113 protein-coding genes (1 of these 113 running past the window's edge) are annotated in these 110663 nt (G+C 72.6%); 52 read left to right on the top strand and 61 right to left on the bottom strand.

Annotated features, from left to right (window positions below):
* On the top strand, window positions 1-229 hold the final stretch of the coding sequence (gcvP, locus tag P3T35_RS21560; RefSeq protein WP_101379079.1) for an aminomethyl-transferring glycine dehydrogenase. Its footprint begins 2669 nt before the window's first position; 229 of the gene's 2898 nt are visible here — the last part of the coding sequence; its start codon lies off the left edge, out of view; its stop codon occupies window positions 227-229.
* Window positions 230-347: 118 nt separating this feature from the next.
* Here gcvP and P3T35_RS21555 read toward each other — a convergent pair whose 3' ends face one another.
* The gene (locus P3T35_RS21555) at window positions 348-539 is read right to left on the bottom strand and encodes a DUF5999 family protein (RefSeq protein WP_101379078.1); all 192 of its coding nucleotides are present in this window, start codon (window positions 537-539) and stop codon (window positions 348-350) included.
* Window positions 540-832: 293 nt separating this feature from the next.
* Window positions 833-1405 carry a hypothetical protein gene (locus P3T35_RS21550; protein ID WP_101379077.1) on the bottom strand — a complete coding sequence of 191 codons (573 nt, stop codon included), beginning with the start codon at window positions 1403-1405 and terminating at the stop codon, window positions 833-835.
* A 344-nt stretch (window positions 1406-1749) separates the two neighbouring features.
* On the opposite strand from P3T35_RS21550, the gene P3T35_RS21545 reads away from it, so the two are divergent.
* Window positions 1750-3252, top strand: a complete 1503-nt coding sequence (locus P3T35_RS21545; RefSeq protein ID WP_101384838.1) for a glutamate--cysteine ligase — start codon at window positions 1750-1752, stop codon at window positions 3250-3252.
* Window positions 3253-3301: 49 nt separating this feature from the next.
* A complete protein-coding gene (locus tag P3T35_RS21540) occupies window positions 3302-4105 on the top strand; it encodes a type II CAAX endopeptidase family protein (RefSeq protein WP_101379076.1) in 804 nt (267 codons plus the stop codon).
* A gap of 26 nt (window positions 4106-4131) precedes the next feature.
* On the opposite strand, the gene P3T35_RS21535 is transcribed toward P3T35_RS21540, so the two are convergent.
* The 8 genes from P3T35_RS21535 to P3T35_RS21500 form a co-directional block, all read right to left on the bottom strand.
* Window positions 4132-4947, bottom strand: a complete 816-nt coding sequence (locus tag P3T35_RS21535) for a PhzF family phenazine biosynthesis protein (protein WP_101379075.1) — start codon at window positions 4945-4947, stop codon at window positions 4132-4134.
* Between the two features lie 118 nt (window positions 4948-5065).
* Window positions 5066-5257 (bottom strand): DUF1508 domain-containing protein, encoded by a 192-nt coding sequence (locus tag P3T35_RS21530; protein WP_101379074.1) that lies wholly within the window; start codon window positions 5255-5257, stop codon window positions 5066-5068.
* A 298-nt stretch (window positions 5258-5555) separates the two neighbouring features.
* Entirely contained in the window at window positions 5556-6311 is a 756-nt protein-coding gene (locus P3T35_RS21525; RefSeq protein ID WP_280707308.1) for an SDR family oxidoreductase, read from the bottom strand.
* Between the two features lie 236 nt (window positions 6312-6547).
* Entirely contained in the window at window positions 6548-7405 is an 858-nt protein-coding gene (locus tag P3T35_RS21520; protein WP_101379072.1) for a class I SAM-dependent methyltransferase, read from the bottom strand.
* 14 nt (window positions 7406-7419) lie between these two features.
* Window positions 7420-7764 (bottom strand): glyoxalase, encoded by a 345-nt coding sequence (locus P3T35_RS21515; protein ID WP_101379071.1) that lies wholly within the window; start codon window positions 7762-7764, stop codon window positions 7420-7422.
* Complete coding sequence (locus P3T35_RS21510; RefSeq protein ID WP_101379070.1) at window positions 7761-7946, bottom strand: ribbon-helix-helix protein, CopG family; 186 nt, start codon at window positions 7944-7946, stop codon at window positions 7761-7763. Before P3T35_RS21510 ends, P3T35_RS21515 begins: the two co-directional genes overlap by 4 nt.
* Before the next feature lie 132 nt (window positions 7947-8078).
* Window positions 8079-8300, bottom strand: a complete 222-nt coding sequence (locus P3T35_RS21505) for a hypothetical protein (RefSeq protein ID WP_143676736.1) — start codon at window positions 8298-8300, stop codon at window positions 8079-8081.
* A gap of 100 nt (window positions 8301-8400) precedes the next feature.
* Window positions 8401-9045 (bottom strand): TetR/AcrR family transcriptional regulator, encoded by a 645-nt coding sequence (locus tag P3T35_RS21500; RefSeq protein ID WP_101379069.1) that lies wholly within the window; start codon window positions 9043-9045, stop codon window positions 8401-8403.
* A gap of 45 nt (window positions 9046-9090) precedes the next feature.
* On the opposite strand from P3T35_RS21500, the gene P3T35_RS21495 reads away from it, so the two are divergent.
* Window positions 9091-10428 carry an MFS transporter gene (locus P3T35_RS21495; RefSeq protein ID WP_101379068.1) on the top strand — a complete coding sequence of 446 codons (1338 nt, stop codon included), beginning with the start codon at window positions 9091-9093 and terminating at the stop codon, window positions 10426-10428.
* Here P3T35_RS21495 and P3T35_RS21490 read toward each other — a convergent pair.
* Window positions 10374-11651 (bottom strand): MFS transporter, encoded by a 1278-nt coding sequence (locus tag P3T35_RS21490; protein WP_101379067.1) that lies wholly within the window; start codon window positions 11649-11651, stop codon window positions 10374-10376. The two genes, P3T35_RS21495 and P3T35_RS21490, sit on opposite strands and share 55 nt — an antisense overlap.
* A 163-nt stretch (window positions 11652-11814) precedes the next feature.
* Between P3T35_RS21490 and P3T35_RS21485 the strand changes: the two genes are divergently transcribed.
* Window positions 11815-12915 (top strand): hypothetical protein, encoded by a 1101-nt coding sequence (locus P3T35_RS21485; protein ID WP_101379066.1) that lies wholly within the window; start codon window positions 11815-11817, stop codon window positions 12913-12915.
* On the opposite strand, the gene P3T35_RS21480 is transcribed toward P3T35_RS21485, so the two are convergent.
* From P3T35_RS21480 to P3T35_RS21465, 4 genes are all read right to left on the bottom strand, one after another.
* A complete protein-coding gene (locus P3T35_RS21480) occupies window positions 12887-13573 on the bottom strand; it encodes a dienelactone hydrolase family protein (RefSeq protein ID WP_101379065.1) in 687 nt (228 codons plus the stop codon). The genes P3T35_RS21485 and P3T35_RS21480 overlap by 29 nt on opposite strands.
* A gap of 148 nt (window positions 13574-13721) precedes the next feature.
* The gene (locus P3T35_RS21475) at window positions 13722-15143 is read right to left on the bottom strand and encodes a sugar porter family MFS transporter (protein WP_280707302.1); all 1422 of its coding nucleotides are present in this window, start codon (window positions 15141-15143) and stop codon (window positions 13722-13724) included.
* Window positions 15144-15243: 100 nt separating this feature from the next.
* Window positions 15244-15873 (bottom strand): FMN-binding negative transcriptional regulator, encoded by a 630-nt coding sequence (locus tag P3T35_RS21470; protein ID WP_101379063.1) that lies wholly within the window; start codon window positions 15871-15873, stop codon window positions 15244-15246.
* Window positions 15867-16550 carry a pyridoxamine 5'-phosphate oxidase family protein gene (locus P3T35_RS21465; protein WP_101379062.1) on the bottom strand — a complete coding sequence of 228 codons (684 nt, stop codon included), beginning with the start codon at window positions 16548-16550 and terminating at the stop codon, window positions 15867-15869. Before P3T35_RS21465 ends, P3T35_RS21470 begins: the two co-directional genes overlap by 7 nt.
* Window positions 16551-16585: 35 nt before the next feature.
* Here P3T35_RS21465 and P3T35_RS21460 point away from each other — a divergent pair, with 35 nt between their 5' ends.
* On the top strand, window positions 16586-17935 hold the full coding sequence (locus P3T35_RS21460) for an aminotransferase class I/II-fold pyridoxal phosphate-dependent enzyme (protein WP_101379061.1): 1350 nt from the start codon (window positions 16586-16588) through the stop codon (window positions 17933-17935).
* A 55-nt stretch (window positions 17936-17990) separates the two neighbouring features.
* Here the strand turns inward: P3T35_RS21460 and P3T35_RS21455 are convergent, their stop codons facing one another.
* Complete coding sequence (locus P3T35_RS21455) at window positions 17991-19349, bottom strand: NAD(P)/FAD-dependent oxidoreductase (protein WP_101379060.1); 1359 nt, start codon at window positions 19347-19349, stop codon at window positions 17991-17993.
* Between the two features lie 172 nt (window positions 19350-19521).
* Between P3T35_RS21455 and P3T35_RS21450 the strand changes: the two genes are divergently transcribed.
* The 5 genes from P3T35_RS21450 (at window position 19522) to purB (ending at window position 23442) form a co-directional block, all read left to right on the top strand.
* Window positions 19522-20286: a HipA family kinase gene (locus tag P3T35_RS21450; RefSeq protein ID WP_101379059.1), complete on the top strand. Its 765-nt coding sequence runs from the start codon at window positions 19522-19524 to the stop codon at window positions 20284-20286.
* 8 nt (window positions 20287-20294) lie between these two features.
* The gene (locus P3T35_RS21445) at window positions 20295-20678 is read left to right on the top strand and encodes a DUF3037 domain-containing protein (RefSeq protein WP_101379058.1); all 384 of its coding nucleotides are present in this window, start codon (window positions 20295-20297) and stop codon (window positions 20676-20678) included.
* A 72-nt stretch (window positions 20679-20750) separates the two neighbouring features.
* Window positions 20751-21200, top strand: coding sequence for a MarR family transcriptional regulator (locus tag P3T35_RS21440; protein WP_101379057.1), 450 nt, complete (start codon window positions 20751-20753; stop codon window positions 21198-21200).
* Between the two features lie 28 nt (window positions 21201-21228).
* The gene (locus tag P3T35_RS21435; protein ID WP_280707299.1) at window positions 21229-21960 is read left to right on the top strand and encodes a sulfite exporter TauE/SafE family protein; all 732 of its coding nucleotides are present in this window, start codon (window positions 21229-21231) and stop codon (window positions 21958-21960) included.
* A gap of 51 nt (window positions 21961-22011) precedes the next feature.
* Window positions 22012-23442 carry an adenylosuccinate lyase gene (purB, locus tag P3T35_RS21430; RefSeq protein WP_101379056.1) on the top strand — a complete coding sequence of 477 codons (1431 nt, stop codon included), beginning with the start codon at window positions 22012-22014 and terminating at the stop codon, window positions 23440-23442.
* Here the strand turns inward: purB and P3T35_RS21425 are convergent.
* Window positions 23418-24932, bottom strand: coding sequence for an MFS transporter (locus P3T35_RS21425; protein ID WP_101379055.1), 1515 nt, complete (start codon window positions 24930-24932; stop codon window positions 23418-23420). The genes purB and P3T35_RS21425 overlap by 25 nt on opposite strands.
* A gap of 121 nt (window positions 24933-25053) precedes the next feature.
* On the opposite strand from P3T35_RS21425, the gene P3T35_RS21420 reads away from it, so the two are divergent.
* From P3T35_RS21420 to P3T35_RS21395, 6 genes are all read left to right on the top strand, one after another.
* Entirely contained in the window at window positions 25054-27591 is a 2538-nt protein-coding gene (locus tag P3T35_RS21420) for an ATP-dependent Clp protease ATP-binding subunit (protein WP_101379054.1), read from the top strand.
* Complete coding sequence (locus tag P3T35_RS21415; RefSeq protein ID WP_101379053.1) at window positions 27588-28028, top strand: universal stress protein; 441 nt, start codon at window positions 27588-27590, stop codon at window positions 28026-28028. The genes P3T35_RS21420 and P3T35_RS21415 overlap by 4 nt, the downstream gene beginning before the upstream one ends.
* A 13-nt stretch (window positions 28029-28041) precedes the next feature.
* The gene (locus P3T35_RS21410; protein ID WP_101379052.1) at window positions 28042-29685 is read left to right on the top strand and encodes a SpoIIE family protein phosphatase; all 1644 of its coding nucleotides are present in this window, start codon (window positions 28042-28044) and stop codon (window positions 29683-29685) included.
* Window positions 29686-29879: 194 nt separating this feature from the next.
* Window positions 29880-30374, top strand: a complete 495-nt coding sequence (locus P3T35_RS21405) for a universal stress protein (protein WP_180356330.1) — start codon at window positions 29880-29882, stop codon at window positions 30372-30374.
* A 192-nt stretch (window positions 30375-30566) separates the two neighbouring features.
* Entirely contained in the window at window positions 30567-31331 is a 765-nt protein-coding gene (locus tag P3T35_RS21400) for a VOC family protein (protein ID WP_101379050.1), read from the top strand.
* A 101-nt stretch (window positions 31332-31432) separates the two neighbouring features.
* The gene (locus P3T35_RS21395) at window positions 31433-32071 is read left to right on the top strand and encodes a hypothetical protein (RefSeq protein ID WP_143676735.1); all 639 of its coding nucleotides are present in this window, start codon (window positions 31433-31435) and stop codon (window positions 32069-32071) included.
* A 22-nt stretch (window positions 32072-32093) separates the two neighbouring features.
* On the opposite strand, the gene P3T35_RS21390 is transcribed toward P3T35_RS21395, so the two are convergent.
* The 3 genes from P3T35_RS21390 to P3T35_RS21380 are packed head-to-tail and all read right to left on the bottom strand — an operon-like array spanning window position 32094 to window position 34831.
* Entirely contained in the window at window positions 32094-32573 is a 480-nt protein-coding gene (locus tag P3T35_RS21390; protein ID WP_218976633.1) for a MarR family transcriptional regulator, read from the bottom strand.
* 5 nt (window positions 32574-32578) lie between these two features.
* Entirely contained in the window at window positions 32579-33229 is a 651-nt protein-coding gene (locus P3T35_RS21385; RefSeq protein WP_101379048.1) for an NAD(P)H-binding protein, read from the bottom strand.
* A 57-nt stretch (window positions 33230-33286) separates the two neighbouring features.
* The gene (locus P3T35_RS21380; RefSeq protein WP_101379047.1) at window positions 33287-34831 is read right to left on the bottom strand and encodes an ATP-dependent DNA ligase; all 1545 of its coding nucleotides are present in this window, start codon (window positions 34829-34831) and stop codon (window positions 33287-33289) included.
* Between the two features lie 97 nt (window positions 34832-34928).
* On the opposite strand from P3T35_RS21380, the gene argJ reads away from it, so the two are divergent.
* Complete coding sequence (gene argJ / locus P3T35_RS21375) at window positions 34929-36083, top strand: bifunctional glutamate N-acetyltransferase/amino-acid acetyltransferase ArgJ (protein WP_101379046.1); 1155 nt, start codon at window positions 34929-34931, stop codon at window positions 36081-36083.
* Window positions 36084-36111: 28 nt separating this feature from the next.
* Window positions 36112-36327: a DUF2277 family protein gene (locus P3T35_RS21370; RefSeq protein ID WP_101379045.1), complete on the top strand. Its 216-nt coding sequence runs from the start codon at window positions 36112-36114 to the stop codon at window positions 36325-36327.
* Window positions 36328-36472: 145 nt separating this feature from the next.
* Here P3T35_RS21370 and P3T35_RS21365 read toward each other — a convergent pair whose 3' ends face one another.
* The 5 genes from P3T35_RS21365 to P3T35_RS21345 all read right to left on the bottom strand — a co-directional run bounded on the left by P3T35_RS21365 (window position 36473) and on the right by P3T35_RS21345 (window position 39433).
* Window positions 36473-37066 carry a TIGR03086 family metal-binding protein gene (locus P3T35_RS21365; RefSeq protein ID WP_101379044.1) on the bottom strand — a complete coding sequence of 198 codons (594 nt, stop codon included), beginning with the start codon at window positions 37064-37066 and terminating at the stop codon, window positions 36473-36475.
* 46 nt (window positions 37067-37112) lie between these two features.
* Window positions 37113-37394, bottom strand: a complete 282-nt coding sequence (locus P3T35_RS21360; RefSeq protein ID WP_280707289.1) for a DUF6158 family protein — start codon at window positions 37392-37394, stop codon at window positions 37113-37115.
* Window positions 37395-37480: 86 nt separating this feature from the next.
* On the bottom strand, window positions 37481-37975 hold the full coding sequence (locus P3T35_RS21355; protein WP_101379043.1) for a hemerythrin domain-containing protein: 495 nt from the start codon (window positions 37973-37975) through the stop codon (window positions 37481-37483).
* 127 nt (window positions 37976-38102) lie between these two features.
* On the bottom strand, window positions 38103-38327 hold the full coding sequence (locus P3T35_RS21350) for a DUF3040 domain-containing protein (RefSeq protein WP_101379042.1): 225 nt from the start codon (window positions 38325-38327) through the stop codon (window positions 38103-38105).
* Between the two features lie 38 nt (window positions 38328-38365).
* Window positions 38366-39433, bottom strand: a complete 1068-nt coding sequence (locus P3T35_RS21345; protein WP_101379041.1) for an ATP-dependent DNA ligase — start codon at window positions 39431-39433, stop codon at window positions 38366-38368.
* A 58-nt stretch (window positions 39434-39491) separates the two neighbouring features.
* On the opposite strand from P3T35_RS21345, the gene ligD (P3T35_RS21340) reads away from it, so the two are divergent.
* The gene (ligD, locus tag P3T35_RS21340) at window positions 39492-40499 is read left to right on the top strand and encodes a non-homologous end-joining DNA ligase (protein ID WP_180356329.1); all 1008 of its coding nucleotides are present in this window, start codon (window positions 39492-39494) and stop codon (window positions 40497-40499) included.
* Between the two features lie 5 nt (window positions 40500-40504).
* Here the strand turns inward: ligD (P3T35_RS21340) and lnt are convergent, their stop codons facing one another.
* Complete coding sequence (lnt, locus tag P3T35_RS21335) at window positions 40505-42055, bottom strand: apolipoprotein N-acyltransferase (RefSeq protein ID WP_101379039.1); 1551 nt, start codon at window positions 42053-42055, stop codon at window positions 40505-40507.
* A gap of 185 nt (window positions 42056-42240) precedes the next feature.
* On the opposite strand from lnt, the gene P3T35_RS21330 reads away from it, so the two are divergent.
* Window positions 42241-42756 (top strand): histidine kinase, encoded by a 516-nt coding sequence (locus P3T35_RS21330; RefSeq protein WP_101379038.1) that lies wholly within the window; start codon window positions 42241-42243, stop codon window positions 42754-42756.
* Between the two features lie 24 nt (window positions 42757-42780).
* Here the strand turns inward: P3T35_RS21330 and P3T35_RS21325 are convergent, their stop codons facing one another.
* On the bottom strand, window positions 42781-43515 hold the full coding sequence (locus P3T35_RS21325; RefSeq protein WP_180356328.1) for a response regulator transcription factor: 735 nt from the start codon (window positions 43513-43515) through the stop codon (window positions 42781-42783).
* A gap of 813 nt (window positions 43516-44328) precedes the next feature.
* Between P3T35_RS21325 and P3T35_RS21320 the strand changes: the two genes are divergently transcribed.
* From P3T35_RS21320 to P3T35_RS21310, 3 genes are all read left to right on the top strand, one after another.
* Window positions 44329-47082 carry a non-ribosomal peptide synthetase gene (locus P3T35_RS21320; RefSeq protein WP_101379036.1) on the top strand — a complete coding sequence of 918 codons (2754 nt, stop codon included), beginning with the start codon at window positions 44329-44331 and terminating at the stop codon, window positions 47080-47082.
* Window positions 47083-47147: 65 nt separating this feature from the next.
* The gene (locus P3T35_RS21315) at window positions 47148-48071 is read left to right on the top strand and encodes an NAD(P)-dependent oxidoreductase (RefSeq protein WP_101379035.1); all 924 of its coding nucleotides are present in this window, start codon (window positions 47148-47150) and stop codon (window positions 48069-48071) included.
* 109 nt (window positions 48072-48180) lie between these two features.
* Window positions 48181-48582, top strand: a complete 402-nt coding sequence (locus tag P3T35_RS21310) for a nuclear transport factor 2 family protein (protein ID WP_101379034.1) — start codon at window positions 48181-48183, stop codon at window positions 48580-48582.
* A 45-nt stretch (window positions 48583-48627) separates the two neighbouring features.
* Here the strand turns inward: P3T35_RS21310 and P3T35_RS21305 are convergent, their stop codons facing one another.
* A complete protein-coding gene (locus P3T35_RS21305) occupies window positions 48628-49029 on the bottom strand; it encodes a helix-turn-helix domain-containing protein (RefSeq protein WP_101379033.1) in 402 nt (133 codons plus the stop codon).
* A gap of 93 nt (window positions 49030-49122) precedes the next feature.
* Between P3T35_RS21305 and P3T35_RS21300 the strand changes: the two genes are divergently transcribed.
* From P3T35_RS21300 to P3T35_RS21290, 3 genes are all read left to right on the top strand, one after another.
* Window positions 49123-49596 (top strand): luciferase family protein, encoded by a 474-nt coding sequence (locus P3T35_RS21300; protein WP_101379032.1) that lies wholly within the window; start codon window positions 49123-49125, stop codon window positions 49594-49596.
* 72 nt (window positions 49597-49668) lie between these two features.
* Entirely contained in the window at window positions 49669-50706 is a 1038-nt protein-coding gene (locus P3T35_RS21295) for a methyltransferase (RefSeq protein WP_101379031.1), read from the top strand.
* 139 nt (window positions 50707-50845) lie between these two features.
* Window positions 50846-51196: a DoxX family protein gene (locus P3T35_RS21290; protein WP_101379030.1), complete on the top strand. Its 351-nt coding sequence runs from the start codon at window positions 50846-50848 to the stop codon at window positions 51194-51196.
* Between the two features lie 36 nt (window positions 51197-51232).
* Here the strand turns inward: P3T35_RS21290 and P3T35_RS21285 are convergent, their stop codons facing one another.
* Window positions 51233-51994 carry an SDR family NAD(P)-dependent oxidoreductase gene (locus tag P3T35_RS21285; RefSeq protein WP_101379029.1) on the bottom strand — a complete coding sequence of 254 codons (762 nt, stop codon included), beginning with the start codon at window positions 51992-51994 and terminating at the stop codon, window positions 51233-51235.
* Between the two features lie 64 nt (window positions 51995-52058).
* Entirely contained in the window at window positions 52059-53468 is a 1410-nt protein-coding gene (locus P3T35_RS21280) for an NAD(P)/FAD-dependent oxidoreductase (protein ID WP_101379028.1), read from the bottom strand.
* A gap of 429 nt (window positions 53469-53897) precedes the next feature.
* On the opposite strand from P3T35_RS21280, the gene P3T35_RS21275 reads away from it, so the two are divergent.
* Complete coding sequence (locus P3T35_RS21275) at window positions 53898-55112, top strand: 4-hydroxybenzoate 3-monooxygenase (protein WP_101379027.1); 1215 nt, start codon at window positions 53898-53900, stop codon at window positions 55110-55112.
* 184 nt (window positions 55113-55296) lie between these two features.
* On the opposite strand, the gene P3T35_RS21270 is transcribed toward P3T35_RS21275, so the two are convergent.
* Window positions 55297-55896, bottom strand: coding sequence for a GrpB family protein (locus P3T35_RS21270; RefSeq protein WP_280707281.1), 600 nt, complete (start codon window positions 55894-55896; stop codon window positions 55297-55299).
* A 176-nt stretch (window positions 55897-56072) separates the two neighbouring features.
* On the opposite strand from P3T35_RS21270, the gene P3T35_RS21265 reads away from it, so the two are divergent.
* Window positions 56073-56276, top strand: a complete 204-nt coding sequence (locus tag P3T35_RS21265) for a hypothetical protein (protein WP_101379026.1) — start codon at window positions 56073-56075, stop codon at window positions 56274-56276.
* Between the two features lie 23 nt (window positions 56277-56299).
* Here the strand turns inward: P3T35_RS21265 and P3T35_RS21260 are convergent, their stop codons facing one another.
* Entirely contained in the window at window positions 56300-56899 is a 600-nt protein-coding gene (locus tag P3T35_RS21260; RefSeq protein WP_101379025.1) for an NAD(P)H-dependent oxidoreductase, read from the bottom strand.
* A 162-nt stretch (window positions 56900-57061) separates the two neighbouring features.
* On the opposite strand from P3T35_RS21260, the gene P3T35_RS21255 reads away from it, so the two are divergent.
* Window positions 57062-57910: a helix-turn-helix transcriptional regulator gene (locus tag P3T35_RS21255; RefSeq protein ID WP_101379024.1), complete on the top strand. Its 849-nt coding sequence runs from the start codon at window positions 57062-57064 to the stop codon at window positions 57908-57910.
* Between the two features lie 64 nt (window positions 57911-57974).
* Here the strand turns inward: P3T35_RS21255 and P3T35_RS21250 are convergent, their stop codons facing one another.
* Both P3T35_RS21250 and P3T35_RS21245 read right to left on the bottom strand, forming a co-directional pair.
* Complete coding sequence (locus P3T35_RS21250; protein WP_101379023.1) at window positions 57975-58475, bottom strand: hypothetical protein; 501 nt, start codon at window positions 58473-58475, stop codon at window positions 57975-57977.
* Between the two features lie 33 nt (window positions 58476-58508).
* Entirely contained in the window at window positions 58509-59459 is a 951-nt protein-coding gene (locus tag P3T35_RS21245) for a hypothetical protein (RefSeq protein WP_101379022.1), read from the bottom strand.
* A 64-nt stretch (window positions 59460-59523) separates the two neighbouring features.
* Between P3T35_RS21245 and P3T35_RS21240 the strand changes: the two genes are divergently transcribed.
* Window positions 59524-60162: a TetR family transcriptional regulator gene (locus P3T35_RS21240; protein ID WP_101379021.1), complete on the top strand. Its 639-nt coding sequence runs from the start codon at window positions 59524-59526 to the stop codon at window positions 60160-60162.
* On the opposite strand, the gene P3T35_RS21235 is transcribed toward P3T35_RS21240, so the two are convergent.
* The 4 genes from P3T35_RS21235 to P3T35_RS21220 all read right to left on the bottom strand — a co-directional run bounded on the left by P3T35_RS21235 (window position 60163) and on the right by P3T35_RS21220 (window position 65923).
* Window positions 60163-60711, bottom strand: a complete 549-nt coding sequence (locus P3T35_RS21235; protein WP_101379020.1) for a GNAT family N-acetyltransferase — start codon at window positions 60709-60711, stop codon at window positions 60163-60165.
* Window positions 60712-60736: 25 nt separating this feature from the next.
* Entirely contained in the window at window positions 60737-62218 is a 1482-nt protein-coding gene (locus P3T35_RS21230; protein WP_280707277.1) for an MFS transporter, read from the bottom strand.
* 89 nt (window positions 62219-62307) lie between these two features.
* Window positions 62308-63087 (bottom strand): class I SAM-dependent methyltransferase, encoded by a 780-nt coding sequence (locus P3T35_RS21225; protein ID WP_101379019.1) that lies wholly within the window; start codon window positions 63085-63087, stop codon window positions 62308-62310.
* 175 nt (window positions 63088-63262) lie between these two features.
* On the bottom strand, window positions 63263-65923 hold the full coding sequence (locus P3T35_RS21220) for a TIM-barrel domain-containing protein (protein ID WP_348533426.1): 2661 nt from the start codon (window positions 65921-65923) through the stop codon (window positions 63263-63265).
* Window positions 65924-66197: 274 nt separating this feature from the next.
* Between P3T35_RS21220 and P3T35_RS21215 the strand changes: the two genes are divergently transcribed.
* Window positions 66198-66500 carry an SHOCT domain-containing protein gene (locus P3T35_RS21215; protein WP_101379018.1) on the top strand — a complete coding sequence of 101 codons (303 nt, stop codon included), beginning with the start codon at window positions 66198-66200 and terminating at the stop codon, window positions 66498-66500.
* Window positions 66501-66567: 67 nt separating this feature from the next.
* Here P3T35_RS21215 and P3T35_RS21210 read toward each other — a convergent pair whose 3' ends face one another.
* Window positions 66568-67467, bottom strand: coding sequence for a LysR family transcriptional regulator (locus tag P3T35_RS21210; RefSeq protein ID WP_101379017.1), 900 nt, complete (start codon window positions 67465-67467; stop codon window positions 66568-66570).
* Between the two features lie 183 nt (window positions 67468-67650).
* Between P3T35_RS21210 and P3T35_RS21205 the strand changes: the two genes are divergently transcribed.
* Window positions 67651-68649, top strand: a complete 999-nt coding sequence (locus P3T35_RS21205) for an NADP-dependent oxidoreductase (RefSeq protein ID WP_101379016.1) — start codon at window positions 67651-67653, stop codon at window positions 68647-68649.
* Here P3T35_RS21205 and P3T35_RS21200 read toward each other — a convergent pair.
* Window positions 68633-69937, bottom strand: coding sequence for an MFS transporter (locus tag P3T35_RS21200; protein ID WP_101379015.1), 1305 nt, complete (start codon window positions 69935-69937; stop codon window positions 68633-68635). The genes P3T35_RS21205 and P3T35_RS21200 overlap by 17 nt on opposite strands.
* 72 nt (window positions 69938-70009) lie before the next feature.
* On the opposite strand from P3T35_RS21200, the gene P3T35_RS21195 reads away from it, so the two are divergent.
* Window positions 70010-70906, top strand: a complete 897-nt coding sequence (locus P3T35_RS21195) for a LysR family transcriptional regulator (RefSeq protein WP_180356327.1) — start codon at window positions 70010-70012, stop codon at window positions 70904-70906.
* Window positions 70907-70911: 5 nt separating this feature from the next.
* On the opposite strand, the gene P3T35_RS21190 is transcribed toward P3T35_RS21195, so the two are convergent.
* The 10 genes from P3T35_RS21190 to P3T35_RS21145 all read right to left on the bottom strand — a co-directional run bounded on the left by P3T35_RS21190 (window position 70912) and on the right by P3T35_RS21145 (window position 83335).
* Window positions 70912-72198 (bottom strand): recombinase family protein, encoded by a 1287-nt coding sequence (locus tag P3T35_RS21190; RefSeq protein ID WP_101379013.1) that lies wholly within the window; start codon window positions 72196-72198, stop codon window positions 70912-70914.
* Between the two features lie 145 nt (window positions 72199-72343).
* Complete coding sequence (locus P3T35_RS21185) at window positions 72344-73525, bottom strand: type III PLP-dependent enzyme (protein WP_101379012.1); 1182 nt, start codon at window positions 73523-73525, stop codon at window positions 72344-72346.
* Window positions 73522-75258 (bottom strand): IucA/IucC family protein, encoded by a 1737-nt coding sequence (locus P3T35_RS21180; RefSeq protein ID WP_101379011.1) that lies wholly within the window; start codon window positions 75256-75258, stop codon window positions 73522-73524. The genes P3T35_RS21185 and P3T35_RS21180 overlap by 4 nt, the downstream gene beginning before the upstream one ends.
* Window positions 75258-76481: an MFS transporter gene (locus P3T35_RS21175; protein ID WP_101379010.1), complete on the bottom strand. Its 1224-nt coding sequence runs from the start codon at window positions 76479-76481 to the stop codon at window positions 75258-75260. Before P3T35_RS21175 ends, P3T35_RS21180 begins: the two co-directional genes overlap by 1 nt.
* Window positions 76478-78172, bottom strand: a complete 1695-nt coding sequence (locus P3T35_RS21170) for an IucA/IucC family protein (RefSeq protein ID WP_101379009.1) — start codon at window positions 78170-78172, stop codon at window positions 76478-76480. The genes P3T35_RS21175 and P3T35_RS21170 overlap by 4 nt, the downstream gene beginning before the upstream one ends.
* On the bottom strand, window positions 78169-79371 hold the full coding sequence (locus tag P3T35_RS21165) for an ATP-grasp domain-containing protein (RefSeq protein ID WP_101384831.1): 1203 nt from the start codon (window positions 79369-79371) through the stop codon (window positions 78169-78171). The genes P3T35_RS21170 and P3T35_RS21165 overlap by 4 nt, the downstream gene beginning before the upstream one ends.
* A 36-nt stretch (window positions 79372-79407) precedes the next feature.
* Entirely contained in the window at window positions 79408-80403 is a 996-nt protein-coding gene (locus P3T35_RS21160; protein WP_101379008.1) for an iron-siderophore ABC transporter substrate-binding protein, read from the bottom strand.
* A 132-nt stretch (window positions 80404-80535) separates the two neighbouring features.
* Window positions 80536-81327, bottom strand: a complete 792-nt coding sequence (locus tag P3T35_RS21155; protein WP_101379007.1) for an ABC transporter ATP-binding protein — start codon at window positions 81325-81327, stop codon at window positions 80536-80538.
* The gene (locus tag P3T35_RS21150; RefSeq protein ID WP_280707269.1) at window positions 81324-82310 is read right to left on the bottom strand and encodes an iron ABC transporter permease; all 987 of its coding nucleotides are present in this window, start codon (window positions 82308-82310) and stop codon (window positions 81324-81326) included. The genes P3T35_RS21155 and P3T35_RS21150 overlap by 4 nt, the downstream gene beginning before the upstream one ends.
* Complete coding sequence (locus P3T35_RS21145; protein WP_280707319.1) at window positions 82307-83335, bottom strand: iron ABC transporter permease; 1029 nt, start codon at window positions 83333-83335, stop codon at window positions 82307-82309. Before P3T35_RS21145 ends, P3T35_RS21150 begins: the two co-directional genes overlap by 4 nt.
* 101 nt (window positions 83336-83436) lie before the next feature.
* Between P3T35_RS21145 and P3T35_RS21140 the strand changes: the two genes are divergently transcribed.
* On the top strand, window positions 83437-84195 hold the full coding sequence (locus P3T35_RS21140) for a (2Fe-2S)-binding protein (RefSeq protein WP_143676734.1): 759 nt from the start codon (window positions 83437-83439) through the stop codon (window positions 84193-84195).
* Here P3T35_RS21140 and P3T35_RS21135 read toward each other — a convergent pair.
* Window positions 84185-84955, bottom strand: coding sequence for a helical backbone metal receptor (locus P3T35_RS21135; RefSeq protein ID WP_280707266.1), 771 nt, complete (start codon window positions 84953-84955; stop codon window positions 84185-84187). The two genes, P3T35_RS21140 and P3T35_RS21135, sit on opposite strands and share 11 nt — an antisense overlap.
* Window positions 84952-85707, bottom strand: a complete 756-nt coding sequence (locus P3T35_RS21130) for a (2Fe-2S)-binding protein (RefSeq protein ID WP_101379005.1) — start codon at window positions 85705-85707, stop codon at window positions 84952-84954. The genes P3T35_RS21135 and P3T35_RS21130 overlap by 4 nt, the downstream gene beginning before the upstream one ends.
* Before the next feature lie 91 nt (window positions 85708-85798).
* Here P3T35_RS21130 and P3T35_RS21125 point away from each other — a divergent pair, with 91 nt between their 5' ends.
* On the top strand, window positions 85799-86836 hold the full coding sequence (locus P3T35_RS21125) for a Ku protein (protein WP_101379004.1): 1038 nt from the start codon (window positions 85799-85801) through the stop codon (window positions 86834-86836).
* Between the two features lie 97 nt (window positions 86837-86933).
* On the opposite strand, the gene ligD (P3T35_RS21120) is transcribed toward P3T35_RS21125, so the two are convergent.
* Complete coding sequence (ligD, locus tag P3T35_RS21120) at window positions 86934-87830, bottom strand: non-homologous end-joining DNA ligase (protein WP_101379003.1); 897 nt, start codon at window positions 87828-87830, stop codon at window positions 86934-86936.
* A gap of 78 nt (window positions 87831-87908) precedes the next feature.
* Between ligD (P3T35_RS21120) and P3T35_RS21115 the strand changes: the two genes are divergently transcribed.
* On the top strand, window positions 87909-88961 hold the full coding sequence (locus P3T35_RS21115; RefSeq protein ID WP_101379002.1) for a PHP domain-containing protein: 1053 nt from the start codon (window positions 87909-87911) through the stop codon (window positions 88959-88961).
* Between the two features lie 65 nt (window positions 88962-89026).
* Here the strand turns inward: P3T35_RS21115 and P3T35_RS21110 are convergent, their stop codons facing one another.
* Window positions 89027-90004, bottom strand: coding sequence for a hypothetical protein (locus tag P3T35_RS21110; protein WP_101379001.1), 978 nt, complete (start codon window positions 90002-90004; stop codon window positions 89027-89029).
* A 474-nt stretch (window positions 90005-90478) separates the two neighbouring features.
* Between P3T35_RS21110 and P3T35_RS21105 the strand changes: the two genes are divergently transcribed.
* Window positions 90479-90901: a DUF4259 domain-containing protein gene (locus tag P3T35_RS21105; RefSeq protein ID WP_101379000.1), complete on the top strand. Its 423-nt coding sequence runs from the start codon at window positions 90479-90481 to the stop codon at window positions 90899-90901.
* Window positions 90902-90963: 62 nt separating this feature from the next.
* Here the strand turns inward: P3T35_RS21105 and P3T35_RS21100 are convergent, their stop codons facing one another.
* Window positions 90964-91551 (bottom strand): maleylpyruvate isomerase N-terminal domain-containing protein, encoded by a 588-nt coding sequence (locus tag P3T35_RS21100; RefSeq protein WP_280707260.1) that lies wholly within the window; start codon window positions 91549-91551, stop codon window positions 90964-90966.
* Window positions 91545-92183 (bottom strand): TetR/AcrR family transcriptional regulator, encoded by a 639-nt coding sequence (locus tag P3T35_RS21095; RefSeq protein ID WP_101378999.1) that lies wholly within the window; start codon window positions 92181-92183, stop codon window positions 91545-91547. Before P3T35_RS21095 ends, P3T35_RS21100 begins: the two co-directional genes overlap by 7 nt.
* Window positions 92184-92318: 135 nt before the next feature.
* Between P3T35_RS21095 and P3T35_RS21090 the strand changes: the two genes are divergently transcribed.
* Both P3T35_RS21090 and P3T35_RS21085 read left to right on the top strand, forming a co-directional pair.
* A complete protein-coding gene (locus tag P3T35_RS21090; protein WP_101378998.1) occupies window positions 92319-93437 on the top strand; it encodes a Gfo/Idh/MocA family oxidoreductase in 1119 nt (372 codons plus the stop codon).
* A gap of 99 nt (window positions 93438-93536) precedes the next feature.
* Complete coding sequence (locus P3T35_RS21085) at window positions 93537-94400, top strand: GNAT family N-acetyltransferase (RefSeq protein WP_101378997.1); 864 nt, start codon at window positions 93537-93539, stop codon at window positions 94398-94400.
* A 14-nt stretch (window positions 94401-94414) separates the two neighbouring features.
* Here the strand turns inward: P3T35_RS21085 and P3T35_RS21080 are convergent, their stop codons facing one another.
* A complete protein-coding gene (locus tag P3T35_RS21080; RefSeq protein ID WP_101378996.1) occupies window positions 94415-95092 on the bottom strand; it encodes an alpha/beta fold hydrolase in 678 nt (225 codons plus the stop codon).
* A gap of 201 nt (window positions 95093-95293) precedes the next feature.
* Between P3T35_RS21080 and P3T35_RS21075 the strand changes: the two genes are divergently transcribed.
* Together P3T35_RS21075 and P3T35_RS21070 are read left to right on the top strand one after the other, a co-directional pair.
* The gene (locus P3T35_RS21075; RefSeq protein WP_101378995.1) at window positions 95294-95557 is read left to right on the top strand and encodes a hypothetical protein; all 264 of its coding nucleotides are present in this window, start codon (window positions 95294-95296) and stop codon (window positions 95555-95557) included.
* Between the two features lie 73 nt (window positions 95558-95630).
* A complete protein-coding gene (locus P3T35_RS21070; RefSeq protein WP_280707253.1) occupies window positions 95631-96068 on the top strand; it encodes a (2Fe-2S) ferredoxin domain-containing protein in 438 nt (145 codons plus the stop codon).
* Window positions 96069-96159: 91 nt separating this feature from the next.
* Here P3T35_RS21070 and P3T35_RS21065 read toward each other — a convergent pair whose 3' ends face one another.
* Together P3T35_RS21065 and P3T35_RS21060 are read right to left on the bottom strand one after the other, a co-directional pair.
* Complete coding sequence (locus P3T35_RS21065; protein WP_101378994.1) at window positions 96160-97335, bottom strand: globin domain-containing protein; 1176 nt, start codon at window positions 97333-97335, stop codon at window positions 96160-96162.
* A gap of 172 nt (window positions 97336-97507) precedes the next feature.
* On the bottom strand, window positions 97508-97948 hold the full coding sequence (locus tag P3T35_RS21060; RefSeq protein WP_101378993.1) for an Rrf2 family transcriptional regulator: 441 nt from the start codon (window positions 97946-97948) through the stop codon (window positions 97508-97510).
* 141 nt (window positions 97949-98089) lie between these two features.
* Here P3T35_RS21060 and P3T35_RS21055 point away from each other — a divergent pair, with 141 nt between their 5' ends.
* Together P3T35_RS21055 and P3T35_RS21050 are read left to right on the top strand one after the other, a co-directional pair.
* Window positions 98090-99007, top strand: coding sequence for a hypothetical protein (locus P3T35_RS21055; protein ID WP_280707252.1), 918 nt, complete (start codon window positions 98090-98092; stop codon window positions 99005-99007).
* 188 nt (window positions 99008-99195) lie between these two features.
* A complete protein-coding gene (locus tag P3T35_RS21050) occupies window positions 99196-99996 on the top strand; it encodes a DUF4389 domain-containing protein (RefSeq protein ID WP_280707251.1) in 801 nt (266 codons plus the stop codon).
* Window positions 99997-100018: 22 nt separating this feature from the next.
* Here the strand turns inward: P3T35_RS21050 and P3T35_RS21045 are convergent, their stop codons facing one another.
* Window positions 100019-100765: an FCD domain-containing protein gene (locus tag P3T35_RS21045; protein ID WP_348533425.1), complete on the bottom strand. Its 747-nt coding sequence runs from the start codon at window positions 100763-100765 to the stop codon at window positions 100019-100021.
* A gap of 173 nt (window positions 100766-100938) precedes the next feature.
* Here P3T35_RS21045 and P3T35_RS21040 point away from each other — a divergent pair, with 173 nt between their 5' ends.
* From P3T35_RS21040 to P3T35_RS21010, 7 genes are all read left to right on the top strand, one after another.
* Window positions 100939-102486, top strand: a complete 1548-nt coding sequence (locus P3T35_RS21040) for an amino acid permease (protein ID WP_101378991.1) — start codon at window positions 100939-100941, stop codon at window positions 102484-102486.
* On the top strand, window positions 102483-103841 hold the full coding sequence (locus P3T35_RS21035) for a glutamine synthetase family protein (protein ID WP_101378990.1): 1359 nt from the start codon (window positions 102483-102485) through the stop codon (window positions 103839-103841). Before P3T35_RS21040 ends, P3T35_RS21035 begins: the two co-directional genes overlap by 4 nt.
* Window positions 103838-104551 (top strand): gamma-glutamyl-gamma-aminobutyrate hydrolase family protein, encoded by a 714-nt coding sequence (locus P3T35_RS21030; protein WP_218976632.1) that lies wholly within the window; start codon window positions 103838-103840, stop codon window positions 104549-104551. Before P3T35_RS21035 ends, P3T35_RS21030 begins: the two co-directional genes overlap by 4 nt.
* The gene (locus P3T35_RS21025) at window positions 104548-105930 is read left to right on the top strand and encodes an aldehyde dehydrogenase family protein (protein WP_101378989.1); all 1383 of its coding nucleotides are present in this window, start codon (window positions 104548-104550) and stop codon (window positions 105928-105930) included. The genes P3T35_RS21030 and P3T35_RS21025 overlap by 4 nt, the downstream gene beginning before the upstream one ends.
* Window positions 105931-105934: 4 nt before the next feature.
* The gene (locus tag P3T35_RS21020) at window positions 105935-106705 is read left to right on the top strand and encodes a 3-oxoacyl-ACP reductase (protein WP_101378988.1); all 771 of its coding nucleotides are present in this window, start codon (window positions 105935-105937) and stop codon (window positions 106703-106705) included.
* Window positions 106706-106795: 90 nt separating this feature from the next.
* Window positions 106796-108214 (top strand): aldehyde dehydrogenase family protein, encoded by a 1419-nt coding sequence (locus P3T35_RS21015; protein WP_101378987.1) that lies wholly within the window; start codon window positions 106796-106798, stop codon window positions 108212-108214.
* A 50-nt stretch (window positions 108215-108264) separates the two neighbouring features.
* Window positions 108265-109344: a Zn-dependent alcohol dehydrogenase gene (locus P3T35_RS21010; RefSeq protein WP_101378986.1), complete on the top strand. Its 1080-nt coding sequence runs from the start codon at window positions 108265-108267 to the stop codon at window positions 109342-109344.
* Between the two features lie 144 nt (window positions 109345-109488).
* On the opposite strand, the gene P3T35_RS21005 is transcribed toward P3T35_RS21010, so the two are convergent.
* On the bottom strand, window positions 109489-110073 hold the full coding sequence (locus P3T35_RS21005) for a flavodoxin family protein (protein WP_101378985.1): 585 nt from the start codon (window positions 110071-110073) through the stop codon (window positions 109489-109491).
* A gap of 140 nt (window positions 110074-110213) precedes the next feature.
* Here P3T35_RS21005 and P3T35_RS21000 point away from each other — a divergent pair, with 140 nt between their 5' ends.
* Entirely contained in the window at window positions 110214-110630 is a 417-nt protein-coding gene (locus P3T35_RS21000) for a helix-turn-helix domain-containing protein (RefSeq protein WP_101378984.1), read from the top strand.
* The last annotated feature ends 33 nt before the right edge of the window (window positions 110631-110663 follow it).

The following is a 110663-nucleotide window of genomic DNA, read 5'->3' as shown; positions in this document are numbered from 1 at the left end:
CGGCTCCGGCGAGTGGGCCGCGGACGACAACCCGCTGCGCAACGCCCCGCACACCGCCGCCAACCTGGCCGGCGACTGGAAGCACGGCTACTCGCGCCAGGAGGCGGTCTTCCCGGCGGGCGTCAACCCGGCGGACAAGTACTGGCCGCCGGTGGGCCGGATCGACGGCGCCTACGGCGACCGCAACCTGGTCTGCTCCTGCCCGCCGCTCGACGAGTACGGCGTCTGAGCAGCACCGGGAGGGCTTAGCGCCCGATGACGAAGTGCCCTGCGGTGGCTGCCGCAGGGCACTTCGTCACATCCGGAGTCACATCCGCAGTGCTCCGCCCGGGATGCGCTCGTGGAGGTCAGGCGGCGACCAGCAGCGTTCGGCGCGGCGCGATCACCCGGCCGTCCGGCAGCAGCTCGCCGGTGTCCTCGAAGAGCAGGACTCCGTTGCAGAGCAGGCTCCAGCCCTGCTCGGGGTGGCGGGCGACGGGAACCGCCGCCTCACGGTCAGGGGAATCGGCCGACGGGCACTCAGGTCGGTGCTGGCACATCGTGGTACCTCGTTTCACTACTCACGCTTCACGCCCCCCGCAGCGGAACGCAGGTGTGAACCAGCGCTTCTGTGGGTAGGACAGGTGGTCCTGCCACGCTCTCTCCAGTGTCCGCGCCCAAACCCCATTGCGCAGCCCTTTTGGTGACTTGCGCCACAACTACAGCCCAGAGATCACCCATTCAGATGGGTCCGACCGTGGTGCGCGGGCAAACGGGCCACCCGACCATGACTCGGTCGGGTGGCCCGTTGATGGTCTGTTCGGAGGGTGTCAGGCGGTGCTCAGGCGACTACTCAGGCCACTGCGGTGACCCGCGGTGCCGGGCGGCCGAGCAGGGCGAGCAGCTCACCGGCCGGGTAGGCCCGGTGCGCGGTGATGCCGAGCGGCGCGGGGGCCAGTGGCAGCAGCAGGTCGCCCGCCGGATCGGCGTCCGTCGCGTGCAGCCACAGGGCGGTCGCGTAGTGGTCGGGCATCGAGAGCAGCCGGGGCTGGTAGGCCGTGCGCCGCTGCTGGACCAGCTGCCAGGCCTCGGCCAGCGCCCGGACCGTGGAGTCCGGGTAGGGGCCGGCCGCGAAGTGCGCGAAGGTGTGCCCCTCCGCCGACCTCACCACCTCGGCCGCCGCCACCACCACCGTGCCGTGCTTGACCAGGAACCGCCAGCCGGTCCGCGGCGCGGCGGCCAGCGCACGCGCCGTCGTGGTGCCCGGCGGCAGCTGATGGACTGCCAGCGGATGGGCCGGCAGCAGGGCGCCCACGGTATTTCGCGGGGCTGCCGCGCCGGGCTGCCGCAGGGCGGTCGGCGAGCTCAGGGCGGCCAGCACGGCACGCAGGGCGCTGGGCGGTGGCTGGGGTGTCTGCAGGGTCATGGCGGGTCGCCTCTCCATGCGAGATCGGCGTGCGAAGGCGGCATACCGGCGTGGCGCGACAGGGCCGGGTCCGGTTGGGCGTGATCGCGGGGCTGAGCGCGCGGGCTCCGGGCAGCGGCACGCCGCACCGGGGTCGGAACCGGTGCGGCCGGGCCGGGACTCGAAGTCCACTCGAACAAGTGCGCAGGGTGACCTGTTTATCACCTTCTGTCGTGCCCGGCAAGTCGAGCGATAGCTGAGAAATCGTCAGTTCCCTTGTGGCATAGGGCATTAGAAGCGCTCGGGTATCGATCTTCCGGATGGGCATGATGCAGGGCACGGTGGACCGGGCGAAGGGGGTATCCATGGGGGAGAAAGTCATCGCAACCCGGGCCGACCTGTCGGACCGGCAGCACTACCGTCGCAAGCTGCAGTCCTGTCAGGAGGCCCTGGAGCGGATGCTGCACGAGCAGCGTTTCGACCGGCCCCGGGCCATGATGGGCCTGGAGATAGAGCTCAACCTGGCGGACGAGCAGGGTCTGCCGCTGATGCGCAACGAGAAGGTGCTCGCGGCGATCGGCTCGCCTGACTTCCAGACCGAGCTGGGCCAGTTCAACATCGAGGTCAACGTCGCTCCGCACCAGCTCAGCGGCCATGTCTTCGAGGAGCTGCGGGAGGAGCTGGACACCGGCCTGCGGTACGCGGACCGGCGGGCGGCCGAGGCCGGTGCCCGGATCATCATGGTGGGCGTGCTGCCGACCCTGGAGACCGTGCACACCGGGCGGGACTCGATGAGCCACAACAACCGCTACAGCCTGCTCAGCGACCAGATCATGGCGGCCCGCGGCGAGGACATCGCGCTGGACATCGAGGGCGTGGAGCACCTGCAGCTGGAGTCGGTGAGCATGGTCGCCGAGGCCGCCGCCACCTCGCTCCAACTGCACCTCCAGGTGACCCCGGACCGGTTCGCACCGGTCTGGAACGCGGCCCAGGCGATCGCCGCCGTGCAGGTCGCACTCGGTGCCAACGCGCCGTTCCTGTTCGGCCGGGAGCTGTGGCGGGAGACCCGTCCGGTGCTCTTCCAGCAGGCCTGCGACACCCGTTCGGCCGAGCTGAAGGCCCAGGGGGTGCGCCCGATCACCTGGTTCGGGGAGCGCTGGGTGGACTCGGCGCCGGAGCTGTTCGCCGAGAACATGCGCTACTTCCCGGCCCTGCTGCCGATCTGCGACGACGAGGACCCGGCCAAGGTGCTCGCCTCCGGCGGCGTGCCGCGGCTCGGCGAGATGCGGCTGCACAACGGGACCATCTACCGCTGGAACCGGCCGGTCTACGACGTGACCGACGGCAGGCCGCACCTGCGGGTGGAGAACCGCTGCCTGCCGGCCGGGCCGACGGTGGCCGACATCCTGGCCAACGCCGCGTTCTACTACGGGCTGGTCCGCGCGCTGGCCGAGCAGCCCCGGCCGATCTGGACCAGGCTGCCGTTCGCCCATGCCGACCGGAACTTCCACACTGCGGCCCGCTACGGCATCGACGCGGTGGTGCAGTGGCCCCGCCCGGGCCGCGGCAGCCGGGGCGCGCCCGCGGCGGTACCGGTGGTCGACCTGGTGCTCGGTGAACTGCTGCCACTGGCCTACCAGGGCCTGGACGAGTGGGGCGTGCTGCCGGCCGACCGGGACCGCTACCTGGGGATCATCGAGCAGCGCTGCCTGCGCCGCACCAATGGCGCGGCCTGGCAGGCGGCCACCGTGCACCAGCTGTGCGAGCGGCACGGCATGGACCGGGCGACCGCGTTGGCCACCATGACTCAGCGGTACATGGAGCTGATGCGGGCGGGCGAGCCGGTGCACAACTGGCCGGTGGGGTGACGATTTGCCGTCGAGGTCGCCTCATCCGGGTGTGACAAGATGATCCGCCATGACGATCGCACCGCCCGCGCAGCCCGCGGACACCCTGCCGCCCGGTGACCGGCGGCGCCGACTGCTCGGGATCGAGCTGCTGATCGTCCTCGGGCTGTCGCTCGGTGCTAGCGGGGTCAGTGCGCTGATCAGCTTCGTCGACTCGGCCACCCGCAACGTGGGGCTGGCCCACCAGACCGCCGCGCTGAACAGCTCGGCGGCCCCCGGTCGGCCCTGGATCGACCTGGCCTACCAGCTCTACTACATCACCCGCGGGCTGATGCCGGTGGCGCTGGTCGGCTACCTGCTGGTGCGCGAGGGCACCTCGCTGCGGGTGCTCGGCTTCGACCTGCGCCGCAAGGCGGCCGACCTCGGCCGTGGCGCCGCCGTGGCCGCCGTGATCGGGGGCACCGGCCTGGCGCTGTACTTCGCCTCCCGGGCGGCGGGCTTCAACCTCACGGTCGTCCCGTCCGGCCTGCCCGACGTCTGGTGGCGGATCCCGGTGCTGGTCCTCTCCGCCTGCCAGAACGCGGTGCTGGAGGAGGTGGTGGTGCTCGGCTACCTGGTCCGCCGGCTCGACCAGCGCGGCTGGACGCCCGCCGCCGTGCTGCTGACCAGCGCCGCGGTGCGCGGCTCCTACCACCTCTACCAGGGGATCGGCGGGCTGGTCGGCAACATGGTGATGGGCGCCGTCTTCGTGCTGCTCTACCGGCGCTGGGGGCGGGTGATGCCGATGGTGGCCGCCCATGCGCTGATCGACACCACCGCCTTCGTGGGCTACGTGCTGCTGGCGGGGCACGTCTCGTGGCTGCCCACGGGGTGACCGAGCAGATGTGACTGAGCGCTTGCTCAGCGGGGGTGGGCGCGCAGGGTCCCCTCGACCACCGTCACCGCGTGCCCGGCCAGCCGGACGCGGTCGCCCAGCAGCTCGCAGTCGAGCAGCCCGCCGCGCACCGAGGCCTGGTACCCGGTCAGCCCGGTGCGGCCGAGGCGCTCGGCCCAGAACGGGGTCAGCGCGGTGTGCGCGCTGCCGGTGACCGGGTCCTCCGCCACCCCGGCGGCCGGGGCGAAGTAGCGCGAGACGAAGTCGTAGCCGCCCTCCCGGTCCTCCGCCCGCGCGGTGACGGCGACACCGCGGGCCGGCTGCCGGGTGATCGCGGCGAGGTCCGGCGCCAGCCCGCGGACCGCGTGCTCACTGCCCAACTCGGCCACCAGGATGCCCAGTCCGCCGGTGTCGCGGCAGCTCAGCACCGCAGCGCCGAGCGCCTCGGCCAGCCCGTCCGGGACCGCCGTCTCGGTCAGCGCGGCCGTCGGCAGATCCAGGCCGATCCGGCCGTCGGGACGCGGGGTGGCGGTCAGCACACCGCTCAGCGTGTGGAACCGCACCGGCTCCGCCGCGACCAGCCCCCCGGTGCGCAGCGCATGGGTCGCGGCCAGGGTGCCATGGCCGCAGAGCGGGACCTCGGTCATCGGGGTGAACCAGCGCAGCGCCCAGTCGCCGTCCGGCAGCCGCCGGACGAACGCGGTCTCGGAGAGGTTCATCTCGCGGGCCACCTGGCGCAGCCACCGCTCCTCGGGCCAGTCGCCGTCCGGCAGCAGGCAGACGGCAGCGGGGTTGCCCGCGAACGGGCGCTCGGTGAACGCATCGATGATCGAGATCTGCATGGCCCGAGCTTACGGCTGGTCAGCGGGTGGGCACAGGTCCAATTCCGGTTAGGTGGACCACGACCGGCGCGGGGAGCGGGCCGGTGCCCCGCTCCCCGCGCCGATGGCCGGCCCGCGCTCAGGCCGTGCCGGCCGCCGTCTCCTGCACCTGGGCGTACGGCGCGAGCTTGCGCAGCGACTCGATGTTCTTCAGCAGATCCTCACGGGTCTCGTGCGCGTCACCGACCACGATCACCGACCCATTGCTCGCCTTGAGCCGGAACCGGTGCATGCCGCGTTCGTCGGTGAACAGCTCGAATTTTCCGGCCATGACAGTTGACGCCTTTCGCTAGGGTGACCCCCTCGATGGAAAGGTACGGTCAAACCTCGTGGGGCGCAGAGCAGTTGACCCAGTCGGGTGGTTGCGGTCCGAGGCGCGAGCGTGGTGCCGCCGGGCTGCCGCGGGGGGCCTTCCGCATCTCGCCCGTCGTCGGCGTCTGCTGCAAGGGCCGCAGCGGCAGCACCGACCAGCTTCACGAACTCGGGCTGATCGAGGAGGACATGGAGGCCGTTCGGCGAGGCAGCAGGCTACCGAGCCGGTCGGCTCTCGGGGTTCGGAAACCAGGTTGTCAGTGCGTCGAGTGGCCCGCGCCGCCCGCCACTGTCACGTCGGCACCGCTGACGTACGACGCCAACGGCGAGGCAAGCAGTGCGATGACGGGGGCGACCTCCTCTGGGCGGCCCATCCGCCCGAGTGGCACTGCGCGACGCCGGACGCAGTCGGCGGCCCACTGCTCGTAGGGCTGGGTGCTGCGGGAGGCGGCGTGGACGGCCTGCTGCCGCTCGGTGTCGATGATGCCCAGGCTGACGGTGTTGACCAGGATCTCGTCAGCCGCCAGCTCGGTCGCCATGGAGCGGGCCAGGTTGGCGAGCGCGGCGCGGGCGGCACTGGCCGCGACCAGGGTCGGCTCCGGCTCACGCGCGATCAGGGCGCCGATCAGCACGACGCGGCCCGCGTCGGAGCGCCGGAGCCACGGCAGCGCGGCCCGCACCGGTAGCACGGCGCCCAGTACCTTGCCCTCGAGCTCGGCCAACCAGTCTTCCGGCGTGGCCTCGGTGAAGGTGCCCGGGAAGCCCTCCCCGGCATTGGCCACCACGGCGTCGATCCGGCCGAACCTCTCGCCCGCTGCGCGGATGAAGCCATCCATGGCGGTCTCGTCGCGCACGTCGCCCGCGTGGAGGTACAGCCGGTCCTGCTGCTGTGCCCAGGCCCGCGCTAGCCGTTCGCCGTCCCGAGCGCAGGTCGCCACCCGGGCGCCTTCGACCAGCAGCAGCTCGACGGTGGCCCGCCCCACCCCGGAGCTGCCGCCGGTCACAACGATCACGCGTCCTGCCGGCTGAAGGTCCACGGGATCGCAGGCTAGCCACGCAGCGGGCCCAACACCACACGTCGGGGCCGTTCGGGTGCGCCTGGTGGGGACGCGTGGGACTTCCCGTGCGGGGACGTGGTCGGCCCACCGGGCGGTGGGACGATCCGAGTCGGCGCTCAACCAGGCATCGCGGTGATCGGCTCCGCCCCCGGGTCAGGGGGCGGAGCCGTTTTCAGTCGGGACGGGCCGGGTCAGGTGGTGGCGAGCAGGAACTCCTCGGCGTTGGTGGTGCGCAGGCCGTCGGTCCGTCCGGAGAAGTAGCGCTCGTTCAGGAGCTGTGCCGAGATGTGCCGGGCGTCGCGGAACCCTGCCTCCCGGGCCAGTTCGAGGAGCCGGTCCGGGCTGAAGAAGCTGACGAACGGGGTGCCGGTGGCCCGGGCCCGCTCCTCGACCATCAGCCGGCCGGGCCGTTCCGCCGCTTCGAGCAGCTCCAGGGGTGGCTGGAAGGTCATCGCGAACGCCGACTCCGGGGCGAGCTTGGCGAGTTGGCGGATGGTCGCGAGGTTGGCGGCCTCGGTGAGGTACATGCTGACGCCGGTGGAGGCGATGACGGCGGGCCGGCCCGGGTCGAAGCCGGCGGCGACGAGCCGTGCCCACCAGGCGTGCTCGGACTCGAAGTCGCTGGGCACGAAGACCAGGTTCTCCGGGGTGCCGAGCCCGAGGTCCAGCAGCCGGCGGCGCTTCCAGCCCTGGGTCGCGGGGCGGTCCACCTCGAACACCCGCAGCCGGGCGGCGAGGTCGGGGTGCCGCAGGGCGAAGGTGTCCAGGCCGGCGCCGAGGACCACGAACTGGGTGGTGCCGCGCCGGGCCCGCTCGAGCACCAGGTCGTCGACGAACCGGGCCCGGGCGACGATGCCCGCCCGGTAGGTGCGGGTGCCGGCGACGTCCATGTCCGGTCGGGCGCGCCAGTCCTCGGCGGGGTCGGCCAGGCGCAGGCCGATCTCGTCGTCCAGCACGTGCGGCGGCGGGTCGGCCAGGGTGTGCAGGGCGCGCCACAGGGCGACCCGCACGGCGGTGTGGTCCGGGACGACGGGGGAGTGGTCGGTCATGGCTGGCCCCCGGCTCACTTGGCCGCAGGCGCCTGGAGCAGCCACTGGCGGCCGTCGGGGTCGCGCACGGTCGCCTCCCTGGTCCCGTAGTGGGTGTCCTCGAAGGGGGTGAGCAGCTCCAGCTCCGGGTTGGCGTGGACGTCCTGCTCCGAGGCCACCTGGAGGACCAGCTGGGATCCGGTCGCCTGGTCCTCGGGGACTTCGGCGATGAAGACGATGGGGGAGTCCCCGTTGCGGAGCTGGCCGGAGTTGTGGTCCGTCTCGAACTCCAGCTGGTACCCCAGGGCCTGGAAGAAGCGGGCGGCCTTGCCCCAGTTGTGGGTCTTCAGGAAGACCGCGCTGATGCCGTTGGTGGTCACTTCGACTCCTGATCGTTGCCAAGGTGCGGTGCTGCGGCGGTGCCGCCGTCGAGGTAGGACCGCAGCGCGTCGGCCACCAGGGCCGACAGCGACGAACCGGTCTCGACGGCGCGCATTTTGACCTGCTTGATCAAGCTGACCGGCAGGTAGACGTTGAATTGCTTCACTTCCTCGTCAGGCACATCCAGAATGCTAGCAAGCTAGATTGCTAGCCGCTAGCCCGCGGGCGGGCACGGATCTCCGGAGGCGATCGGCCGGACGGTCTCAGCCGATGCCGGGCGATCTCGGCCGATGCCGAGCGATGCCGAGCGATCTCAGCCGATCAGGCGGATCAGCGCGGTGTCGAAGAGGTCGAACGCGCGCGGCAGCGGGCCCTCGTCGTGGTGGTGCAGCGCGGACCAGAAGAGGTCGCCGGGCAGTGCCGAGCGATCCGCGTAGACGCGGTAGGCGTAGCGTCGGCCGTCCACGCCGGCGAGCTCGACCAGCCAGCAGCCGCCGGCTGGTCCATCGATATCTGATACATCGTCAACAAGCATTCGATGCGGTCGTCGTGGCAATGGGACTCCCTCCCGGGACGACGGGCCTCATCGAGTGGGACGAGCGTCACGGTCGGATGGTTGTAGTGGAACCGGGGATTCAGCTTCCAGTGTCGGAGGCCCGGGCGAACAGCCAGCCGTCCAGCATCAGTTGGATCTCGCCGATGACCCGGGGGTCGCCGTCGGGGGCGAGCTTGAAGGCGGTGATGAGCAGTTGGGCGGCGGCGGCGACCACGAGTTCGGTGCGCAAGCGGAAGGCCGCGGTGTCGGGGTAGCCGTAGCCGCGGACCAGGGCCGCATGGATCACGGCGGCGATCCGGCGGTCCACCGCCTGGTCGTACTCGCGCAGTTCGGGCGGCGGCGGGGCGTGGAACCACAGGCCCAGGTGGCCGGGCGTCCCGCGCCGCACCCGTACCTGCGCGCTGATCAGGCGGGCGCCCAGCTCGCTTGGCGTGGGCGGGAGTTCGGCGTCGACCACGCTCTCCACGGCGGCCAGGTACTGGTCGAGCCAGTGCACCATCAGGCTGCTGAAGATGGCGTGCTTGTCCGGGAAGAACCGGTACAGCACGCCGATCGACACCTGGGCCTCGGCGGCGATCAGCTTGGTGCCGATCTGCCCGTGGTCGTGCCGTTCCAGGAGCTGTGCGGTGGCGGCCAGGATCCGGGCGACCTTCTCGCGGCTGCGCTGCTGCTGCGGCGCGCGCAGCACGCCGGCCGGAAGCGGAGGGAGGGCGGCGTCGGACATCGGGCTCCTTGACAATGCGTCAGAATATGAATCAGAGTCTAGTTCGTGTTCTTCGCGAAGGAGTCCGGAACGGGAGCGGCCGGCGCGCCGCTGGGACGGCGGTTCCGGCTGCTGCTGACCTCGGTCACGGTGTCCAGCCTCGGTGACGGAATGCGCTTCGTCGCCTTGCCGCTGCTCGCCGCGCGGATCTCCGGTGACCCGCGCGACCTGGCGCTGGTCGCCACCATGGAGCAGTTGCCCTGGCTGCTGCTCAGCCTGCCGGCCGGCGCGCTGGCCGACCGGGTGGACCGGCGCCGCCTGCTGGTCACCGTGGACACCGCGCGGACGCTGCTGGTCGCGGGCTTCGCGGCGGCGGTCGCGCTCGGCGCGGCCGGCGTGCCGCTGCTCGCCGCGGTGGGCTTCCTGCTCGGCTGCGGCCAGACCTTCTACAACGCCGGCTGGTCGGGCGTGGTCCCCAGCCTGGTCGAGCCGGCCGACCGGCCACGCGCCAACGGACGGCTGCAGGCGGGCGCGCTGGTCGCCGACTCGCTGATCGGCACCTCGCTCGGCACGGTCCTGTTCGCGGCGGCCGCCCTGCTGCCGTTCGCGGTGGACGCGACCTCGTTCGCCAGTGCCGCGCTGCTGATGCTGCTGCTGCCCGGCGGGCTGCCCCGGCGGGACCAGGAGCCGGGCGAAACGGTCGGCCCGCGCGGGATGCGGGCGTTGTTCGGCGGCGCGGGCGAGGGGGTGCGCAAGTTGCTGCGGCACCGACTGCTGACCGCGCTCTGCCTGACCGCCACCGCCGTCAACCTGGTGATGGCCGGGGTGACCGCCGTGCTCGTGCTGTACACCCGTCAGGTGCTGCACCTGGGCCCGCTCGGCTACGGGTTGCTGGTGGGCGCCTTCGCGGTCGGCGGGGTCGCGGGTTCGCTCGGCGCGCCCTGGCTGGTCCGCCGGCTCGGCAGCACCTGGACCCTGCTGGTCACGCTGACGGGCGCCGGGCTGGTGCTCGGCGTCGCCGGGCTGACCTCCGACTGGCGCTGGGCGGACCTGGCCACCGCCTGCTACGGCGCCCTCACGCTCGCCTGGGGCGTCACCGCCGTGTCGATCCGCCAGGACCTGGTGCCGGAGCGGCTGCTCGGGCGGATCAGCATGGCCTACCAGATGCTCGCCAACGGCGGCATGGCCGTCGGGGCGATGCTGGCGGGCCTGGTCGCGCACGCCTGGGGGCTGCGGGCGCCCATGATGGGCGGCGCCGCCGTGCTGCTGGTGATCACCCCGGGGCTGGCCTGGGTGCTGCGGGATCCGAAGGCCCTGGCGCAGCAGGTGGCCGGCACTCAGGCCCCCACTCAGGCCGCCACCGGCTCCAGCCGCTTGGCACCCGAGCCGGCCGGGGTCGAGTGACGCACCAGCGCGCGCACTTCGGGCACCGCCAGCACCAGCAGTGAGAGGAGCGTCATCACCGCGGCGCAGCTCCACAGCGCGTCGCCCAGCCCGAGGCCGCCCGCCAGCGGCGCGGCGGCGACCGTGCCGACCGGGGCCAGCGCCACCGAGCCGCACCAGTCGTAGGCGGCGACCCGGGAGAACTGGGCGGCCGGGATCTCCTGCTGCAACGCCACCATCCAGCTCACCCCGTAGACCGTGCCGCCGACCCCGGAGGCGAACATCGCGGCGCCGACCAGCGGCAGCGGTGCGCCGGCGGCCAGGGTGGCGGCCGGCAGTCCGAACATCAGCACCCCCGCGGTGCCGGCCATCAGCAGTCGGCGCGGCTGCCAACGGACCATCAGCAGTCCGCCGGCCACCAGCCCCGCGCCCATCGCGGCGTTCACCAGGCCCCACGGCCGCGGCCCGCCGAGCCGCTCGTCCGCCACCAGCGGCCCCAGGACCGACTCGGCGGCGATCAGGCAGGCGTTCACCACGCCGTACTGCACCACCACCGCCCACAGCCACCGCCGCGAGGTGAACTCCCGCCAGCCCTCCCGCAGTTCGGCCAGCATCCCGGGTCCGCTCGGTTGCTGCGCCGGCGTCGCGCCGGCCCGCAGGAAGAGCCGCAGCGCCCCGGCCGCGGCCAGCCCGGCGGCGTCCAGGGCCAGCACCCAGCCTGGTCCGACGGCGGCCACCAGCGCACCGCCGAGCGCCGCGCCGACGATCTGCGAGGAGTTCAGCGCGGTGCGGAACACCGCGAAGGCCCGCGGCGCCTGCCGCTGGTCCACCGACTCCATCACCATGCCCTCGGAGGCCGGCGCGAAGAAGGCCAGCCCGACCCCGTTCGCCGCGGCGAGCACCACGATCTGCCAGAGCCGGGCCTGCCCGGTCAGTACCAGCACGGCGAGCAGCGCCTGCGACAGCGCGTTGCCCAGGTTGGCCGCGACCATCACCCGGTGCCGGGGCAGTCGGTCCGCGAGCGCGCCGCCGACCAGCAGGAAGAGCACGGTGGCGGCCAGCCGGGCGCCGGTGACCCAGCCGATCTCGGCCGCCCCGCCGCCGAGGCGCAGGATCGCGAAGGCGGTGGCGATCGGGGCACCGGCGTTGCCGAGGCCGCTGACCACGGTGGCGGCGCTGTGGATCAGGAAGTCGCGGCCGGCCCAGGCCAACTGGGGGATTCGGTGCTGGTTTAGCTTCGGCATTCGCCCGACTATGACGGTGGCATGGACTGCTGTCCACGCTACGGACAGGTATGAACATCTGCTGACAGGTTGATGGAGGTACCCTTCATCACTCGATGGGAAACGGCCAAGATCTGATCGATAATCGGTTGATCGCCTCTCGGCTCGTCTGGAGGATGCTGCGATGGACCAGATCCTCGACGCCGCCGCCGCCCTGCTGGGTGAGTCACTGTCCGACCCCGCCGACCTGGGCGGCAGCGGCCGCAGCACGGTGCTGCGGGCCCGCGCGGCGAGCGGACGCAGTGTGATCGTCAAGGCGTTCACCGAGGAACCCGAGGCGCGCCGGGCCTTCACCGGCGAGGCGACCGGCCTCTCCCTCAAGGCGGGCGGGCCTGACCTGCTGGCCGCCGACCCCGAGCAGCGGCTGCTGGTGCTGGCCGACCTCGGCACCGCGCCCACCCTGGCCGACCTGCTGCTCGGCGCCGACCCGGCCGCCGCCGAGCGGGCCCTGCTGGCCTGGGCCCGCGGGCTCGGCGAGTTGGCGGTGGCCGCCGCGCCCCGCCGCGCCGAGTTCGACGACCTCTGGTCGCGCTACCAACTCGGCCTGCCCGCTTGGGACAAGGAGCCCTGGATCGCGCAGAACGCCACGCGGCTGCCGAGCGTGCTGGACTGCGTCGGCCTGACCCCGGCCCCGGGCCTGGCCGCCGAGCTCGACCGGATCGGTACCGCCGGCGGTGAGCGCTATCCCGGCTTCACCCCCGGCGACACCTGCCCCGACAACAACCTGATCACGCCCGGCGGCCTGCGCCTGATCGACTTCGAGGCGGCCTGCTTCCAGTCCGTCTTCCTCACCGCCGCCTACTGCCGGATGCCGTTCTCCAGCTGCTGGTGCGTCTTCGCGCTGCCACCCGGCCTGGCCGAGCGGATCGAGCGGACCTACCGCGAGCAGGTGGCGGCGATCCACCCGGAGCTCGCCGACGACGCCGTCTGGGAGGCCGGCCTCGACGCGGCCGTGGCGGTCTGGACGGTGGACGCGACGGTCCGGCTGCTTTCCAGGGCGGTCACCGAGGACGCACCGCTGCACCCGCGCCGCCGCCCGGTGCCGACCCGCCGTCAGCTGCTCCACCACCGCTGGGCACAGGCCGCCGAGCTGCCGGGCCTGCCGGCGCTGACCGAGACGATGCGCGGGCTGCTGAAGCTCGCCGACGACTGGCAGGTGCCGCGGCTGCCCGGCTATCCGGCGTTCCAGTCGGGCGTCAGCCCAGATGCCCGCGCAGGAAGGTGAGGGTGCGCTGCCAGGCGATCGCGGCCTGCAGCGGGTCGTAGTTGCCGGACGGGTTCTCCTCGTTCATGAAGGCGTGCCCGGCCGGGTAGAAGTGGATCTCGGGACGCCGGTCGGTGGCCTCGCCGATCCGGATCGCCGCCTCGTCCACCAGCTCCGTCGGAATGCTCTTGTCGTACTCGCCGTAGTGCCCCAGCACATGGGCGGTCAGGCCGAGGTAGGAGTAGTCCGGCTCGCGCGGCACACCGTAGAACGGCACCGCGGCGACCACCCGGTCGCCCTCCCGCACCGCCAGCCGCAGCCCGAAGTCGCCGCCCATGCAGAAGCCCACCACCGCCACTGCGTCCCCGGTGGTCCCCGGCTGCGCCAGCAGGAAGTCGACCGCACCGGACAGGTCGCGGACCGCGCCCTCGACGGGCAGCTGCCGCTGCCGCTCGGCCGCCTCGGCCGCGCTGTGCACCGTCTCGCCGCCGAACAGGTCGGGGGCCAGCACCGTGAAGCCCTCGGCGGCGAACCGGTCCGCCATCGTGGTGATGTGGGTGGTCAGGCCCCACCACTCCTGGACCACCAGCACGCCGGGGCCCCGCCCGCCCGGCGGCAGGGCCAGATAGCCGTGTGCCTGCTTCCCATTGCTGGGGAAGGTGACGTTCTGCGCTCCCACGTGTCCAGCTCCATCTGCCGCGAGGTAAGGGGCCGAAGCGCCCCGCGGGGTTGATCGTATGTGGGTGGCACGCCGCCTGTCCGCCGGTCATCCAGGCCGTTTTCCGCGTGTTGTCATGACGGATCGTCATTCGAAATCTGACGGGTCGTCAGCCCATCTCCTCCAGGGCCCGGCCCCGGGTCTCCTTGATGCAGAACACCACGAACGGGATGGAGAGCAGCGCGAAGCAGGCGTAGATGACATAGGTGGCCGACAGGTTCCAGTTGGCCAGGTCGGGGAAGCTCACGGTGATCATCCAGTTGGCGATCCACTGCGCCGAGGCGGCGACCGACAGGGCCAGCGCACGGATCTTGTTGGGGAACATCTCGCCGAGCAGCACCCAGACCACCACGCCCCAGGAGAAGGCGAAGCAGAGCACGAAGACGTGCGCCGCGACCAGCGCCACGGTGCCCTGCAGGCTGGGCAGGGTGGCCGCGGTGCCGGTGCCGTGCCGGTAGGAGAACGCCCAGGCGGCCGTCCCCAGTGACGCCGCCATGCCGATCGAGCCGGCCAGCGCCAGCGGCTTGCGGCCGATCCGGTCCACCAGGGTCATCGCGATGACCGTGCCGATCACATTGACGATCGAGGTGGAGATGCTGATCAGCAGCGAGTTGCTCTCGTTGATGCCCACCGACTGCCAGAGCACCGAGGAGTAGTAGAAGATCACGTTGATGCCGACGAACTGCTGGAAGGCCGAGGCGCCGATGCCGACCCAGACGATCGGCAGCAGTCCGAAGCGGCCGCCGGTCAGGTCCACCAGTCGCGGCTTGTGCGTGGTGTCCAGCACCGACCGGATCTCGGCCACCCGGGCGTCCAGGTCGACACTCGGCGGCTCCACCTCGCGCAGCACCTCGCGGGCCTTCGTCTCCCGGCCGGTGGCGATCAGATGGCGCGGCGACTCCGGGATGGCCAGCGCCATCAGCCCGTAGACCAGCGCCGGCACGGCCTCCACGCCTAGCATCCACTGCCAGGCCTGCACCGGGCCGAGCTTGTTGGTGGACTCCCCGCCCGCCGCCCTGTTGAGCGCGTAGTTGGCCAGCTGGGAGACGGTGATGCCGAGCACGATCGCCATCTGCTGGAACGAGGCGAGCCGGCCCCGGTAGGCGGTGGGCGCCACCTCGGCGATGTAGGTGGGCGCGACCACCGAGGCGATGCCGATCGCCACGCCGCCCAGCACCCGCCACATGCCGAGCAGTTGCACACTGGGCGGGAACATCGAGCCGACCCCGCTGATCGCGAAGAGCACGGCGGCCAGCAGCATGGTGCGCACCCGGCCGAGGTGGTCGGCCAGCCAGCCGGCCGCCACCGCACCGGCGGCCGAGCCGAGCAGCGCGATCGCCACCACGAAGGCGGTCTCGCTGTTGCCCACGTGGAAGTGCTTCTGGATGCCGGTGACCGCGCCGTTGATCACGGCGCTGTCGTAGCCGAAGAGGAAGCCGCCCATCGCCGCCGCGGCCGAGATGAAGACGACACGGCCGAGGTGGGCGGTGTCGGGCTGCTGCGGCTGCGTCGGCGAGCTGGTTGTTGACACGCGGGCTCCGGGGAGGGACGAGGCGTCGGTGAACCTGACCATGAGATCAGCCGACCGCCCGAAATCCCCGGATTGACCGATGTTGTCGGGCCGGGCGCGGTCAGGCCTCCATCGGGCACCCGCCGCGCTGCGCCAGGCGCCGCAGCAACTGCTCGCGCGCCCCGGCGTCCTGCGGAGCACCGCGCTCGGCAAGGTGTTCGGCGGCTGCCGCCTGGTGCTCCAGCGGCACCTTGTCGTCGTACTTGAACTTCGCCCGCACCTGGCGCACCGTCAGCCGCAGCCCGCAGATCCCGGACAGCTGCGGGCCGTACGGTGCCTCGCCCGGCAGCACCCGGACCTCGGGGGTCTCGGGCTGGAAGTGCGCCAGCTGCCGGTTGAGGATCTCCGCCTTGCCCGCCGCGCCCTCCACCACCTCGGCGGTGCAGTCGAACTGCACCGAGGCGTAGTAGCTGGTCGGCACCGCGCTGGCCCGCCAGGTGGACGGGGCGAAGGCGTAGTCGTCGGTGACCGCCAGGGTGACCCGGGGGTCGGTGCGCACCGCCGCCAGCAGCGGGTTGGGCGCGGCGAGGTGCAGCACGATCTCGCCGGCGTCCGCGTCGAGCAGGAAGTGGATGGGCACCAGGATCGGCGGGCCGTCGGGGCTGTTGGCGGCCAGCGTGCCGAAGTCGCGCCCGGCCAGCCAGGCCCGCCACTCGGCCTCGCTGCCCTGGTCCCAGGAACGGATCAGCATGCCGCGCCCCCGGGCTGGAAGTCCCGTAGGTAGTCGGGCAGTTCGCGCTCGGTGCCCGGGTGCGGGACCGGCGCGCCGTAGACCGTGCGGACCGGGACCACGCCGGACCAGTAGGGCAGGCCCTGGTCCTCCTCGTCGTCGTCCGCGCCGTCGTCCCGGGTCTTGGCCGACACCTCGTCGAGCACCAGCCGGATCACCGCGGTCGCGGCGAGCTCCTTGGGGTTGGCCCGCCGCACGTCGCCGGAGCGGCCCGGCACCGCGTGGTCGACCAGGGCGTCCAGCGCCGCCGCGAGCTCGGCGGGGTCGGTCACCTGCTCGGCGATGCCGTGGGCGACCACCGAGCGGAAGTTGACGGAGTGGTTGAACGCGGACTTGGTCAGCACCAGGCCGTCGACCTGGGTGACCGTCACGCAGACCGGCAGTCCCTCGGGGGCGCCGGCCGCGCGCAGCGGGCGGCTGCCGGTGGAACCGTGCAGATACAGCCGGTCGTCGATGCGGGCGAAGATGGTGGGCAGCACCACGGGGGCGCCGTCGGCGACGAAGCCCAGGTGGCAGACCCAGGCGGTGTCCAGGATCGCGTGGATCTCGGCCCGTTCCCAGCCGGCCCGATCCTTGTAGCGGGTGGGAGTGGTCCTGGATGTGCGGGCGTACTGCGTGGCGCTCGACGCGTCCGACATGACATCCCCCTTTGCACTAGTGCATAATAGTCTTTGTGCTAGGAGACTATCGGATCCAGGGACGACGCGCCACGGAGATCGCCGCCGACGTGGAACGGGCGGTGGCCTGCGGTGGATTGGAACCCGGACAGACGCTGCCCCCACTGCGCGAGCTGGCCGGCGAGCTGGGTGTCAACCCCAACACCGTGGCCGCCGCCTACCGGCTGCTGCGCGACCGCGGCGTGATCGAGACCGCCGGACGCAAGGGCAGCCGGATCCGCCCCCGCCCGGTCACCACCTACCGCGACCAGGTCTCGCTCGCCGTCCCGGCGGGCACCGTCAACCTCGCCGCGGGCAACCCCGACCCGCGCCTGCTGCCCCCGCTGGCCGCCGCGTTGACGGCCGCCGGCGCGGCCGCCGATCGGGAGCCGGTGCTCTACGGCCATCCGGCCGCCGACCCCGAGCTGATCGAGTTGGCCGCCGCCGGCTTCCAGGCCGACGGGCTGCCGGACGACGCCTACGCGGTCACCGCCGGAGCCCTGGACGCCATCGACCGCACCCTGGCCAGTCACCTGCGGCCGGGCGACGCGGTGGTGATCGAGGACCCGGCCTGGGCCAGCCTGGTCGACCTGCTGCCCGCCCACGGCCTGCGCGCGCTGCCGGTGGCGATCGACGACGAGGGCCCGCTGCCCGGCTCGGTGGCCGCCGCACTGGCCGCCGGCGCCCGCGCGATGGTCATCACCAGCCGCGCCCAGAACCCCACCGGCGCCGCGCTCACCGCCCGCCGGGCCGCCGAACTGCGCGCGGTGCTGGCCCGGCACCCCGAGGTGATGCTGCTGGAGGACGACCACGGGCACGGCATCACCGAGCTGCCGTACCACCCCGTCGTCTGCGATGCCGACCGGCGGCCCGTCAACTCGCAGTGGATGGTGGTGCGTTCGACCGCCAAGGCGTTCGGCCCCGACCTGCGGCTCGCGGTGGTGGCCGGCGACCGGCAGACGGTGGACCGGGTGCTGGGCCGGCAGCGGCTGGACACCGGCTGGGTCAGCCATCTGCTGCAGCGCACCACCGTGGAGCTCTGGCGCACCGTGGGCCCGTCGCCCGCCGGGGTGGCCGACGCCTACCGCGAGCGCCGCGAGGCCCTGCTCACCGCGCTGGCCCGGCACGGGCTGCGCGGCCACGGGCGCAGCGGGGTCAACGTCTGGGTGCCGGTGCCGGACGAGACCGGCGTCGTGGTCGGCCTGCTGCAGCGCGGCTGGGCGGTGGTGCCCGGCGCGCGGTTCCGCCTGCAGTCCCCGCCCGGCATCCGGATCACCGTGGCCCGGCTGGACCCTGCCGACGCCCCCCGGCTGGCCGCCGATCTGGCCGAGGTGCTCGGCGCGGGCACCGGATCGCGGCAGATCTGACGACGGGAGCGCTGCCGGATGCGGCAGCGCTCCCGTCCCGAACGTCCCGAACGTGTCAGCTCTTGGCCTGCAACGCCTGGACGTGCTCGCGGACCTGATCCTTCGTCAGATAGGCGCCGGTGTACTCGAAGTCGCTCAGCCGGGCGGGCTGGCGGGCCAGGAACCCGGTGCGCACGAAGTCGTCACCGGCCGTCGCGTTGATCAGCCAGTTGCAACCGACCCGAAACTTGGCGACGTTGGTCCGCATCGCCATCAAGTGGTAGCCGCGGGCCACCAGTTGGGCCGGAATCCCGGTCATCTCCACGGCCAGCGGCTTGGAGACCGCATCCTTGCCGCCCAGGTCCACCACCAGGCCCAAGTCCCGGTGGAAGTAGGGCTCCAGCGGCTGGTTGCGCAGCGCCGCGATCAGGTTGTCGGCCACCTTGCGGCCCTGCCGGGCGGAGTGCTGGGCGGTCGGCGGGCACACCGCGCCATCGCCCTTGGCCAGATCGGGCACGGCCGCCGCGTCGCCGAGCGCGAACATGCCCTCGAACTGCGGCACCCGCAGCTCCGCGGTCACCGCGAGCCGGCCGCGCACCGTCTCCGCGTCCAGGGTGCCGACCAGCGGGCTGGCCGCCACGCCGGCCGTCCAGATCAGGGTGCGCGCGGGCACCTCCCGGCCGTCGGTGAAGGTCACCGAGGTGTCGTCGACCTTGGCCACCGAGACGCCCAACGACACCTCCACACCGCGGTCGCGCAGGATCTGCAGGGCCCGCGTGCCCAGGTGCTCGCCGAGCTCCGGCATCAGCCGGGGAGCGATGTCGATCAGGTGCCACTTGATCAACTGCGGGTCCAGCCGCGGGTAGCGGTCCAGTGCGGCGGTGGTCAGCCGCTGCAGGCAGGCCGCCGTCTCGGTGCCCGCGTAGCCGCCGCCGACCACCACGAACCCCAGCCGGGTCTCGCGCTCCCGCTGGTCCAGCGTGTCGGCCGCCAGGTCCAGTTGGGCGATCACGTGGTCGCGCACATAGGCCGCCTCGGCCAGCGTCTTCATGCCGCGGGCGTGGTCGAGCAGGCCCGGGATGTCGAAGGTCCGGGTGACGCTGCCGGGGGCGAGCACCAGGTAGTCGTACGGCTCCACGACCTCCTGGTCGGTGATCTTGCGGATGATGCAGACCTTGGCCCTGGGATCGATGCCGACCGCGCCACCGGGGATGATGTCGGTGCGCCGCAGGGTGCGCCGCAGCGAGATGGCGACCGACTGCGGGGTCAGCACCCCGGCCGCGACATGCGGGAGCAGGGGCAGATACAGCTGATAGCTGAACGGTGCGACCAGCGTGATCTGTGCTTCGGTGGGGGCGAGCTTGCGCTCCAGTCGCCGGGCGCACTCCACACCGGCGAAGCCGCCGCCGACCACCAGGATCCGAGGACGTTCCATCACTCTTCCTTCGCAGCAGGCAACTGGTGCGGACGAACCGGCGGCCCGGCCCATGGGGGTCCCCCCGGCCGACGGCCGGGGGAGGGTCACCACTTGCGGCCCACCCTCGCACGCGGCCTGGGGAGGCGCCACCGCAACCAGGCGGACGGGGCGGCATCGGTAGGGTTGGCGCGTGCTACGTGAAGTGACGGCTGTCCGCTATGTGACGCCACTACGAGAAGGCGGCTCGATGCCGGGCCTGGTGGAGGGCGACGACCACCGGCTCTACGCATTGAAGTGGAGCGGGGCGGCGCAGGGCCGCAAGGCGTTGATCGCCGAGGTGCTGGCCGGTGAGCTCGCCCGCGGGCTCGGGTTGCCGGTGCCCGAATTGGTCCGGATCGACCTGGATCCGGTGCTGGCACGCAGCGAGCCGGAGCAGCAGATCCAGGAGCAGATGCGGGCCAGCGGCGGCCTGAACATCGGGCTGGCCTTCGCCAGCGGGGCGCTCAACTTCGACCCGCTCTGCTTCGAGGTGCCGGCCGAGCTCGCCGCCCGGGTGCTCTGGTTCGACGCGCTGATCGGCAATGTGGACCGGTCCTGGCGCAACCCCAACATGCTGGTGGTCGACGGCGAGTTGATGCTGATCGATCACGGCGCGAGCCTCATCTTCCATCACAGCTGGGCGAGTTCGGCCGGCTGGACGAGGCGCCCGTACGACGCGGGCGACCATGCGCTGGGCCGGTTCGTCCGCGATCTGGCCGCTGCGGACGCCGAGTCGGCCGCGCGCTGCACTCCCGAGCTGCTGGCGGCCGCGGTGGCCGCGGTGCCGGAGGAGTACCTGGTGGACGAGCCGGGGTTCGAGGAGCCGGACGCGGTGCGTGCGGCGTATCTGGAGCGGCTGGGCGCGCGGCTGGCCGGGCCGCGCGACTGGCTGCCGGTGCTGGAGGTGGGCGCATGAGTGAGTCGATGACCGAGCTGCGGGAGTACGAGTACGCGGTGATCCGCGCGGTGCCGCGGGTGGAGCGCGGGGAGTGCGTCAACCTCGGGGTGCTGCTCTACTGCCGCTGGCAGGAGCGGCTGCTGGCCCGCACCCTGCTGCCCGAGGCCAAGCTGCTGGCGCTGGACCCGGCGGTGGACCTGACCGGGGTGGCCCGGGCGCTGCGCGGGATCGAGGCGGTGGCCGCGGGCGGACCGGAGGCCGGCCCGGCGGCGGCCGACAGCCCGGGGCAGCGGTTCCGCTGGCTGACCGCGCCGCGCAGCGCGGTGGTGCAGCCGGGCCCGGTGCACACCGGCCTGACCGGAGACCTGGACGCCGACCTGGAGCGGCTCTTCCGCGACCTGGTCAGCTAGCTGTTCGTCTGCGAGGTTCGTTCCCTCGGTGAAAGCTGGAGTTAATGAACCTTTTACGCGTACTGTGATCTCATGGCCGCCATGACTACCGCCGCCCAGGGCATCACCACCGCCGAACTGATGGACGCGGTGGCCGGCGTGAGCTCCGCCTTCTGGATCGACTTCGCCGCCGCCGCGGCCCGGCACGGCCTGAGCGCCACCCAGGCCAAGGCGCTCGGCGCGGTGCTGGAGCCGGTGCCGATGCGCGCGCTGGCCGAGCGGCTGGGCTGCGACGCCTCCAATGTGACCGGCATCGTGGACCGGCTGGAGAGCCTGGGCCTGGCCACCCGGGCGGCGGCCGCCGCCGACCGCCGGGTCAAGATCGTCACCATCACGCCCACCGGCACCGACGTGCTGCACGCGATCCGCGACGACATGACCCGCGCGCACCGGGCGCTGGAGTCGCTGAACGCCGAACAGCGCGCCGCCCTGCTGGCCATGTGCGCCCAGCTGCTGCCGCTGATGAAGGGCGAGTCGGTCTAGCGGCGGTCAGGACACGGGGGTCTGTGCGGTGGTCGGGGGCCTGGCGGGGGAACTGCTGCTGGGCGGCGTCGTGCTGGTCGGCGCGTCGGTGCAGCGGATGTCCGGGATCGGGTTCGCGCTGCTGACCGCGCCCGTACTGGCCGTGCTGCTGGGCGCGGAGCAGGGCGTGCTGCTCTGCAACTGCGGGAGCGCGGTGATCAGCGCGATCGGGCTGGCCACCAGCTGGCGCCAGGTCCGCCCGGGCGCCATGCTCCCGCTGATAGCGGCGGCGGGCTGCAGCGTGCCGCTCGGCGCCTGGGTGGCCGCGCGGCTGCCCGAACCGCAACTGCTCGCGGTGATGGGCGCGCTGGTCACGGTCGCCGTGCTGGTGGTGCTGCGCGGTGCCCGGATGGCCTCGCTGCGCGGCACCGGGGGCGCGGTGGCAGCCGGCGTGGCCAGCGGTTTCATGAACTCGGCGGCCGGAGTGGGCGGCCCGGCGCTGTCGCTCTACGCGGTCAACGCGGGCTGGACGGTGCGCGAGTTCGTGCCCAACGCGCAGTGCTACGGCCTGCTGGTCAACCTGTTCTCGCTGCTCGCCAGGGGCACCCCGCGGCTGTCCCACCCGGCCTGGCTGGCGGTGGCCGCGGCGCTGGCGCTGGGCGCGGTGATCGGGCACTGGGCGGGCGGCCGGGTGCCGGAGCGGCGAGCCCGCACGGTGGTGCTGCTGCTCGCCCTGGGCGGCGGGGCGACCACTCTGCTCAAGGGCCTGTCGATGCTCTGACGGCAGCCTGCCGTCCGGGGGCGCTGACCTCGACTGTTAGGCTTGCGAAGCGTGAGCGCGAAGCCCCTGATCCCCGATGTCCTGGCCGCCCGGTACGCCTCGGCGACGCTGGCCCAGCTGTGGTCCCCCGAGCACAAGGTGGTCCTGGAGCGCCACCTGTGGCTCGCCGTCCTCAAGACCCAGAAGGATCTCGGGATCGACGTCCCCGAGACCGCCGTCGCCGACTACGAGCGCGTGATCGACCAGGTCGACCTGGCGTCCATCGCGGCCCGCGAGCGGGTCACCCGGCACGACGTCAAGGCCCGCATCGAGGAGTTCAGCGAGCTCGCCGGGCACGAGCAGATCCACAAGGGGATGACCTCCCGGGACCTGACCGAGAACGTCGAGCAGCTGCAGATCCGCCAGTCGCTGGAGCACGTCCGCGACCGCACTGTGGCCGTGCTGGTCCGTCTCGGCCGGCTCTCCGCCGAGCACGCCGAGCTGGTCATGGCCGGCCGCTCGCACAACGTCGCCGCCCAGGCCACCACCCTCGGCAAGCGGTTCGCCTCGATCGCCGACGAGCTGCTGGTCGCGTTCGCCCGCCTGGAGGAGCTGATCGCCCGCTACCCGCTGCGCGGGATCAAGGGCCCGGTCGGCACCGCCCAGGACATGCTGGACCTGCTCGGCGGCGACGCCGAGAAGCTCGCCGAGCTGGAGCGCCGGGTCGCCGGCCACCTGGGCTTCGACAACGTCTTCACCAGCGTCGGCCAGGTCTACCCGCGCTCGCTGGACTTCGAGGTCCTCACCGCCCTGGTGCAGCTGGCCGCCGCGCCGTCCAGCCTGGCCAAGACGATCCGCCTGATGGCCGGTCACGAGCTGGTGACCGAGGGCTTCAAGGAGGGCCAGGTCGGCTCCTCCGCGATGCCGCACAAGATGAACACCCGCTCCTGCGAGCGCGTCAACGGCCTCGCCGTGATCCTGCGCGGCTACGCCTCGATGACCGGCGAGCTGGCCGGCGACCAGTGGAACGAGGGCGACGTCTCCTGCTCGGTGGTCCGCCGGGTGGCGCTGCCGGACGCCTTCTTCGCCTTCGACGGCCTGCTGGAGACCTTCCTGACGGTGCTGGACGAGTTCGGCGCCTTCCCGGCCGTGATCGAGGCCGAGCTGGACCGCTACCTGCCGTTCCTGGCCACCACCAAGGTGCTGATGGGCGCGGTCCGGGCCGGCGTCGGCCGCGAGGTCGGCCATGAGGTGATCAAGGAGCACGCGGTCGCCTCCGCGCTCGCCATGCGGGCCGGCGCCCGGGAGAACGAGCTGCTGGACCGGCTGGCCGCCGACGAGCGGATCCCGCTGGACCGGGCCGCGCTGGACGCCCTGCTGGCCGACCGGCTCTCCTTCACCGGCGCCGCTGGCGCCCAGGTGGCGGAGCTGGTCGACCGGATCGGCAAGGTCGCCGCGAAGTACCCGGAGGCCGCCGCCTACGCCCCCGGCGCCATCCTCTGATCGTCTGACGATCCGCCGGACCGGGACCCGGGGCACTCGTGCCCCGGGTCCACCGGCGGTGAGGCGGTGCCGCAGTACCAGGTGGCGTCCGGCTCGGCCTCGGGCTGGGTCTTCGCCGGGACCGTGACCAGTGCGAGCAGCCCCGACCCGGCCAGCAGTCCGGCGCAGATCAGACACGCCGTGCGGAACGCCGCGTTCACCGAGCTCGCCACCCGGTACTGGTCCCCGCTCAGCCCGGTCAGCAGCGGTAGCGCCGCCACCGCGAGCAGCCCGGCGGCGCGCGCGGCCGCGTTGTTCACCCCGCTGGCGATCCCGGCCCGGCGCACGTCCACCGCCGCGAGCACGGTCGCCGTCAGGGGCGCCACCAGCATGGTCAGCCCGATCCCGAAGAACATCGCGGACGGGAACACATCCGACCAGTAGGAGGCGTGCGGACCGATCCGCAGCATCAGCAGCACCCCGCCCGCGGCCACCAGGGGCCCGATGGTGAGCGGCAGCCGCGGTCCGATCCGCGACGCCAGCCGCCCGGCCCGGGACGAGAACAGCAGCATCAGCACGGTCAACGGTGCGAACGCCACCCCCGCCACCACCGGCGTGAACCCGGCGACGGTCTGCAACTGCACCTGCAGGAAGAACGTGATCCCGCTCAGCGCGCCGTAGATGCCCAGCGTGACCACGTTGACCGCGGTGAACAGGTGCGAGGAGAACAACCCGAGCGGCATCATCGGCTCCGGACTGCGCCGCTCCTGCCGCACGAACGCCACCCCCAGCAGCACCCCGAGGACGGCCGAGATGCCCACCGCCGCCGACACCCCTGCGGACGCCTCGGTCAGCGCATAGGTCACCCCGCCCAGTGAGAGCGCCGCCAGCGCCGCGCCCTGCACGTCGAAACGCCCGGTGGCCTGCTCGTCCCGGCTCTCCGGCACATGGCGCAGCGTCAGCACCGCCACCACCACGGCCAGCGGCAGATTGATCACGAAGATCCACCGCCAGCCCGGCCCGCTCACCAGCCAGCCGCCCAGGAACGGCCCGACCGCGGTGGCCACCCCGCCAAGACCCGACCAGGCGCCCACCGCGCCCGAACGGTCGTCCGGATGGAAGCTGGCCTGCAGCAGTGCCAGCGACCCGGGGGTGAGCAGCGCGCCGCCGATGCCCTGCAGCGCCCGGGCCGCGATCAGCACGTCGACCGTGGGCGCCACCGCGCACAGCCCCGAGGCCGCCGCGAACCAGACCACGCCGATCAGGAAGACCCGCCGCCGCCCGTACCGGTCGCCCAGCGAGCCGCCCAGCAGGATCAGCCCGGCCAGGGTGAGTAGATAGGCGTTGAGCACCCACTGCAGCTGGGCCAGCGAGGCGTGCAGGTCGGCGCCGATGTGCGGCAGCGCGACATTGACCACCGTGCTGTCCAGCATCGCCATCCCGGAGCCGAGCGCGGCCGCCAGCACTACCCACCGACCCTGCGCGCTGCGCAGCCTGATTCCGTTCTCCATGACTGTGATCCTGCCCAACCGGAGGCCGTCCCGCGCGCCCGGGCGCGCTCGGGTGGCGGGGCGTCAACTGCCGGGCGAGGGTGGAAGCGGATCACGTTCCCCCGTAGTCAGGTGACGCGTCATGACGTACCCCTCCGCCTTCGGCGCCGGTGACCCGTTCAGCGACCTGTTCAGCCGCTTCTTCGGGATGAGCCCGATGTCCTCGCCGCCGGCCGTGCAGCGGGTACCGATCGGCCGGCTGCTCAGCGAGTCCGCCCAGGAGCTGATCGAGGCGGCCGCCCAGCGGGCCGCCGAGGACGGCAGCAACGACCTGGACACCGGCCACCTGCTCTGGGCCGCCACCCAGGTGGACTCGTCCCGGCGGATGCTGGAGCGGGCCGGCGTCGATCCGGACGAACTCGCCGACGACCTGCGCAACTCGCTGCCCAAGGGCGGCGGCGACATGACCGAGGAACCCGCGCTCACCCCGGCGGCCAAGCGCGCGCTGCTCTCCGCGCACGCCCGCTCGCAGGCGGCCGGCTCCTCCTATATCGGCCCCGAGCACCTGCTCGGCGCGCTGCTGGAGCAGGACCGCTCCGGCGCCGGCCAGGCGATGCGCGGCGTGGCGCCCAGCCAGGAGGCGCTGCGCAAGGTGCTGGACGGCTACGGCACCGGCGGCGACCGCAGCAGCACCGGCGAGCACCCGAGCCAGACGCCCACCCTGGACGAGTACGGCCGTGACCTGACCGTGGAGGCCCGGGCCGGCAAGCTCGACCCGGTGGTCGGCCGGGCCGACGAGATCGAGCAGACCGTGGAGATCCTCTCCCGGCGCACCAAGAACAACCCGGTGCTGATCGGCGAGCCCGGGGTCGGCAAGACGGCCATCGTCGAGGGGCTGGCCCAGCGGATCGTCTCCGGCGACGTGCCGCAGACCCTCAAGGACCGCCGGGTGGTCGCCCTGGACCTGACCGGCCTGGTGGCCGGCTCCAAGTACCGCGGCGAGTTCGAGGAGCGGCTGAAGAAGGTGATCGACGAGGTGAAGGCCGCCGAGCCGAGCGTGATCCTGTTCCTGGACGAGCTGCACACCGTGGTCGGCGCCGGCGCCGGCGGCGAGGGCTCGATGGACGCCGGCAACATCCTCAAGCCGGCTCTGGCCCGCGGCGAGCTGAGCGTGGTCGGCGCCACCACCCTGGACGAGTACCGCAAGCACGTGGAGAAGGACGCCGCGCTGGAGCGCCGGTTCCAGCCGGTGCTGGTGCCGGAGCCCAGTGTCGAGGAGACCGTGCAGATCCTGGAGGGCCTGCGCGACTCCTACGAGGCGCACCACCAGGTGCGGTTCACCGACGAGGCGCTGGACGCGGCCGCCGCGCTCTCCGACCGCTACATCAGCGACCGGTTCCTCCCCGACAAGGCGATCGACCTGCTCGACCAGGCCGGCGCCCGGGTGCGGCTGCGCGGCCTGGGAGCCGGCACCGAGGGCCAGGAGGTGAAGGACCGGATCGCCAAACTGCACCGGGAGCTGGACGAGGCCGTCGCCGACGAGGAGTTCCAGCGGGCCGCCGAGCTCAAGCAGCGGCTGCGGCAGGCCGAGGACGAGCTCGCCGAGACCGCCGAGGAGCGCGAGGGCGTGGTCAACGTGACCGCCGACGACATCGCCGAGGTGCTGTCCCGCCGCACCGGCATCCCGGTCGCCCAGCTGACCGAGACCGAGCGCGACCGGCTGCTGAAGCTGGAGGACACCCTCCACCAGAAGGTGATCGGCCAGGACGAGGCGGTGACGGCGGTCTCCCAGGCGGTCCGGCGCGGCCGGGCCGGCATGGGCGACCCGGACCGCCCGACCGGCTCCTTCCTCTTCCTCGGCCCGACCGGCGTCGGGAAGACCGAGCTGGCCAAGGCGCTGGCCGAGCTGCTCTTCGGCGACCCGGACCGGATGATCCGGTTCGACATGAGCGAGTTCCAGGAGAAGCACACCGTCTCCCGGCTGGTCGGCTCCCCGCCCGGCTACGTCGGCTACGAGGAGGCCGGCCAGCTCACCGAGGCGGTCCGCCGCAAGCCGTACAGCGTGCTGCTCTTCGACGAGGTGGAGAAGGCCCACCCGGACGTCTTCAACCTGCTGCTCCAGGTGCTGGACGACGGCCGGCTCACCGACGCCCAGGGCCGCACGGTGGACTTCCGCAACACCGTGGTGATCATGACCAGCAACATCGGCTCCCGCCGGATCCTGGACCACCACGGCGACGTGGACGCCATCCGCGGCGATCTGATGAAGGACCTGGGCCAGCGGTTCCGGCCCGAGTTCCTCAACCGGATCGACGAGGTGATCGTCTTCCACGCGCTCACCCGGGCCGACCTGATCAAGATCGTCGATCTGCTGCTGGAACGCAGCCGGCGCCGGCTCAAGGCGCAGGACGTCGACCTGGAGGTCACCGACGAGGCCAAGGAGTGGCTGGCCAACAAGGGCTACCAGCCCGAGTTCGGGGCCCGGCCGCTGCGCCGCACCATCCAGTCCGAGCTGGACAACCGGGTGGCCAACCTGCTGCTCGACGGCACCGTGCGGGAGGGCGACACCGTGCTGGTCACGATCTCGGACGGCGAGCTCAGCTGCACCCTGGCCCGGCCCGCCGCCTCCAAGCCGACCGGGGCCGCCGAGCAGGCCGGCGCGGCGCAGGGCGACGCATGACCCGGCGGATCGTGGTCGGCGTGGACGGCTCGCTGGCCGCCACGGCCGCGCTGCGCTGGGCGGTCCGCCAGGCGGCCGCCACCGGCGTCGACGCGGTCGAGGCGGTCAACGCCTGGGAGCTGTCCGGCAGCGTGCTGCCGCCACCGGTCGGCGTCTACGACCCCCAGCAGGTGGCCGCCAACGTGCTGCACGAGGCCGTGGTCGGCGAGCTCGGCGAGACGCCGGAGATCAAGGTCACCGAGCTGGTGCTGCCCGGACCGGCGAGCGCGGCGCTGCTGGGCCAGGCCTCGGGGGCCGAGCTGCTGGTGGTCGGCAGCCGGGGCCTGGGCGGGTTCGGCGGGCTGCTGCTCGGCTCGGTCAGCCGCCACGTGGTGGAGCACGCGCCGTGCCCCGTCGTGGTGGTGCGGGCCGAGTACGCCGACGGCACGGCCGGCTGAGCGGTCGTCGGGAATGACCGGCCCGGCCGAAACGCCCGACCCGCGAGCGCCGCTGGACCGGCTGGCGGCGATCACCGCCAACCGGATCGGCTGCTTCGAATGGGACCCGGCCGGCGGGCGGTTCACCCTGGACGACACCGGCCTGGCCGTCTTCGACCTGCGGCCCGAGGAGTACGAGGGCACCACCGCCAGCCTCAACCAGCGGATGCCGGTGGAGGAGGTGATGCGGATGCACCGGCTGCTGGAGGACATCCGGGCCGGGCGCAGCGAGTCCTGCAGCAGCTACGTGCGGATCCGGCTGCGGGACGGCGCCACCCGCTGGACCCATGTGCAGGGGCAGGCGGTGCACGACCCGGGCCTGCGGGTGCTGGGAGTGGTCCGCGACGCCACCACCGAACTGGCCCACTCGGCGATGCGGCTGATGGCGGAGGACGACCGGCAGCGCCAGCAGGCGGCCCTGCGCGAGATGGTCGCCGCGCTCGGCGAGGCGCTCAGCGTGACCGATGTGGTCGCGGTGCTCACCGGGGACCAGAGCCGGCGCCGGCTCGGCGCCCAGGGGATCAGCCTGGGGGTGGTGGACCACGGGCGGCTGCGGATGGTCGGCGCGATCGGGCCGCTGCCGGTCGGGGCCCAGGCGATGCGCCGCGCCCGGCTCACCGACCCGTGGCCGCTCAACGACGTGGTGCGCTCCGGTGAGCCCGCGTTCTACACCTCCCAGGCGGCCTTCCTACGCCAGTACCCGGACCTGGCCGAGCTGGTGGCCGCGAGCACCGCCACCGCCGCGGCCTTCCTCCCCCTGGTCGCCCAGGGCCGCCCGATCGGCGCGATGGCCCTGATCTACGCGGGCCGACGCACCTTCAGCATCGAGGACCGCACCCTGCTCACCACGCTCACCAGCGCCATCGCCCAGTCGCTGCAACGCGCCATACTGGTCGACCAGTCCCGGGAGATCGCCGCCGGACTGCAGAGCGCGATGCTGCCGCGCCGGCTGCCGGTGCTGCGCGGCGGCTCGCTGGCGGTGCGCTACCGCACCGCCAGGGTCGGTACCTGGATCGGCGGCGACTGGTACGACGCGGTGGCGCTCGCCGAGGACGCGGTGGGTGTGGCGATCGGCGATGTGCAGGGCCACGACACCGAGGCGGCCGCCATCATGGGCCAGCTGCGGATCGCGATGACCGCCTACGCCTCCGAGGGACACAGCGCGGCGAGCGTGCTGGCCCGCGCCTCGGCCTTCCTCGCCGACCTGCCCGCCGACCGGTTCGCCACCTGCCTCTACGCCCAGGTGGCGCTCGCCACGGGGGAGACCTGGCTGGTCAACGCCGGTCACCTGCCGCCGCTGGTGCGCCGGGCCGACGGCAGTGTGCTGCGGCTCGACCTGCCCACCGGCCTGCCGCTCGGCCTGCCAGCCGACTGGGGGGCGGGCGGCTATCCGGCCAGCGTCTTCCGGCTGGGCCACGGCGACAGCCTGCTGTTCTACACCGACGGGCTGGTGGAGCGGCCCGGCGAGGACCTGGAGCGCGGACTGGCCAGGCTGGCCGAGGTGTTCGCGGCCGGCCCGGCGCAGCTGCCCGCGCTGGCCGACCATGTGCGCGACACCCTGGGGGAGCGGCTGGAGGCGGAGGACGACGCGGCCCTGCTGCTGCTGCACCGGGACTGACGTGCGGATGTTCGGGGTGTGCCCGTTCGGCCGTGACTGTTGAGGCTGTGTCCGTTCAGGCCATGTCCGTTCGAGAAGCGTCAAGGACCGGCCCGATCGCGTAGCACCCGCGTCAAGAGCCGGTCCGCCGCGGCGGTCGCGGGGATGGAATGGAGGTACCCGAAGGGATCGGGGCCGACAGGAGGCGCGAAGCGATGGCTGGACAGGTCCGAGTGATCGTGGGGGTCGGCAGCTCGCTGAGCGCACTGGCCGCGGTCCGGCGCGCCGTCCGGGAGGCCGAGCAGCGGGACGCCCTGCTGGTGCCGGTCGCGGCCTGGCAGCCGGAGGACGATCCGCTGCGCCCGCTCTCCGAGCTGGAACACGCGGCCCGGCGGCGGCTGGACACCGTCTTCGAGCAGGTCTTCGGCGGCTACCCGAGCGGCCTGCTGCTGCACCCCGAGGTGGTGCGGGCGGAGCCGGGCCAGGCCCTGGTGGCGGCGGCGGACCGGTCGAGCGACCTGCTGGTGGTCGGCGCCGGCCGCCCCGGGCGGGTGAGCGGGCTGCGGCACGGCGGGGTGGCGCGGTACTGCCGCGGCCATGCCGGCTGCCCGGTGCTGGTGGTGCCCGCCACCGACCTGCTCGACGACCCGGCCGGCGACCTGGCGTCGGCCGCGGTCCGCTGCCGGACCGGCTTGGCCTACCAGGTCTGATGCTGCGTCAGAGCCCGTGCCGAATGCGGCGGTACGGGCCCTGGCGCATGGTCTGCCGGGCGGGCGGACGAATTGCGGCGGGTGCCGCGCGCGCCGCCGGGCGTTGTCAGTGCGGCGGGCTAGAGTCCGGAGCCGAACACCGTAGCGGGTCGAGCGCCGGATGTGATCGACCCTCAGCGAGGGAGCGCCACAGTGCAGAACGACGAGCTGGTCACCAACGGCCCCTGCTGGGTCGAGCTGGCCACCACCGACGCGGCGGCCGCCACCGCCTTCTACACCGGCCTGTTCGGCTGGCAGGCCGCGGCCGACCAGCGCCCCGAGGCCGGCGGCTACACCATGCTCACCCAGGTCCAGGGGCCGGTCGCGGCGCTGGTGCCGCAGCACCGGGAGGGCCAACCGCCCGCCTGGACGGTCTCGTTCCTGGTCGAGAACGCCGATGCCACGGCGGCCAGGATCACCGAGGCCGGCGGCAAGGTGCTCGTGCAGCCGATGGACGTCTTCGCGCTGGGGCGGTTCGCGGTGGCCGCCGATCCGTCCGGCGCGGTCTTCGCGCTCTGGCAGGCGGGGGAGTTCGGTGGTTCGGCCGTGCTCAGCAAGCCCAACTCGCTCGGCTGGGTGGAGCTGCACACCAGGGATGTCGCCGCCTGCACGGTGTTCTATCCCGAGGTGTTCGGCTGGAGTTGCAGCCCCGGCGAGCACTACACCCAATGGGGCCTGGCAGGGCGGGACTTCGGCGGTATGGCCCGGATGGACGACAGCTATCCGGCCGAGGTGCCCGCGCACTGGCTGCCGTACTTCGCGGTGGCCGATGTCGACGCTATCGTCAACAAGGCGAGCGGGCACGGCGCCGAGCGCGTGATGGGCCCGACGGACGTGCCGGACGGCCCGCGGATCGCGGTGCTGCGCGACCGGCAGGGGGCGGCCTTCGGGGTGTACCTGGCCGGCACCGAGGGGTGAGGGCCGATACTGACCCGTTCCACGGTGAAAGCCCTTGCGGCGGGGCCCGATACCTGAGCTATCGTCGGGTCATCGGTGCGGTGTCGGAGGGAGGGGTGGCCGTGTGGCCCGACTCCCGTGCGGTCGTCGGCTTTTCGATGCGCGCCGCGCTGCGCGGCTCCCTGGGGCGCGGTCCCGGTCCGCTCTGGCGCAAGCTGGACCGCTCGCGCAGCCGGGCCCAGCTGCTCCTGGTGCTGGGGCTGCTCGGCGCGGTGCTGTTCGGCTGCGGGGTGGCCGGGCACGGGGTGGGCACCGCCGATGTGCAGGCCAGGGCCGAGGCCGCCCGGCTGCACCGGATCGATGCCTCCGTGGTCGGCTCGATCCGCCCCGACGCCACCGCGGTGGCCACCCGCTACCGCACCGGTGAACTGGTCTGGGTGAGTTGGAGCTATCCGGCCGGGCACGCCGTGGTCGCCCGCTTCGAGCTGCCCGGTCCGGCCGCGGCGGGCGACGCACTGCCGATCTGGGTCACCGACGACGGCGCGATCGCCGATGCCCCGCGCGGCACCGGCACCATGGTGCTGCTCGCCCTGGGGACCGGCGCGGCGGCCTGGTTGGCTCTCACCGCAGCCGTGCTGACGATCCATCTGCTGCACCGCCGAATGCTGCGCCACCGCACCGACCGGTTCTGGGCGACCGGCTGGGAGGCCGTCGAGCCGCACTGGTCGGGTCGGCTGCGTGGTCGCCCGGATCGCAGCTAGCCGCCGAGCGCCAGGTCAACCGTCAACGCAGCGGCGGCAGTTCTTCGCGCAGTCGCCGGCCCAGCAGGTCGAGCGCCGTGACCATGGCGGCGGACTGCTCCGGTGCCAGGGTGCGGCGCAGCAGGCGGTCGGTCTCCCGGGTGTGGGCGGCGGCGGCCGTGCGCAGCGTCCGCTCGCCCTGCTCGGTGAGGAAGACCAGCTGCACCCGGCGGTCCTCGGGTGACGGCTCCCGCACCACCAGACCGGCCTCCACCATCCGGTCGACCAGCCGGGTGGCGCCGCCGCTGGTCAGCACCAGACGACCGGAGAGCCGGCTGATCGGAGCGCCCTGCGGATGGGCGGAGAGGATCAGCAGCACCTCGAACATCGAGTGGCTGATCCCGGCGGCCTGCTGGATCGCCGCGCCGAGCAGCCGCTCCAGCAGTGCCGAGGTGTGGAGCAGCACGCCGACCGCCTGTATCCGCGGATCGTCGACCGGCGCCTGCTCGTGGTGCTCTGTCACACGGATCAGTATCCGCAGGCGAAGCGCCGGCCCAGGTGGCGGGGGTGCTCGATCTCGTCGACGGCGGCGACCGCGTAGTCCTCGGCGCTGATCCGGCTGCTGCCGTCCGCGCCGATGACCAGCTCATCCAGCTCGGTGCGGTAGTCGCCGGTGCGGTCGCCGGGCTCGATCTGGCCGGCGGGGCTGAGGTTGGTCCAGGTCACGTCGGTGACGGTGCGGTAGTAGTCCAGCGCGTCGCCGTGGGCGTGCATGATCTGCAGCAGCCACTCGGGCAGGCCCTCGGCGTCCCAGACCTGCTTGCCGTCGGGCGTGCGCAGCGAGCCGGCGCCGCCGACCGCGATCAGCCGCGGGGCCGCCGTGCCGAGCGTGCGCAGTCCGGCGACCAGCGCCTTGGCGGCGGGCTCGATGGTGGCCAGGTGGCCCGGGCCGTCGCCGCCACCGACCGCGCTGACCAGTACGTCCTGCCCGGCGGCTGCCTTGGCGACCGAGGCCGGGTCGAGCACGTCACCGGTGGTCACGGTGAGGTTCGGGTGCTGCTCGGTCACCTTGGCCGGGTCGCGCACCACGGCGGTCACCTGGTGGCCGCGGTTCAGCGCCTCACGGACGATGCGGCTTCCGATGGTGCCGTTGGCACCGAAGACGGCGATCTTGGGCATGGTGGGGATCTCCTCTGCTGATACGGACTGTTACCTGACTCAACAGTACCTGACTCATCAGGTATTTCCCGAAAGAAGCTCGCGGACCGAAGCCACCGTGTCCGCGTCGGCGGCCGACTTGTCCTCCCGGTACCGCAGCACCCGGGCGAACCGCAGCGTGACGCCCGCCGGGTAGCGGGTGGAGCGCTGCACGCCGTCGAAGGCGATCTCCACCACCAGCTCCGGTCGCACCCGGACGCCCCAGGCCGGCCGCTCCACCGCCAGCTCCTGCAACCGCTCGGTCTGCCAGTCGAGCAGTGCGTCGGTCAGACCCTTGAAGGTCTTGCCCAGCATCGCGAACGAGCCGTCCGGCTGCCGGGCGCCCAGGTGCAGATTGGACAACCATCCCGCGCGCCGACCGTGCCCCCATTCGGCGGCCAGCACCACCAGGTCAAGGGTGTGCACCGGCTTGACCTTCAGCCAGGCGGTGCCCCGCCGACCCGCCGTGTACGGCGCGTCCAGCGCCTTGAGCACCACGCCCTCCTGGCCACGGGCCAGCGCCGCGGCCGTGAAGGCCTCGGCCGCCGCGCGCTGCTCCGGCTCGGCGGGATCGGTCACCGTGAGTCGCCGCACCAGCAGCGGTTCGGGTACCAGGCGGGCCAGCTCGGCGTGCCGCTCGGCGGTGGGCAGCTCCAGCAGGTCGCGGTCGTCCAGGGCGAGCAGGTCGAAGAAGACCGGAGTCAGCGGCAGTGCCTCGCTGGCCCCGGGCACGTCCAGCCGCGAGCCGACCCGGCCGGCCGTCTGCTGGAACGGTCGCACCCGCCCGGCCGCGTCCAGGGCGATCACCTCGCCGTCCAGCACCACTCGGGCCACCGGCAACTCCCGGGCCGCCGCCGCCACTTCGGGCAGTCGCCCGGTGATCTCGTCCAAGGTCCGGGTGAAGATCCGTACGCTCGGGCCGTCGCGGTGCACCTGGATCCGGATGCCGTCCAGCTTCTCGTCCACCACGCACCGGCCGAGCCGATCCAGCGCCTCCGCCACCGTGCGGGCGGTGTGCGCGAGCATCGGCAGCACCGGTCGGCCCACCGTCAGACGGAACCGCGCCAGTGCCGCCGGTCCGTCCGCCAGCAGCCGCTCGGCCACCTCGCCCAGGCTGCCGGCCAGCATCACCGCCCGGCGGACCTCGATCGCCGGCGCGCCGGTCGCCGCCGCGAGTGCGTCCACCGCCGCCGCGTCCAGCGCGCCCTGGCGGACCTCGCCGCCGATCAACCGGATCAGGAACTCCTGCTCCTCGGCGGTGGCCGCGGCCAGCAGCCGGCCGACCAGCTCGCGCCGCCTGGCCTGGGCCCCGGCCCCGCGCACCGCGCCCAGTTCGGTGAGCGCGGCGTCCACCTGCCCGACGGTCAGCGAGGGCGCCGCGGCCGGCGGCACCGGTTCGGCGAAGCTGCTCCAGCCGACGCCGATCCGCCGCTGGGGCAGTCGCCCGGCCAGGTAGGTGATCACCACGGGGGCCTCGGCCGGTTCGGTCGCCCGGAACAGCTCGGCCAGCAGCGCGGTCTTGCGCGAGCGCGCCGAGGTGGCGGCGACTTCGCGCGAGGTGCGGGCGAGCTCGGCCAGCAGCATGACCTCATGCTCGCCCGGTCATCGCACTGGCGCGACCCGTCCTTGTTGATAGAGTATGCATTTGTCGGAATGACTATTCATCAGGGGTGGAGCTTTCATGGACCAGCCGCTGCCGCGGGGCTTTCTCGCCCACACGGCCAACATGGGCCTCAAGGACGTGGCCGACGACTTCGCCGTGGTGGTCTCGGCGGTGCCCGCAGCCTCCGCGGCCGTCTTCACCAAGTCGCGGTTCGCCGGGCCGAGCGTGCTGCTCAGCCGGGCCGACGCGGCCCGCCAGGACGCCCGGGGCATGGTGGTGATCTCGCGCAACGCCAATGTGGCCACCGGCAAGGAGGGTGCCGCGCACGCCGAAGAAGTGCGGCGGCTGGTCGCCGAGCGGGTCGGGGTGGCGCCGGAGCAACTGGTGATCGGCTCCACCGGGGTGATCGGACGCCCCTACCCGATGGAGTCGATCCGGGCCGGCATCGCCGCGCTGCCGCAGCCGCTGCCGCCCGCCGACTTCCAGGCCGCGGCCGCCGCCATCATGACCACCGACACCCACCCCAAGTCGATCCGACTGACCTGCGGCGACGCGGTGCTGGTCGGCATCGCCAAGGGCGTCGGGATGATCGAGCCCAATATGGCCACCTTGCTGACCTTCTTCTTCACCGATGCCGAGATCGCCCCCGCCGAGCTGGACGCCGTCTTCCGCCGCGTCATGGACACCACCTTCAACGCGCTCAGCATCGACACCGACACCTCCACCAGCGACACCGCCGCCGTCTTCGTCAACGGCCTGGCCGGACCGGTGGACCTCGCGGAGTTCGAGCGGGTGCTCCACCAGGCCGCCCTGGCGCTGGTCCGCGACATCGCCTCGGACGGTGAGGGCGCCGGCAAGCTGATCGAGGTGCGGGTCACCGGCGCCCGGGACGCCGCGCAGGCCAAGCGGGTCGGCAAGTCGGTGGTCAACTCCCCGCTGGTGAAGACCTCGGTGCACGGCGCCGACCCCAACTGGGGCCGGGTCGCGATGGCGATCGGCAAGCTCGACGACGACCCCGACCTGGACCCGGCCCGGACCACCATCCACTACGGCGACCTGGAGATGTTCCCCACCGAGCCCGACGACGCGCAACTGGCCGCCGCCCGCGCCTACCTGGGCAATGACGAGGTGGTGATCGGCATCGACCTGGGCCTCGCGGACGCCGCCTTCACCGTCTACGGCTGCGACCTCACCGCCGGTTATGTGGAGCTGAACTCCGGCTACACCACGTGATGTCGGTGCCCGGTGCCAGACTGAAAGCATGTGCCGAAGCATCAAGACCCTGCGCCCTCCCGTGATGCCCGAGGTCACCGAGGAGGACATCCACGCCGCCGCCCTGCAGTACGTCCGCAAGGTGTCCGGGTTCCGCGCGCCGGCCGCGCACAACCGGCTGGTCTTCGAGCAGGCGGTGGCCGCGATCGCGGCGGCCACCGCCGAGCTGCTGGCCGGCCTGGAGGTGCGCGGCGCCCACAGCTGACCGGGGCGCGAAACGCCTGAGGCGCCGGTGCGTGACACCGACGCCCGTGGCGCCGGTGTCAGCGCCCGCGGAGGGGCGTCGGCTCAGCCGTGGAGTCGCGGGCGTGGGCTCAGCCGGTGGACCGGACCTGAGGACGGGCGTCGGCTCAGCCGGTGACCTCCGGGTCGAGGGACGCCAGGGGTGCGGGGTGCCGTCCGCACAGGCCGAGCAGCCAGGCCTGCGGATCACCGGCCGCGGGCGGCCGCGCGCCGCTCTCGCGCAGTGCGAACTCCACCAACTCCGGGGCCAGATGCGGATCCTGGCAGGTGGCATGCGCCAAGTCCCAGGTGTGCACGGTCAGTTCAGTGATCAGCCGGGCGCAGTACGCCACCGCGGGCCGTTCCCCGTCGGCCGTCCGCACGGTGCGGGCCAGCGCCTGCGGGGCGGCGAGGGCGGTGCGCGCGGCCTCGGCGGCCCGCACCCAGTCGGCGGCCGCCGTCGCGGTGGGGTCGGGGGGCTCCGACACGGCCGACCGCTCGGCCGACAGATCCGGACCGGCGCCGGCGAGCAGCGCGGGCACCCGGGCCTGCTCGGCGGTCAGCGTGCCGACCAGCCGGCCCACCGACCAGCCGTGGTACGGCGTGGGCGCCGCCCACTGGTTGCGGGCCACCCCCGCCACCCGGCGGCCGAACGAGGCCGTCGCCTCGTCGTAGAGCCGCAGCACCTCGGCGGCGGAGTGCGGAGCGCGGTCATCGGTCATCGGCGGTCCTCGGGTTCTCGGGTCGGGGTCAGCTCGGCGGTCGGGGTCAGCTCGGGGTCGCCTCGATCCGGGCGGCGGTCTCCCGGGCCCGGGCACCGGAGCGGGTCCGGGACGCGGTCACCATCCGGACCGGGAACCGCCGCAGGTACTCGGCCTCCAGCTCGGTGGTGCGCTCGGTGTGCCGGCGCAGCGCATCGTCCGAGCCGTACAGGAAGGTCTCGTGCCGAGTGCGGTGCAGCTGCTCCAGCTCGTGCAGCAGGCGCTCGGTGGACAAGGCGCTCGCGGCGACGCCCTCGACGGCGCCGTTCGGGGTGGCGGTCAATCGCATGGCGGGTGCCTCCGCTGCTGTCGGACTCGGTGCTGTGGCCTTGATGCCGTCTGACCAGGTCGGTCGTCTGACGAAGTCGCCCCCCGCTATCCCGGTGCCCCCTGGGCGGCGCCGGAAACCGGTCCCGGCGGGTGGCGTGGCGCGGTCTCCCGCACTGCCAGCAGCCGCAGGCCGATCTCCTGGAGGTCCTTGCGGCGCAGTGCGGCGCGCAGCTGCGGGAACCAGTCCCGCTCCTCGCGCTCCATCTGCTGCACCGCGGCGCTCAGCAGCGCCGCCATGCCGCTCTCGAAGCCGGGGTCGGCGGGGTCGCGCTGGGCGACCTCCTCGCAGAGCCGGTCGATCGCCCGGTGGTCCTGGAAGCCCTGCAGCGCGGGATGGGACGGATCGTCCAGCAGCGCGGCCACCATCGGGTGGAGCACCTCGTCCACCAGGTAGGAGTGGATGGTGAGGTCGTGCACGATGTGCTGGGCCAGATCGGTGCGGACCGCCGGGTCGCCGGACTCCGCCGCACGGTACGCCTTGAACAGCCGCAGCAGCTCCTTGTGCTCCTGCTTCAGCAGCACGATCGCGTCGGTGGACATCCGCCTTCACCTCTCGGCCCCGCGTAGCCCCTGACTCGATGGTGCCAAACCGGCCGGTCCGGCGGGCGGCTCGTGGCGGCCGATCGAGTGGTTCGCGGGACGCATCGCAGGCCTCTACCGGGCATCGCTAGGGCAGCGGGATCCGGCCGCGCAGCACCTCGCGCCAGAGCCGGCGCAGCCGGGTCGCGGCCCCCTGGTCCAGATCCTGGCCGGCCGCCAGCGCGGCGGCCTCGGCGACCCGCTCACGGCTGCGCCGCCACTGGTCGAACCGTCGGGCCAGCACCGGATCCTCCGCGGTCAGCCGGGCCTCGATCCGCCGGCTCGCGCGTGCTTCCTGGCGTGAGAGGATCATCGTCCTCACCTGCTGTCCTTTCGGGGTGGCCCCCGGTGTCAGCGTCCGTCGTGCAGGAGCTCGGCCAGGTCGTAGCCGACCGGCTCCTCCAGCTGGCTGTAGTCGCAGCTGCGCGGGGCCCGGTCCGGCCGCCACCGCTGGAAGCGCGTGGTGTGGCGGAACCGCGTCCCTTCCATGTGATCGTACGCGACCTCGCAGACCCGCTCAGGGCGGAGCGCGATCCATTGCGCATCCTTGGCACCGCTCCACCGGCTCGGCGCGCCGGGCAGCCGGCCGGTCTGGTGGGCGCTCTCGTCGGTCCAGGCCGCCCACGGATGGCCGCTCGGGTCGTCCAGTCGCAGCGCGGCCAGCTCCTCGGCGAGCTCCCGGCGCCGGGCCGCCGTGAACGAGGCGCAGACGCCGACGTGCTGCAGTACCCCCGCCGCGTCGTAGAGCCCGAGCAGCAGCGAGCCGACGCCCTGGCCGTCCTTGTGCTCGCGGTAGCCGGCCACCACGCAGTCGGCGGTCCGGCCGTGCTTGATCTTGAACATCGAGCGCACCCCGGGCCGGTAGGGCTGGTCCAGCGGCTTGGCGACGATGCCGTCCAGCCCGGCCCCCTCGAACCTGGTGAACCAGACCTCGGCCAGCTCCCGGTCGGTGGTGGCCGGGGCCAGCCGCACCCACGGCCCGGCCTGCGCCAGCGCCCCGGTCAGCGCGGTGCGGCGGGCCGCCAGCGGCTGGTCGAGCAGCGCCGTGTCGTCCAGCGCCAGCAGGTCGAAGGCGATGAAGCTCGCCGGGCGCTCGGCGGCCAGCTTGCGCACCCGGGACGCCGCCGGATGGATCCGCTCCTGCAACTCCTCGAAGTGCAGCCGCCCGTCGTGGGCCAGCACGATCTCGCCGTCCAGCACGCAGCGCGGCGGCAGCTCGGCCCGGAAGGCGTCCAGCAGCTCCGGGAAGTACCGGGCCAGCGACTTGCCGGTGCGGCTGGCCACCTCCACCTCGTCACCGTCCCGGAACACGATCGCCCGGAAGCCGTCCCACTTGGCCTCGTAGTGCATGCCCTCGGGGATGGCGGTGACCGCCTTGGCCAGCATCGGCTCGACGGGCGGCAGCACGGGAAGGTCCATACCCGTGATGGTGCGTCACGCCCGCGCGGTGCGCAGCGCGGCGGCCTAGCGTGGGTGTATGGCGGAATCGGTGGAACTGGAAGCCGGGGGGCGACTGGTCAAGCTGTCCAATCCGGGCAAGGTGTACTACCCCGGCCCCGGCTACACCAAGTTGGACGTCGCGCGCTACTACCAGGCGGTGGCCCCGGCGGTGCTGCGCGGGCTGCGCGACCGGCCCACCACGCTGCAGCGGTTCCCGGACGGCGTCGACGGCGAGTTCTTCTACCAGAAGCGAGCGCCCAAGAACACGCCCGAATGGCTGCCCACCGCGCACATCTCCTTCCCCAGCGGCCGCTCCGCCGACGAGATCTGCCCCACCGAACCCGCCGCCGTGCTCTGGGCCGCCAACCTCGGCTGCCTCACCTTCCACCCCTGGCCGGTCCGCCGCGGCGACACCGACCGCCCCGACGAACTGCGCCTGGACCTCGACCCGCAGCCCGGCACCGACTTCGCCGACGCGGTGCGCGCCGCCCACCAGCTGCGCGAGGTGCTCGACCGGCACGGGCTGCGCGGCTGGCCCAAGACCTCCGGCGGGCGCGGCCTGCACGTGTACGTGCCGATCCGACCCGAGTGGACCTTCGCCGAGGTGCGGCGCTGCGCCATCGCGCTGGGCCGGTCGCTGGAGCGGCGGATGCCCGAACGGGTGACCACCGCCTGGTGGAAGGAGGAGCGCGGCGAGAAGGTCTTCGTCGACTACAACCAGATGGCCCGGGACCGGACCATCGCCTCCGCCTACTCGCTGCGGGCCCGCCCCGAGGCGACCGTCTCCACGCCGCTGCACTGGACGGAGCTGGACGAGGTGGCACCGCGCGACTTCACGCTGGGCACGGTGCCCGCCCGGCTGGCCGAGGTGGGCGACCCGCACGCCGAGCTGGACGAGCACGCCTTCGGCCTGGAGGCGGTGCTCGACCTGGCGGACCGCCAGGAACACGAGGAGGGGCTCGGCGAGATGCCCTACCCGCCCGACCACCCCAAGGCGCCGGGCGAACCGACCCGGGTGCAGCCGAGCCGGGCGAAGAAGGACTGATTCTGTTACCGGGCGGGGCTCGGGGCCTCCTCGGACACCGTGGCGGAGCGGTCGGCCCTGGGCCGGGCGCGGGCCCGGTACAGGCCGGTCGCGGCGGCGGCCGCCGTCACCGCCAGCGCGGTCCACGGCACCACATCGCCCACCCGGTCGTACCAGGTGCGGTACGTCGCGGCGGGCAGCGCCAGGTGCACGGTGAGTGCGCCGCGGCCGCCGGTGTCCATCCGGGCCAGCTGCCGGCCCTGGGCGTCGAACGCCACCGAGTCGCCGGTCAGCGCCGCCTGCACCGCCGGGCGGCCGGTCTCGGCGGCCCGTACGGCGGCCAGCGCGGCGTGCTGCGCCGGGGCCCAGGTGTCCTGGAAGGTGCTGGTGGCCGACTGGTAGATCAGCAGCTGGGCGCCCTGCAGCGCGGCGGTGCGGGACAGGTCCGGGAAGGCCGACTCGAAGCAGATCAGCACCCCGGCGGGCAGCGGGGTGCCGCTGCGGTCCACCGGCTGGAAGAGGTGGAACGAGTGGCCGGGGGTGCGGTTCTGGTCGGCGGCCTTGCTGATCTTGGTGAGCCAGCCGAGCCCGCCCCGGAACGGGATGTACTCGCCGAACGGCACCAGCCGCATCTTGGCGTACCGGTCCTGGATGCCGTTCGGGTCGATCAGCACGGCGTCCTTGGAGATGTGGCCGTCCGCCTTCCGGGCGTCCTCGTTGACCAGCAGGTCGCTGCCGGTGACGGCCGACAGCGCCCGTAGCTGGGCCAGCGTGACGGAGTCCCGGGACAGGTCGCTGGTGATGCTGGACTCGCCCCAGACCACCAGATCGGGGCGGTCCGCCAGGTCGCGGGTGATCGCGCCGGCGGCGTCCAGCCGGACGGTGCCGTCGGGGGTCTGGCCCGGCTGGACCAGCACCACGGTGGCGGTGCGGGCGGTGACCGGGGCCGGGTTCAGCGCGAACGCCACCGGGCCGGCGGCCAGCAGCAGCGCGCCCGCCGCCAGGGCGCAGGCCCGCAGCACCGTGCGGTCGGCGAGCACGGCGATCAGCACCGCCGTGTTGACCGCCACCACCGCCGCGCTGACCAGCCAGATCCCGCCGAGCGAGGCCAGCGCCAGCTGGGTGGGACGGCGCCACTGGGTCGCGCCGAGCAGCGCCCAGGGGCCGCCGAGCGCCTGCCAGGAGCGGGCGAACTCGGTGACCACCCAGACCGACGGCACCACCAGCAGTGCCGCCAGCGAGCGCCGCACCGTCAGCGGGGGCCGCAGCAGGCACCAGACCGCCAGGCCCACCGCCCCCTGCAGTGCCCCGAAGAGCACCGCGATCAGCAGCAGTCCCGGACCGATGCTCGGGATCAGCCAGTACATCGCCGCCAGCACGAACCCGGCGCCGAACCACCAGCCCCGCACCACCGCCTCCCGGGCCCGCGGCGCCCGCTGCATCAGCAGCAGCCCGGGCACCAGCGCGATCCAGGCGAACCACTCCTGGTCCGGGGCGGGGAACGCCAGCACCGGCAGCATGCCCGCGCCCAGCGAGCCGTAGCGGACGGGATGGGCGAGCGCGGCACGCAGCGACATGCGCTGATTGTCCGCTTGCGGGCCGCACCGCACCATGACGCGAACCGAATCGGTGCTCACGTGTCGGGTGGGGCGTGAGTGGTCCTTGGTGCTCACATGTCGGATAGTGCCTCGCCTGGCGCGGTGTCAGGCGGTCGTCGTACCGTTCCGTGAGGAACCCTCGCAAAACGGACGAAGGACGCGCCATGGCCGAGCCGACCCACGTCATGCTCTTCATCACCTTCACTGACCAGGCCGAGGCCACCGCCGCGTTCGGCGAGGCGAAGGAGCTGCCCGGGGCGCACCAGGCCGCCGTGCTGACCCGCTCGGCGGAGGGGCTGCTGGACACGCCCGAGAGCTGGGTGAAGGGCGCGGGCGGGCCGACCGTGGCCACCGGCCTGGTCGGCGGGTTGCTGGGCCTGTTCGGCGGTCCGATCGGGGTGCTGCTCGGCTGGACGGCCGGCACCTTCATCGGCGGCGCGGCCGAGCTGAGGCGGTTCCACGAGGGCGCGGAAGGCCTGCTGGTCTACAGCAAGGATCTGGTCGAGGGCAGTGCCCTGCTGATCGTCGAACTGCGCGAGCACGACCCGGCCGCCGCCGACCAGCTCGCCGCGCGCCACGGCGGGCGGCTGCTGCGCCGCCCGGCCGAGGAGGTCGAGGCCGAGGTGCGGGCCGCGGAGCGCGCGGCCGAGCACGCTGCGGACGGTGACGCGGACTCCTGACGATCTGTCAGGCCGCTGTGGCGCTCAGGCCCCGGACTGCCGGCTGCGGGTGCAGGCAGGCCCGAGCCGGAAGCCGACGCCGCGCACGGTGGTGATCCACTCGTTGGCACCGAGCTTGCCGCGCAGGCTGCTGACGTGGGTGTCGACGGTGCGGGGCGACCACGAGTCGCCCCAGACCTGCTGCATGAGCCGCTTGCGGGGCACCACGCTGTCGGGGTTGGAGGCGAGCACGTAGAGGAGGTCGAACTCCTTGCGGGTCACGTCGATCGGCCTACCGGCCAGGCTCACCTGGCGGGCAGCGGCGTCGATCCGCAGCGGTCCGTGCAGGATGACGTCGGCGGGCCTGGGGCGCGGCCTGGCGCGGCGCATGACCGCCTCCATCCGGGCCATCAACTCGCGGAAACCGTACGGCTTGACGAGGTAGTCGTCGGCGCCGGCCTGCAGGCCGAGGACCCGGTCGATTTCGTCGCCCCGGGCGGTGATGGCGATAATCGGTGTGTCGCAGGTCAGTCGGATCGCCTGGCAGACCTCCAGCCCGTCCAAATCGGGCAGATCGAGATCGATCAGCACCATGTCCGCGTCCTGGTAGCGCTGCAGGGCGGCGCCACCGGTTTCCGCGTCCGCCACCGAGTGGCCATGTCGGCGCAGTCCCAGAATAAGGGACTCCGCCGAGCGGATATTGCTGTCGACCACCAGGATCCGCCAGCTCTCGCGGGTGGCGAACGCCGGCACGGCAGGGCCGCGGGACGGTGCCTCCACGGTATTCCATTCGCGGTGCGTGAGCTGATTCACAGTCCCCCCGAGGGCATAGTTCACCAGCCATTCATTGAAACCCGGCCAACCAACCGGTGCGGTGAGTCTAGCCACTGGCACCTGGGAGTCAAAGGGCCTGCCCCGCACGGTTTCCCGGCAGTTGAACGAGGGTTCGAGCGGCCCTGGACAAGCGATTTGGGATTTGTCAGCTGCTGCCGGCGCCGAGGGGAATCCGGCGGCGCCGGCCAATACTGCGTCAAATGGCCGGGAACACCGATGTCAGTTGGTTGCGGAAAAGCTCCCGAGGTGCCGCAAAGGGCTCGTACGGCCACCTCGCGGACCTTGTGAAGAAACAATGTCGTCCGTGTGGTCCGCTGCGGCAGGCCGACCTGCCGCAGTCCCCGCGACGTGCGCATTCCCGTAGGAAAGAGCTTGCCCGGGCTGCCCGGGTGGGGTGTGCTGGGTCCGCAGTCGCACACCCGCCGGTTTTCGGCGTGCCGAAGTCCTGCCCCAGCGCTGTTTGACACGGCTCTGACGTGGCGTTGACGGACATCTGATCCGGCTGCGGCGATTTGAGAAACCTGACCCAGCCCTGAACCGGCGGCGCTTGCTCCGTGCCCCGGCCGCGATGAGGGTTGGAGCAGCGCCCGGTGCGAGCGACACCGCCCCCGGGATCACGCTCCCCAGCACAGCCCGACCACCGCGCAGCCACACCCAGACCACCGCCGGCCGAGCAGCCACGCCGCGCGGTGTGGATCCGGGCGCCCCGACCAGCCCGGTCCGTGCACTTCGTCGCGAACCAGAAGAGAGGGCAACGACATGTCCCTGGCCGCTTCCGCGCCCAGCAGCATCGCCCACCTGCTGCTGCGAGCCGCCGGGCAGCACCCCGAGTCCGGCCTGCACTATCCCGAGAACTCGGCGGCGGCGCGCGACCGGCCGCCGCAGTCCTACCCCGAACTGCTCACCGGGGCCCGCACCGTGCTGGGGGGCCTGCGCGAACGCGGCCTGCGGCCGCGGGACAAGGTGGTCCTGCTGCTGGAGCAGCCCGAGGAGTTCCTTGCCGCGTTCTGGGCCTGTGTGCTCGGCGGACTGGTCCCGGTGCCGATGGCCGCGCTCGGCGGGGACCCGGAGCGCTGGGCCGCCCAACTGCAGCACGTCAGCACCCTGTTGGACGGGCCGCTGCTGGTCACCGACCGCAAACTGAAGGCCGAACTGCCGCAGGTGGCAGGCCTGGTGGTGGCCGAGCTGGACGAACTCACCGGCGCCGAGCCCGCCGTGGAGCTGCACGAGGCCGCGCCCGAGGACCCCGCGATGCTGGTGCTCACCTCCGGCTCCACCGGCAACTCCAAGGCCGTCATCCTGACCCACGCCAACCTGCTGGCCTCGATGGCCGGCAAGAACGGCTACCACCGACTGGCCTGTGCCGACGTCTCGTTGAACTGGGTCTCGTTCGACCACGTGGCCGCGCTGCTGGAGTGCCACCTACTGCCGCTGTACGCCGGCGCCAGCCAGGTGCACGTGAGGGCGGCCACCGTGCTCGGGGATCCGCTGGAGTTCCTGCGGCTCGTCTCGGCGCTCGGCGTCACCATGACCTTCACCCCCAACTTCCTGCTGGGGCTGCTCAATCCGCTCGCCGACCGGCTTACCGAGCGAGGGCCGGTGGACCTGTCCAGGCTGCGGCACATCATCAGCGGGGGCGAGGCCGTGGTGCGCACCACCGGTGAGACCTTCCTGGAGCGCTTCGCGGCCCACGGACTGCGGCCCACCGCGCTCTGGCCCGCCTTCGGCATGACCGAGACCTGCGCCGGCAGCATCTACTCCCGGGACTTCCCAACCGCCGACCAGGGACAGGAGTTCGCCAACCTGGGCCTGCCGGTCGAGGGCCTGAGGATCCGGGTGGCCGACCAGGACGACCGCGAGCTCGGCGAGGGCGAGACCGGCGAACTCCAGCTGGCCGGCGCCATGATCACGCCCGGCTACTACAACAACGAGGTCGCCACCAAGGAGGCGTTCACCGCCGACGGCTGGTTCCGCAGCGGCGACCTGGGCCGGATCGACGAGGGCCGGCTCACCCTGGTCGGACGCAGCAAGGACAGCATCATCGTCAACGGCGTCAACTACTTCAGCCATGACATCGAAACCGTACTTGGGCAGTTGGACGACGTCGCCGGCTCCTATGTGGCCGCCTTCCCGACCCGCGCGCCGGGCAGCGACACCGAGCAACTGGTGATCGCCTTCCACCCGAGGACCGCCGACGGCGACGAGACCGGCCGCTACCGGGTGCTCTCCGCGGTGCGCTCCGGCGTGGTGGCGCACTGGGGCTTCAGGCCCGCGCTGCTGCTGCCGCTGCCCGAGGACGCGTTCCCCAAGACCAGCCTCGGCAAGATCCAACGCTCGCTGATGCGCAAGCGGTTGGAGGCCGGCGCCTACACCGAGGTGATCGAGGCCACCGCGGAGATGGTGCTGCGCCGGCTCGGCGGCTACCACGCACCCGAGGGCGAGACCGAACGGATCCTGGCCGAGATCTACGCCGAGATGTTCGAACTGGCCCCGGAGATGGTCAGCGCCACCGCCAACTTCTTCGACCTGGGCGGGACTTCACTGGACATCCTGCGGCTGCGCAACCTGGTGGCCCGCCGGCTGGGCGCCGACGACCTGCAGGTCATCACGGTGCTCACCGCGCCCACCGTGCGGGCGCTGGCCGCCCGGCTCGGCGAGGGGGACACGGCACGCCCCTACGACCCGCTGGTGCCGATGCAGGAGTCGGGCGACAAGACGCCGCTGTTCTGCGTGCACCCGGGCGTCGGCGAGGTGCTGGTCTTCGTCAACCTTGCCAAGTACTTCGTCGGCGACCGCCCGTTCTACGCGCTGCGGGCCCGCGGTTTCAACCCGGGGGAGCGGCCGTTCGAGAGCTTCGCGGAGATGGTCGACAGCTATGTGACGGCGATCCGGGCCAAGCAGCCGCACGGCCCCTACGCGGTGGCCGGCTACTCCTACGGCGCGGCGGTCGCCTTCGAGATCGCCAAGGTGCTGGAGAGCCAGGGCGAGCGGGTCGACTTCGTCGGGAGCTTCAACCTGCCGCCGCACATCAAGTACCGCATGGACGAACTGGACTTCGTGGAGACCGCCGCCAACCTGGCGTTCTTCCTGGCGCTGATCGACAAGCGGCAGTCCCTGGAGCTGCCCGGCGAACTGCGCCACCTCTCCAAGGAGAAGCAGTCGGCCCGCCTCCTGGAGCTCGCACCGCCCGCCCGACTGGCCGAACTCGACCTCACCGTTGAGAAGTTCACCGCCTGGGCCGAGCTCGCCGACGGCCTCACCGACCTGGGGCGCGGCTACGCTCCCGGCGGGTCGGTGCGCGCGATGTCGGTCTTCTACGCGATCCCGCTGCGCGGCACCAAGGAGGACTGGCTGAACAACGAGTTGAGCCGGTGGCAGGAACACACCCGGGAGGGCGTCCGGTTCATCGACGTGCCCGGCGAGCACTACACCCTGATGGGCCCGCAGCATGTGGCGGCCTTCCAGTCCATCCTGCGTGCCGAGTTGGACCGCGCGCTCGGCGAGGGCGACTGACCGGCACCGCGACTCCCCGACCCCCGACCCACGACCCCCGACCGAAGTTCAAGGAGAGACAGTACGTGGACGGCAAGAAGATCCTGGTCACCGGAGCGACCGGGCAGGTCGCCGGGCCGGTGGCGAAGGCACTGGCCGAGCACAACGAGGTGTGGGCACTGGGCCGGTTCGGCACCCCGGGCTCGGAGGACGAGCTCAACCGGCACGGCATCACCACCTTCCGGTGGGACATGGACGACACCGCGCCCGGCAGCCTCAAGGGCCTGCCGGAGGACTTCACCCATGTGATCCACTCGGCCGTGCGGCGCGGCGAGGACGGCGACTTCAACACCGCCATCGAGGTCAACACGGTCGCAGCCGGCAGGCTGATGACGCACTGCCGCACCGCCGAGGCGTTCCTCTACGTCTCCACCGGCGCCCTGTACGCGCGCCAGACCCTGGACCACGCCTACCGCGAGGACGACCCGGTGGACGGCGTCGCCGACTGGCTGCCGGTCTACCCGGTGGCCAAGCTCGCCACCGAGGGCGCGGTGCGGGCCTTCGCCCAGACCCTCGGCCTGCCGACCGTCATCGCCCGGCTCAACATCGCCTACGGGCCCGGCGGTTACGGCGGTGTGCCGATGATCTACTTCAAGCGGATGCTGGCCGGCGAGCCGATCCCGGTCCCGATCGAGGGGCAGAACTGGTGCTCGCTGCTCCACACCGACGACCTGATCGAGCAGGTTCCGCTGCTCTGGCAGGCCGCCGGCGTCCCGGCCGTGCTCACCAACTGGGGCGGCGACGAGCCGGTCGGCATCACCGACATGCTGCTCTACCTGGAGGAGATCACCGGGGTCGAGGCCGAGTTGGTGCCGAGCGAAGTGACCCGGGAGACCTACCAGTTCGACCCGACGCTGCGCCGCCGGCTGACCGGCCCGTGCAAGGTCGACTGGCGCGAGGGCATCCGGCGCACCGTCGAGCTGATGTACCCCGAACACCTCAAGCACTGAACACCTGACGCACTGGACACCTGACGCACTGGACACCTCAAGCACGGAACACCTCAAGCACGGAACACCTCAAGCACGGAACACCTCGGCACTGAAGGGAGATCACCTCATGCGCTACACCGACAACCTGGAACTGATCCGGGCCGCCTATCAGGCCTTCCACGATCGCGACGTGACGGCACTGCTCGGGACCATGGCCGAGGACATGGAGTGGGTCCACCCGGAGAGCATGAGCAGGTACGGCCTGGGCGGCACCAAGGCCGGGCACGACGGCGTGCGGGCCTTCCTGGCCAAGGTGCCCACGGTGCTGGGCGGCATGAAGCTGCACCCGACGGAGTTCGTGCAGTCCGGCGACCGCGTGGTGGTCTTCGGCGTGCGCGATGTCACCTCGCTCTCCGGGCACACCGAGGAGCTGGAGTTCGTCCACTCCTGGACGCTGCGCGATGGGTTGGCCGTGCGGATGGAGGACATCTTCGACACCGTCGCGTTTCAACGGGTGATGGAGAGCTGACGGTACGTCATGGTGGGCGACGTGTCGTCAACCACCCCGGCCGGCTCACTCGGAGTCGTAGCTGGCCCGCGCGACGCTGATGTACTCGCGGTGCTGCTCCGACCAGTTGATCAGCGAGCCCACCTCCTTGGAGAGGGTCTGGCCGACCGGGGTGAGGCCGTAGTCGACCCGCGGCGGGGTGGTGGGGGTGACGGTCCGGGTGACCAGCCCGTCCCGCTCCAGGCTGCGCAGGGTCAGGGTCAGCATCCGCTGCGAGATGCCGTCGATGGCGCGCCGCAGATCCGAGTAGCGGTGCGGGCCGTTGCCGAGGATCGCCATGATCAGCACGCTCCACTTGTCGCCCACCCGGTCGAGGACCTCGCGCAGTTGGCAGAGCGGCTGATCCGGTCCGACCTGGGAGGGAACATCGATGTGCGTAGCGGAATTCGATGTGCTGTCTTCTGTCACGGCGGAAGCATCGCGCAGAATCAAACCGAGCACAAGAAGTAACCAGCGCAACGGAAGTGCGCTGCCTCGGTGCTGCCGACTAGGAGATCCCCCATGGCTGTCGATCTGTCAGTTCTGCCTGCCCGCAGGGGTGTTCGACCGGCGACCACCGGTCGTGAGATCCCCCACGACCAGCTGGAGGACTTCTCGCCGCCGCAGATCCGTGCCCAGCTGGTCGTTCGGGCGCAGGCACTGCCAGGGGTGTTCACCACCGCGAGCCGGGTCTCCGAGCCGTCCTCGCTGGCCTTCCGGCTGCACCAGCAGCAGCGCGACTTCGAGGCCTTCCTGCACCCCTCGGTGGACGAGTTCGGACATGTGCACCGGTCCGGATTCCTGCACCTGACCGTGCCCAGGGACGCGCTGGCCGCGCTGGAGCGGCTGGGCTGGACCGAGCCGCACCCGATCACCCGGCGGGCGGAGTTCCCGGACACCATCGTGATGTTCTACGCACCGCGCGACGAGGAGGAGTTGGAGGTTGCAGCCGCCGTGCTGCAGGCCTCCTACGAGCAGGCGGTCCGGCAGCGGTAGGCGCTGGACCGACCTACACCCGTCCGTCGGTCGCACATCGGTCGAACGCCCAGCTGAACTGAGAGGCCCACCATGGGAACCCCAGCAGAATCCGCGCCGTCCACACCCCAGCCGTTCGACCAGATGCTCGGCATCGTGGCCAACTACTGGGTTTCCCGGGCGGTCTACGCCGGTACCGCGCTCGGCCTGCCGGACCTGGTCGCCGCCGGCCCGAAGACCGCCGCCGAACTCGCCGAACTGACCGGCAGCGAGCCACGGTCGCTGTCCCGGCTGCTGCGGGCGCTGACCGGTGTCGGCCTGTTCCGCACCGACGAGCAGGGCCGCTACGCCACCACCCCCCTCGGCGACACCGTGCGCTCCGATGTGCCCGGTTCGTTGGGCTCGCTGGTGCAGCTGGAACTCGGCGACGCCCACCACGCGGCCTGGGGACGGCTGGTGGACTCCGTCCGCCTCGGCGAGCCAGGCTTCGACAAGGCGGTGGGATGCGACATCTGGCAGCACTTCGAGGCCGCCCCGGAACTCAATGCCCACCTCGGCCGGGCGATGACCGGCGGGACCGCGATGGTGGCCGATGCCGTGCTGGCGGCCTACGACTTCGCGCCGTTCGGCAGCATCGTCGACGTCGGCGGCGGCGAGGGCGCTTTCCTCGCCGCGATCCTGACCGCCCACCCGGGCGCCCGGGGGACCGTGCTCGACCTGCCGGGCGCGGTCGCCAACGGCCGCCCCAAGGTCGAGGCGGCGGGCCTGGCGGACCGGCTGGAGCTGGTCGCCGGCAGCTTCTTCGAGAAGGTCCCCGGGGGCGCCGACCTCTACACCATGAAGTGGGTGCTGCACGACTGGGACGACCAGGCGTGCATCGAGATCCTGAAGACCACCCGTCGGGCGATGCCCGAGGGCGCCAGGCTGCTGGTGGTCGATACGGTGGTGCCCGACGGCGACGACTTCTCACTCAGCAAGATCCTCGACCTCAACATGATGGTGCTCAGCGGCGGTCAGGAGCGCACCGCCGAGGAGTTCCGCGCTTTGCTGGCGGCGGCCGGCTTCACCCTCACCCGGATCGTGTCGACCGCGTCGCCGAGCAGCGTGGTCGAGGCCGTCCCGGCTCCCTGAACCGCCTGCCCCCGCCTGCCCCCGCCTGCCCCCGGCTGCGGGCCCGCAGCCTCCCGAACCGCCCGTCCCCGACCGCCGGCCCACTCCTCCCGAACCGCCCGTCCCCGGGCCGGCTGCCCAACACCCTGATGGAGAAACCGTGTTCATCGCATACATCGTCGTGGCGATCCTGCTCACCCTGGTCCTGGCCGGCTCGGGACGCGCCAAGCTGGTCCGTGACCCGAAAATCATGGAGGGCATGACCAAGGTCGGCGTGCCGGAGAGCTGGCTGCCGCGGCTGGCCGCGCTGGAATTCGCCGGGGCGATCGGGCTGATCGCCGGCATCTGGGTGCGCGCGCTGGGCGTCGCGGCCGCCGTCGGCGTGGTGCTGTACTTCATCGGGGCGGTGGCCACCCACCTGCGCGCCAAGGACGGCAAGGGGGCCCCGGTCCCGGGCGCGCTGGCACTGCTGGCCGTGGCCGCCACCGTCCTCGGCCTCGCCACCCTCTGACAACGGCCTTGTGCCGGCGGCCGGTTGCCCTGGAGGTCAGCGGGCCAGATACCCGCCGTCCACGGGCAGCACCGTGCCGGTGATGAACGAGGCCGCGTCCGAGGCCAGGAACGCGATCGCCCGCGCCACCTCCGCCGGCTCACCGAGCCGTCCGAGCGGATGGGCGCGGGCCATCCCGTCCAGGTACTCCGACCCGCCCGGCTCGTCCTTGAGCGCCCGCACCCGCTCGGTGACGATGGTGCCGGGCGCCACCGCGTTCACCCGGATGCCGCGGTGCGCCCACTCGACGGCCAGGTGCATGGTCAGCCCGGAGGCGACGAACTTGGCCGGGCCGTAGGCGGCTTGGCGCGCCTGCCCGGCCAGCCCGGAGATCGACGAGAGGCAGACGATCGAGCCGCCGCCGTTGGCCTGCATCACCTCGATCGCGTACTTGCAGGTGAGGAACATGCCCTTGCCGTCGACCGCCATCACCCGGTCCCACTCCTCCGGGCTGGTCTCCAGCACGTCGGACAGCGGGAGCACGCCGGCGTTGGCCACCGCGACATCCAGCCGGCCGTTGCGCTCCACGGCCGTCGCCACCATCCGCCGGACGTCCTGAGGCTCCGTCACATCGCCCACCACGCACAGCACATCGTGGTGCTCGGCGGCAAGCCGGGCCAGCCCCACCGCGTCCACATCGGCGGCGACCACCCGGGCCCCGAGCCGAGCCATCAAGGTGGCCGTCGCCCGCCCGATCCCGCTCGCCGCACCGGTCACCAGACAGGACTTGCCCGTCAGGTCCACCAGAGTCTCCGCCATACCGCCGACTCCTTCCTTGGCATCGCGCTGCCGTCCCATGGTCCCGCCGACCGGAGGCGGTCGGTCACAGGCGCGCCAGAGCGCTGCGGGCGGCGTGGTGGCCGCACATGCCGTGGGCTCCAGGGCCGGGCGGGGTGGCGGCCGAGCAGAGGTAGTGGCCGGGCAGGCCGGTGGCGTACGGGTCGACGCCCAAGCGGGGCCCGAAGAGCAGCTGCCGCGGGTTCTTGGCGCCGGTGAGGATGTCGCCGCCCACGTAGTTCGGGTTGTCGGTGGGGAAGGCGGTGGTGGGGCGTACCGCGGTGCCGAGCACGCGCTCCCGGAAGCCGGGGGCGAACCGCTCGATCTGCGCGATGATCGCCGCCGTGGCATCGCCGGTGTAGCCGTGCGGGACATGGGCGTACGTCCAGACCGGATGGACGTCGCCCACCGAGCGCCCCGGGTCGGCCAGATACTGCTGGCCGACCAGCACGAACGGCCGTTCGGGCATCCGGTCGGCGCTGATCTCCCGTTCGGTGGCAGCCAGTTCGGCGTAATCGCCGCCCAGGTGCACGGTGCCCGCCCGTCGTGCGGCCGGTGCCGTCCAGGGGACGCCGCCCTCGACCGCGAAATCGACCTTGAAGGCGCCCGGCCCGTGCCGGAAGCGCTGGTAGGCCCTGGCCGTCCGCCGGGGCAGCCGGTCGCCCAGGATCTCGGCCACCGCGCCCGGCGCCAAGTCGTACATGGTGACGGCCACGGGCGGGAGGGCAGCGGCGGAGCGCACCCGGATGCCGGTCTCGACGGTGCCGCCGAGCTCCGCGAGGACGGCCGCGAGCGCCCGGGTGATGGCCTGCGAGCCCCCCGCCGCGACGGCCCAGCCGTGCCGGTGCCCGGCGGTCAGGATGCCGAGGCCGATGCTCGCGCTCAGCGGGTGGTGCAGCGGCTGGAAGGCATGGGCGGCGACACCGCCGAACAGCGCCCGGGCCTCGGCCGTGCGGAACAGCCGGGTCGGCACGGCGGCCGGGAGCAGCGCGGGCAGCCCGAACCGGGCGAGCCGCAGTGGGTGGCGGGGAAGCCGCAGCAGCGGGCCCATGACGTCACCGGCCAGCTGGTCCCAGCCTGCGGCGGGGCCCGCGAACAGCCGCCGCCAGCGCGCCCCGTCCGCGCCCAGCCCGGCCGCTGTGGCGGTGACCGAGCGGTACAGCACCCCGGCCGTGCCGCCGTCCAGCGGGTGGGCGCAGTCGACCTCCGGGAGCCGCCACTCCAGGCCGTGGCGGTCGAGGCCCAGGACGCGCAGGAACGGTGAGCCGACGGCCATCGGATGGACGGCGGAGCAGTGGTCGTGCAGCAGGCCGGGCAGGATCGCCTCGCCGCTGCGGGTGCCGCCGCCGATCTCCGCGGCGGCCTCCAGCACGGTGACCCGCAGGCCCTGCTGGGCCAGGGTGACCGCGGCGGCCAGCCCGTTCGGGCCGGCGCCCACCACGATCGCGTCAGTCATGGGTGGCCAGCCCTCCTCGCACGCACCGGTGGTCACTTCCACGGTACGGAAGCGCCGGGCGGGCTGCCGCCCCAGGTCGCTGGGGGATCACCATGGATGCCGCGTCGCCGCGGAGCCGGCCGCGCACGAGGAGCAGCTGATCCGGGGCCTGGCCGAGCCGCTGACCGGGTCGCTCGCCCGGTTCGGCCCGCCGAGGCGGCTCGGCCGCCGTCCGGCGATCGCTGCCAAGCCTGAGCCGCCCGATGGTCTCGTTCTTCGAGGGCCTGGCCGCCCCCCAGGCGAGCCATGGCGGCCGAGCGGGGGCCGTATGACCTGCCGCGACGGGTCACCCCGCGCGTGCCGGCGGTGCTGCCGGAGCCGGCAGACGCGGCCGACTGATGGGTAGTCAACTACGCTGGGCAGCTCTGGGCCTACCTGAACGGGGTGACCATGCTGCTGCGGACCAGGGTGGCGATCGTCGGTGCCGGACCGGCCGGTCTGGTGCTGGCGAACGTGCTGCAACAGGCCGGGATCGACTGCCTGGTGGTGGAGCGGCGCAGTCGCGCCCATGTGGAGAACCGGGCCCGGGCCGGGCTGATCGAGCACCGCACGGTGGAGTTCCTGCGCGCCCACGGGCTGGCCGACCGTCTGCTGGCCGAGGGCGTGGCGCACGGCAGTTGCGAGTTCCGCCACGGCGGCGGGCGGTTCTCCGTCCCGTACCGGGAGTTGGCCGGCGGTCGGGTCCACCACGTCTACCCGCAGCAGTTCCTGGTCCGCGATCTGATCGAGGCCTATCTCGCGGGCGGCGGCACCCTGCTCTTCTCCCACCCGGCCGTGGCGCTGGCCGAGTTGGACGCCTCGGACGGCGAGCGGGCCGTGCTGCGGTGCGAGGCGCCGGGCTCCGAACCGGTAGTGATCGAATGCGACTTCATCGCGGGCTGCGACGGCTTCTACGGCACCGCTCGCCCCGCCGTGCCCGAGGGCCGGCTGCGCGCCAGCACCAAGCAGCACGAGTTCGGCTGGCTGGCGGTGCTGGCCGAAACCCCGCCGGCCACCGGCGAGATCATCTACGCCCTGCACCGGGACGGTTTCGCGGGCCACATGCTGCGCACCTCGTCGGTGTCCCGCTTCTATCTGCAGTGCCCGGTCGGGGATCAGCCGGAGAACTGGTCGGACGACCGGATCTGGTCGGCCCTGCACCACCGACTGGGCCTGTCCGAGGCCGAGTTGAGGACCGGCCCGATCATCGAGAAGACCGTGCTGGAGATGCGCAGCTTCGTGGCCGAGCCGATGCGGTACGGCCGGCTCTTCCTGGTCGGCGACGCCGCGCACATCATCACCCCGGCGGGCGGCAAGGGGATGAACCTGGCCATCGCCGACGCCGCCGAGCTGGCCGACCGGCTGCTGGCCCACTACCGCGGCGGCAACTCCGGTGTGCTGGACGGATATTCGGCCGCGCGCCTGCCGGACATCTGGCGGGCCCAGGAGTTCTCGCACTGGCTGCTGCACCTGCTGCACAGCCCGGCGGCGGCGGGCCAGGAGGACTTCGCGTTCCTGCACCGCCTGCAACTCTCCCGGCTGGACCAGCTGCGGGATTCGGCGGCGTTCGCGGCGAGCTTCGCGGACAGTTACGCGGGCCCGCCCGCGCGCGAACCGGTGCGCTGACGGGCCGTTGCTCGCTGGTGCGTTGGCGGGCCGTTGCGCGAGGGCGCGTTGGCGGGCGGTTGCTCGCTGGTGCGTTGGCGGGCGGTTGCGCGAGGGCGCGTTGGCGGGCGGTTGCTCGCTCGTGCGCTGGCGGGCCGTTGCGCGCAGGCGCGTTCGCGGGACGTTGCGCGCTGAACGGGTGGTGCTACGCCGTCCAGCCGGTCTCGGCGGCCCAGCGCTCCGCCACGGTGATGACGAGGTCCACGACCGGGTCCTTGACGTCGGCGTAGACGCCCACATCGGCGACCGTCTCGGCGAGGACGCTCTTGAAGCGCGCATAGGCCGGCACGGCCTCGGGGTGGGCCCGGAACCAGTCGCGGAACAGCAGCGCAAGCCGCTCATTGGGGGAACCGGCCAGGCGGACATGCAGGTTGACGTCCGGGCCGTCCAGGCCCTCCAGCTCGGCCCGGAGGCGCCGCGACCACATCCGCTTCGCCCAGCGCGCCGGGTCGTCATCGAGCCCGGCGGGCACGTGGTCCCGCTGGTAGGGGGAGCGCTGGAAGCCCTGGCCGGCCAGCGGCCCGTCGAAGACCGCCTCGGCCTGCACCAGGTCCGCCACGCTCACCTGGAGGTCGAAGATCGGCTTGGCTGCCATGCCGGGGATCGCGGTGCTGCCGATGTGCTCCACGCGCAGCGCCTGCGGGGCGAGCAGGGCGCGCAGCTCCTCGGCGAGGGCGAGGCCGGCGGGCTGCCAGGCGGGGTCGTGGTCGACCACGATGGGGGCGGAGTTGGTGTGGGTTGGCATTCCGGTGAGTCTAGTGGCCCCCCGAACGGGTGCTCCGATATCAAGATCTCGTCAGGACGGCCCCGGCCCGCGTAGTCCATGCGTCAAGAACGGGTGCGATCGGCGGATCGCAGGCATGCACTGGACCTGTGGGTCCGACCGCGGCCCGCGCCGCGCCTGGAAGGAAGCCGCACGCCATGACCGACCATCAGGTCCTCCCGTCCGAGCCCGCCGCCCGGCGGCAGCCGACCCCGTCGGACGTTGCCGCCCTGCGCCGGCTGCTGCTCGGCGCCTCCTTCGAGCCCGAGCCGCTCGGCTCCCAGGACGTCGAGTCCGAGCCGGAGGAGGACCGGACCGGCAGTGCGCCGCACTGCCGGCACGCGATGTACTACGTCGACTGACTCACCGGCGGGCTACAGGCGGACTACAGGCCGGTCGCGAACGGCCGGTCGCGGCGGGCGTCGTGCAGCACCGAGCCCCACCACTGCAGCTGGTCCAGCATCGCCTTGGCCGAGCCCTCCGGGCCCTCCGGCTCCAGCAGCGTGCCGTCCGGGGAGAACAGCTCGTAGTAACGCGGGAACGAGACATAGCCGCGGACGGTGTGCGCCTGCAGCTCGTTGAAGATCTGCCGCAGCTGCTCGATCGCCAGCAGGCCGCCGCTGGCACCGCTGTAGCCGACGAAGCCGATCGGCTTGGCGTGCCACTCGCTGTAGTGCCAGTCGATGGCGGCCTTGAGGGAGGCCGGGAAGCTGCGGTTGTAGTCGGGCGTCAGGATGACGATGGCGTCCGCGGCCTTCAGGCGGCGGGTCAGCTCGGCCATCCCCTCGGGGCGGCGCAGGTCGGGCTGCATGGCCGGCGGCATGGCGGGCAGGGCGAGGGGCAGTTCGACGTCCGCGAGATCGATCAGGTCGACGGTGAACGCGCCGTGCCGCTCGGCCTGCCCGACGAACCAGCGGGCGATCACCGGGGCGAACCGGCCCTCCCGGACGCTGCCGACGATCACTGCGAGGTTCAACTTGGACATGGGTGTGCTCCTGCTACGAGTGCTACGAGTGAAGTGCTGGCCGGCCCGAGCTCCGGGCCGTGACCACCACTCTCCCGAGCCGGAGCGGGCTGAGGGAGGCCGAGCTGAGGGTGGTAGTGGGGGGGCCACGATCCGGCTCGGCCCCGGTGCTACGTTCGAGGGGTGAGCGACAACGAGCTGGGCCTCTTCCTGCGGCTGCGCCGGGAGGCCGTCACACCCGCCGAGGCGGGCCTGCCGACCGGGCCGCGCCGCCGCACGCCCGGGCTGCGGCGAGCCGAACTGGCGACGCTGGCGGGGGTCAGCGTCGAGTACGTCACCAGGCTGGAGCAGGGGCGGGACCGGCGGCCGTCGGCGCCGGTGCTGGCGTCGCTGGCGGACGCCCTGCGGCTCGCCCCGGCGGAACGGCTCCATCTGCACCAACTGGTCAAGGGCGCCGAGCCGGGCTTCAGCTGCATGGGGTCGGCCGGCCCCAACCGCACCGTGCGGCCCACCGTGCGGGCCTTGCTGGACAGCCTGGAGCCGGCGGCCGCCGTGCTGCTCAACCGGCTCTCCGAGGTGCTCGCCTGCACTGACGGCTACCGGCGGCTGGTCGAGCCGATCGGCCTGCTGGACTCCGCGCGACCGAACCTCGCCCGCTTCGTCTTCACCGATCCGCGGGCCCGCACGGCCTTCCCGGACTGGGAGTTGGTGGCCGATGAGCAGGTCGCGGCGCTGAAGCGCGGGCCCGGCCTCTCCGAGCCCGAAGTCGGGGCGTTGGCCGATGAATTGACGGTCTCCTGCGGTGCCGACTTCGCTACTCGGCTGGACCGGGTGTCCGGGCTGCCGAGGGCGAGCGCGGTGCTGCGGCTGGCCCACCCGCAGGTCGGCGAGCTGCGGCTGGCCTATGAGACGCTCAACCTGCCCGTTGAGGACGACCAGCGGTTGCTGGTCCACCTCCCGGCCGACGACGCGACCGCCGCCGCCCTCGACCGCCTGGCCGGCCGCCGCCCGGGGGCGCTTCGAGCCGTCTGACCGGGCGTCAATCTGCCTGCGGGCTGACCGGACCGTGAGGCCGCCTGTTGGTCCGACCGGACCGTCAGGCCGCCTCTGGGTCTGACTGGACGTCAGGCTCCTCGCTGACTCGCCAGTCCAGCGTCTTCCTGGCCAGCGCCGCCAGCGCCAGGCTGGACGGCAGCTCGACCAGCAGGGCCATCGCGAGCGCCACGTACCAGTCCGCGCCGCCCTCGGCGGTCATCACGTCGAACCAGGCGTCGAGCAGCAGCAGGGTGGCGGTCGCGGACCCGGCGGGCGCCACCAACCGCGAACGCCGGGCCAGCAGCACCGCCGTGGCGAGCAGGCCGGTCACCTGGAGCAGGTCCATGCCGACCCAGGCTGTTGACCAGTTCCGGACCTCGGCCTGCCCGCGGGTGGTCGACCCGAGCACCAGGATCCACGCGAACAGCAGTACCGCCACGGCAGCCAGGACCAGGGCCAGCCGCCTACGCAGGCGCGCCGCCGCCGGGTCGTCCGCCGCCAGCCGCTCCAGGACGGTGGCTGTGCTGCGGCCGCCCGGTATCGCTCTTCCCGTGATCCACAAGCTATCGCAGCGGTGAGCCGACGACCGCGCGGGTCAGCGGCCGAGCTCCTGGATCAGCCTGCGGTAGGTGTCGAAGGCGGGCTTGGGCGTGTAGTCGTCCCGCAGCAGGCCGAAGCGGTCGAACAGGCCGGTGCCGGCGGAGTCGGCGTCACGCAGCGCGAAGAGGCTGTAGCCGGTGAGGTGGAGCTCGTCGCGCAGGCCCGCGATGGTCCGGATCACCTCCTCGACCACCTCGGCCTGGCGCTCCTCGGAGCGCTCCGGGCCGGTGGGCCAGCCGTGCTCGCAGACGTGGATCGGCACCGACGGGGCGATCCCGGCGCGGGCGAGGTGCGTGGTGCGGAACTCGGTGAGCACCGCCGTCGCCGCGGGGACCAACCGCTCAGGCGGCAGCGGACGGAAGACGTCCGGGAAGAAGTCCAGGCCCACGTAGTCCAGCGCGCGGTGGAAGCGGTCGTCGGCGGCCGCGCCCAGCTCGCCCCAGAAGGGGTCGGCCGGGTCGAAGCCCGGCACGGCGTTGAAGCCGACGGCGATGTCGTACCCCTGCGCCAGCGCCTCCTCCTTGGCCGCGATCACCCCCTGGATCAGGGCCTGTTGGACGTTCGGGATGCTCCCGTCGACGATCGGGAGGTTGAGGTTGGGCTCCTCGCAGATCTGGAGCATCGCCAGCCGCGGGCCCTCGGTGCGCACCGTGTCGCGGATGAAGTCGAGCCAGCCGCCAAGCTCTCCGCTGGGCTCCCGGAACTGCAGCACCAGATCGAGCCTGCGTCCGTCGCCGAGCAGGCGCTCGGGGTCGGCGGGCGTGCTGGTGGGCCGGCTGGACGCCGCGTAGTGGCGGTAGGCGCGGACTAGCAACGTCGGTGCGTCGCCCTGGAGTTGGCGCAGCGCGGCGGTGATCAGCGCGGGGTCGTCGGGGCTCACCGGGTGGCGGACGCCAGTGTCGGTGCCCAGCAGGCCGCCGGGATAGATGCCGAAGGTCAAGGTCATGGGCGCCACCCTAGCCGATAATTTTGGAGTCACTCCAAATTTTCAGTGGCTCTATGATTTCTGCATGGGACTCCGTGAAGCCAAGAAGCAGCAGACCCGGGCCGCGCTCGCGGACGCCGCCATGGGCCTCTTCGTCGAGCGCGGCTTCGACGGCGTCACCGTGGCGGAGGTGGCTCGGGCGGCCGGCGTGTCGGTGAACACGGCCTTCAACTACTTCCCGACCAAGGAGGATCTGTTCTTCGACCGGCAGGCCGAGGTGGAGGCCTGGTTGGCCGAGGCGGTCCGCACCCGTGCCGTCGGAACGTCCGCGCTGGGTGCGGTCCGCGCGAGCCTGCTGGCGGCGCTGGAGCGCGATGAGCCGACCCTCGGACTGCGTCCCGGGGCCGCGGTGTTCTGGCGGCTGGTCGCCGAGAGCCCCGCGCTGCAGGCACGCGGGCGCGAGATCGCCGAGCGCTCCGAGGCGGCGCTCGCGGCGGCGCTGGCGGAGGAAGCGGAGGCGGCGGGCGGTGTGGCCGGGGACCCCCTGCCCGGGGTGGTGGCCGGGGCGATCGCGGGTCCCTACCGTGCGGTGCTGGCGGAGATCCGTCGCCGGGTGGTGGCGGGGGAGCAGCCCGAGGAGATCCGCCGAGCGGTGACGGCGGTGGCCGAACGGGCCTTCGAGCTGCTGGAGTCGGGGCTCGGCGGTTACCTGGCGAGGCCCTGACTAGCTCAACACCGCTCGCCGCATGGCCAGTCGCGGCCACCGGTCCAGGCCGTGCGCCGCCTCCTGCGCCCGGACCTCCCGCAGGCCAGGGCCCAACTCGGCGTCGGGCAGCGGCCGGAAGCCGCAGCGCACGTAGTAGGGCGCGTTCCACGGGACGTTCGCGAACGTGGTCAGGGTCAGCGCCGGGACGCCCTCCGCGGCGGCCCGCTCCGCGAGATCCTCCAGCAGCGCCCGCCCGATGCCACGCCGGGCGCTGCCCGGGTGCACCGACACCTGCTCGACGTGCAGCGCGCCGTCGATCCGGTCGGCGATCAGATACGCCACCGGGGCGTCGTCACCGTCGACCGCCACCCGGGCCAGCCCGGCCCGCTGGTAGCGGGCCAGTTCATCGAGCGGCAGCGGCTCGTCCTCCGCGATCTCGGGCATCCCGATCTCGCGGAAGCACTCACCGGCCGCTCGCTCGATGTGCTGGAGCACGGGCAGTTCGTCAGGGCGGACCTGGCGGACCTGGCAAAGCTGGTGGGCCTGGTGGACCTGGCGGATCGGCATGCCCCGATTATCTCCCTGGCTGATCTCAGGCCGCGGTCTGCTGCCGGCCGGGCAGTCCGAGGGCGAGCACGCCGGCGAGGGCGGTGAGGACGGCGGCGGCGAGGAACGCCCGGTCATAGCCGGCGGTCAGCGCGGCCGCACTGGCGCCGCCGTGGGCGGCAGTGGTGTGCGAGGCGATGGTGGCCAGCAGGGCGAGACCGAGGGCGCCGCCGACCTGGCGCGAGGTGTTGGTCAGCCCGGACGCCAGCCCGGCCTCCTCCCGGCGGGCGCCCGCGGTGGCCGCGGCGGTGAGCGGCATCATCGCCAGCCCCATGCCGAGCGTGCAGAGCATGAACGGCACCACCACACCGGTGGCGTAGCCCCCGTGCGGGCGCAGCAGCGACAGCCACAGGAAGCCGGCCGTGCTGAGGGTCATCCCGGCGATCAGCAGCGGACGCGGCCCGGTGCGGTGGATCAGCCGGGTGGCGACCTGGGCGCAGATGATGATCGAGAAGCACCCGGGCAGGAAGGCCAGCCCCGCGGTCACCGGGCTGTAGTGCAGCACCAGTTGGAAGTAGAGCGACAGCAGGAACCACATCGCGAACATCGCCGCGCCCAGCGACAGCACCGAGGCGTTGGCGACCGCGAGGGTGCGGCGGCGCAGCACGGCGAGCGGCACCAGCGGGTGGGCGCTGCGGTGCTCGATGGCCGCGAAGGCCGCCAGCAGCAGCACCGCCACGGCGGCCGGCAGCCAGACGGCGGGGGCCGTCCAGCCGTGCGACTCGGTGGCGATGATCGCGTAGGTGAGCGCGGTCAGGCCGCCGGTCACGGTGACCGCGCCCGGCAGGTCGAGCCGGCGCAGCCCGCCGCCCGGCGCCTCCGCTGCGGTCACCCGGGCCAGCGCGGCGACCAGCAGCACGATGCCGAGCGGCACATTGACGAAGAACACCCAGCGCCAGCCCGCGTACTGGGTCAGCACGCCGCCGAGCACCGCGCCCGCCGCGCCGCCGGCCGCCATCACCGCGCTCCAGGCGCCCATCGCGCGGGTGCGCTCCCGCGGCTCGGTGAAGGTCGTCATGATCAGCGTGAGGGTGGCCGGGGCCAGCACGGCGCCGCCGAGGCCCTGGATCGCCCGGGCGGCGATCAGCAGCGGTCCGGTGGTGGCCAGCCCGCCGGCCAGCGAGGCGCCGGTGAACAGCACCAGGCCGGAGAGGAACGCCCGCCGCGCGCCCACCAGATCGGCCAGTCGGCCGCCGAGCAGCAGCAGCCCGGCGAAGCCGAGGGTGTAGGCGTTGACGATCCACTGCTGGCCGGTGGCGCTCAGCCGCAGCGAGTCGCGCATCTCGGGCAGCGCGACGTTCACGATCGACACGTCGAGCACCACCATGAACTGCGCCGCACAGGCGATCAGCAGGATGGCGGTCTTCGACGACTGGCCGAGCACGGACGAGCCGGGCGGCCGCCTGGCGTCAGCGCGACCGGTGGCAGTGGTGGCGCTGGTGGTGCTGGTAGTGCTGGTAGTGCTCAAAACTACCCCCGGGAAGCATGGCCGTCCGGGTGCTTGCGTACTGTCGTCAGCACCCGGACGCCCTGATATGAAGTTGATGTGACGTGATGTCAGCGGACCGCGACGAACATCGCGTCGCTGACGGAGCGCCAGGCGAGGCCCGCCTCATGGAAACCAGCGTCGACCAGGCGCTCGATATTCCACTCGGCGGTGTGGGTGTCGCCGTCCTTGTGGTCGCGGTAGACGGCCGACCGGGCCGCGACCGCCTCGGCCAGCCGCGGGTCGGCGGCCGCGGCCTGCCACCACTGGGCCCAGGTGAGCACCCCGTCGGCGCTCTCGGTCAGCTGGCGCCGCTCCTCGAAGGTCTTGTGCACCGCGTTGAGCAGCGGGGTGCCCGGCTGCGGGCAGTGGTCGGCGTTGAGGAAGATGCCGCCGGGGCGGAGCAGGCCGGTCAGGTCGCGGTAGAGGCGCAGCAGCGTGTCGGTGTCCAGCCAGTGCAGGGCGGTGGCCGTGAGCACCGCGTCGAACGGGCCCTCGGGCAGCGCGGCGGCCCAGTCGGGGTCGCGCAGGTCGGCGGTGACCAGGGTGAGCCGCTGGTCGCCGCGGAAGTGGCCTTCGGCGATCTGGAGCAGCGCCGGGTCGAGGTCGACGCCGACGCTGGCGGCCTGGGGCAGTCGGGCGAGCAGGCGCTCGGTGATGCTGGCGGTGCCGCAGGCCAGGTCCAGGATCCGGGGTGCGGGGCCGCCGACCGCCTCGACCAGGTCGATCATCACGCGGAACCGCTCCTCGCGGTCCGGCAGGTACCACCCCTGCTGACGGTCCCAACTGCGCTGCCAGCCCTCCCAGTAGGCGCGCTCGGCGGTGTCGTCGGCGATCTGGAGGTCCGTCATGGTGATTCCCCCTGTGCGGAAGCATGGTTGAGTTGAGTAAGGACCTGCTGCGGTTGGCAGGTGTTACCTAGCTTGGCGCATGCTTGAGTAATAGGCAAGTGGGAGTAAGGGTTATTACAAGGGCTGGCCGGTGGGGGTGTCGCCACCCCCACCGGCCAGCCTTGGAACGTGTGGTTCAGCGGCCCAGGCCGCCCGCACCCGCCAGCTGCAGCGAGAAGCCGGCAGCGGTGGACTGCGCCGGGGTGGTCAGATGGACCACGCCGGCTGCCGAGTCGTAGCTCCAGGAGCCGGCCGGCAGCGGATGCCCGTCGAGCAGCACCTGGGCCGGAGCCGCGCCGACATGGATGCTGAACTCATAGGCGCGCGCGGCCGGTTTGCCCGCGTAGGCACCGTTGCTCGGGCCGACCGTGATCTGGGTCGTGCCGTGCCCGTGCTGGCCGGTCGCGTGCACGGTCACCAACTGCGTTGCGCTGGAGCCCTGCTGGTAGGCCCGGGTGGTGCCGTCGTCCTCGTAGAGGGTGAACTGCGAGTCGCCCTGGGCGTAGATGTCGTAGTCCAGGCGGCTGGTGTCCCGGGTCTGCCAGGAGAGCGTGCCCTGCGGCCACATCGGCACGATCGCACCGGCCTTGACGAACAGCGGCAGGGTGTCCAGCGGCGCGTGGTAGCCGTTGATCGTGGTCGGCCCCTGGTAGGTCTTGCCGGTCCAGTAGTCCACCCAGGTGCCCGCCGGCAGGTAGATGCCGTTGCGGGTGTCGGAGGCGTCGTAGACCGGGGCGACCAGGAAGCTGTCGCCGCTGAGGAACTCGTACTTGGCCGCGTCGCCCCAGGTGTTGGGGTCGTTCGGGTAGTCCAGCACCAGCGGGCGCACCGCGCCGACGCCGGTCTGGTGCGCCTGTGCGGCCAGCGTGTAGAGGTACGGCAGCAGCCGCTCCTTGAGCTGCAGGAACTTGTTGTTGATCGATGTGTAGGGCTCGCCGAACCGCCAGGGCTGCTTGTCGCTCTGGGCCCAGCCGTCCGTCGTCATGATGGTCGGGATGAAGGTCTTCCACTGCAGGTCGCGGGTCTCCACCTTCGGGTCGCTGCCGAAGATGCCGCCCACGTCACCGGTGTTGTAGGCGATGCCCGACATGGTGGAGCCCGCGTAGGTGGGGATCTGCCACTTCACGTAGTCGTAACTGCCGGTCTGGTCACCGCTCCAGAGCACCCCGCAGCGCTGCGCGCCGGCCCAGGAGACCGGCAGCCAGACGAAACCGCGGGCGTCGCTGTTCTGCTCGATGCCGTTGTACGCCTGCTGGCAGCCGTCCAGCGCGAACTGGTAGCCCGGGCCGACCCAGCCGACGTCCAGCTTGCGCACCCGCACCCCGGCCTTGACCTCCTCGCCCTGGTTGGGCAGGCCGGTCGAAGTCCACAGGCCCAGCTGCATGTTGTGGTCGCGCAGACCCTGGCCGACCTGCTGGAGGTTCTCGTAGCCGCAGCCGTAGCCGTCGTTGACCAGCATCCAGCCGAGCGGGGTCTGGTTGGCGGTGTAGCCGTCGGCCACCTTCAAGGCGTCCAGGGTGTGCCGCTCACCGCGGTTGGCGTTGTGCAGGTAGCAGTCCGAGTCGCCCGGCTCCAGGCCGTAGACCGGCGGCATGAAAGGCTTGCCGACCAGATCGGTGTACTGGCCGATCACGGTTTTCAGATCCGGGGCGTTTGGGCTGGCCATGAAGTACCCGTCGAACCGGCTCTCCTGGGCCGAGGTGCGCACCGGGTCGCCGAAGTCGTACACGCCGGGGGCGAAGGTGTTGCGGAAGACGCCGTAGCCGGCCGAAGACAGGTAGAACGGCTGCGAGTTGTTGTAGCCGCCCGCGTCCCAGTTGTAGTTGTTGGCCACGTGCACGGTCTGGTCGCGGTGCGAGAAGCTGCCGTTCTGCTCGCCCGCGCCGTAGAACTGCTCCTGCGGGCCGCGCGCCAGGGTCTGCTGCATCGCGTCGCCGGTCCAGGTCAGGCCGCGGGTCTCCTGCCAGACCAGAGTGCGGTTGTCGGCCCGGTAGAGGGCGAACCGCAGGGGGCTCTTGTAGGCGCGCAGGGTCAGGTCCTTGCTGGCGATCGCCCAGTAGTCGCCGGCGTCGAACTCCTTGGTGGTCTTGATGGTTGACGGCGGATTGGGAACCATCTCGCGTCCGGCCGGGTCGGTGAAGGTGCCGGTGGGGGCGAGTTGGAGACGGAAGACGTCCTCGCTGGTGAAGTCGATCCGGGCGGCCGCGCTGCCGGCCTGGATCCGGTAGCCGCCGTCGGCGCCCTTGGTCAGGCCGGTGGCGTTGCCCACGGTGGTGGCGGTCGGGATGGCCGCGGTCGCGGTGTAGCCCGAATTGGTCACCGAGTAGGGCACCACCAGCACGTGGTAGGTGCCGGAGGCGTTGGGGATCACCGCGACCGACGGGTCGGCACCCATCGCGGCCTCGGCGACCTCGTGGCCGGCGCCGTCGTAGATGTAGGTGTCGAACTCCATGGTCGGGTCCGGCCATTGGATGCTGACCGGCACGCCGCCGTCGGGGTTGTCCGCCCAGTAGGAGGCCGGCACGTCGACGGTCAGGTCGAAGTGGTCGCAGGTCTGGTCGTTCGGGTCCTGGGCCTGCGCGGGGCAGTGCGACGGGTCGGGCACCGACCCGCTGGCGTAGCTGTGGCCCTGCCAGGTGAGCGTGTGGCTGCCGGTGAGCGCCAGGGTGCCGGCGGCGGGGGTGGCCGCCCGGGCCGGGGCCTGGCCGCCGAGCAGCGCGCAGACCACGGCGAGCACGGCGGCGAGGGGGATCAGGGGTAACCGGGTGTGGAGCGGTCGGGAGTGGAGTGTTCGCATGCCGCGTCCAAGGGGATCGAGGGCGAGCGGGGGGATCAGGGATCAGGGATCAGGGATCAGGGATCAGGGCGATCGGGGGACGGGCCGCCCGGTTGAGCGGCGCATGAGGACAGCGTGAGGTGATCATGACAGCCGGATGAAAATATGGGTGCGCGACTGTCCCGGGGAGGCTAGCAGTCCATTTCTGCGCGTTCAATGCTTCTGTGCGCACCTTTGCGCAAGTGGCCGACTGTGTTGGGCGCACACTGGAAGACAGGAGGCGAGGTGGTGGGAGATGTTCGTTCGCCACTTCCATCATGTCGGCGGCTACGGCGGATACGGGCCCGGGTTCTGGCTGTTCGTGATCGGCTTCGTGGTGCTGGCCGTGCTGTTCGTGGTGCTGATCACGACACTGGCACGGGGGTCGCGCGTACATCGTTCGACGGCGGCTGGCAGTACCGCCGGTGCTGCCAGGGCTTGGTCCACGGGCACGGCGGAGGCGGAGCGGATCCTTGCCGAGCGGTACGCCAGGGGCGAGCTGGACGACGAGGAGTACCAGCGCCGTCTCAGGACGCTCCGCGAGCCACCATCGGAGTGAAGGAAGCACCACCGGAGTGGAGGGAACCGCCAACCGAGTGAAGAAGGGTCAACGGAGCGAAGAAGGGTCAGCCGCCCTGCCGCTTCGGCGTCAGGCCGGGCGGCAGCGGCACGGCCCGCAGTTCGCGAATCACCGCTCGCACCGTGGCCGTTCGGGCCAGCGCGGGCGTGCTGACGTAGCCCACCAGCCGGCTCGGCGGCTCGGGCCCCAGGTCGGTCACGGCCAGCCCGTCCGGGGCGCCGAGCAGCGCGAGCCGCGGCATGATCGCCATGCCGATGCCCTGGGCAACCAGTGAGAGCACCACCGTGTCATCGGCGACATTGATCGTGGCCTGCGGGATCCACTCCTGCCCCTGCCACCAACTCCTGGTGTAGGAGCCGCAGTTCTCGTCCCAGTCGACCAGCGGCAGGGTGCGCGGCGCCGGATGCCCGACCGGGTGGGCCAGCGCGTAGCTCTCCGCGAACAGCGGCACCGCGACCAGCCCGGGCCGCGTCGTGGTCTCGTCCATGGTGGCCAGCCCCAGGTCGGCATGGCCGTCCGCCACCTCGCCCGCCGTGCCCCGCCCGATCTCGCGGACGATCCGCACCTGCGGGCTGAGCTCGGGATGCCGCTCCGCCAGCCGCGCCAGCACGGCCGGCAGCAACTGCGCGGCGACGCTGCGGAACGCGGCGATCCGCACCGGGCCCGCCACCCGGTCCGGCTCGGCCTCGCGCGCCTCGGTGCGCATAAGCTCCAGCAGCCGCAGCACTTGCCGGGCCTGGGCCACCACCCGGGTGCCGGCCGCGGTGGGCGTGGCGCCGCTGCGGCCGCGCTCGAAGAGCACTGCGCCGAGCTTGCGCTCACCGGCGCGCACGGCATGGGAGACGGCGGACTGCGTCATGCCGAGCACGGCCGCGGCGGCGGTGAAGCTCCGCTCGCGCTCGACGGCGACGAGCACGCGCAGCTCCTGTGGGGCGAGATCGGTCATGGGGCCAGTCTTCCATGAACGCCGTTCATGGAACGCAGCCATCCATCGACGGCGAGGGCTGCCACCGGCCCACTCCCGCTCCCTAACGTGGTGCCGGCACCGCACCGGACCGCACCGGATCACGCCGGACCGCAACGGATGACGCCGCACCACGCATTGATCACGCCTTCGAGGAGCAGAGCCATGACCCGCACCATCAACGCCGTCCACCAGGTCTCCCGCCCGCAGGGCACCCCCACCGCCGACAACTTCGCCTTCGTCACCGAGGAGCTGGGGCCGCTCGCCGAGGGCACCGCCCTGGTCGAGAACCTCTACCTCTCGGTCGACCCCTACATGCGCCAGGCGATGGACGAGGGCCACTGGGAGCTCAACGCACCGCTGGAGGGCCGCTCGCTGGGCCGGGTGATCGAGTCCCGGACGCCCGCCCTGGCGGTCGGTGAGATCGTCGGCCACCGCAAGGCCTGGCGCACCCACGCCGTGGTCTCGCCGGAGGAGATCCGCCGGATCCCCGACCTGCCCGGCGTGCCGTTGAGCGCCCACCTGAGCGCCTTCGGCGGCACCGGCCTGACGGCCTGGGTGGGGCTCACCCGGGTCGCCCGCCTGCAGCCCGGCGAGTCCGTCTTCATCTCGGCCGCGGCGGGCGGCGTCGGCAGTGCCGCGGGGCAACTCGCCAAGCTGCTCGGCGCCGGCCGGGTGATCGGCAGCGCCGGCTCGCCGGCCAAGGTGAAGCTGGCCACCGAACGGCTCGGCTACGACGTCGCGTTCGACTACCACGACGGTCCGGTCATGGACCAGCTGCGCGCCGCCGCGCCGGACGGCCTGGACGTCTACCTCGACAACGTCGGCGGCGACCACCTGGAGGCCGCCATCGACCGGCTGCGCCTGAACGGCCGGATCGCCTGGTCCGGCGCGATCGCCCAGTACAACTCCGTATCCACGCCCACCGCGCCGCGCAACCTCTTCGAGGTCAACCTCAAGGCGCTGCGGCTGGAGGGGTACCTGGTCAGCCAGCACATGGACGCGCTGCCCGGGCTGTACGAGTTCCTCGCCCCGCACCTCGCCAGCGGCCGGGTGGTGCCCGAGGCGACCGTGGTGGAAGGCTTCGACCGGGTGGTCGAGGCGTTCCTGGGCCTGTTCCGCGGCGAGAACAGCGGCAAGATGCTGGTCAAGGTCGGGGACTGACCGGCTTGGCGGGTCGCGAGGACCGGGTGGCAGGGGCGGACGGCAGTGGCTCGGCCGGGAGTTCGCGACGGCTCCGCACGGGGGAGCGGTAGACCGGCAGGAAGGCCGTCGCCAGCAGCACCCCGCCCACCCACAATGCTGCCTGCACACCCGCCAGTTGGCCGATCAGACCGGCCAGGGCGGCACCGATCGCGAAGGCCCCGGTGAGCAGGAAGCGGAAGGTGGCGTTCATCCGGCCGAGCAGGGCGTCCGGCGTCATCCGCTGCCGCAGGCTGACGCCGAGCACATTGTCCGTGCCGATCTTGAACATGGCCAGCAGCCACCCCGCCCCCGCCACCCAGAGCCAGCAGCCCCGGCCGACCAGTGGCACCAGCAGCCCGGCCGGCGCCAGCCAGAGGCCGGCCAGGCCCAGGGTGCGGCCGTGCCCGAGCCGTGCGGCCAGCGGGCGGGCACAGCGCGACCCGATCAGCAGGCCGATCCCGCCCGCCGCCCAGAAGAGCCCCAACACACCTGCCGGGAAGTGGAGTTGGCGGATGAAGAGAATGGGGAGCATGGTGTTGACGAGCTGGGTGCCGAGGTTGCTGAGAGTGGCGGTGAATGCCAGCGCACGCAGCTCGGGGTTGCCGACCACATGCCGCACCCCCTCGCCGATCTGCCTGCGCAGCGGGGCGGCCGCACTCCCCGCCGGGGTGCCGGAAGCGGGCCCGGTCGTGACGCGGATGGCGGTCAGCCGCAACGCCGAGCCCAGATAGCCGGCAGCGGCGGCCAGCACCGCCACGGGTGCGGTCAGTACCTGAACCAGCGCGCCACCGGCACCGCGACCGACCGCGTTGCCGGCCGCGATCAGGCTCACCACGGCGGCGTTCGCCCGCACCAGCCCGTCCCGGCCGACCAGTTGCGGCAGGATGCTCTGCGAACCGACGTCGAAGAACACCGTGGCCGCGCCGTTCAGCAGCACGATCGCGGACAGTTCCCAGAGCGTCAGCGCGTGCAGCCACCAGGCGAGCGGGATGGCCGCGAACAGCACGGCCCGCACCAGGTCGGCGACGATCAGCACCCGGCGCTGGTGCAGCCGGTCCACCCAGGCCCCGGCGGGCAGGCCGATCAGCAGGAACGCGGCGGTGCTCAGCGCGCCGAGGATGCCGACGTCGCCCGGCGTCGCGTCGAGCGCGGAGACGGCGATCAGCGGGACGGCGACATAGCCCACGCTGGTGCCCAGCTGACTGAGCGTCGTCGCGGTGAACAGGGTGCGGAAGTCGGCGTACCGCCACGGAGAGGGATGATCCACAGCGCAAACCGTGCCGGAGCGGAACCTGGTAGGACAAGCGAAAGAATCAACCACACCGTTAAGCTGAGCTACATGCTTGATGTGAGGCGGATGCAGGTGCTGCGCGCGGTGGTGAGCAGCGGCTCGGTCACCGCGGCGGCGGCGCACCTGGGATACACGCCGTCCGCCGTCAGCCAGCAGATCGCGGCCCTGGAGAAGCAGGCCGGGATCACGCTGCTGGAGCGGGTGGGGCGCGGAGTCCGGCCCACCCCCGCCGGTCGCCTGCTCACCGAGCATGCCGCCACCATCAGCCGGCAGCTCGCCGAGGCCGAGACCGCGCTCGCCGAACTGCGCGCCGGGCGCACCGGCCGGATCGCGATCCGCTACTTCACCACCGCGGGCTCCTGCCTGGTGGCACCCGCCGTGGCCGAGCTGCGCGAGCGCTACCCGGGCGTCCGGATCGACCTGCGGCACAACTCCGCCGACCCGCTGGCGGAGGTGGCGCGGGGCGAGGCCGACCTGGCCCTGCTGGTCGGCGCCCGCCAAGGGGCCCCGGACGGCCTGCAGCTGGTGCACCTGCTCGACGACCCGTACCGCGCCGTACTCCCGGCCGGCCACCCGCTCGCCGCCGAACGCGTGCTCGACCTGGCCGACCTGGCCGACCAGCCCTGGGTCGGCTGCGAACCGGCCGGCCCCTGCGTGGCGCCCGTCCTCGACGCCTGCGCCGCGGCGGGATTCAGCCCCGACCTGGGGGTGACCGGCCAGGACTACGCCACCGCTCGCGGCTTCGTGGCCGCGGGCCTCGGCGTCGCGTTGATGCCCCGCCTGGCCATCGACGGGCGCGACCCGGGCGTGGTGGTGCGTCCGGTGCGCAATCCCGAGCCGCTGCGGGTGATCTACGCGGCGGTCCGGGTGGGTGCGCTGGAACAGCCCGCGCTGCACGGGTTGCTGACGGCCCTTCAGGCGGCGGCCGCCGGGCAGCGGCGGTAGGCGGACTAACCGGCGGGGTGCCGGCGGGGGAGGAGCTCGATGCGGCTCGGGTCGAAGACGCTGCGGCTGGTGGACGAGGCCGAGATGCGGATGCTGGTGAAGAAGTGCCGGAACACGGCGGCCCGGCGGCCCGGGGTCAGTCGGGACCAGCCGAACCGGGCGGCCTGCCCGACCGGCACACCGTCCAGCACCGGCGTCGACTGCGCCTCCAGCAGGGCGATGGTCCGCTCGGCGACATGCGCCTCCAATGACTCGGCGGCGATGTGCCGCGAGCAGTGCTGGGCCTCCAGGCTGCTGTTGGAGGTGCAGGCATAGGTGGGATAGCCGCCGATCGCGGAGCCCACCATGTGCCGCTCGCACCGGGTGCAGCGCAGCAGCGAGGTCAGCGGATACTCGCGGCGCGGCCGGCGGTTGGCGGCCCGGGCCCGCGCCCGGTCGTTGCGCAGCAGCTGCACCGCCTCCCAGTCGGCGACGCTGACGCAGGGCGGCCAGTCGGCGGTCACGTAACTGCCCTCTGGGGTACGGACGATGGTGCCGTCGAGCACCCGCAGGCCGGCGTAGCGCGGCGCCTCCAGGAGTCGGCCCACCCCGCTGACCGTCCAGCGATTTCCATAGGCGGTGGCGATCTGACGGTCATTCAGATCCACTGCCAGGGCGCGGAGGGACTCGCCGGCCAGGAACCGCGCGAACACCTCCCGGACCACCTCGGCCTCCTCCTCGACCAGGGCGGTCATCCCGGTCGCATAGCCGAACCGCCGCAGTCCGCCGCCGTGCGTGCGCCCCTCGGCCGCCGCCTGCCGGTGGGCCCGGCGAGCCCGCGTCGAGGCCTCCCGCGCGGCCCGGGAGGCGCGTTCGGCCCGCTCCAGCAGTTCCTTGCGCACCTCGGGGTCGTTCAAGTCCCTGGGGTGGCCGTGCAGTCGCAGGTCGTACTCGGCGGCCAGCCGCAGCAGTTCGGCGAACGCGCCGGCGTGGCGCTGCAACTGCTCGGCCTGCGGCAGCAGTAGCCGCCGCACCTCGCGTCGTCGCACTGCGGCCAGCAGGCCCTGCCAGCCCGGGGTCGGGCGGGCGTTGGCGTCGAGGCCGGCGGGTGGCCGGGGGTCGGTGAAGACCTGGGCGCCGGTCACGGTGAGCCCCAGCGCGGCGGCCTGGTCATAAGCCAGGCCCAGTTGGGCGTCCAGTGCCGCCCGCCGGTCGCGCGCGGGGTCGGCCCCGGCCGGTCGGGACGGGCTGCTCGGCCAGCAGTACACCGCGGCGTGCTGCGCGATGTCGCTGCCGGGAATGGGTACGGGCACGGTCTGGTCCTCGGTGTGGGCATGGCTCCGCCCCTATAACGGTGTCCGACCGGGACTGGTCATGGCGGCGCACGGAAGCCGCCCGAGACCAGCAGGCAAGGGCAGCCTAAGGAAGGCTAGCCTATCCTCACGGTGCGGGCGCGCACTAGGGGATCAGGTGGAACGTCGGCTGACGGTGCATCAGGAAGTCGTGGTGCGAGATGTTCCAGGCGTAGGCGCCCGCCATCCCGAAGACCACCCGGTCCCCGGTGCGCAGCCGGTCGACCGGCACCCGCTGCGCCAGCGCGTCCTTGGGCGTGCACAGCTGCCCGCACAGGCTCACCCGCTCGCCCGCCACCTCGCCCCGGGGCCACGGCTGCTGCCAGTCGGCGACCGGCAGCACCGTGAACGGCTGGCTGTGGCCACGGGTGGCCGGCGTGCGCAGATGGTGGGTGCCGCCCCGGACCACCGCGAACGGCTCACCGTGACTGCGCTTCACCTCCAGCACCTCCGTGGCGTACCAGCCGCAGTACGCGGTGACCGCCCGCCCGGGCTCGATCCGCAGCCGTAGCCCGGGCTGGCGGTCCAGCAGCCGGGCCAGCCCCGCTCCGCAGCCGGTCCAGTCGAACCGGGCAGCCGGGTCCGTGTAGTCCACCGCCATGCCGCCGCCGATGTTGACCTCGCCGATCGCCAACCCGTGGCCGGCTGCCTTCCGCGCCGCCCAGTCGACGATGCGCGCGGCCAGCGCCAGCAGGGCCGGTGCGTCCAGCCCGCTGGCCAGATGTGCGTGGAAGCCGCGCAGCCGCAGGCCGGTGAACGGCTCCGTGGCGAGCAGTCGCAGGCACTCGTCCAAGTCCGCCGGGTCCAGCCCGAACGGGGTCGGCCGGCCGCCCATCGCCAGCGGCACCGCGTCCAGGGCGCCGCCGGCCACCGGCAGGTTGACCCGCAGCAGGATGTCCAGGCCGCCGGCCGGGCGCCGCGCCGCGAGCCGGTGCAGTTCCGCCACGCTCTCGACATGCCAGCGGTGCACCCCGGCAGCGAGCGCGGCCGTCAGCTCCTGGTCGGTCTTGCCCGGGCCGCCGAACGCCAGCGGCGCATCCGGCACGGTCGCCCGGACGTGGGCCAACTCGCCGCCCGAGGAGACCTCGTAGCCGTCCACGTACTCCCGCAGCGCGGTCAGCAGCGCCGGGTCGGGGTTGGCCTTGGCGGCGTAGTGGAACTCGACCCGAGCCGGCAGCGCGGCCCGGATCGCGGCGGCGTGGGTGCGCAGCGCGCTGAGGTCGTAGAGGTAGGCCGGCAGCGTGTCGACGGGCAGCGCGGCGGCGCGCTCCAGCACGGCGGGGGTCAACGGGACTCCTCCTTGAGCGAGTTGTGCGAGTCGTGGGTGCGGCGGGCCTGGTTGATGACATCGGCGGCCAACGGCGAGGCCAGGCGTACGTATCCGGCCGCCCGATCGGCCTTGCGCTCCCAACGGGTCAGCAGATTGGCCTTCGCGGGCAGCGGCACCCCGGCCAGCAGGCCGCGCAGCCGGGGCGGGCAGCCGTGCGCGTCGGCGTACTCCCGCAGCACGATGCGTACTTCGTCCCACAGCCGCGGCTCCAGCGCGGGGCACTGGTCGGCGATCACGGCGAGCAGCTCGGCCACGTGGTTGACCAGCAGGCAGTACACCACCCGGTCCCAACCGCGCTGCGCGTCATAGGTCATCGGCCCGGCCACCTCCGGCGGCAGACCGGCGAGCAGCGCGGCCTGGTGCTCGGGCAGCAGCTTGGTCCCCTCCAGATCGCGGAACAGCACCTGCCTGGGGCGCCCGTCGGCGTCGACGCCGATGAGCACGTTCTGCAGATGCGGCTCCAGCACCACGCCGTGGTCGAAGTAGGCGGCCAGGACCGGCGGGAGCAGCAGTCGGAGGTAGTCGCCCCACCAGGAGAGCAGCTCGGCCGGACCGGCGTTCGGGAGCAGCCGGGCGAACTGCGCCGAGCTGGTCGGATACTCGTCCGCCACGGCGGCGGCCAGCAGTGCGGTCAGGCCGGGCCGGAGCCGGGCCGAGAGGTCCTCCCGGACGATCAGGCCGAAGCCCTCGAAGAGGGCTCCCGACGGGTCGTCGGGAAGGGCCAGCGTGCGGAAGGCGGGCTCGCGCAGGATGGCCGCGGCCGGGAAGCGGGTGGCCAGCTCGTCCAGCGCGGGCGCCAGCAGCTCGGTCATGGCGACCGCGCCGGTCAGCTCGTAGGCGGCGTTCTTCCGAAGGCAGTTGGTGATCCTGACGTTCAGGCTGAACTTGAGGAACGCGTCGGCGCCGTGCAGGGTGCGCACCGAGGCGGTGGCGGCGAACTCCGGGCCGCCGGTGCCCAGATCGAGCACATCGCCGCGATCCAGGGCGGCCCGCAGGGTGGGGTGGTCGGCAAGCAGCTGGTACTGCCACGGGTGCGCGGGCAGCAGCCGGTAGCCGGCCGGCACCTCGCGCAGGCCGTCCAGCACGGCCGTGGCCGCCGGGTCGACGCTGCGCTCGGCGATCAGCTCCTCGCGCACCGCCAGATACCGCAGCGGGAACGCGGCGCGGGCCTCCGGTGCGTAGGCGGCCCAGGTGGTGCCATCGGCGCCGCGCGCCGAACGGGACTTGGGCGCCGGGTGGAAGCGGTGGCCGAAGAGCAGCGCCTGCTCCGACTCCAGGTAGCGGTCCGCCCCGGCCGCCGGGCGCTCGGCCAGCGCGGCCCCGACGCCCTGCGCGCTGGAGGCCAGCTGGTCGAGGAACTCGTCGTTGGCGACACCGGTGCGCAGCATCAACTCCGCCTGCGCCAGCTCGGCCAACTCCCGCCAGCCGAGCGCCGCCCAGCCGTCGCCGGTCGCCAACTCCACCGGGCCGGCGAACCGGTGGGCACCCAGCAGCGAGGTGCGGCGCAGCGCCACCCGCAGCAGCGCCCCGCGCCTCGGGAGGCGCAGCAGCAACCGCCCGTCGGTGACGGCGGTCTGGTGCTCGGGGCCGGAGACCTCGCGGAGCAGGCAGTTGAGCAGGGTGTGGGTGACGGCCAGGTCGGCGCCGGGCAGCGCGGTGACAGCGGCGGTGGTGGTGGACGAGGGCGACATCAGCGGCTCCCGGGGTTGCTGGGGGAAGGGGCGGAGCGGGGGAGGGAACGGGATCGAAGGGCGCAGCAGAGTGCGGCGGTGAGGGCGGCGGCGGTGCCGATCAGCACCGGGGCGCCGGGCCCGAAGGCGGAGTTGACCAGGGCGGCGACCGCGCCCGCGGCCACCGCACCGCCCTTGGAGGCGAGTTCGAGGGTGCCGAACATCCGACCGGGCGCCCGGCCGTGCGCGGCGGCCGCGGCCAGCACCGCCAGGCAGACCAGCCCGAGGGTCATGCCGAGCCCGAGCACCAGGCGGGTGAGCGCGAACGCCGCCACGCTGTGCGCCGGGGCGTGCCCGGCCAGACCGGCCGCGACCAGCACGAACCCGAGCGCCAGCCCGGCCCGCGGCCGGTGCAGCACGGCGGTGTGCACCCGGGAGGCGAGCAGCAGATAGCACAGGTGCGGCAGGGCGAACAGCAGCCCCGCGACGGTGGAGTTGAGCCCGGGGACCCGCTGCTCCACCAGGGCGATCAGATAGGGGAACGAGACGATGGTGGCGAAGACGAAGGCGAACTCCGCGCCGTACAGCGCCCACAACGCCGAACTCGGCTTCCCGGCAGACCGCTTGCGTGGCGTGCTGACGAGTCGGCCCGGCTCCGGCAGCCGGGTGAGCAGCGCCGCCGCGGTGAGCGGTAGCAGCGCCATCACCACGTACTGGCGGTGCGGCGACAGCCAGGGCGAGAGCGCCCCCACCAGGATCGGCGCGGCCACCAGCGCGGCTCGGGCGCCGCCCTGCATCTGGGTCAGCGCCTTGGAGAGCCCCGGGCCCTCCAGGGCGGCGGCGAGATAGCCGTTGGTGGCGGCAAAGGTGCCGCCGAGGAAACCCTGCAGTACCAGGGCCAGCGTGAACGCCCACAGGCTGTCGGCCAGCCCGGCCAGTAGAAAGGAGACGCTGAGCCCCAGTTGGGCGCGGAGCAGCAGCCGCTTGCGGCCGAACCGGTCGCCCAGCCGCCCCCAGAGCGGGGCGCCGAGCGCGCTGAACACCGTGGGCACGATGTAGAGCAGCCCGGCCCAGCGGCCGTGCGGATCACCGAGGCCGGGCAGGATGGCCGTCAGATAGGGCGGCAGCCCCAGGGCGGCGAACGACGCCACGAAGTAGCAGCCCGCGACCGCTTGCACCTGACGGCGCGAGAGTCCCGCCGCGGGGGCCTGAGTCGACGGCTCGGGGGGAGCGGTGACCGTCATCGGCCCGCCAGGTAGTTGGGACCGCTGGTGTAGTGCTTGTTGATGTCCGCCGCCCCGCTGCGGGCCTTGCTGTACAGGCTGCCCGCGCTCACCATCGCCTTGACCGGCAGGCGTTCGGCGTCCAGCAGTGCGGCTCGCAGCGGCTCGCCGACCGGCCCGAGCCGCTCGATCGCCTCGCCGAGTCGCTTGCGCAGCAGGCCCAAGGTGGTGTCCAGCGGCGCCCGGCCGTGCTCGGCCAGACCGAAGGCGAGGGCGGCCGTGCACAGGTGGCCGGTGATGGTGGTGAACAGGTCGGTCAGCGCCCGGTCGTCCTCGGCGAAGATCCGGCCGTCGTCGAACTCGTCATCGTCCCACGGAAGTCGGCAGCGCGATCGGTTGATCCTGGGCCCGTCGTTGTCCTTGTACAGGAGCCGCAGCCTGGTGCGCCCGTCGGCGCGGTCCAGCAGCAGTGTGGTGTTCTGCTGGTGCGACTCCAGGGCGATGCCGTGGGCGAACAGCGTGGTCTGCCAGTCGAGTAGCAGGGTGAGCAGGGCGTCATAGAGCGCCACCGGGTCACCGCCGTAGAAGCGGTCGGCCAGCCGGTCTATCACCAGGACGCCACCCGGCTCGGGGGCCAGTAGCGCGGCCAGTGGCACCGCCACCGACTCCGGGGTGGCCGGGAAGCGCCGCAGCAGCACCGCGAGCAGCTCATGGCCGGCGTGCGCATAGCACTGCTCGTCGGCGAGCAGCACCGTGTCGGCGAACCGCGGCTCGTGGGCGATCACCTCCGCCAGCAACCGCTGACCGGCGGCGCCGTCCCGCAAGGTGCCGGGCTTGATGGTACGCCGGTTGCGCAGGCCCAGGGTGGCGGTGGCCAGCGGCAGTTTGAGGTGGCAGGCCGGATCGTCCAGGACGGCGACCGTGCGCATCGACAGGGTCGGTCGCACCGCCAGATAGGGGCGGTCGGCCGGCACCGCCTGTTCGGTCAGCCCGGTGGCCTGCAGCGCCTCGGCCAGTGGTGCGCCGAGCGACAACGGGTGGACGGGGATGGTGAGATGGCTCCCGCCCAGTTCCGGCAGGCCGAGCATGGCCGGCGTCGGCCACCAATCGGGCAGCGGGGCGCTGCCGTGCACGGTGAGCGCCTCGCCCGGCAGTGCCAACCAGCGCAGCTCGAAGGAGGGGTGGCACTCCGGGGCGTGGCGCAGCAGGTCGTCGATGTCGAGCCCGGCCCGACCGCGAGCGGTCGGATAGGCCGGGTGGTCGAGATGGGCGGCGAGCGTGTCGAAGCCCAGACTGGCCAGCGGGCCTTCCCAGTCGGCTGGGTCGTCGCCGTAGCAATCGACCAACTCGCCCAGCACGATCGGCAGATGGCGCTCATGCAGCAGCATGGTGGCAAGCGTCTGGCGGCACTCCTCGGTGAACTCGGTGAATCCGGTGGCATCCATGGGGTCGGCGAGTGCCCGGAAAGCTTCGAGGATCGCCGGAAGTTCACCGCGCGGCTCGCCGTCGACCGCCAACAGCGGGAGCCGGGCGCGCAGTTCGCACTGGAAGCCGTCCGGCTCCACGGGCAGCGCGATCCGCTCGTCGGCCAGCACCAGCCAGGGGCCGTCCGCTCGGTGCGTCAGCCTGCCGCGGCTGCGCAGCCCGGCCACGTCTTCGCGGAGCAGGGCGCTGAGCACCCGCACGGTCAACTGCTCGGCGGTGTCGCTCATACCGTGATCTCCCAGCGGTTGGCGGCGATGAACTCGGCGACCGCCCGGTCCACGGCGCCCTGGTCGGGGCCGATCGCCCAGACCACGCCCAGGTAGTCGCGGTTGGTCCGGTAGTGCGGATGCCGCTCGCCGATCCCCCGCAGCGGGCGGTAGCGGAGCCGGATCTCGCCCAGTCGCGCATCCTGCGGACCGGGTGCCGCGGTCAGCGTGCCGGCCCGGTCGGCGTAGACCGCCTCGTTGCGGGCCCGCAGATCGCCGCGCAGCCCCAGCTCGCGCGGCAGCGACTCCCCGAGGTGCACCAGCAGCACCTGCTCGAAGTACCGGATGCCCAGGATCTCCTGGAGCATCAGGTCGCACTGGTCGCCGATCGCCCGGTAGTTGACCTCGATGATCCGAGCCCGCCCGTCCGGCTGCACCACGAACTCGGTGTGGCAGGCGCCCAGTCCCACGCCGATCGCGTCCAGCTGGGCCAGGACCTGCCTGGTCACCTCGGCGGGGTGGGCCGGCACGAACTCCAGCACCTCCTCGATGAAGTGCGGCGGCGGCGACAGCCGCGTCCGGAAGCCGCCGAGCACCACCCGGTCCCGCTGGTCGCCCAGCGTCTCCAGCGTGTTCAGCTGCCCGACCAGGAACTCCTCGACCACCAGCACAGCGCCGGGTCGCCGCTCCCTGATCTCGGCGCAGCGGCCCAGTAGTTCGGCCAGGTCGGCGACCAGCACCACATCCTCGCTGGCCACCCCCTCGCGCGGCTTCACCACACAGGGGAACGGCGGGAGTTCGACAACGGCCGGATCCTGGTCGGCCGTGAGTTCGACGCTGCGCACGGTGTCCAGGCCGGCGGCGGCCAGTCGGCGGCGCAGCTCGGCCTTGTTCTTGGCGCACAGGGTGGCGCGCCAGTCCTTGGCCGGCAGGCCGAAGTACTCGGCCGCCAGCGCGGTCTGGGTCTGCAGGTGGTCGCTGTTGCTGAACACGGCGGCCGGGCCGTCGTGGTGGGCCGAGATGGCGGCGACCACCTCGCGGAAGTCGCCGACCCGGCATGCCAGCACCTCGGCAGGCAGGCCGTGTTCGGCATAGGCGAGCCGGTGCGCGGCCGGGTCGTCGGTCAGGACGGTCACCGCCAGGCCGAGCCGGACGGCGGCCGGCAGAAAGCCCTGGGAGACGGAGTCGGTGGGGTTGTGGGCGAGCAGATAGAGCCGCATGGCGTCCTCACGCATAGGGATGGTCACGTCGGACAGTCACTTGGGGAGGGCGACGCCGGCGGCCTTGGCGATGTCGTTCAGCATCTGGTCGGCGGCCTGCACGCCGATGCCGGACATCCAGGTCTCGTCCGGGACGTTGAAGACCTTGCCGCTCTTGACGGCGTTGAGGCTCCGCCAGACCGGCGTGGACTGCACCTGGCTCTGCTGGGTCCTGGTCGGGTCATCGGCCACGGTGACGAACACCAGGTCGGCGTCGGCCTTGTCGATCTGCTCAGGACTGACGTCCAGCATCGAGGAGTTGACGTCCTGGGAGGCCGGGCGGCGCAGGCCGATGTCCTGGAGCACGGTGCCGCTGAACGAGTCCTTCTGGTAGAGCCGGGTCGGGCCGGCCACGAACCGCACCACGGAGGCGGTCGGCATGGTGCCGCCGTTCTTCGCCTTGATCTCCTCGCCCAGCTTCGCCGCCCGCGCCTGGTAGTCGGCCAGCGCCTGCCGGGCCGCGTCCTCCTTGCCGAGCGCCTTGGCGTAGAGCGTCAGATTGTCCTTCCAAGGGGCGCCGGTGGTCTGGGCGAAGACCGTCGGGGCGATCGCGTTGAGCTTGTCGAAGACCTTCTCGTGGCGCACCTTGGAGGAGAGGATCAGATCGGGCTTGAGCGAGGCGATCAGCTCCAGGTTGGGCTCGGCCATCGGGCCGACGTCCTTGGTGCCGCCCAACTCGCCCTTCAGGTAGGACGGAAAGCCGCCGGCGGTCTTCATGTGCGGGGAGACGGCGCCGACCGGGGTGAGGCCGAGCAGCGTCACATCGTCCAACTCGCCGCTGTCCAGCACCACGACGCGCTGCGGCCGGCTCTTGATCTCGGCGGTGCCCATCGCGTGCTGGACACTGCGGGGGAAGCTCGCGGCGGCGTCGTTCCCGACGGCGGAGGCGGAGGTACCGGTGGAGGCCGGCGTGGAGCCGCTGCTGCCGCACCCGGTGAGCAGGGCGGTGCCGACCGCGGCGGCGAGCAGAACGGCGGGGAGGCGCTTGTGCATTGAGTGGTTCTTCCTTGACGGGAGGCGTCAGAGAGGCCGACGGTTGGGAGGCGTCGGGGAGGGCGACGGGTTGGTACGCGTCAGAGATGCCGACGGGCGGGGTGCGTTAGAGATGCCGACGGTCGGGGTGCGTCAGAGAGGTCGACGCGCTCGGGGGACGACCAGCGGGGTGCCGGTCTCGGGGTCGGGGACGACTTGGCAGGGCACCTCGAAGACCCGCTCCACCAGCTCGGCGTCCAGCACCTCGCCGGGCGGTCCGGCGGCGGCCAGCCGGCCCTCGTGCAGGACGACCAAGTGGTCGGCGTAGCGGGCGGCCTGGCCGAGGTCGTGCAGCACCATGACGACGGTGCGGCCGAGTTCGCGGTGCAGGTCGGCCACCAGGTCGAGGACGTCCAGCTGGTGGCGAAGGTCCAGGAAGGTGGTGGGCTCGTCCAGCAGCAGCAGTTCGGTGTCCTGGGCCAGGGTGAGCGCGATCCAGGCGCGCTGCCGCTGGCCGCCGGAGAGCTGGTCCACCGGCTGGTCGCGCAGTTCGGCGGTGCCGGTTCGGTGCAGCGCGCGCTCCACGGCCTGCTGGTCGGCGGCCGACCACGGGTTGAGCAGCCGCTGGTGCGGATAGCGTCCGAGCCGCACCAGGCCCTCCACGGTGATCGCCTCGGGGGTGACGGGCTGCTGTGGCAGCAGGCCGAGCCGCTTGGCCAGCGTGCGGGCGGGCATCCGGTGCAGGTCGGCGCCGTCCAGGGTGACCGTGCCCGCGGTCGGGTCGAGCAGCCGGGCCAGGCCGCGCAGCAGCGTCGACTTGCCGCAGGCGTTGGGGCCGACCACGGCGGTGATCGCGCCGCCGGGCAGGGTCAGGTCCAGGCCGTCGACCACGGTCCGTTCGCCGTATCGCAGGGTCAGTCGGCTGGTCGCCAGTTCGTTTCTCAACGCGTGCTCCGGGTTTGACGGATCATCAGGACGAGCAGCCAAGGGGCGCCCAGGGTGGCGGTGGCCGCGCCGACCGGCAGGCCCTGGACGGGCAGCAGATGCAGCACCACCACATCGGCGCCGAGCAGCAGCAGCGCACCGGTGAGAGCGCTCAGCAGCACGGTGCCGGGAGTCGGCGGTCCGGCCAGCAGTCGCACCAGGTGCGGCACGGCCAGCGCCACGAACCCGACCGGGCCGCTGAGCGCCGCCGCCAGCGAGGCCAACGCGATCGCCACCAACAGGAGTTGGAGCCTGGCCCGGTCCGGGCGCAGGCCCAGGCCGCCGGCCGACTCGTCGCCGAGGTCCAGCACCGCGACCCGCCGGTCCAGCAGCAGCACCGCGACCAGCAGCACGGCGACCGCGGCGCCGCCCGCCCGGATCTCGGTCCAGGTGCGGCCGTACAGCGAGCCGGTGGTCCACTGCAGCGCGGAGGAGGCGAGTTCAGCCGGGAAGCGGACGATCATCAGGTTGACCGCCGCCGCCAGCCCGGCCTGCACCGCGAGCCCGACCAGCACCAGCCGGCCGACCGCCGCCCGGGACCGCCAGGCGAACGCGCCGAGCAGCCCGGCGGCCGCCAGCCCGCCGCCCAACGCCGCCAGCGGCACCAGGAGTTGGGATGCACCCAGGGCGAGCAGCAGCACCGCGCCGAAGGACGCGCCACCGGTCACCCCGATCACATCGGGCGAGGCCAGCGGATTGCGGAACAGCCGCTGCAGCAACTGGCCGGAGACCGCCAGCGCGGCACCGGCGATCAGCGCCGCCAGCACCCGGGGAGCCCGGAACTCCCGCACCACCAGCACATCGCCGCCCTGGCCGAAGCCGAACAGCGCACGCAGCGCGGTGCCGGGCGACATGGCGACCTCGCCCAGGCTGAGCGCGGTGGCGGCGAGGGCCGGCAGCAGCACCAGCGCGGTCAGGCAGCAGACCGCCGTGCGGCGGTTCACCAGGCGGCCCGCCGGGCCAGCACCGCCAGCAGCGGTGCGCCGAGGAACGCGGTGACGATGCCGACCTCCAACTCCGAGGGGCGGGCCACCAGTCGGCCCAGCACATCGGCGGTCAGCAGCAGGACCGGTCCGGCGATGGCGCAGCCGGGCACCAGCCACCGCTGGTCGGCGCCGAGCAGCAGCCGGACCAGGTGCGGCGCGGCGAGCCCGACGAAGGCGATCGGCCCGGCGATGGCGACCGCCCCGGCGGCCAGCAGCACCACGGCCAGTGCGGCGGCGGTCCGGATCCGGGCCACCGGCACACCGAGCGCCTGCGCGGTCTCCTCACCGAGCGCGAGCGCGTTGAGCGCGGGCGTCACGGCGACCGCCAGCACCAACCCGACCAGCAGCAACGGCCAGACGGGGGTGAGGACTTCGAGCCCCCGCCCGCCGAGCGAGCCGGCCAGCCAGAACCGCGCCTCGTCCAGGGTGCGGCGGCGGAGAAGCATCAGCGCGGAGGTCCAGGAGGCGAGCACCGCGGTCAGCACGGTGCCGCCGAGCGCGAGCCGGGTGGGATCCAACTCGCCGGCCCGCCGGGCCATGGCCTGCGCCGCCAGCCCGGCCAGGCCCGCGCCGGCCACCGCGAACCAGACGTACTCCACCGGCCGGGTGAGCTGCAGCGCGTAGATCGCGGTGACCACCGCGAAGCTCGCGCCGGCGTTGACGCCGAGTGTGGTCGGCGAGGCCAGCGGATTGCGGGTGACGCCCTGGGCGACGGCGCCGGCCACCCCGAGCGCGGCGCCGACCACCAGGCCGAGCACCGTGCGCGGCAGCCGAAGGCCCGTCACCACCTGGGCGTCGGGCCCGCTTCCGGCGTGGTGGCCGAGCAGCGCGTCGATGACGGTCGACGGTGGGATGGCGCGTGATCCCAGGGCCAGGCTCAGGGCCACGCAGACCAGCAGCAGGCAGAGCCCGAGGCCGAGCAGCAAGGTCTGCCGGGCCGCCGGGGATCGCCGCGCCGGGGCCGTGGTGGCCGGCAGTTCGATTCTCAACACGTGATCGATCTTAGGTTAGGCAAACCTAAGTCCGTCAAATCGCCCCTGGCGACTACGGTGCGTCAGTATAAGGTGAGGCTAACCTTAATTCGATGGACGATGGACGATGGGAGGGGTGGTGCCCGGTGCTCTCCGGCGTGTACCAGCAGCTGGCGGCCTGTGCTCCGGCTTGGCGGATGCGGGTGCTGAGCGGGCCTCAAGCGGCGCCCGGGCCGGGCTGGGTGCGGGCCGACGGCTTCGCAGCGCGGATCGACGAGCTGGTCGCGGGGGAGGCGGCCCGGATCCTGACCGACCACGGCCGCGCGGTGCCCGCCCATGTGGCCGCCTCCCGGCTGCTGCACCACTACCTCTGGTCGGCCTGCCTGCTGGCCGGCGGGCCGTGGTACCTGGCCGACCTGGTGCCCGAGTTGAGTCCTTGCCAGGTGTGGCTGCACCCGGCCACCGGTGAGCTCGCCTGCCGCCCGGGGAGCTGTCGGACCGATGGATCGCCGGACCAACTGCGCGACACCATCGGCGAGTTCGCGGATCCGGCGGTGGCCGCCTTCCAGGCCGTCACCCGCCGCGGCGCGCGCGCCCTGTGGGGCATGGTGGCCGACGACCTGGTCTCCGGCATCTGGTACCTGGGCCGGATGCTCGACCGCGAGGAGCACGCCGCCACCCGGGCCGCCGAGCTGCTGCCCGGCGGCACGGCCCCGCTGCGCGGCCCGGCGGGCTTCCGCCGGTTGCCGGCCGGGGAGTTGACGAGGACCCGAGCCGGCTGCTGCATGTACTACGCGATCCGCCCGGCGGAGGCCTGCCTGACCTGCCCGCGCGTGGGCGACGCGGAACGAACCCGGCGGCTCACCGCCTGAGTTGTTCCCCCAGCACGGTCGGGGCGGCCAGCAACGACGGCCCGTACCAGGTGAGAGGGCGCCCGCTCAGCAGTGCGGCCGGGATGTCGGGGAAGGCCTCCGGTCCGTCGTCCGCCGTGAACCGGTACGGTTCGTCCGGCAGCACCACCAACTCCGGCTCAACCGCGAGCAGTTCGGGCAGCTTGATGGCCGGGTAGCGGTCCGGGTGCGCCTCGTACACATTCCGCACCCCGAGCCGTCGCAGCAGATCTCCCGCGAAGGTGTCGCGGCCGAGTACCATCCACGGCCGCCGCCAGATCGGCACCACCGCCCGGCGCGCCGGACCGGTCGGTACCGGCAGCTCCGCCCAGGCCCGCTCCGCCCGCACCAGCCAGGCCGGCCGCGGCAGCCCGCAGACCGCGGTGAGCAGGTGGTCCAGCGAGCGGAACGCCTGGTCGAGCGAGCGCACCTCGGTGACATGGACCGGCACCCCCGCCGCCCGCAGCGCGGCCAGGTCGGGCGCCCGGTTCTCCTCCTCATTGGCGATCACCAGATCAGGCCGCAGCGCCTGAAGCGCCGCCAGATCGGGATTCTTGGTGCCACCGATCCGCGCGACCTCCAGGCCCACCGGGTGACTGCACCAGTCGGTGGCGCCGACCAGCAGGCCGGGCGCGGTCACAGCCACCGCCTCGGTGAGCGAGGGCACCAGCGACACCACCCGCCGCACGGGGCCGTGCAGCGGGACGGGGTGGCCGAGGTCATCGATGAGGGAAGCGGTCACCGGGTCAGCGTATGGGACGAGATGTTCCCGGCACCCGCACCGGGGCTGACGGCGCTCCCGGGCGCGCGGTCGAAGACGCAGTCGCCGCACAGGCCGCCGCCCGGGATCCGGTAGTAGAGGCAGCAGCTGGTCCGCCGCAGCGAATCGCCCCGCAGGGTCCCGAGCAGCGGCTCGCGCGCCAGCAGCTCGCCGGCCACGGCGGCCACCCGGCGGTGGTCGGGCGCGGGAAGCTGTCGGCGCATCTGGCGCACCGTGCCGACCAGCGCGGACGCCGCGTTGCCCGCGAGCAGCCCGTCCGCGACGGAGGCGACCGCCTGCACGGCGGTGGCCAGCGGCGCGAGCGCACCGGCGATCGCGGCCCGGTGCACGTCCTCGGCGGGCGCGGGGCCGGCCGGCTGCGCGGCCGAGCCCGGTAGCCACAGGTCCAGCGGACCGTCCGCCGGCTGCCGCCAGTGCACGCGCTCCGCATCGAACTCCGGGACCAGCCCGCCGACCGCCAGCATGCCCAGCGTGACCGACCAGAAGCGGGCGGCGAGCCCCAGATGGGTGATTGACGCGGCCACCCGCGGCTCCGCCGTGCGCAGCTTCCCGGCGACCTCCCCGATCCGCACCGCCAGCGGCGCGCCCGGCCCGGTCGCGAAGAGCGCGCCCAGCGGCCGGTACCCGTCCGGCGGGACGGGACCGGTCTCGACGGCGAAGTAGGGGCCGAGGGCGCGGACGCCGCGAAGCACGGCGGCGGAGTCGGTGGTCATGCGGTCATGTCTACCGGACCTCGGTGGGCACCAGGGCACACCGGGGAGCACCATGGGAAGCCGAAGGGGGTGCCGAGGGAGGTAGGCGGCGATGGCCAGACCGATCTGGACGGGCACGCTCAGCTTCGGGCTGGTCGCGGTGCCGGTGGGGCTCTACTCGGCCACCGAGGACCATGCCGTGCACTTCCGGCAACTCCAGCGCGGCACCTCCGACCGGGTGCGCAACCAGCGGGTCAACGAGCGCACCGGCGAGGAGGTCGGCTTCCGCGACATCGTCAAGGGCTACGAGCTGGCCGAGGGCGAGTACGTCGTGGTGGAGCCCGAGGAACTGGAGCAGATCTCGCCGGGACGGTCCAAGTCGCTCGACATCAGCGGCTTCGTCGACCTGGGCCGGATCGATCCGATCTACTTCGACAAGACGTACTACCTCGGGCCGCGCGGCGCCGAGTACGCCAAGGTGTACGGGCTGCTGCACCGGGCGCTCGCCGAGACCAACCGGGCCGGGCTCGCCAGTTTCGTGATGCGCGGCAAGCAGTACCTGGCGGCGGTCCGGGTGGAGGGCGACGTGCTGGTGCTGCAGACCATGCACTACGCGGACGAGGTGCGCGATCCGCACCGCGAGATCGACAACCTGCCGGACCAGCCGGTGACGCCCTCGGAGAAGGAGCTGGCAGTGGCCTGCCAGCTGATCGAGGCGCTCAGCACCGACTGGGAACCGGACTCGTACCACGACAGCTACACCGCCCAGGTCCGCGAACTGGTGGAGGCCAAGCTCGAAGGCAAGGAGGTCGTGGTCGCCGAGCCGGCACCGGAGTCGACCAATGTGGTGGACCTGATGGCAGTGCTGGAGCGCAGCCTCAAGCAGGCCGGGGAGAGCGGCGGCCAGGAGGAGGAACCGAAGGCGGCCGGGAAGAAGGCCTCGGGGCGGAAGGCGGCCGCGCCCGCGCAGCAGGCAGCGGAGCCGCCCGCCGAAGCGGAGGGCGATCTGACACAGCTGAGCAAGGCCGAGCTCTACCGGCTGGCGACCGAGCGCGAGGTGCCGGGCCGCTCCTCGATGACCCGGGACCAGCTGCTGGCCGCCCTGCGGGAGCAGGCGCCGAAGAAGCGCAGGCTGCGCGCGGTGTCGTAACCGCGTCGGTCGACACCGCGTCGGTCGACACCGCGTCCGGTCGATACCGTGTGCGGTTGACGCAACGCCGCGTCCGGACGATCAGCCGGGCAGCGGGTCAGCCGGGCAGCGTGCCGGCCGCGCCCGGGTCGGCGAGCGCGGCATGCGGATCGCCGCGGTCGGCGACGCGCTCGGCCACGGCGTCGGGCGTGAACGCCAGGTCTTCCGCACGGCGGCAGGCGGCCAACTCCGGCCAGTCGAGCGGCGCCGAGACGGCCGGCTCCGGCCGGGCCCGCAGCGAGTAGACGGCGGCCGTGTTCTTGGCGCTGTTGTTCTGCGACCAGTCCACGAAGACCCGCCCTGGCCGCAGCTGCTTGGCCATCTGGTCGACCACAAGATCCGGCAGCGCCCGCCGCAGCCGCCGGGCCAACTCCCGCGCGTAGTCGGAGACTTGCTCGGCAGGTGTGTCGACCAGCGCCACCGTCAGGTGCAGGCCCTTGCTGCCGGTGGTCTTCGGGAAGGCCGTCAGACCGTCCGCCGCCAGCAGCTCACGCGCGGTGAGCGCCACCACGCAGCACTCCAGCAGCCCGGCGCCCTCGCCCGGGTCCAGGTCGATGATCAGCCGGTCGTGGGTGTCGGGCTGCTCCCGCCACTGCGGCACATGGACCTCCAGGCAGCCCAGGTTGGCGGCCCAGAGCAGCGTCGGCAGATCGCCCACCACCACCTGCGGCATGGTCTCCTGACGGTGCGTCACCGCGAGTCTCGGCACCCAGGCGGGCGAGCCGGACGGCACCCGCTTGGCCCAGAACTGCTGGCCGGTGACCCCTTCCGGCAGCCGCAGGAAGCTGGCCGGCCGCCCCGCCAGGTGCGGCAGCATGGCCGGTGCCACCCGGGTGTAGTAGTGCAGCATCGCGGCCTTGGTGAAACCGCTGCCGGGGTAGAGGACGCGGTCCAGGTGGGTCAGGCGCAGTCGGCGGCCCGCCACCTCGGTGACCGTCGCCGTCGGATCGGTCATGGCACCGATAGTGGCAGGCCGCCCGCTCCGGCGCCCGCTGGACGCGCGGTGGCGTGGCCGCTGTCGGACGATGGGGGCATGGATCCTGTCGAGGCCCTGGAGCGGATCGCCTTCCTGCTGGAGCGGGAGCAGGCCTCCACGTACCGGGTTCAGGCGTTCCGCAACGCCGCCGACGTGGTGCGCAACCGGTCCGAGCTGCCCCGGACGGCCGCCGGGCTGGCCGCGCTGCCGGGAGTCGGCCCGGTGACAGCTGCCGTGATCGCCGAGGCACTGGCCGGGCAGACCCCGGACTACCTGGCCGAGGTCGAGGCGCGGGCCGGCGAGGCACTGCCGCCGCTCACCGGGGCGGCGGCCGAGCTGCGGGCCGCGTTGCGCGGCGACTGCCATCTGCACTCGAGCTGGTCGGACGGCGGCAGCCCGATCGAGGTGATGGCCCGCACCGCAAAGGAGTTGGGCCATGACTGGGCGGTGCTGACCGACCACTCGCCGCGCCTCACCGTGGCCGGCGGGCTGAGCCCGGAGCGGCTTCGCGAGCAACTGCACGTGGTCGCCGAGGTGAACCGGCAGCTGGCGCCGTTCCGGCTGCTCACCGGGATCGAGTGCGACATCCTGGAGGACGGCTCGCTGGACCAGGAGGACGAGCTGCTGGCCGAGTTGGACGTGGTGGTGGCCTCGGCCCACTCCAAGCTGCGGATGGCCGCGGTGCCGATGACCCGCCGACTGCTGGCCGCGGTGCGCAATCCGCTGGTCGATGTGCTGGGTCACTGCACCGGACGGCTGCTCGGCCCGGAGCGGGGCGGTGGACGCAGTGTGCGGGGCGGTGGCAAGGGGCGTCCCGAGTCGAGCTTCGACGCGGCGGAGGTGTTCGCCGCCTGTGTCGAGCATGGCACCGCCGTGGAGATCAACTCCCGTCTGGAGCGCCTGGATCCGCCGATGCGCCTGCTGCGCGAGGCGGAACAGGCCGGCTGCCTCTTCGCCTTGGACACCGACGCCCACGCGCCGGGCCAACTCGCCTGGCAGGACTACGGTTGCGAGCGGGCCGCCGAGGCCGGCGTGCCGGCGGCTCGGGTGATCACCACCTGGACGGTGGATCGGCTGCTGGACTGGACTCGCGACCACCAGGACCGGTAGCGGGGGTGGTCCCCGCAGGACGGGCCTGCGGGGACCGGGTTCTGACTAGCCGTCAGAGTGGTGGATCAGGAGGACATCGCGCAGCCGCCGGCGTTGTTGCTCCAGGTGGGCTGCATCGCGAAGCTGCCGGTGGGCAGCGAGATGTTGCCCAGGTTCTGCCAGGCGCACAGGTCGCCGTTCTCCGAGCCGTCGGAGGCCACCCAGCCGCTGGACGGCTCCGGGTCGGTCAGCGACTCGGCGTACTCGTGGCCGCCGACGATGCTGAAGCCGTCGAGCTGGTTGCCGACCGAGTTGGCGCCGCAGCTGGAGCCGGCGTCGAGCACGTACGGCATGTTGGTGTAGGAGACGTTGCCGTTCCAGTCGTGCCAGGCGCAGAAGCCGCTGTTCGGGAAGCCGTCGGGCGAGGTGCCGCTCGGGCTCATCACCACGATCTGCACGTCGGAGCCGGAGACGCCGAAGTGCTGGGCGCCGACGTTGGCCTCGGCGGCGATGTCCGCCTGGGCGGCCGACGCGGGCGCGGCGCCCGAGTCGTCGACCCAAGTGCCGCCGAGCACGGCGCCGTTGAAGCTCGGGCCGGAGCCGCTGTTGTCGGTGTACTGCGAGGTCACGGTGGACCAGGTGTCCTGCGAGGTGCCCAGGCCGCTGAACAGGTTGGTCTGGTACTGCTGGACGCCGTTGCTGTCACTGTCCCACTGGTTACCCCAGAAAACGAGGTAAACGGTGACGTTGTGCTCCACCGGACCGCCGTTGTAGGCCAGGGTGCCCGAGGCGGCCGGGGCGGCGGACTTGGCGGTGAGACCCTTGGCGTTGAAGCCCTTGGCGCCCTTCATCGAGATGACGCCGTGGCGGCCGTGGGTCTGGACCTGCATCTCCTGGCCGTGCGTGCGCACGGTGTGCACGCCGGCGTCGACGCCGGCCGGAGCGGGCGAGGCGGTGCTGGTGGTGGCACCGCCGATCAGGCCGGCCACGGCGAGTGCGGCCACGGCGGCGGTGCGGCGCAGGCGGCGGGAGGTGGGGGTTCGGTGTTCGCGCAAGTCGCGCATCCCGGGGCTCCTTGGTGATTGGTGTGGGGGCCAATTGGGGTCGCGCAGTCTGGGGTGCCCCGGCCGCGAGCCGGGGGCGGGTCCGCCGAGGTCATCGGTGGGGACTGCGCGGGTGCTGGGCGTGCACCGGTGGCGCCGGGGTGCGGCGACAAGTCGGTGCGCACTAGCGGGATTTCACGGGTGGCCCGGTGCCGCTGGGGCCGGCAGTTGGGGGTGCCGGGATTGCGTCCGGGCCGGTTGACCGGTGCTCATCAAACAGCATCGGGGTACTCCCAGCAATACTTCAGGAAGTCTCAGTTGGCAGATTTGGCGAACTGTTGACCGGCTTGACCAGCCATTGGGGGACTGGCCGGGCGAGCTGAGGTGTTCGAATTCTCCGCGTGTGCGACGTACGACGCGAACCCGCTCTGACCAGTCGAACTGTCAGTGGCGCGTGGCAGTCTGAGGGCGGTGTTTCGAACAGTGGGAGGAAGCATGGGGACGTGGGACGTCGGCTCGTTCGACAATGACGCGGCGGCCGACTTCGCCGGTGAGCTGGATGAGGCCGTCGAGGGTGAGCGCGCCGAGCTGGTGCGGGCGGCGCTGCGTGCGGTGCTCGCCGAAGACGGCTACCTGGACGGCGATTTCGGTGAGCGTGCGGTGGCCGCCGCGGCACTGGTCGCCGCGTACTGCCCGGGTGGTGAACCGGTGAACCCTGTGTACGGTCCGCGAAGGCCGGTGCCAGGACTGGGTGGTGAGCTGCCCGCGCTGGCCGCGGCGGCCCTGGATCGGGTGGTCGCGGCAGGCTCCGAACTGGCCGAGCTGTGGGACGAGTCGGGGGAGGGCGAGCGCTGGCGAGGGCGGATCGCCGCACTGCGAGCGGTGCTGGCGGCCGATCCCCGGCGCGGTGGAGCCTGATGGTTCACTGAGCGCCGTTGGCCTGCCGGTGCGTTGACGACGCACCGGCAGGCCGGTGGCGTTCACTGCGGCAGCGCGGCCTTCCAGACCCAGGAGGTGAGCGGCTGATGGCCCGCCAGGTCGCCGCGGCCGGTCTGCCAGAGCAGCACCTCGGTCGGCTCGCCCGCCGGCGCGCTGGGGAAGAGCCGGGCCAGCACCCTGGCGCTCACCTCGATGGGCGGACGCCAGTCGAGCCCCAGGCCCTGCGCGATGTCATGGGTGTGCAGCAGCGTTTCCGCAGTGCCCATCGCGGCGAACCCGGTCGGGTCGGTCGGCCCCCAGTGCCAGGCCCGCAGGTTCGGGTCCGCCGCGTCCAGCGTGGTGCTCAACAGCCGTCCGGCGGCGCTGATCAGCCGCAGCAGCTGGTCGGGGCGAGCGGTCGGCTGCGCCTGGTAGTCGACGGGCAGATAGCCGTCCGGCACGCCCGTGGCGACCTGGCCGGCGTAGGCGAGCAGGTCGTGGGCGATATGGGCGGCGGTTTCCCAGCAGCTCCAGGTCAGCCCGCCCGCCGGCGCCGTCCAGTCGGCGCCGGTGTGCGGGGTCAGCAGCTCGACCGTCTCGCGAACCGCGCGGTCGACGTCACGGGCGTTCATCGGGGTGTCGGTCAGCACGGCGCCTTCCCGGGGAGAGCAGTGGTGGGGACGGGGGTGCGCAGGCCGTCGAGGAGGACGCCCAGGGTGCGCCGCCACTGGTCCTCGGTGGCCCGCAGGCCCAGGGTGTTCCGGCCGGTGGCGATCGAGGCGAGCAGGAACGGGACGTCCTGCCAGGCCACGTCTGACCGCATCACGCCCGTTTCCTGGGTGCGTTCGACCAGCAGTCGGAACCGCTCGCGCAGCGATGCCAGGGTGGCGTCGAGGCCCTCTCCGCAGGCGCCGCCGAGCGCCTCGCCGATTCCGCAACTCTCGCTCCGCAGCCCGACGTAGGCGGCCGCGAACTCGCTCAGCCCCTGCCACGGGTCCGGGTGCGCCAGTGCTCGGTCGGCGGCCTGGATGGTCTCGCCGAGCACCTCGTCCAGCACCGCCAGCAGCAGCATCTCGCGGGACGGGATGCGGCGGTAGAAGGTGCCGACTCCGACTCCGGCGCGGGCGGCGATCTCATGGGCGCTGGCGTCCACGCCGGTCTCGGCGATCGCCATCCGGGCGGCGGTGACCAGTCGTTCGACGTTCCGGCGTGCGTCGGCGCGGGGTTGACGACCCGTCGGGTCGATCAGCAGCCGCTCCACGGCACTTATGGGCGTGTCCATGCGGTGAGTCTATCGGGCGAGCCGGATAACTGGACCAAAGCTGTCCGCTTCGCTAGGCTTCCCGGGAAAGCGGACACGATCTGTCCGTTTAACGGATGGGCATATGAACACAGAGCGAGGGGCGGGGCTGTGAGCATGAGTGAGAAGCGGATCCGGGTGGGCATCATCGGGGTCAACACGGAGCTGGGGTGGGCCAAGCGGGCGCACATCCCGGCGCTGCGATCGCTGCCGGACTACGAGATCACGGCGGTCGGCACCAGCCGGATCGAGAGCGCCCGCGCGGCGGCCGCACACTTCGGGGTGGCGCACGCCTTCGCCGACGCCCGGCAGCTCGCCGAGCACCCCGAGGTCGACCTGGTCGCCGTCACGGTCAAGGTTCCCCACCATCTGGAGCTGGTGCAGGCCGCGCTGGCCGCCGGCAAGCACGTCTACTGCGAGTGGCCGCTGGCCCGCATCACCGAGGAGGCCGAGGCGCTGGCCTCGGCCGCCGAGGCGGCCGGCGTGCACCATGCGATCGGACTGCAGACCCGCTACGTGCCCGCGGTGCTGCGGGCGCGCGAGCTGATCGAGGAGGGGTACCTGGGCGAACTCACCTCGGTCACGGTCTACTCCGGCCGCGCCAAGGGCGCGGGCGATCGGATGCCCGAGTGGGCCGTCTACACCCTGGACCGCACCAACGGCGCCGGCACCCTGGAGGTGGCAGGCGGCCACACGCTGGACGCCGTGCAGCACCTGACCGGCGAACTGGCGCGAGTACAGGCCGAGTTGTCCGTGCGTCGGACTTCCTACCTGGTGGGCGAGACGAGCGAGCGGGTGTCGGTGACCAGCCCCGACCAGGTGCTGCTCGGCGGGACGCTGCCCGGCGGTGCGGTGGTCTCCGCGCACATCCATGACGGCAAGGTCGCCGGAGCCGGAACCCGAGTGGAACTCGCCGGGACCGAGGGGGTGTTGGTGCTGGAATCCACCGGACCGGCCGGCCCCTCCGGCATCCAGATGGGCGAACTGCGCCTGCTCGGCTCACGCACGATCGTCGGCGAGCTCGCCGAACTCCCACTGCCCACACGGCTGTTCGCGGTCGGCGCGGCGGAATCCGGGCTGGAGGGCTTCCATGTGGCACAGCTCTACGCCCGGTTGGCCGCCGATCTGCGCAGCGGCGAGCGGACGGTGCCGGACTTCACGGACGGGCTGCGCCTGCACCGACTGCTGGACGCGGTGCGGCGATCGGACGCCACCGGACAGCGGCAGCGGCTCTGAGGTTCAGATGGGCCGGGCGGAAAAGGAGTTGCGCTCGGGGTGGGCCTGCCGTTGGGTACCGCAGGACAGCCGTGCGTCACCCAACGTTCTGGAGCACTCTTGCGCATCACCGCCCTGACCGACCCCGACCCCTCGCCAACCAGCCGCCGCCTGGCCTGGCTTGCCGAGGACGAGGCCGGCCACCCGATCGGCTCGGCCTTCCTGCGGCTTCCCACCGCTGCGGGCCGGGACCACCTGGGCGAGCTGATGTTGGCCGTGCACCCCGCCGATCGCCGGGCGGGTGTCGGATCCGCCTTGCTGGCGCAGGTGGTGGCGGCGGCCGGGGCCGAGCAGCGGCGCTGCGTCATCGCCCAGGTCGAGGAGGGCTCGCCCGGCGACGCCTTCCTGGCGGACCGCGGGTTCCGGCGGGCGGCGACTCTGGAGTACGTGCGCCTGGCGTTGGACTCGGAGGCGCCGCCCGTGCCCCACGGGCCCGACGGCTACCAACTGCTGCACTGGGACGGCATGGTGTCGGACGAGCTGGCCGAGGCCTTCGTGGCCGCGCGCTCGGCGATGGACGACATGCCGATCGGCGAGGCCGACTTCGGCCGGGTGGTCTGGGACGTGCCCCGGATGCGGGCGGCCGCCGACGCGGTCGCGGCCCGCGGCGAACTGCTCTGCACCATGGCGGCCGTAGAGACGGCGAGCGGCGAGTTCGTCGGATTCACCGAGCTGGTGCTGGCCGGTGACGGGACCGGCGACGCCCAGCACTACGGCACGGCGGTGCGGCCCGAGCACCGGGGTCGCGGGATCGCGCGCTGGCTGAAGGCGGCCCAGATCGACACGGTGCGCGCGGAGTTCCCCCGGCTGGCCGGCCTGCTGACCGACACCGCCGAGGAGAACGCCGCGATGCGCCGGGTGAACGCCGCCCTCGGATACCGGACCACCCACCGGACGCATCTGTACCAGCTGGACCTGTCCTAGCGCCCGCTGCTCGATCAACTCACCTGGGCGAGAAGGAGCTTCACCAGGTAGTCGGGCGCGTCGCGGATGATGTCGTGCCCGATCGGCAGTGACTCCACCGTCCAGCTCGGGTCCTGGCGCAGCCGCTCGTAGGTGGCCAGGAACGGGCTGCCCTCGAACCCGCTGGAGTGCACATAGGTGCGGCGGTTCACCTGCTCGTGCGCACCGGTCAGCCGGATCCGCTGCAGCTTGGTGGCCAGCGGGTGGGAGGTGACCCGGGCGTCCTTGGCGGTGAGGAACGCCGGGGGAACCATGGCGAAGCCGTTGCCGGCCGCAGCCGCCAGCGTCTGCTGCCGCCAGTCGGCCGGGAGGATGTCGAGCTCCGACTCGCCGTCGCGCGGGGCGAACGAGTCCAGGTAGACCAGCGACGCGATCCGCTCCGGCCGGCGGTCGGCCGCCCCGGTGATCGGCATCCCGCCGTAGCTGTGGCCGACCAGGATCGCGTCCTCGATCTCCTCGTTGTCGAGCGCCTGGACGATGTCCTCGATGTGGGTATGCAGGTTGATCGAGGCGTTCAGCAGGTGGTTGCGCTCGCCGACGCCGGTCAGGGTGAGTGCGTGCACGGTGTGGCCGTGCCCGCGCAGTTCCTCGGCGATCGGGCCGTACCACCAGCCGCCGTGGTAGGTGCCGGGGACGAGGACGAACGTGGCCATGGGGTGCTCCCTCGGTCGATCGGGTTTCCGCGTTGCTCGTCCTCCACTCTGGCTCAGCGTCAGATAGAAGTCCAAGATCTAGAACATCTGGTTGGCATAACCATTCATTATCAAGGCCGGTTGGGGCACTCGGTACGGCCCGGTGCGCGTTGATCCTGGAGATGGAGAGCGCGGCGATGCTGGTCCCGGAGAGGTGCGCCGATGAGCAGTGCGGAGCCGCCCACCGAGGGCGAACCGGTCGGGGGCGAGCCGGGTGAGCCGGGCGAGTCGGGGGACTGGGACGAGGTCGAGCTGGACGAGGCGTTCGTGCGCGCGGCCCCGGTGATCGAGCCGTCCGGCCGGGCCCGGATGCTGGCCGCCCGCTGGCGCCGGGAGCCGCCCGAGCCGCAGCCGTGGCGCTCCGACCGGCCGCCGGCGGGCTGGTTCTGGAGCCGGGTGCGTCGGCGGCGCCGGTGGCGGGGGTGATCGGTGGCGGGGGTGATCGGTGGCCGCTCGTCTAGACTCCCGGCGGGACATGGCGCGGAGCTTGGGCAGGGGTATGGGACGTCGGGACAAGGGCAAGGGCACGGACAAGGGCGCGGACAAGCGCACGGGTGCGGCGGGCAGCGGTGCGCCGCGTTGCACGGTGACGGTCTGCCGGGGCTGCTGCTGCGGCACGCCGAAGGTGCCGGGCCTGGACCACGCGGCCCAACTCACCGATCTGCGCACCTCGCTGGCGGGCGTGGCCGGGGTGCGGCCGGTGGGCTGCCTGGACGCCTGTGACCGCGCGAACGTGATCGTCATACAGCCGTCGGGTGAGGGTCGGCGGGCCGGCGGCCGTCCGGTCTGGCTCGGCTTCGTCAACGACCCGGACGCCGCGCGGGACATCACCGCCTGGGTCGAGGCGGGCGGTCCGGGGCTGGTGGACCCACCGGACATCCTGGAGCTCTACACCTTCAGCCCGTCGCGCCGGATCCGCGAGTCGCTGGACGGCTGACCGTGCCACGGCCCCTCGCGCAACCATCCCTGGCATCAGGGGAGTTGGCGCCAGGGATGGCCAGCGTGCGCCGGTCGGGCAGGCAGCGGGATCAGGCGCCGGCGAGCCAGAGATCCGGGCCGAAGACCTCGTAGTGGATCGCCGCGGCGGGCAGCCCGGCGGCCAGCAGCTGGCTGCGGGCGGCGCGCAGGAAGGGCAGCGGGCCGCAGAGGTAGGCGGTGGCGCCGGTGGGCAGGTCGAGCGTGCCGAGGTCGATCAGGCCGGTGCGGTCGGCCGGCCAGTCGCCCTCCGGGCTCTCGTACCAGACGTGGGCGGCGGCGTCGGGCAACTTGGCGGTCAGCTCGGCCAGGTCGGTACGGAAGGCGTGCTCGGCGGGCGAGCGGTCGGCGTGCACCGAGATCACCTGGCGCTGTGAACCAGTAGCCACCAGGTGGTCGAGTATGCCGATCATCGGCGTGCACCCGATCCCGGCGGAGACCAGCAGCACCGGCGCGTCGCTCTGCTCGTCCAGCAGGACGTCACCGAACGGCAGGCTGACCCGCAGCTCGCCGTCGACCTCGACGGCGTCGTGCAGGAAGCCGGATACCTCGCCGTCGCGCTTGACCGTGAAGCGCAGCTCGCCGTCCGTGCGGCCGGACAGGCTGTACTGCCGGATCTGCCGTGCGCCGTCCGGGAGTTCGACCTGCACTGAGACGTACTGGCCCGGGCGCGTCGCGGGCAGCGCGGTGCCGTCGGCCGGACGCACCCCGAAGGTCACCACCTGCGGCGTCTCGCTGCGCCGGGTCACCACCCGGTACTCCCGCCAGACCTCGCCCGCCGACACCCCGGACTCCTGGTAGAGCCGGTTCTCGATGCTGATCAGCGCGTTGGCCATCAGCCAGTAGACCTCGTCCCAGGCGGCGGCGACCTCGGGGGTGACCGCCGCGTCGAGCACCTCGACGATGGCGCCGAACAGGTGCTCCCGCACGATCGGGTAGTGCTCGGCGCCCACGCCCAGCGAGGCGTGCTTGTTGGCGATCCGGCTCAGCATCACGTCCGGGCGGGCGTCGGGGTGCTCCACCAGTGCCGAGGCGAACGCGGCGATCGAGCCCGCGAGCGCCTGCTGCTGGGCGCCGGAGGCCTGGTTGCCACGGTTGAACAGGTCGCGCTCGAGCTCCGGGTGGGCGGCGAAGAGGCGGCGGTAGAAGATCGTGGTGATCTCCCCGATGGCTCCGCCGACGACGGGCAGGGTGGCCCGAATGGTGGCCGTGGCGCTGGCAGACAGCATGTGGGGGCTCCAAACTGGTAGATCAGATTCGCATTTGACGGCATAGGCGGGCGTCAGCGGGCATCGACAGGCCCCGACGGGCGCCAATGGGCGTCGACGGCACCGAGTGCGCGGGCGCGCGCTGACACCACCCCGGGCCGGACGGCACGGGACCACCCGGGTTCCGGCGGATTCAGCCGGTGGGACGCGGACTCAGTGCGAGCAGCACCGGGCCGGTCGGCGGCGCCACCAGGTCCTGGATGGAGAGCGGGTCCAGCGAGGCGTAGAACGCCTCCTGGGCACCGCGCAACGCTCCGCGCAGCCGGCAGGCGGCGCGCAGCGGGCACGGCGGGTCGTCCTCACAGCCGACCGGATCGCCGACGCCCTCCAGGTCCCGCACCAACTGCCCGAGCGAGCCGGTCAGTCCCGCCTGGGTGAGTGACAGTCCGCCGCCATTGCCGCGTCGGGCCGTCACCACTCCCAGGTGCTGAAGCCGGCTGACCACCTTGGCCGCGTGCGTATACGGCACGTCGACTGCGGCGGCCACCTCTCTGGTGGTCGGATGCTGCTCCTGCAGAACCGCCAGACGCATGGCGATCCGCAGGGCGATGTCCGTTCCCTTGGTCAGTCGCACGGTTACACGGTAGCAATTGGTATCTGTGATGCGTATTAGGGGGTGGTGTGAACGGTGGTCGCTCGGCTTCCCCCGATCGGGGGAGCGGGATCCCCGGGCAGGGGGAGGTGCCCCAGGGGGCGGCACTGCGAGCGTGGGCGCATGCGATCGACACGGCGGGTACTCGGCTGGGCACTGACCTACGGCCTCTACGGCCTGTTCTGCGCGGTGCGCGGGACACCGCTCTTCTGGCGCGGCCCGCACCCCGGACCGGCCGCGCTGGACTGGGCGGTGGTCGCGGTGGCCGCCGTGGCCGGGCTCGGCGCGCTCACCGCACGGCGCGGTGTGCTGCTCGCCGGTTGTGCGCTGGCCGCTGCCGGGGCCTTCGGGCTGCTGATGGAGGTGATCGTCCTGCTGACGGGGGAGCAGGTGGACAGCTGGCCGGCCGCCGGGCAGCAGGCGCTCGCTGCCGTCGGCACGCTGCTGCTCTGGCAGGCGGTCCGCGAACGGCGGCCCGCCGCGCCGACCCGCCTCAGTGGGTGGCTGACGGTGCGACGGCCCAGGCTGCTGGCGGCAGTTGGGACCGTCTGCTTCGTGCCCTATGTGGTGATGAAGCTGACCTGGGCCACCGGCGGCACCTTCGCGGGCGCCAGCGGCGCGGAGATGGTGGCGACCGCCCGGCGCAACGGTGCGTCGGGGATCTGGCTCACCCTGGAGTCCTGGGGATTGGACGTCACGGCCCTGCTGGCCGCGCTCGGCGTGGTGCTGCTCTGGGGGCTGGTCCGGCCCTGGGGCGAGGTGTTCCCGCGCTGGCTGCTCGGGCTGGCCGGTCGACGGGTGCCGCGCTGGCTGCCGCTCACCCCGGCAGTGCTCGGCGCCGCCACCCTGGCGCCGTACGGGGTGGTCGGCAGCGGGTACCTGCTGCTCACCATGGTCGGGGCGCTGCCCGCCAGCGCCCCGGGTGACTTCCACACGGTGGACAACGCGCTGCTCGCCGGCTGGATCGGGATCGGTGCGTTCGGCGTCTACGGGGTGTCGCTCGCCCTGGCAGCCCGCGCGTACTGGCTGCGTACCCGCTGACCGGTGGGCCGCAGCTGCCGGCCGGCGGGCCGTAACCCTGATCGCAGGTGCCCGACGTCCGTTCGGATGCCTGCGGATGCAGGGCGCGGCCGCTGCTGCGACGGTGGCTGGCAGGACTCCGGTCACGAGCGGTGAGTCACGAACGGTGGGTCACGAGCGGTGGGTCACGAGCGGTGAGGAGTGCGGCCATGGCAGAGGTGGCGGGCGGCTGGTCGATGCCGGTGGCGGCGGGGCCGCCGGAGTTCCTGCCGGTGCTGGACGTACCCGAGCCGGGGCGGCAGCGCCGGCTCACCGTCCTCTTTCGGTGGCTGATCCTGATCCCGCACCTCATCGTGGTCTGGGTGCTGTCGATCGCGGCGTTCTTCGCCGCCATCGTCGGCTGGTTCGCCGCCCTGCTCACCGCGCAGCTGCCCGCGCCGATCGCCCGCTACCTGTCCAACTTCCTCGGCTACGACGCCCGGTTGACGGTCAGCCTGTTCCTGCTGATCGACCGCTATCCACCGTTCTCGCTGCGCCAGCCGCCGGAGTATCCGGTGCGGATCGAGGTGCGGCCGGGGCAGCTCAACCGGGCGGCGGTGTTCTTCCGGCTGATCCTGATGATCCCGGCCGCGATCATCAGCGGTCTCCTGGGGGCCGGCTGGCTCGTGCTGGCGTTCTTCATCTGGCTGTGGACGCTGATCACGGCCCGGCTCCCGCGACCGCTCTTCGAGGCGACCGCCGCGCTGGTCCGCTATCGGATGCGGTTCATCGCGTACAGCCTGATGCTCACCTCGGCCTATCCCAAGCGGCTGTTCGGCGACCCGCCGACCGATGAGCCCCCGCAGTCGGCCACCCGGCCGCTGCTGGTCGGCATGGCGGGCAAGGTGCTGCTGGTGGTGTTCCTGATCCTGGGGCTCGGCGCCGACCTCAGCAGCTCGGTCACCAGCTCCTCCAACTCCAACAACGACAACAACGGCACCATCAACACGGCACCGGGTTACGGACGCTGATGCTCCTTCAGCCCAAGCCCCTTCAGCCCAAAAACCCGCGCAGCAGCGCAGCGGTGCCGGCCAGGTGCTCCTCGGTGGCGCGCCGGGCGCCGGCCACGTCGCCGGCCAGGATCGCCTCCACCATCGCCCGGTGCTGGTGCGAGGAGTGCTCGATGTTCCGGTCCAGCACCGGGATCGCGTTCAGCAGGTCGTTGAGCCGCATCCGGCTCTCGGCGACGCCCGCGGCCAGCGAGTGCGAGCCGGTCACCTCGGCGATCGCCAGGTGGAACCGGGAGTCCAGGCGGCGGTACTCGTCGGGCCCGGCGGCCTCCAACTCGGTCAGCCGGCCGCACAGGTAGCCGCGCTGCTCCTCGGTCAGCCCGCGCCGGGCGGCCTGTTCGGCGGCGCCGCTCTCCAGGACCAGCCGGTAGGTCAGGGCGTCCTCCAGCTCGGCGCCCATGTCCCGTACGGCCCGGCGCAGTTCGCCGAGGTCGGGCGGCGGCAGCCGGTAGGTGACGAAGGTGCCGCCGTACCTGCCCCGGCGGGACTCCACGCAGCCGGCGGCCTGCAGCGAGTGCAGCGCCTCGCGCAGGGTCTCCCGGCTGATGCCGAGCCGGACCGCCAACTCCCGCTCGGGAGGCAGCCGGTCGCCGTAGCCGAAGATGCCGAGCTTGACGGCCTCCAGGATGCGCTGGACGGTCTCCTCGAAGGCGTTGCCGGTCCGGACCGGGCGGAAGATCGCGCCGCCCTGCCAGTCCATCCGCGGGTCGCCACCGCCAGCTATGTCCACATCGGAATCGTACCCAGGTGCTATCTCGGTGACCGCTCGGCAGGTGCCCTTGACGGGGCAGCTGTCCAGGCGGGAGCATGCCTGGCAAGTCAATGGTCTGGTTCCGGGCCATTGGTGCCACAGTGCCGTGGGCGCATGTTTCGGATCCCCCACCGAACCCCCGAGGGGTGCGCATGTCCTCCGACCATCCAGCCGCCGACCACCCTGCCGCACAGGTGTTGCCGGCGACCACCGCCGATGTTTCCACCGACGAACAGCGACTCCGCGAGCTGGGCTATACCCAGGAGCTGGCCCGCTCGCTCTCCGGCTTCTCCAACTTCGCGGTCTCCTTCTCCATCGTCTCGATCCTCTCCGGCTGCCTGACCCTCTACGGCTACGGCATGACCACCGGCGGCCCCGCGCTGATCACCTGGGGCTGGCCGCTGGTCGGGGCGATGACGCTCTGCGTGGGGCTGGCGATGGCCGAGATCTGCTCCAGCTATCCGACCGCGGGCGGCCTGTACTTCTGGGCCGCCAAACTGGCGGGCCGCAACGCCCCGGCGTTCAGCTGGATAACCGGCTGGTGCAACTTCATGGGTGGCGTCGCGGTCACCGCCAGCGTCGACTACGGCGCCGCCACCTTCACCAACGCCCTGCTCGACCTGCGCTTCGGCTATGCCGCCAGCCCGGTGCACACCGTGGAGATCTTCGCGGTGATCCTGCTGCTGCACGGGCTGCTCAACAGCTTCGGGGTCCGGCTGGTGGCCGTTCTCAACACCGTCAGTGTCTGGTGGCACCTGGTCGGCGTGCTGCTGATCGTCGGCGCACTGGCCGTGCTGCCGCACCACCACTCCTCGGCGGGCTTCGTGTTCGGGCACTTCGTCAACGAGACCGGCTTCCACAACCCGCTCTACGTGGCCCTGCTCGGCCTGCTGCTCGCCCAGTACACCCTGACCGGCTACGACGCCTCCGCGCACATGACCGAGGAGACCAGGGACGCCGCCCGGTCCGGGCCGCGCGGGATCGTCAACTCGATCGCGATCTCGCTGGTGGCCGGCTGGATCCTGCTCCTCGGGCTGACCTTCGCCATCCGGTACTACGACCCGGAGGTCAACACCCCCACTCAAGTGCCGCCCGCACAGATCTTCCTGGACGCGCTCGGCACCAGCGGCGCCGAACTCCTGCTGATCATCGTGATCGGCGCCCAGTTCTTCTGCGGGATGGCCTCGGTCACCGCCAACTCCCGCATGGTGTACGCGTTCTCGCGAGACGGCGCGCTGCCCGGCGCCAAGCTCTGGCACCGCATCGACCCGCGCACCCAGACCCCCAACAACGCCATCTGGCTGGGCACCGGCGGGGCGTTCCTGCTCGGGCTGCCCGCGCTGTGGAACTCCACCGCCTTCGCGGCCGTCACCTCGGTCTCGGTGATCGGCCTCTACCTGGCCTATGTCATCCCGGTCTACCTGCGGCTGCGCCTGGGCGACGGCTTCGAGCGAGGCCCATGGCACCTGGGACGCTGGAGCCGGCCGATCGGCATCGTCGCGGTCGGCTGGACGGCGCTGATCACCGTGCTCTTCATGCTTCCCACCAAGTACCCGATCACCGTAGGGAACTTCAACTACACCGCCGTCGCGATCGCCGTGGTGCTGGGCTTCTCGGGGATCTGGTGGCTGGCCTCGGCCCGCCACTGGTTCACCGGACCGCGCATCCAGGACGCCGCGACGAGTCAGGAGCAGCCTTGAGCGGCACCCGATTGACGCTGGACCAGCTCCGCGAGCGAGTCGCCGACGGAAGCATCGACACCGTGGTGCTCGCGGCCACCGACATGCAGGGCCGGCTGCAGGGCAAACGGCTGGCGGCCGACTACTTCCTCAGCGATGTGCTGCCGCACGCCGCCGAGGGGTGCTCCTACCTGCTGGCCGTGGACGTCGAGATGAACACGGTCGACGGCTACGAGGTCTCCTCCTGGGAGAACGGCTACGGCGACCTGGTGATGGTGCCCGACATCGGGACCCTGCGGCTGATCCCCTGGCACCCGGGCACCGCCATGGTGCAGTGCGACCTCGCCACCCAGGACGGCACCCCGATCTCGGTCTCGCCCCGGCAGATCCTGCGCCGCCAACTGGATCGGCTCGCCGGATACGGCTGGCAGGCCTATGCGGGAACGGAGTTGGAGTTCATCACGTTCCAGGACAGCTATGAACAGGCCTGGGATCGGGACTACCGGGAGCTCACCCCGGCCAACCAGTACAACGTGGACTACTCGATCCTGGGCACCGGGCGGATCGAGCCGCTGCTGCGCCGGGTGCGCAACTCGATGGCCGGCGCCGGCCTCACCGTGGAGTCCGCCAAGGGCGAGTGCAACCTCGGCCAGCACGAGATCGCCTTCAAGTACGCCGAGGCGCTGACCACGTGCGACGACCACGTCGTCTACAAGACCGGTGCCAAGGAGATCGCCGCGCAGGAGGGCGTCAGCCTCACCTTCATGGCCAAGTACGACGAGCGCGAGGGCAACTCCTGCCACATCCACCTGAGTCTGCGCGACGCCACCGGCGATCCGGTGTTCGCCGGCGACGGCCCGCACGGCTTCTCCCGCACCATGGAGCACTTCCTGGCCGGACAACTCGCCTGCCTCGCCGAGTTCTCGCTGCTACTTGCCCCCAACATCAACTCCTACAAGCGCTTTGTGCCGGGCAGCTTCGCGCCGACCGCGATCGCCTGGGGACGCGACAACCGCACCTGCGCGCTGCGCGTGGTCGGCCACGGCCCCTCGCTGCGGTTCGAGAACCGGGTGCCCGGCGGCGACGTCAACCCCTACCTCGCCGTTGCCGCCCTGATCGCCGCCGGGCTGCACGGAATCGAGCACCAGCTGGAGCTGGAACCGGAGTTCACCGGTAACGCCTACGCCTCCAACGCGCCCCGGGTGCCCGCCACACTGCGCGAGGCGGTGGCCGCCTTCGCGCAGAGCGAGCCGGCCGCGCAGGCCTTCGGCAAGGACGTGGTGCGTCACTACACCCATGCGGGCCGAGTCGAACTGGCCGCCTTCGACGCGGCGGTGACCGACTGGGAGCGCCGGCGCGGATTCGAGCGGCTGTGACCGGGGCGCCGCTGGTGGGGATCACCAGCTACCTGGAACCGGCCACCTGGGGCGGCTGGGAGCGGTCCGCCGCGCTGATCCCGCAGCAGTACGTGGACGCGGTCACCGCCGCCGGCGGCACCGCCGTGCTGCTGCCCGCGCAGCCCGGCGAGGCACCGCAGCGCCTGCTGAACCGGCTGGACGCCCTGGTGGTCTCCGGCGGCCCGGACGTCGACCCCGCCCGCTACGGCAGCGAGCCGCACCCGCGCACCGGAGCGCCCCAAAGCCTGCGCGACGAGTGGGAGTTGGCGCTGCTGCGCGGTGCGCTCGACAACGACCTGCCGGTACTGGCGGTCTGCCGCGGCATGCAGGTGCTCAATGTGGCCTTCGGCGGCACCCTGGTCCAGCACCTCCCGGACCGAGTCGGCGATGAGACCCATCAGATCGCCCTCGGCGAGTTCTACCGCCGCACCGTGACGGTGCAGTCAGGCTCCAAGCTCGGCGTGATCCTCGGCGAGCGGCCCGAAGTGCTCTGCTACCACCACCAGGCCGTGGACCGGATCGGCACCGGCCTGCGTCCGGTGGCCTGGAGCGAGGACGGCACGGTGGAGGGCCTGGAGCTGCCCGACGCGCGCTTCGCGCTCGGCGTGCAGTGGCACCCCGAGGCCGACCCGACGGACGGCCGGCTGTTCCGCGCCCTGGTCAACACCCTGGAGGAGAAGACAGCGTGACCCCGACCGACGCAACGACCTTCGAGGTGGTCAACCCCGCCACCGAGGAGGTGATCCGGACCGTGCCGCTGGCCGGCCTCGCCGAGACCGACGCCGCCGTCGCCAAGGCCAAGGCCGCATACGACAGTTGGCGTAAGGTGGCGCCGGCCGACCGGGCCAGACTGCTGCGTGCCTTCGCCGCCGCGGTGGACGCCGACCGGGACCACCTGGCCGCGCTGGAGGTGGCCAACGCCGGCCACACCATCGGCAACGCCCGCTGGGAGGCCGGCAACGCCCGCGATGTGCTGGAGTACTACGCCGCGGCGCCGGAGCGGCTGTTCGGGCGGCAGATCCCGGTGGCCGGCGGCATCGACGTGACCTTCCAGGAGCCGCTGGGCGTGGTCGCCGTCATCGTGCCCTGGAACTTCCCGCTGCCGATCGCGGCCTGGGGCCTGGCCCCGGCCCTGGCGGCCGGCAACACGGTGGTGCTCAAGCCCGCCGAGCTGACCCCGCTGACCGCCCTGCGGCTGGCCGAACTCGCCCTGGCCGCCGGCCTGCCGGAGGGCGTGCTGCAAGTGCTGCCCGGTCACGGCCGGGTGGCCGGCCGACGGCTGGTCGGCCACCCGGACGTCCGCAAGGTGGTCTTCACCGGCTCCGCTCGGGTCGGCAAGGAGATCGCCGCGGTCTGCGCCGACCAACTCAAGCCGGTAACCCTGGAGTTGGGCGGCAAGAGCGCCAACATTGTGTTCGCCGACGCCGATCTGGCCAAGGCCGCCGCCACCGCGCCCTACGCGGTCTTCGACAATGCCGGGCAGGACTGCTGCGCGCGCTCCCGGCTGCTGGTGCAGCAGGGCGTCTACGAGGAGTTCCTGAGCCTGCTGGAACCGGCGGTGCTGGGCGTGCGGGTGGGTGACCCGGCGGACGAGCGGACCGAGATGGGCCCGCTGATCTCGGCCGCCCATCGGGACCGGGTGGCGGGCTTCCTGTCCGATGGCGATCTGTCAGTTCACTTGCGGGGCACGGTTCCTGACGGCAAGGGCTTCTGGTTCCCGCCCACCGTGCTGGCGCCGGTGGCAGCGGACTCGCGGGTGGCCACCGAGGAGATCTTCGGCCCGGTGCTCAGCGTGCTGCCGTTCACCGACGAGGCCGACGCGGTGCGCCTCGCCAACGCCACCGACTACGGGCTGTCCGGCTCGATCTGGACCAGGGACGTGGGCCGGGCGCTGCGCGTGGCCCGGGAGCTGGAGTCGGGCAACCTGTCGGTCAACTCGCACTCGTCGGTGCGCTACTCGACACCGTTCGGCGGCTTCAAACAGTCCGGCCTGGGGCGCGAGTTGGGGCCGGACGCACTGAACGCCTTCACCGAGACCAAGAACGTCTTCATCTCGACCGAGGAGTAATGCTATGACGACGAACCGTCTGGACGGCCGAGTTGCCGTGATCACCGGTGCCGGCAGCGGCATCGGCCTGGCCAGCGCCCGGCGGCTGGCCGCCGAGGGCGCCAGGGTGGTCTGCGCGGATGTGGACGAGCGCTCCGGCAAGGCAGCGGCCGCCGAGGTCGGCGGGCTGTTCGTGCCGGTCGACGTGACCGACGAGGCGGCGGTCGAGGCGATGTTCCAGACCGCGGTGGACACCTACGGCAGCGTGGACATCGCCTTCAACAACGCCGGCATCTCGCCGCCGGATGACGACTCGATCCTCACCACCGGCCTGGACGCCTGGCGGCGGGTCCAGGAGGTCAACCTGACCAGCGTCTACCTGTGCTGCAAGTACGCCATCGGGCACATGCAGCGCCAGGGCAAGGGATCGATCATCAACACCGCGTCGTTCGTGGCGGTGATGGGCGCGGCCACCTCGCAGATCTCCTACAGCGCCTCCAAGGGCGGGGTGTTGTCGATGTCCCGCGAACTGGGCGTGCAGTTCGCCCGGGAGGGGATCCGGATCAACGCGCTCTGCCCGGGCCCGGTCAACACCCCGCTGCTGCGCGAGCTGTTCGCCAAGGACCCGGAGCGGGCCGCCCGCCGCCTGGTGCACATCCCGTTGGGCCGGTTCGCCGAGCCCGAGGAGATCGCGGCCGCGGTCGCCTTCCTGGCCAGCGACGACTCCTCGTTCATGACCGCCAACACCTTCCTGGTCGACGGCGGTATCTCGGGTGCCTATGTCACACCGCAGTGACCCAGGCGCCTCCTTGCGCTGAGCGGGGACCGGGGCGTTGACTAGCGCTGGTAGTTAACGCCCCGGTAGCAGTGCTAGGAGAGGACCACCGTGCAGCAGCATGCGGACCAGTACATCGGCGGCGGCTGGCGGCCCAGCCTGGGCGGTGGCGCCCTGGAGGTGCGCAACCCGGCCACCGAAGAGGTGATCGCCACCGTGGCGGCGGGCACCGCGGCCGACGTCGACGCGGCGGTGGCCGCCGCCCGCGCGGCCGCCCGGGACTGGGGCCTGACCAGCCGCGAGGAGCGGCTCGCGCCGCTGACCCGGTTGCGGGACGGCCTCGCGGCCCGCCAGCAGGAGATCGCCGAGACCATCGTCGCCGAGCAGGGCAGCCCGATCGGCTTCGCCACCGGCGTGCAGGCCGCCCTGCCGCTGCTGGTGGCCTCCTCCTACGTGGAACTGCTGGCCGGCTACGAGTTCCAGGAGAAGATCGGCAACTCCACGGTCTACGCCGAGCCGGCCGGGGTGGTCGCCGCGATCACGCCGTGGAACTACCCGCTGCACCAGGTGGTCGCCAAGGTGCTGCCGGCGCTGGCCGCCGGCTGCACCGTGGTGCTCAAGCCCGCTGAGGACACCCCGCTGGTGGCCCGGCTCTTCGCCGAGCTGGTGGACCAGGCGGGCTTCCCGGCCGGCGTCTTCAACCTGGTCACCGGGGTGGGCAGCGAGGTCGGCGCCGCGCTGGCCGCGCACCCCGGGGTCGACCTGGTCTCGTTCACCGGCTCGACCGCGGTGGGCCGCTCGATCGCCGAGCACGCCGGGCGCGGCATCAAGAAGGTGGCCCTGGAGCTCGGCGGCAAGTCGGCCAACGTGGTGCTGCCCGGCGCGGACCTGGGCCGGGCGGTCAACGTGAACGCGGCCAACGTCTTCGCCAACTCCGGCCAGACCTGCACCGCCTGGACCAGGCTGCTGGTGCACCAGGACCAGTACGAGGAGGCGGTGGCGATCGCCGCCAAGGCCGCGGCCAAGTACCAGCCCGGCGATCCCACCAGCGCCGAGACCCGGATGGGCCCGCTGGTCAGCGCCAAGCAGCGGGAGCGGGTGCGCGGCTACATCCGCGCCGGTGTCGAGCAGGGCGCCCGGCTGGTGGTCGGCGGCGCCGAGGCGCCGAACGGCCTGCCGACCGGCTACTACGTGCAGCCCACGGTGCTCGCCGATGTCACGCCCGAGATGACGGTGGCGCAGGAGGAGATCTTCGGCCCGGTGCTCTCGATCATCGCCTACCGCGACGAGGACCACGCCCTGGAGATCGCCAACGGCACCGAGTACGGCTTGGCCGGCGGTGTCTGGGCGGCCGACGAGGCGACCGCCGCCGCCTTCGCCCGCCGGATGGACGCGGGCCAGGTGGACATCAACGGCGGCCGGTTCAACCCGCTGGCGCCCTTCGGCGGCTACAAGTCCTCCGGCGTCGGGCGGGAGTTGGGCCGGCACGGGCTGGAGGAGTTCCTGCAGACCAAGTCGATCCAGTTCTGACCCGGCTACCAAGCACCCCAAGACACCTTCAATCTTGTAAAGGACGGGCGATGGTTCGCGCTGCCCTGCTCACCGCCGTGGGCGCCCCGCTGGAACTGGCCGAGATCGAACTGCCCGAGCCGGGGCCCGGCCAGGTGCGGGTCCGCCTGGCCGCGGCCGGCGTCTGCCACTCCGACCTGTCACTGGCCAACGGTGTGCTGCGGGCACCGGCCCCGGTGGTGCTCGGCCACGAGGGCGCCGGCACCGTGACGGCCGTCGGGGAGGGCGTGACCACGGTCCGCCCCGGCGACCAGGTTGTTCTCAACTGGGCTCCGTCCTGCGGTAGTTGCCACTTCTGCGAGATCTCCGAGCCATGGCTGTGCGAGCGTGCCGCCGACGCCTACGGCCAGACCTACGGCACCCTGGCGGACGGCACCGGCGTCTACCCGGGCCTGGGTGTGGCGGCCTTCGCCGAGGAGACCGTGGTCGCCGAGCGGGCCCTGCTGCCGCTGCCCGACGGCGTGCCGCTGGCCTCGGCCGCCCTGCTCGGCTGCGCGGTGCTCACCGGGTACGGCGCGGTGCACAACGCGGCGCGGGTGCGGGCCGGCGAGTCGGTGGTGGTCTACGGGCTCGGCGGGGTCGGCCTCGCGGTGCTGCAGGCGGCCCGGATCGCCGGCGCCGGGCCGATCATCGCCGTCGACGTCAGCCCCGAGAAGGAGGAGCTGGCCCGCCGCCACGGCGCCACCGACTTCCTCCTCGCGGACGACCAGACCGCCCGTGCGGTAAGGAAGTTGACGGACGGCTACGGCGCCGACCACGCCATCGAGTGCGTCGGCCGGGCCGGCACCATCCGGGCCGCCTGGTCCGCCACCCGGCGCGGCGGCCACACCACGGTGGTCGGCATCGGCGGCAAGGAGGACATGGTCTCCTTCTCCGCCCTGGAGCTGTTCCACTTCGCCCGGACGATCAGCGGCTGCGTCTACGGCAACAGCGACCCGGCCCGGGACATCCCGGTGCTGGGCGAGCACGTCCGGGCCGGCCGACTGGACCTGGAGGCGCTGATCACCGACCGGATCGCGCTGGCCGACATCCCGGCCGCCTTCGAGCGGATGGCGGCCGGGCGCGGCGGGCGCTCGCTGGTGGTGTTCTGAGCCCGCACGCGTGATGGGCCGCTCCCCGCGAAGGCGGGGGAGCAGCCCATCGGCGTTGCTTGAAGCACTTGCTTAGGCGTCGCGGAGCTGGCAGCCGTTGGCCAGGTGCTCTGGCTCAGGCGCCGTTGATCAGGTAGCCAAGGCTCAGGCCGCGGCCTTGCCCGCCACGAAGATCTTCGCCTGCTCGGCGACCCGGCGGCCCAGGTGCTCGGCGGTGGCCACATCGGACTTGTGCACGCCCTCCGGCCCCTGGTCGACGTTGCTCTGGGCGCCGGCGCCGAGGAAGAAGCCCAGGCGGTTGAGGTCGCTCTCGCTGCCCTCGGTGCTGTTCCAGCCCGGCAGCAGGCCCAGGTTCACCCAGGTCATGCCGTGCTGGGCGGCCAGACCGGAGAGGAACTGCAGGGTGGCCAGCTTGTCACCGCTCTTGGAGCCCGAGTTGGCGAAGCCGGCGGCCAGCTTGTTCTGCCAGGTGCGCTCGAACCAGCGCTTGGAGCTGGCCTCGGCGAAGGTGTGGAAGGCACCGGAGGCGCCGCCCATGTACGTGGGGGAGCCGAAGATGACGGCGTCCGAGGCGTCCAGCAGCTCCCACTGCTCCTCGGTGATCTCTTCCACCTTGATCAGGTGCACGGTGGCACCCGTGCTCGCGGCACCCTCGCGGACGGCCTCCGCGATGACGGCGGTGTGGCCGTAGCCGGAGTGGAAGGCAACGGAAATAACAGGGCTGGTCACTGAATGCTCCCCAGGGGACGTTCGCGGTGCTTGCTGCGTGGTGCTGACGCAAGAAAAGCACTGTCTTTTCGAAAGCGCAACCCTTTCGGGTGACGCTTTCCCAGGGTTGGCGCCAGCGCTTTGGGGCGTACAATGTCGGGATGGCGACTGAACCCTGCGCCGGATCCCCCGCCGGCCTCGAGCAGCTTTCCGACGAGCTCCCCTACGACGTGTTCGCGCGCAACTGCCCGTCGCGGCACGTGCTCAAGGACGTCACCCACGCCTGGGGCAGCCTCACCCTGGCCGCGCTGCTGGACGGCAGCTTCCGCTTCAACGAGCTGCGCCGCCGGGTCGACGGGGTGAGCGAGAAGATGCTGTCGCAGACGCTGCACGCGCTGGAGCGCGACGGTCTGGTGCACCGGGAGGCGCAGCTGACCAACCCCCCGCGCGTGGACTACCGCCTCACCGAGCTCGGCATGACGGTGGCCCGGCAGCTGCAGGAGCTGATCATGCTGGTCGAGGGGCGGCTGCCCGAGATGCTGGCCGCGCAGCAGGCCTACGACGCCCGGCAGGCCTGACCTCCAAAGGCTCAGGCGTCCGGCGGTCCGACC

This window comes from Kitasatospora sp. GP30, assembly GCF_029892145.1.
In the GTDB taxonomy this organism is placed as follows: domain Bacteria; phylum Actinomycetota; class Actinomycetes; order Streptomycetales; family Streptomycetaceae; genus Kitasatospora; species Kitasatospora acidiphila.
Note: the sequence above shows the minus strand (reverse complement) of the source record. Positions and strands in the feature narration are given on the sequence as shown.

Excerpts from the sequence above, each read along its gene's own strand:
- P3T35_RS21365 (WP_101379044.1), bottom strand. The coding sequence starts at position 37,066 with ATGACCGATGACCGCGCTCCGCACTCCGCCGCCGAGGTGCTGCGGCTC.
- argJ (WP_101379046.1), top strand. The coding sequence starts at position 34,929 with ATGGACCAGCCGCTGCCGCGGGGCTTTCTCGCCCACACGGCCAACATG.
- P3T35_RS21520 (WP_101379072.1), bottom strand. The coding sequence starts at position 7,405 with ATGACCGACCACTCCCCCGTCGTCCCGGACCACACCGCCGTGCGGGTC.
- P3T35_RS21455 (WP_101379060.1), bottom strand. The coding sequence starts at position 19,349 with ATGGAACGTCCTCGGATCCTGGTGGTCGGCGGCGGCTTCGCCGGTGTG.
- P3T35_RS21090 (WP_101378998.1), top strand. The coding sequence starts at position 92,319 with ATGAGTGAGAAGCGGATCCGGGTGGGCATCATCGGGGTCAACACGGAG.
- P3T35_RS21020 (WP_101378988.1), top strand. The coding sequence starts at position 105,935 with ATGACGACGAACCGTCTGGACGGCCGAGTTGCCGTGATCACCGGTGCC.
- P3T35_RS21535 (WP_101379075.1), bottom strand. The coding sequence starts at position 4,947 with ATGCAGATCTCGATCATCGATGCGTTCACCGAGCGCCCGTTCGCGGGC.
- P3T35_RS21405 (WP_180356330.1), top strand. The coding sequence starts at position 29,880 with ATGGCTGGACAGGTCCGAGTGATCGTGGGGGTCGGCAGCTCGCTGAGC.
- P3T35_RS21275 (WP_101379027.1), top strand. The coding sequence starts at position 53,898 with ATGCTGCTGCGGACCAGGGTGGCGATCGTCGGTGCCGGACCGGCCGGT.
- P3T35_RS21540 (WP_101379076.1), top strand. The coding sequence starts at position 3,302 with ATGACGATCGCACCGCCCGCGCAGCCCGCGGACACCCTGCCGCCCGGT.
- P3T35_RS21055 (WP_280707252.1), top strand. The coding sequence starts at position 98,090 with ATGCGATCGACACGGCGGGTACTCGGCTGGGCACTGACCTACGGCCTC.
- P3T35_RS21470 (WP_101379063.1), bottom strand. The coding sequence starts at position 15,873 with ATGCTGATCCGTTCCTGGGACCAGGGCAGCGAGGCCGAGTGGCGGGCC.
- P3T35_RS21500 (WP_101379069.1), bottom strand. The coding sequence starts at position 9,045 with ATGTCCGACGCCGCCCTCCCTCCGCTTCCGGCCGGCGTGCTGCGCGCG.
- P3T35_RS21270 (WP_280707281.1), bottom strand. The coding sequence starts at position 55,896 with ATGCCAACCCACACCAACTCCGCCCCCATCGTGGTCGACCACGACCCC.
- P3T35_RS21070 (WP_280707253.1), top strand. The coding sequence starts at position 95,631 with ATGGGACGTCGGGACAAGGGCAAGGGCACGGACAAGGGCGCGGACAAG.
- P3T35_RS21350 (WP_101379042.1), bottom strand. The coding sequence starts at position 38,327 with ATGATCCTCTCACGCCAGGAAGCACGCGCGAGCCGGCGGATCGAGGCC.
- P3T35_RS21215 (WP_101379018.1), top strand. The coding sequence starts at position 66,198 with ATGTTCGTTCGCCACTTCCATCATGTCGGCGGCTACGGCGGATACGGG.
- P3T35_RS21445 (WP_101379058.1), top strand. The coding sequence starts at position 20,295 with ATGACCGAGCTGCGGGAGTACGAGTACGCGGTGATCCGCGCGGTGCCG.
- P3T35_RS21235 (WP_101379020.1), bottom strand. The coding sequence starts at position 60,711 with ATGCCGATCCGCCAGGTCCACCAGGCCCACCAGCTTTGCCAGGTCCGC.
- P3T35_RS21330 (WP_101379038.1), top strand. The coding sequence starts at position 42,241 with ATGGCCGAGCCGACCCACGTCATGCTCTTCATCACCTTCACTGACCAG.
- P3T35_RS21505 (WP_143676736.1), bottom strand. The coding sequence starts at position 8,300 with ATGCTTGTTGACGATGTATCAGATATCGATGGACCAGCCGGCGGCTGC.
- P3T35_RS21075 (WP_101378995.1), top strand. The coding sequence starts at position 95,294 with ATGAGCAGTGCGGAGCCGCCCACCGAGGGCGAACCGGTCGGGGGCGAG.
- P3T35_RS21415 (WP_101379053.1), top strand. The coding sequence starts at position 27,588 with ATGACCCGGCGGATCGTGGTCGGCGTGGACGGCTCGCTGGCCGCCACG.
- P3T35_RS21130 (WP_101379005.1), bottom strand. The coding sequence starts at position 85,707 with ATGACCACCGACTCCGCCGCCGTGCTTCGCGGCGTCCGCGCCCTCGGC.
- P3T35_RS21110 (WP_101379001.1), bottom strand. The coding sequence starts at position 90,004 with ATGCGCGACTTGCGCGAACACCGAACCCCCACCTCCCGCCGCCTGCGC.
- P3T35_RS21050 (WP_280707251.1), top strand. The coding sequence starts at position 99,196 with ATGGCAGAGGTGGCGGGCGGCTGGTCGATGCCGGTGGCGGCGGGGCCG.
- P3T35_RS21355 (WP_101379043.1), bottom strand. The coding sequence starts at position 37,975 with ATGTCCACCGACGCGATCGTGCTGCTGAAGCAGGAGCACAAGGAGCTG.
- P3T35_RS21295 (WP_101379031.1), top strand. The coding sequence starts at position 49,669 with ATGGGAACCCCAGCAGAATCCGCGCCGTCCACACCCCAGCCGTTCGAC.
- P3T35_RS21545 (WP_101384838.1), top strand. The coding sequence starts at position 1,750 with ATGGGGGAGAAAGTCATCGCAACCCGGGCCGACCTGTCGGACCGGCAG.
- P3T35_RS21065 (WP_101378994.1), bottom strand. The coding sequence starts at position 97,335 with ATGCTGTCTGCCAGCGCCACGGCCACCATTCGGGCCACCCTGCCCGTC.
- P3T35_RS21485 (WP_101379066.1), top strand. The coding sequence starts at position 11,815 with ATGGACCAGATCCTCGACGCCGCCGCCGCCCTGCTGGGTGAGTCACTG.
- P3T35_RS21345 (WP_101379041.1), bottom strand. The coding sequence starts at position 39,433 with ATGGACCTTCCCGTGCTGCCGCCCGTCGAGCCGATGCTGGCCAAGGCG.
- P3T35_RS21175 (WP_101379010.1), bottom strand. The coding sequence starts at position 76,481 with ATGACGGTCACCGCTCCCCCCGAGCCGTCGACTCAGGCCCCCGCGGCG.
- P3T35_RS21160 (WP_101379008.1), bottom strand. The coding sequence starts at position 80,403 with ATGCACAAGCGCCTCCCCGCCGTTCTGCTCGCCGCCGCGGTCGGCACC.
- lnt (WP_101379039.1), bottom strand. The coding sequence starts at position 42,055 with ATGTCGCTGCGTGCCGCGCTCGCCCATCCCGTCCGCTACGGCTCGCTG.
- P3T35_RS21385 (WP_101379048.1), bottom strand. The coding sequence starts at position 33,229 with ATGCCCAAGATCGCCGTCTTCGGTGCCAACGGCACCATCGGAAGCCGC.
- P3T35_RS21040 (WP_101378991.1), top strand. The coding sequence starts at position 100,939 with ATGTCCTCCGACCATCCAGCCGCCGACCACCCTGCCGCACAGGTGTTG.
- P3T35_RS21260 (WP_101379025.1), bottom strand. The coding sequence starts at position 56,899 with ATGTCCAAGTTGAACCTCGCAGTGATCGTCGGCAGCGTCCGGGAGGGC.
- P3T35_RS21095 (WP_101378999.1), bottom strand. The coding sequence starts at position 92,183 with ATGGACACGCCCATAAGTGCCGTGGAGCGGCTGCTGATCGACCCGACG.
- P3T35_RS21205 (WP_101379016.1), top strand. The coding sequence starts at position 67,651 with ATGACCCGCACCATCAACGCCGTCCACCAGGTCTCCCGCCCGCAGGGC.
- P3T35_RS21105 (WP_101379000.1), top strand. The coding sequence starts at position 90,479 with ATGGGGACGTGGGACGTCGGCTCGTTCGACAATGACGCGGCGGCCGAC.
- P3T35_RS21170 (WP_101379009.1), bottom strand. The coding sequence starts at position 78,172 with ATGAGCGACACCGCCGAGCAGTTGACCGTGCGGGTGCTCAGCGCCCTG.
- P3T35_RS21240 (WP_101379021.1), top strand. The coding sequence starts at position 59,524 with ATGGGACTCCGTGAAGCCAAGAAGCAGCAGACCCGGGCCGCGCTCGCG.
- P3T35_RS21010 (WP_101378986.1), top strand. The coding sequence starts at position 108,265 with ATGGTTCGCGCTGCCCTGCTCACCGCCGTGGGCGCCCCGCTGGAACTG.
- P3T35_RS21000 (WP_101378984.1), top strand. The coding sequence starts at position 110,214 with ATGGCGACTGAACCCTGCGCCGGATCCCCCGCCGGCCTCGAGCAGCTT.
- P3T35_RS21225 (WP_101379019.1), bottom strand. The coding sequence starts at position 63,087 with ATGACGGACCTCCAGATCGCCGACGACACCGCCGAGCGCGCCTACTGG.
- P3T35_RS21440 (WP_101379057.1), top strand. The coding sequence starts at position 20,751 with ATGGCCGCCATGACTACCGCCGCCCAGGGCATCACCACCGCCGAACTG.
- P3T35_RS21380 (WP_101379047.1), bottom strand. The coding sequence starts at position 34,831 with ATGCTGCTGGCCGAGCTCGCCCGCACCTCGCGCGAAGTCGCCGCCACC.
- P3T35_RS21300 (WP_101379032.1), top strand. The coding sequence starts at position 49,123 with ATGGCTGTCGATCTGTCAGTTCTGCCTGCCCGCAGGGGTGTTCGACCG.
- P3T35_RS21550 (WP_101379077.1), bottom strand. The coding sequence starts at position 1,405 with ATGACCCTGCAGACACCCCAGCCACCGCCCAGCGCCCTGCGTGCCGTG.
- P3T35_RS21080 (WP_101378996.1), bottom strand. The coding sequence starts at position 95,092 with ATGGCCACGTTCGTCCTCGTCCCCGGCACCTACCACGGCGGCTGGTGG.
- P3T35_RS21280 (WP_101379028.1), bottom strand. The coding sequence starts at position 53,468 with ATGACTGACGCGATCGTGGTGGGCGCCGGCCCGAACGGGCTGGCCGCC.
- P3T35_RS21245 (WP_101379022.1), bottom strand. The coding sequence starts at position 59,459 with ATGACCTTGACCTTCGGCATCTATCCCGGCGGCCTGCTGGGCACCGAC.
- P3T35_RS21180 (WP_101379011.1), bottom strand. The coding sequence starts at position 75,258 with ATGTCGCCCTCGTCCACCACCACCGCCGCTGTCACCGCGCTGCCCGGC.
- P3T35_RS21220 (WP_348533426.1), bottom strand. The coding sequence starts at position 65,923 with ATGCGAACACTCCACTCCCGACCGCTCCACACCCGGTTACCCCTGATC.
- P3T35_RS21265 (WP_101379026.1), top strand. The coding sequence starts at position 56,073 with ATGACCGACCATCAGGTCCTCCCGTCCGAGCCCGCCGCCCGGCGGCAG.
- P3T35_RS21425 (WP_101379055.1), bottom strand. The coding sequence starts at position 24,932 with ATGGAGAACGGAATCAGGCTGCGCAGCGCGCAGGGTCGGTGGGTAGTG.
- P3T35_RS21285 (WP_101379029.1), bottom strand. The coding sequence starts at position 51,994 with ATGGCGGAGACTCTGGTGGACCTGACGGGCAAGTCCTGTCTGGTGACC.
- P3T35_RS21310 (WP_101379034.1), top strand. The coding sequence starts at position 48,181 with ATGCGCTACACCGACAACCTGGAACTGATCCGGGCCGCCTATCAGGCC.
- P3T35_RS21195 (WP_180356327.1), top strand. The coding sequence starts at position 70,010 with ATGCTTGATGTGAGGCGGATGCAGGTGCTGCGCGCGGTGGTGAGCAGC.
- P3T35_RS21210 (WP_101379017.1), bottom strand. The coding sequence starts at position 67,467 with ATGACCGATCTCGCCCCACAGGAGCTGCGCGTGCTCGTCGCCGTCGAG.
- P3T35_RS21465 (WP_101379062.1), bottom strand. The coding sequence starts at position 16,550 with ATGTCGGACGCGTCGAGCGCCACGCAGTACGCCCGCACATCCAGGACC.
- ligD (WP_180356329.1), top strand. The coding sequence starts at position 39,492 with ATGGCGGAATCGGTGGAACTGGAAGCCGGGGGGCGACTGGTCAAGCTG.
- P3T35_RS21530 (WP_101379074.1), bottom strand. The coding sequence starts at position 5,257 with ATGGCCGGAAAATTCGAGCTGTTCACCGACGAACGCGGCATGCACCGG.
- P3T35_RS21125 (WP_101379004.1), top strand. The coding sequence starts at position 85,799 with ATGGCCAGACCGATCTGGACGGGCACGCTCAGCTTCGGGCTGGTCGCG.
- P3T35_RS21165 (WP_101384831.1), bottom strand. The coding sequence starts at position 79,371 with ATGCGGCTCTATCTGCTCGCCCACAACCCCACCGACTCCGTCTCCCAG.
- ligD (WP_101379003.1), bottom strand. The coding sequence starts at position 87,830 with ATGACCGATCCGACGGCGACGGTCACCGAGGTGGCGGGCCGCCGACTG.
- P3T35_RS21420 (WP_101379054.1), top strand. The coding sequence starts at position 25,054 with ATGACGTACCCCTCCGCCTTCGGCGCCGGTGACCCGTTCAGCGACCTG.
- P3T35_RS21490 (WP_101379067.1), bottom strand. The coding sequence starts at position 11,651 with ATGCCGAAGCTAAACCAGCACCGAATCCCCCAGTTGGCCTGGGCCGGC.
- P3T35_RS21555 (WP_101379078.1), bottom strand. The coding sequence starts at position 539 with ATGTGCCAGCACCGACCTGAGTGCCCGTCGGCCGATTCCCCTGACCGT.
- P3T35_RS21370 (WP_101379045.1), top strand. The coding sequence starts at position 36,112 with ATGTGCCGAAGCATCAAGACCCTGCGCCCTCCCGTGATGCCCGAGGTC.
- P3T35_RS21115 (WP_101379002.1), top strand. The coding sequence starts at position 87,909 with ATGGATCCTGTCGAGGCCCTGGAGCGGATCGCCTTCCTGCTGGAGCGG.
- P3T35_RS21360 (WP_280707289.1), bottom strand. The coding sequence starts at position 37,394 with ATGCGATTGACCGCCACCCCGAACGGCGCCGTCGAGGGCGTCGCCGCG.
- P3T35_RS21140 (WP_143676734.1), top strand. The coding sequence starts at position 83,437 with ATGGACGATGGACGATGGGAGGGGTGGTGCCCGGTGCTCTCCGGCGTG.
- P3T35_RS21320 (WP_101379036.1), top strand. The coding sequence starts at position 44,329 with ATGTCCCTGGCCGCTTCCGCGCCCAGCAGCATCGCCCACCTGCTGCTG.
- P3T35_RS21410 (WP_101379052.1), top strand. The coding sequence starts at position 28,042 with ATGACCGGCCCGGCCGAAACGCCCGACCCGCGAGCGCCGCTGGACCGG.